Source organism: Rhodococcus sp. RCBS9, assembly GCF_029457415.1.
GTDB lineage: Bacteria > Actinomycetota > Actinomycetes > Mycobacteriales > Mycobacteriaceae > Rhodococcus_F > Rhodococcus_F qingshengii.
Genome location: NZ_CP120422.1, coordinates 5,789,368 through 5,904,710, shown reverse-complemented (window position 1 = coordinate 5,904,710; position 115,343 = coordinate 5,789,368). Strand labels below are relative to the sequence as shown.

84 protein-coding genes and 1 riboswitch (2 of these 85 only partly in view) are annotated in these 115,343 nt (G+C 63.5%); of the genes, 53 read left to right on the top strand and 31 right to left on the bottom strand.

What is annotated here, in order from left to right:
• Positions 1-661: the 3' portion of a tRNA (adenine-N1)-methyltransferase gene (locus P0M12_RS27605; protein WP_223304531.1), read on the top strand. 314 nt of this gene lie to the left of the window's left edge; 661 of the gene's 975 nt are visible here — the last part of the coding sequence; its start codon lies beyond the left edge, outside the window; it ends in the stop codon at positions 659-661.
• 64 nt (positions 662-725) lie between these two features.
• Here the strand turns inward: P0M12_RS27605 and P0M12_RS27600 are convergent, their stop codons facing one another.
• Positions 726-1,250 (bottom strand): hypothetical protein, encoded by a 525-nt coding sequence (locus P0M12_RS27600; RefSeq protein WP_003944789.1) that lies wholly within the window; start codon positions 1,248-1,250, stop codon positions 726-728.
• A 195-nt stretch (positions 1,251-1,445) separates the two neighbouring features.
• Between P0M12_RS27600 and arc the strand changes: the two genes are divergently transcribed.
• Together arc and P0M12_RS27590 are read left to right on the top strand one after the other, a co-directional pair.
• Entirely contained in the window at positions 1,446-3,221 is a 1,776-nt protein-coding gene (gene arc, locus P0M12_RS27595; RefSeq protein WP_003944870.1) for a proteasome ATPase, read from the top strand.
• A gap of 118 nt (positions 3,222-3,339) precedes the next feature.
• On the top strand, positions 3,340-4,017 hold the full coding sequence (locus tag P0M12_RS27590) for a TIGR00266 family protein (protein ID WP_003944961.1): 678 nt from the start codon (positions 3,340-3,342) through the stop codon (positions 4,015-4,017).
• 67 nt (positions 4,018-4,084) lie between these two features.
• On the opposite strand, the gene P0M12_RS27585 is transcribed toward P0M12_RS27590, so the two are convergent.
• Positions 4,085-4,642 carry an NUDIX domain-containing protein gene (locus P0M12_RS27585; RefSeq protein WP_116056719.1) on the bottom strand — a complete coding sequence of 186 codons (558 nt, stop codon included), beginning with the start codon at positions 4,640-4,642 and terminating at the stop codon, positions 4,085-4,087.
• Between the two features lie 58 nt (positions 4,643-4,700).
• Here P0M12_RS27585 and dop point away from each other — a divergent pair, with 58 nt between their 5' ends.
• The 4 genes from dop (at position 4,701) to prcA (ending at position 8,182) form a co-directional block, all read left to right on the top strand.
• Positions 4,701-6,200, top strand: coding sequence for a depupylase/deamidase Dop (gene dop, locus P0M12_RS27580; RefSeq protein WP_003944852.1), 1,500 nt, complete (start codon positions 4,701-4,703; stop codon positions 6,198-6,200).
• A 148-nt stretch (positions 6,201-6,348) separates the two neighbouring features.
• Positions 6,349-6,543, top strand: coding sequence for a ubiquitin-like protein Pup (locus tag P0M12_RS27575; protein ID WP_003944925.1), 195 nt, complete (start codon positions 6,349-6,351; stop codon positions 6,541-6,543).
• Positions 6,540-7,418 (top strand): proteasome subunit beta, encoded by an 879-nt coding sequence (gene prcB / locus P0M12_RS27570; protein ID WP_054187394.1) that lies wholly within the window; start codon positions 6,540-6,542, stop codon positions 7,416-7,418. The genes P0M12_RS27575 and prcB overlap by 4 nt, the downstream gene beginning before the upstream one ends.
• The gene (prcA, locus tag P0M12_RS27565) at positions 7,415-8,182 is read left to right on the top strand and encodes a proteasome subunit alpha (RefSeq protein WP_003945006.1); all 768 of its coding nucleotides are present in this window, start codon (positions 7,415-7,417) and stop codon (positions 8,180-8,182) included. Before prcB ends, prcA begins: the two co-directional genes overlap by 4 nt.
• 37 nt (positions 8,183-8,219) lie before the next feature.
• On the opposite strand, the gene P0M12_RS27560 is transcribed toward prcA, so the two are convergent.
• Positions 8,220-9,683, bottom strand: a complete 1,464-nt coding sequence (locus P0M12_RS27560) for a phosphatase PAP2 family protein (protein WP_003944928.1) — start codon at positions 9,681-9,683, stop codon at positions 8,220-8,222.
• 99 nt (positions 9,684-9,782) lie between these two features.
• On the opposite strand from P0M12_RS27560, the gene pafA reads away from it, so the two are divergent.
• The 7 genes from pafA to P0M12_RS27525 all read left to right on the top strand — a co-directional run bounded on the left by pafA (position 9,783) and on the right by P0M12_RS27525 (position 18,376).
• Entirely contained in the window at positions 9,783-11,141 is a 1,359-nt protein-coding gene (gene pafA, locus P0M12_RS27555; RefSeq protein WP_007729869.1) for a Pup--protein ligase, read from the top strand.
• A gap of 110 nt (positions 11,142-11,251) precedes the next feature.
• Positions 11,252-12,262 (top strand): YafY family protein, encoded by a 1,011-nt coding sequence (locus P0M12_RS27550; RefSeq protein ID WP_003944939.1) that lies wholly within the window; start codon positions 11,252-11,254, stop codon positions 12,260-12,262.
• Positions 12,262-13,239 carry a YafY family protein gene (locus P0M12_RS27545; protein WP_030536343.1) on the top strand — a complete coding sequence of 326 codons (978 nt, stop codon included), beginning with the start codon at positions 12,262-12,264 and terminating at the stop codon, positions 13,237-13,239. The genes P0M12_RS27550 and P0M12_RS27545 overlap by 1 nt, the downstream gene beginning before the upstream one ends.
• Before the next feature lie 134 nt (positions 13,240-13,373).
• Positions 13,374-13,649 carry a Sec-independent protein translocase subunit TatA gene (tatA, locus tag P0M12_RS27540; protein WP_003944836.1) on the top strand — a complete coding sequence of 92 codons (276 nt, stop codon included), beginning with the start codon at positions 13,374-13,376 and terminating at the stop codon, positions 13,647-13,649.
• Between the two features lie 73 nt (positions 13,650-13,722).
• Positions 13,723-14,751 (top strand): twin-arginine translocase subunit TatC, encoded by a 1,029-nt coding sequence (tatC, locus tag P0M12_RS27535; protein WP_003945030.1) that lies wholly within the window; start codon positions 13,723-13,725, stop codon positions 14,749-14,751.
• Between the two features lie 48 nt (positions 14,752-14,799).
• Entirely contained in the window at positions 14,800-17,511 is a 2,712-nt protein-coding gene (locus tag P0M12_RS27530) for an RNA helicase (protein WP_003944907.1), read from the top strand.
• Between the two features lie 52 nt (positions 17,512-17,563).
• On the top strand, positions 17,564-18,376 hold the full coding sequence (locus P0M12_RS27525; protein ID WP_042919737.1) for a DUF4333 domain-containing protein: 813 nt from the start codon (positions 17,564-17,566) through the stop codon (positions 18,374-18,376).
• Between the two features lie 4 nt (positions 18,377-18,380).
• Here the strand turns inward: P0M12_RS27525 and P0M12_RS27520 are convergent, their stop codons facing one another.
• Entirely contained in the window at positions 18,381-19,346 is a 966-nt protein-coding gene (locus tag P0M12_RS27520) for a 5'-3' exonuclease (RefSeq protein ID WP_003944862.1), read from the bottom strand.
• Between the two features lie 37 nt (positions 19,347-19,383).
• Between P0M12_RS27520 and P0M12_RS27515 the strand changes: the two genes are divergently transcribed.
• Entirely contained in the window at positions 19,384-20,520 is a 1,137-nt protein-coding gene (locus P0M12_RS27515) for a Xaa-Pro peptidase family protein (RefSeq protein WP_277377135.1), read from the top strand.
• Here the strand turns inward: P0M12_RS27515 and P0M12_RS27510 are convergent, their stop codons facing one another.
• A complete protein-coding gene (locus P0M12_RS27510; RefSeq protein WP_277377134.1) occupies positions 20,521-20,946 on the bottom strand; it encodes a PPOX class F420-dependent oxidoreductase in 426 nt (141 codons plus the stop codon).
• 30 nt (positions 20,947-20,976) lie between these two features.
• Here P0M12_RS27510 and P0M12_RS27505 point away from each other — a divergent pair, with 30 nt between their 5' ends.
• The 8 genes from P0M12_RS27505 to P0M12_RS27470 all read left to right on the top strand — a co-directional run bounded on the left by P0M12_RS27505 (position 20,977) and on the right by P0M12_RS27470 (position 27,286).
• Positions 20,977-21,738 carry an SDR family NAD(P)-dependent oxidoreductase gene (locus tag P0M12_RS27505; protein ID WP_277377133.1) on the top strand — a complete coding sequence of 254 codons (762 nt, stop codon included), beginning with the start codon at positions 20,977-20,979 and terminating at the stop codon, positions 21,736-21,738.
• The gene (gene cbiE, locus P0M12_RS27500) at positions 21,735-23,018 is read left to right on the top strand and encodes a precorrin-6y C5,15-methyltransferase (decarboxylating) subunit CbiE (protein WP_277377132.1); all 1,284 of its coding nucleotides are present in this window, start codon (positions 21,735-21,737) and stop codon (positions 23,016-23,018) included. Before P0M12_RS27505 ends, cbiE begins: the two co-directional genes overlap by 4 nt.
• Positions 23,015-23,764, top strand: coding sequence for a precorrin-4 C(11)-methyltransferase (cobM, locus tag P0M12_RS27495; protein WP_003944967.1), 750 nt, complete (start codon positions 23,015-23,017; stop codon positions 23,762-23,764). Before cbiE ends, cobM begins: the two co-directional genes overlap by 4 nt.
• The gene (locus tag P0M12_RS27490; protein ID WP_037126390.1) at positions 23,761-24,534 is read left to right on the top strand and encodes a cobalt-precorrin-6A reductase; all 774 of its coding nucleotides are present in this window, start codon (positions 23,761-23,763) and stop codon (positions 24,532-24,534) included. Before cobM ends, P0M12_RS27490 begins: the two co-directional genes overlap by 4 nt.
• A gap of 145 nt (positions 24,535-24,679) precedes the next feature.
• A complete protein-coding gene (locus P0M12_RS27485) occupies positions 24,680-25,600 on the top strand; it encodes a HAMP domain-containing protein (RefSeq protein ID WP_277377131.1) in 921 nt (306 codons plus the stop codon).
• A 159-nt stretch (positions 25,601-25,759) separates the two neighbouring features.
• Positions 25,760-26,401, top strand: coding sequence for a ScbR family autoregulator-binding transcription factor (locus P0M12_RS27480; protein WP_019748499.1), 642 nt, complete (start codon positions 25,760-25,762; stop codon positions 26,399-26,401).
• A 10-nt stretch (positions 26,402-26,411) separates the two neighbouring features.
• A complete protein-coding gene (locus P0M12_RS27475; protein ID WP_277377130.1) occupies positions 26,412-26,771 on the top strand; it encodes a VOC family protein in 360 nt (119 codons plus the stop codon).
• Positions 26,771-27,286: a DUF1990 domain-containing protein gene (locus tag P0M12_RS27470; protein ID WP_003945015.1), complete on the top strand. Its 516-nt coding sequence runs from the start codon at positions 26,771-26,773 to the stop codon at positions 27,284-27,286. The genes P0M12_RS27475 and P0M12_RS27470 overlap by 1 nt, the downstream gene beginning before the upstream one ends.
• A gap of 13 nt (positions 27,287-27,299) precedes the next feature.
• On the opposite strand, the gene ccsB is transcribed toward P0M12_RS27470, so the two are convergent.
• Entirely contained in the window at positions 27,300-28,259 is a 960-nt protein-coding gene (gene ccsB, locus P0M12_RS27465) for a c-type cytochrome biogenesis protein CcsB (RefSeq protein WP_277377129.1), read from the bottom strand.
• A gap of 274 nt (positions 28,260-28,533) precedes the next feature.
• Between ccsB and P0M12_RS27460 the strand changes: the two genes are divergently transcribed.
• Positions 28,534-29,316 (top strand): alpha/beta hydrolase, encoded by a 783-nt coding sequence (locus P0M12_RS27460; RefSeq protein ID WP_277377128.1) that lies wholly within the window; start codon positions 28,534-28,536, stop codon positions 29,314-29,316.
• Positions 29,317-29,762: 446 nt separating this feature from the next.
• Here the strand turns inward: P0M12_RS27460 and P0M12_RS27455 are convergent, their stop codons facing one another.
• The 8 genes from P0M12_RS27455 to cobG form a co-directional block, all read right to left on the bottom strand.
• On the bottom strand, positions 29,763-30,353 hold the full coding sequence (locus P0M12_RS27455) for a dihydrofolate reductase family protein (RefSeq protein WP_007729844.1): 591 nt from the start codon (positions 30,351-30,353) through the stop codon (positions 29,763-29,765).
• 77 nt (positions 30,354-30,430) lie between these two features.
• Complete coding sequence (locus tag P0M12_RS27450; protein WP_277377939.1) at positions 30,431-30,511, bottom strand: hypothetical protein; 81 nt, start codon at positions 30,509-30,511, stop codon at positions 30,431-30,433.
• A complete protein-coding gene (locus P0M12_RS27445) occupies positions 30,508-30,669 on the bottom strand; it encodes a hypothetical protein (RefSeq protein ID WP_277377945.1) in 162 nt (53 codons plus the stop codon). Before P0M12_RS27445 ends, P0M12_RS27450 begins: the two co-directional genes overlap by 4 nt.
• On the bottom strand, positions 30,666-31,070 hold the full coding sequence (locus tag P0M12_RS27440) for a hypothetical protein (RefSeq protein ID WP_277377127.1): 405 nt from the start codon (positions 31,068-31,070) through the stop codon (positions 30,666-30,668). The genes P0M12_RS27445 and P0M12_RS27440 overlap by 4 nt, the downstream gene beginning before the upstream one ends.
• Positions 31,067-31,426: an HNH endonuclease signature motif containing protein gene (locus P0M12_RS27435; RefSeq protein WP_076948440.1), complete on the bottom strand. Its 360-nt coding sequence runs from the start codon at positions 31,424-31,426 to the stop codon at positions 31,067-31,069. The genes P0M12_RS27440 and P0M12_RS27435 overlap by 4 nt, the downstream gene beginning before the upstream one ends.
• 26 nt (positions 31,427-31,452) lie before the next feature.
• Complete coding sequence (gene cobJ, locus P0M12_RS27430) at positions 31,453-32,940, bottom strand: precorrin-3B C(17)-methyltransferase (protein WP_030536355.1); 1,488 nt, start codon at positions 32,938-32,940, stop codon at positions 31,453-31,455.
• Positions 32,937-33,563, bottom strand: coding sequence for a precorrin-8X methylmutase (locus P0M12_RS27425; RefSeq protein WP_007729839.1), 627 nt, complete (start codon positions 33,561-33,563; stop codon positions 32,937-32,939). The genes cobJ and P0M12_RS27425 overlap by 4 nt, the downstream gene beginning before the upstream one ends.
• A 19-nt stretch (positions 33,564-33,582) precedes the next feature.
• Positions 33,583-34,725: a precorrin-3B synthase gene (gene cobG, locus P0M12_RS27420; protein ID WP_210377135.1), complete on the bottom strand. Its 1,143-nt coding sequence runs from the start codon at positions 34,723-34,725 to the stop codon at positions 33,583-33,585.
• 74 nt (positions 34,726-34,799) lie between these two features.
• Positions 34,800-34,885: riboswitch (cobalamin riboswitch) on the top strand.
• Positions 34,886-34,948: 63 nt separating this feature from the next.
• On the opposite strand from cobG, the gene P0M12_RS27415 reads away from it, so the two are divergent.
• A complete protein-coding gene (locus P0M12_RS27415) occupies positions 34,949-38,569 on the top strand; it encodes a cobaltochelatase subunit CobN (protein WP_277377125.1) in 3,621 nt (1,206 codons plus the stop codon).
• 39 nt (positions 38,570-38,608) lie between these two features.
• Here P0M12_RS27415 and P0M12_RS27410 read toward each other — a convergent pair whose 3' ends face one another.
• Entirely contained in the window at positions 38,609-40,264 is a 1,656-nt protein-coding gene (locus tag P0M12_RS27410) for a GMC oxidoreductase (protein WP_082920699.1), read from the bottom strand.
• 203 nt (positions 40,265-40,467) lie between these two features.
• Between P0M12_RS27410 and P0M12_RS27405 the strand changes: the two genes are divergently transcribed.
• Positions 40,468-40,848, top strand: coding sequence for a PPOX class F420-dependent oxidoreductase (locus tag P0M12_RS27405; RefSeq protein WP_042450954.1), 381 nt, complete (start codon positions 40,468-40,470; stop codon positions 40,846-40,848).
• A gap of 7 nt (positions 40,849-40,855) precedes the next feature.
• Here P0M12_RS27405 and P0M12_RS27400 read toward each other — a convergent pair whose 3' ends face one another.
• Genes P0M12_RS27400 through P0M12_RS27385 form a run of 4 tightly spaced genes read right to left on the bottom strand, consistent with a single transcriptional unit; the run spans position 40,856 to position 45,434 of the window.
• Entirely contained in the window at positions 40,856-41,761 is a 906-nt protein-coding gene (locus P0M12_RS27400) for a TIGR01777 family oxidoreductase (RefSeq protein WP_221742162.1), read from the bottom strand.
• On the bottom strand, positions 41,761-43,119 hold the full coding sequence (locus tag P0M12_RS27395; protein ID WP_277377123.1) for a metallopeptidase TldD-related protein: 1,359 nt from the start codon (positions 43,117-43,119) through the stop codon (positions 41,761-41,763). The genes P0M12_RS27400 and P0M12_RS27395 overlap by 1 nt, the downstream gene beginning before the upstream one ends.
• Entirely contained in the window at positions 43,116-44,636 is a 1,521-nt protein-coding gene (locus P0M12_RS27390; RefSeq protein ID WP_003944822.1) for a TldD/PmbA family protein, read from the bottom strand. The genes P0M12_RS27395 and P0M12_RS27390 overlap by 4 nt, the downstream gene beginning before the upstream one ends.
• A 30-nt stretch (positions 44,637-44,666) precedes the next feature.
• Positions 44,667-45,434 (bottom strand): TSUP family transporter, encoded by a 768-nt coding sequence (locus P0M12_RS27385; RefSeq protein WP_030536361.1) that lies wholly within the window; start codon positions 45,432-45,434, stop codon positions 44,667-44,669.
• 38 nt (positions 45,435-45,472) lie between these two features.
• Here P0M12_RS27385 and P0M12_RS27380 point away from each other — a divergent pair, with 38 nt between their 5' ends.
• Positions 45,473-46,636 carry a sensor histidine kinase gene (locus tag P0M12_RS27380; protein ID WP_277377122.1) on the top strand — a complete coding sequence of 388 codons (1,164 nt, stop codon included), beginning with the start codon at positions 45,473-45,475 and terminating at the stop codon, positions 46,634-46,636.
• Between the two features lie 57 nt (positions 46,637-46,693).
• Complete coding sequence (locus tag P0M12_RS27375; protein WP_277377121.1) at positions 46,694-47,353, top strand: response regulator transcription factor; 660 nt, start codon at positions 46,694-46,696, stop codon at positions 47,351-47,353.
• 37 nt (positions 47,354-47,390) lie between these two features.
• On the opposite strand, the gene P0M12_RS27370 is transcribed toward P0M12_RS27375, so the two are convergent.
• On the bottom strand, positions 47,391-48,050 hold the full coding sequence (locus tag P0M12_RS27370) for a hypothetical protein (protein ID WP_007729826.1): 660 nt from the start codon (positions 48,048-48,050) through the stop codon (positions 47,391-47,393).
• A 250-nt stretch (positions 48,051-48,300) separates the two neighbouring features.
• Between P0M12_RS27370 and P0M12_RS27365 the strand changes: the two genes are divergently transcribed.
• From P0M12_RS27365 to P0M12_RS27340, 6 genes are all read left to right on the top strand, one after another.
• Positions 48,301-48,861 carry an FxsA family protein gene (locus P0M12_RS27365; RefSeq protein ID WP_003944915.1) on the top strand — a complete coding sequence of 187 codons (561 nt, stop codon included), beginning with the start codon at positions 48,301-48,303 and terminating at the stop codon, positions 48,859-48,861.
• Between the two features lie 12 nt (positions 48,862-48,873).
• Positions 48,874-50,508, top strand: a complete 1,635-nt coding sequence (locus tag P0M12_RS27360; RefSeq protein WP_277377118.1) for an amidohydrolase — start codon at positions 48,874-48,876, stop codon at positions 50,506-50,508.
• Between the two features lie 37 nt (positions 50,509-50,545).
• Positions 50,546-52,114, top strand: a complete 1,569-nt coding sequence (gene lnt, locus P0M12_RS27355) for an apolipoprotein N-acyltransferase (protein WP_277377938.1) — start codon at positions 50,546-50,548, stop codon at positions 52,112-52,114.
• Positions 52,115-52,206: 92 nt separating this feature from the next.
• A complete protein-coding gene (locus P0M12_RS27350) occupies positions 52,207-53,037 on the top strand; it encodes a hypothetical protein (RefSeq protein ID WP_007729819.1) in 831 nt (276 codons plus the stop codon).
• A 255-nt stretch (positions 53,038-53,292) separates the two neighbouring features.
• Entirely contained in the window at positions 53,293-53,817 is a 525-nt protein-coding gene (locus P0M12_RS27345; RefSeq protein ID WP_007729814.1) for a hypothetical protein, read from the top strand.
• On the top strand, positions 53,814-54,992 hold the full coding sequence (locus P0M12_RS27340; RefSeq protein WP_003944910.1) for a PrsW family intramembrane metalloprotease: 1,179 nt from the start codon (positions 53,814-53,816) through the stop codon (positions 54,990-54,992). Before P0M12_RS27345 ends, P0M12_RS27340 begins: the two co-directional genes overlap by 4 nt.
• A 429-nt stretch (positions 54,993-55,421) precedes the next feature.
• On the opposite strand, the gene P0M12_RS27335 is transcribed toward P0M12_RS27340, so the two are convergent.
• On the bottom strand, positions 55,422-55,760 hold the full coding sequence (locus P0M12_RS27335; protein WP_003944971.1) for an RNA polymerase-binding protein RbpA: 339 nt from the start codon (positions 55,758-55,760) through the stop codon (positions 55,422-55,424).
• A gap of 189 nt (positions 55,761-55,949) precedes the next feature.
• Here P0M12_RS27335 and P0M12_RS27330 point away from each other — a divergent pair, with 189 nt between their 5' ends.
• The 4 genes from P0M12_RS27330 (at position 55,950) to P0M12_RS27315 (ending at position 85,009) form a co-directional block, all read left to right on the top strand.
• Entirely contained in the window at positions 55,950-56,306 is a 357-nt protein-coding gene (locus P0M12_RS27330; protein WP_042450945.1) for a hypothetical protein, read from the top strand.
• Between the two features lie 294 nt (positions 56,307-56,600).
• On the top strand, positions 56,601-83,177 hold the full coding sequence (locus P0M12_RS27325; protein WP_277377117.1) for a non-ribosomal peptide synthase/polyketide synthase: 26,577 nt from the start codon (positions 56,601-56,603) through the stop codon (positions 83,175-83,177).
• Between the two features lie 79 nt (positions 83,178-83,256).
• The gene (locus tag P0M12_RS27320) at positions 83,257-84,462 is read left to right on the top strand and encodes a lipase (RefSeq protein WP_030536368.1); all 1,206 of its coding nucleotides are present in this window, start codon (positions 83,257-83,259) and stop codon (positions 84,460-84,462) included.
• A gap of 73 nt (positions 84,463-84,535) precedes the next feature.
• On the top strand, positions 84,536-85,009 hold the full coding sequence (locus P0M12_RS27315) for a DUF5709 domain-containing protein (protein WP_064114329.1): 474 nt from the start codon (positions 84,536-84,538) through the stop codon (positions 85,007-85,009).
• Here the strand turns inward: P0M12_RS27315 and P0M12_RS27310 are convergent.
• Positions 84,998-86,047, bottom strand: coding sequence for a GGDEF domain-containing protein (locus tag P0M12_RS27310; protein ID WP_230793231.1), 1,050 nt, complete (start codon positions 86,045-86,047; stop codon positions 84,998-85,000). The two genes, P0M12_RS27315 and P0M12_RS27310, sit on opposite strands and share 12 nt — an antisense overlap.
• A gap of 603 nt (positions 86,048-86,650) precedes the next feature.
• On the opposite strand from P0M12_RS27310, the gene P0M12_RS27305 reads away from it, so the two are divergent.
• Entirely contained in the window at positions 86,651-87,634 is a 984-nt protein-coding gene (locus tag P0M12_RS27305) for a hypothetical protein (protein WP_277377116.1), read from the top strand.
• 7 nt (positions 87,635-87,641) lie between these two features.
• On the opposite strand, the gene galE is transcribed toward P0M12_RS27305, so the two are convergent.
• Genes galE through P0M12_RS27280 form a run of 5 tightly spaced genes read right to left on the bottom strand, consistent with a single transcriptional unit; the run spans position 87,642 to position 93,038 of the window.
• A complete protein-coding gene (gene galE, locus P0M12_RS27300) occupies positions 87,642-88,640 on the bottom strand; it encodes a UDP-glucose 4-epimerase GalE (protein WP_277377115.1) in 999 nt (332 codons plus the stop codon).
• Positions 88,637-89,767: a nucleotidyltransferase family protein gene (locus tag P0M12_RS27295; protein ID WP_277377114.1), complete on the bottom strand. Its 1,131-nt coding sequence runs from the start codon at positions 89,765-89,767 to the stop codon at positions 88,637-88,639. The genes galE and P0M12_RS27295 overlap by 4 nt, the downstream gene beginning before the upstream one ends.
• The gene (locus P0M12_RS27290) at positions 89,746-90,624 is read right to left on the bottom strand and encodes a hypothetical protein (RefSeq protein ID WP_277377113.1); all 879 of its coding nucleotides are present in this window, start codon (positions 90,622-90,624) and stop codon (positions 89,746-89,748) included. The genes P0M12_RS27295 and P0M12_RS27290 overlap by 22 nt, the downstream gene beginning before the upstream one ends.
• 7 nt (positions 90,625-90,631) lie before the next feature.
• Positions 90,632-90,904 (bottom strand): PqqD family protein, encoded by a 273-nt coding sequence (locus tag P0M12_RS27285; protein WP_042919772.1) that lies wholly within the window; start codon positions 90,902-90,904, stop codon positions 90,632-90,634.
• Between the two features lie 46 nt (positions 90,905-90,950).
• Entirely contained in the window at positions 90,951-93,038 is a 2,088-nt protein-coding gene (locus tag P0M12_RS27280; RefSeq protein ID WP_277377112.1) for a glycosyltransferase, read from the bottom strand.
• 52 nt (positions 93,039-93,090) lie between these two features.
• Between P0M12_RS27280 and P0M12_RS27275 the strand changes: the two genes are divergently transcribed.
• Positions 93,091-93,372: a hypothetical protein gene (locus tag P0M12_RS27275; RefSeq protein ID WP_042450929.1), complete on the top strand. Its 282-nt coding sequence runs from the start codon at positions 93,091-93,093 to the stop codon at positions 93,370-93,372.
• 451 nt (positions 93,373-93,823) lie between these two features.
• Here the strand turns inward: P0M12_RS27275 and P0M12_RS27270 are convergent, their stop codons facing one another.
• Entirely contained in the window at positions 93,824-94,621 is a 798-nt protein-coding gene (locus tag P0M12_RS27270) for a metalloregulator ArsR/SmtB family transcription factor (RefSeq protein WP_082900995.1), read from the bottom strand.
• A gap of 411 nt (positions 94,622-95,032) precedes the next feature.
• On the opposite strand from P0M12_RS27270, the gene P0M12_RS27265 reads away from it, so the two are divergent.
• Positions 95,033-96,448, top strand: coding sequence for an NAD(P)/FAD-dependent oxidoreductase (locus P0M12_RS27265; RefSeq protein WP_003944885.1), 1,416 nt, complete (start codon positions 95,033-95,035; stop codon positions 96,446-96,448).
• 83 nt (positions 96,449-96,531) lie between these two features.
• Here the strand turns inward: P0M12_RS27265 and P0M12_RS27260 are convergent, their stop codons facing one another.
• Together P0M12_RS27260 and P0M12_RS27255 are read right to left on the bottom strand one after the other, a co-directional pair.
• Positions 96,532-96,960, bottom strand: a complete 429-nt coding sequence (locus P0M12_RS27260; RefSeq protein WP_003945020.1) for a PaaI family thioesterase — start codon at positions 96,958-96,960, stop codon at positions 96,532-96,534.
• 236 nt (positions 96,961-97,196) lie between these two features.
• On the bottom strand, positions 97,197-97,979 hold the full coding sequence (locus tag P0M12_RS27255; RefSeq protein ID WP_003944809.1) for a hypothetical protein: 783 nt from the start codon (positions 97,977-97,979) through the stop codon (positions 97,197-97,199).
• Between the two features lie 202 nt (positions 97,980-98,181).
• On the opposite strand from P0M12_RS27255, the gene P0M12_RS27250 reads away from it, so the two are divergent.
• Genes P0M12_RS27250 through P0M12_RS27240 form a run of 3 tightly spaced genes read left to right on the top strand, consistent with a single transcriptional unit; the run spans position 98,182 to position 101,578 of the window.
• Positions 98,182-99,642 carry an iron ABC transporter permease gene (locus P0M12_RS27250; protein ID WP_277377937.1) on the top strand — a complete coding sequence of 487 codons (1,461 nt, stop codon included), beginning with the start codon at positions 98,182-98,184 and terminating at the stop codon, positions 99,640-99,642.
• On the top strand, positions 99,639-100,730 hold the full coding sequence (locus P0M12_RS27245) for an iron chelate uptake ABC transporter family permease subunit (RefSeq protein ID WP_050656948.1): 1,092 nt from the start codon (positions 99,639-99,641) through the stop codon (positions 100,728-100,730). The genes P0M12_RS27250 and P0M12_RS27245 overlap by 4 nt, the downstream gene beginning before the upstream one ends.
• Positions 100,727-101,578: an ABC transporter ATP-binding protein gene (locus P0M12_RS27240; RefSeq protein ID WP_003945031.1), complete on the top strand. Its 852-nt coding sequence runs from the start codon at positions 100,727-100,729 to the stop codon at positions 101,576-101,578. The genes P0M12_RS27245 and P0M12_RS27240 overlap by 4 nt, the downstream gene beginning before the upstream one ends.
• 10 nt (positions 101,579-101,588) lie before the next feature.
• Here the strand turns inward: P0M12_RS27240 and P0M12_RS27235 are convergent, their stop codons facing one another.
• Positions 101,589-104,162 (bottom strand): phosphatidylglycerol lysyltransferase domain-containing protein, encoded by a 2,574-nt coding sequence (locus tag P0M12_RS27235; protein ID WP_058038790.1) that lies wholly within the window; start codon positions 104,160-104,162, stop codon positions 101,589-101,591.
• 191 nt (positions 104,163-104,353) lie between these two features.
• On the opposite strand from P0M12_RS27235, the gene P0M12_RS27230 reads away from it, so the two are divergent.
• The 9 genes from P0M12_RS27230 to P0M12_RS27190 all read left to right on the top strand — a co-directional run.
• Positions 104,354-104,767, top strand: coding sequence for a BlaI/MecI/CopY family transcriptional regulator (locus P0M12_RS27230; protein WP_003944876.1), 414 nt, complete (start codon positions 104,354-104,356; stop codon positions 104,765-104,767).
• Positions 104,768-104,792: 25 nt separating this feature from the next.
• Positions 104,793-105,746 (top strand): M56 family metallopeptidase, encoded by a 954-nt coding sequence (locus P0M12_RS27225; RefSeq protein WP_003944922.1) that lies wholly within the window; start codon positions 104,793-104,795, stop codon positions 105,744-105,746.
• Between the two features lie 261 nt (positions 105,747-106,007).
• Positions 106,008-107,975 carry a DEAD/DEAH box helicase gene (locus tag P0M12_RS27220; protein WP_161120773.1) on the top strand — a complete coding sequence of 656 codons (1,968 nt, stop codon included), beginning with the start codon at positions 106,008-106,010 and terminating at the stop codon, positions 107,973-107,975.
• 217 nt (positions 107,976-108,192) lie between these two features.
• Positions 108,193-109,650: an NADP-dependent phosphogluconate dehydrogenase gene (gndA, locus tag P0M12_RS27215; RefSeq protein WP_193595292.1), complete on the top strand. Its 1,458-nt coding sequence runs from the start codon at positions 108,193-108,195 to the stop codon at positions 109,648-109,650.
• Positions 109,651-109,712: 62 nt separating this feature from the next.
• Positions 109,713-111,215, top strand: coding sequence for a DEAD/DEAH box helicase (locus P0M12_RS27210; protein ID WP_276116939.1), 1,503 nt, complete (start codon positions 109,713-109,715; stop codon positions 111,213-111,215).
• 4 nt (positions 111,216-111,219) lie between these two features.
• Positions 111,220-112,101 (top strand): DMT family transporter, encoded by an 882-nt coding sequence (locus P0M12_RS27205; RefSeq protein WP_003944968.1) that lies wholly within the window; start codon positions 111,220-111,222, stop codon positions 112,099-112,101.
• Positions 112,102-112,104: 3 nt separating this feature from the next.
• A complete protein-coding gene (locus P0M12_RS27200) occupies positions 112,105-113,541 on the top strand; it encodes a GuaB1 family IMP dehydrogenase-related protein (RefSeq protein WP_020969620.1) in 1,437 nt (478 codons plus the stop codon).
• 311 nt (positions 113,542-113,852) lie between these two features.
• The gene (locus P0M12_RS27195; protein WP_003944847.1) at positions 113,853-115,235 is read left to right on the top strand and encodes a hemolysin family protein; all 1,383 of its coding nucleotides are present in this window, start codon (positions 113,853-113,855) and stop codon (positions 115,233-115,235) included.
• Positions 115,228-115,343 carry the 5' end (the start) of a hemolysin family protein gene (locus tag P0M12_RS27190; RefSeq protein WP_003944826.1) on the top strand. Its footprint extends 973 nt past the window's final position, so only the first 116 of its 1,089 coding nucleotides appear in the window; the start codon lies at positions 115,228-115,230; the stop codon falls past the right edge of the window. Before P0M12_RS27195 ends, P0M12_RS27190 begins: the two co-directional genes overlap by 8 nt.

The following is a 115,343-nucleotide window of genomic DNA, read 5'->3' as shown; positions in this document are numbered from 1 at the left end:
CCCCCTGCTGGTGGACTACGTGCTGTCCATGCCGCGCGGTGCCCAGGTCATCTACCCGAAGGACGCAGCTCAGATCGTTCACGAAGGCGACGTGTTCCCAGGAGCACGCGTGCTCGAGGCCGGAGCCGGCTCCGGCGCACTGACATGTTCGCTGCTGCGTGCCGTCGGACCCGAGGGCAAGGTCATCTCCTACGAGGTCCGCGACGATCATGCCGAACATGCGGTTCGCAACGTCGAGACCTTCTTCGGGGAACGTCCGCCGAACTGGGAACTGACCATCGCCGATCTCGCCGAGTTCGATCCGGAAGCGCACGGAGGCAAGGTCGATCGCGTCGTCCTCGACATGCTGGCCCCGTGGGACGTCCTGCCCGCCGTCTCGAAGGCACTCGTGCCGGGCGGCGTGTTGATCGTCTACGTCGCGACCGTTACTCAGCTCTCGAAGGTCGTCGAGGCGATGCGGGAGCAAGAATGCTGGACCGAGCCCCGCTCGTGGGAATCGATCGTGCGCGGTTGGCACGTCGTCGGATTGGCGGTGCGCCCCGAACATCGGATGCAAGGCCACACCGCGTTCCTCGTGAGCGCTCGTCGTCTCGCCGAAGGAACTGTCACCCCGAAGCCGCAGCGGCGTGCGGGCAAGGGCTCGAACACCGCGGCCAAGTAGTCACACGAAAACAACAAGAGCGGCGATCCGGTATCCGGATCGCCGCTCTTGTCGTAGCTGGAAGTTATGCGGTGCAGGAAGCGCGGCCCATTTCCAGGAGCACGCATGCCGAGGTGTCGGACAGCTTCCAGGAGCCGTCTTCGAGCTCCCAGGTCCACGGGGTGGCCGGGGCGGCGCCGTGCGGGCTGACGACGGCGACGTCTGCAGTTGCGGTCTGACCGTCGACCTTGACGTTGTCCACGTTGAACGTGATCGCGTAGGCCGGGTTACCGCCCAGTGCAGCACTCATCGTCTCGATGTTGGCCTGACGCTTGGTTCCGTCGACCACCAGAGCGGTCTTCTCCTCGATCGGCTTGGCCGGATCGATCAGCGCGACGAGCGAAGCGTTGAGCTCCTCGGCCGTCGGAGCCGCTGCGGCAGCGGCAGCTGACGTCGTGGCGGAAGCCGAGGCCTTGGCCGTGGTGCTCGAGGCGGCGGCGGAAGTAGAACTTGCAGCCGTCGAATCCTTGTTGTCGTCCGAGCTGCATGCACCCATGGTCAGGACGGCAGCGACAGCACAAGCGCTGATGAGAGTCTTGCGGATGATCACAGCGTTACCTTTCGTTGTAAAGAGAGACAGGCGCTGTCTCCATCTTGTAGGCAAGGCTAACATGACCAAATTCTGGCTCGAGACCAGTCGGCACGGTCCGCGCGCAGGTGTGAAATCGCACTCGCGCACCGTGTCTGGCGACAGTTGGGGCCTTATGCCGGTAGCGTTGATGGATCGCACTGGGAGGAGACGCACATGAGCTCGACAGAGAACCCGGATTCGGTTGCGGCAGCAGAAGAACTCCACGCGCTACGAGTGGAAGCACAAGTACTGCGCCGACAACTTGCACAATCGCCGGAGCAGGTGCGTGAGCTGGAGTCGAAGGTGGACTCGTTGTCCATCCGAAACAGCAAGTTGATGGACACCCTCAAAGAGGCCCGTCAGCAGCTCATCGCGCTTCGTGAAGAAGTCGACAGACTCGGTCAACCGCCGAGCGGTTACGGAGTCCTTCTCTCGGTACACGAGGACAAGACCGTCGACGTGTTCACGTCGGGTCGCAAGATGCGGTTGACGTGCTCACCGAACATCGACACGGACACCCTCGCCCTCGGGCAGACGGTTCGCCTCAACGAGGCACTCACCATCGTCGAGGCCGGCACCTACGAGCAGGTCGGTGAGATCAGCACGCTCCGTGAGGTACTCGACGACGGACTGCGCGCACTGGTGGTCGGTCATGCCGACGAAGAGCGCATCGTCTGGCTCGCAGCGCCGTTGGCAGCCGTCTTCGCCGACCCCGAAGCCGACATCATCGCGTACGACGCCGATTCTCCGACCAGGAAACTGCGTCCGGGCGACTCGTTGCTCGTCGACACCAAGGCCGGGTACGCCTTCGAGCGCATCCCGAAGGCCGAGGTCGAAGATCTGGTTCTCGAAGAAGTTCCGGACGTTCACTACGACGACATCGGTGGTCTCGGGCGTCAGATCGAACAGATCCGTGATGCCGTCGAACTCCCGTTCCTCCACAAGGATCTGTTCCACGAGTACTCACTGAGGCCGCCGAAGGGTGTACTGCTCTACGGTCCGCCTGGTTGCGGCAAGACGCTCATCGCCAAGGCCGTCGCCAACTCGTTGGCCAAGAAGATCGCCGAAGCCCGCGGTCAGGACAGCAAGGACGCCAAGTCCTACTTCCTGAACATCAAGGGCCCGGAACTTCTGAACAAGTTCGTCGGCGAAACCGAGCGTCACATCCGGATGATCTTCCAGCGTGCTCGTGAGAAGGCGTCCGAGGGCACTCCGGTGATCGTCTTCTTCGACGAGATGGACTCGATCTTCCGTACCCGTGGTTCGGGAGTCTCTTCCGACGTGGAGACAACGGTCGTTCCGCAGCTGCTCAGCGAGATCGACGGCGTGGAAGGGCTCGAGAACGTCATCGTCATCGGCGCTTCCAACCGTGAGGACATGATCGACCCGGCCATCCTGCGTCCCGGCCGACTGGACGTGAAGATCAAGATCGAGCGCCCCGACGCGGAATCCGCTCAGGACATCTTCTCGAAGTACCTGGTGGACGGTCTGCCGATCAATGCAGACGACCTGGCAGAGTTCGGTGGAGATCGCACCGCCTGCTTGAAGGCGATGATCGTTCGCGTCGTCGATCGCATGTACGCGGAGAGCGAAGAGAATCGTTTTCTCGAGGTCACCTACGCCAACGGCGACAAGGAAGTTCTGTTCTTCAAGGACTTCAACTCGGGTGCGATGATCCAGAACATCGTCGACCGCGCCAAGAAGTACGCGATCAAGTCGGTACTCGACACCGGTGCTCCGGGCTTGCGTGTGCAGCACCTCTTCGATTCCATCGTCGACGAGTTCGCCGAGAACGAGGATCTGCCCAACACCACCAATCCTGATGACTGGGCACGTATTTCGGGCAAGAAGGGTGAGCGGATCGTCTACATCCGCACTCTCGTCACCGGCAAGAACGCCAGTGCCAGCCGCGCGATCGACACAGAGTCGAACACGGGCCAGTACCTGTAGCGAAACGAAGATCGATCGGGCCGGCCACTCCGCGAGAGTTGTCGGCCCGATCTCTGCGTCGCTGCCGTTGACTTCGTTGCGATTGGACCGGTCGGTCGCGCTGGTTTAGAGTCCCGCCGTGCAGATACATCTTCGACACAATCCGTCGTCCACTGTCGCTCGCTGCTACCTCGCGCCCGGCGAACCGCTGCGCGTGGAGAGCGGGGCGATGCTCGCGCATTCTGCCGGCGTAGTTCTCGAAGCGAAGGCGCAGGGCGGCGTCCTGCAGGGACTCAAGCGGTCGATGCTGAGCGGCGAATCATTTTTCGTCACGACGTATACCGCTCCGCCGCAAGGTGGTTGGGTCGACGTGACTGGTGTGCTTCCCGGAGATCTGATCCCGCTGACCATCACCTCTGATCGCCCGTTCTTCCTCAACCGTGGAACCTGGTTGGCCAACTCCTACGGTGTGACGGTCGAGTCCAAGTGGGGCGGCATGTCCAACCTCTTCGGCGGTGAGGGAGGCTTCGGCCTGCGGGCAAGTGGCGACGGTGAAGTAGTGCTGGCCGTCTACGGCGCGATCGACGTCATCGACTTGCAGCCAGGCGAGACAGTCACGATCGATACCGGTCACGTGGTCGCCTACGACCTCGGCATGAATTTCAACATGCGGCGCGCCGTTCAGGGGCGCACCATTCAGTCGATGAAGTCCGGTGAAGGATTTGTCTTCGACTTCACCGGCCCAGGACGCGTTCTCGCGCAGACCCGCAACCCCAGCGCGTTCGCTGCTTGGCTCTCGGCGATCACCCCGGGCTGATCACAGGTCCCACCAGTGTTCAGTCCCAGCGGTGTTCAGTCCCAGCGGTGTTCAGTCCCAGCGGTGTTCAGCTCCAGCAATAGTCGGCCAGCAGCGCGCGTGAGTCCGGAACGAACGGCCACGACGGGTCCTGCAGGTGGGCGCCGAGTTCTTTCGGCGTCCACCACCAACCTTCGGCGATCTCGCTGGGCTGATGTGCCATCGGCCCGTCGTATCTGAGTTCGAACGCAAACAGGTGACAGCGCAACGGAGAGTTGTTCCACTCGCCGTCCCAGGATTTTCGAGCGATCTCCGTCAGTCGGAGTGGCTGGTCTGCCGTTGCGAAGATTCCGAGTTCTTCACCGACTTCACGGATCGCAGTTTCCTGCGGCGTCTCACCTGGATCGACGACACCTCCGGCAAGACAGTCGTGATAGCCCCCGAACACCGCTTTCGTGTCGGTTCGGCGATGGACGTAGATGCGGGAGCCGTCCCCGGTACGAACCAGGACGCCCGCACTCGCGTGCCAGAGCCCACCCGAGTAGACGACCGAACGTGGTGCTCGGCCGATCGGATTACCCGTCCGGTCGTACACCGCGACTACCTCGTCCGCGGGATTCAGGTCTGCGGTGAGAGGTTGGTGCATTCCTCCAACTGTGCCACGCCTGTGGGTGCCGCGCCGCAATCACATAGGCTCTTGTGTCATGCAGCGGATCATCGGTGTCGAGGTCGAATACGGAATATCTTCACCCAGTGAGCCGTCGGCGAATCCGATTCTCACTTCAACCCAGGCGGTGCTTGCCTACGCCGCCGCAGCGGGCGTGCCACGGGCCAAGCGCACACGCTGGGATTACGAGGTCGAATCTCCGCTGCGAGATGCCCGAGGCTTCGATCTGGGGCGAATGAGCGGTCCCGCGCCGGTGATCGACGCGGACGAGATCGGCGCCGCGAACATGATTCTCACCAACGGGGCACGGTTGTACGTCGATCACGCCCATCCGGAGTATTCGGCGCCCGAGGTCGCCGACCCGCTCGACGCCGTGATCTGGGACAAGGCCGGCGAACGCGTCATGGAAGCGGCTGCGCGGCACGCATCCAGCGTGCCGGGTGCGCCACGGCTGCAGCTGTACAAGAACAACGTCGACGGCAAGGGTGCCTCGTACGGCACGCACGAGAACTACCTCTGCTCACGTGAGACCCCGTTCGCCTCGATCGTGACCGGATTGACGCCGTTTTTCGCGTCCCGGCAGGTGATCTGCGGTTCCGGTCGTGTGGGTCTCGGTCAGTCCGGCGACGAGGCCGGATTCCAGCTTTCGCAGCGATCCGACTACATCGAGGTCGAAGTAGGCCTCGAGACCACTCTCAAGCGCGGAATCATCAACACCCGCGACGAACCGCACGCGGATGCGGACAAGTATCGCCGCCTGCACGTCATCATCGGTGACGCGAACCTCGCGGAGATGTCGACGTACCTCAAGGTTGGAACAACGGCGCTGGTACTCGACCTGATCGAGGCAGGTGTCGACCTCACCGATCTGCAACTGGCGCGTCCGGTCACGGCCGTCCACCACATCAGTCACGACCCCACTCTGCGCAAGACCGTTGCGCTGGCCGACGGACGTGAACTGACAGGGCTTGCGCTGCAACGCATTTACCTCGAACGTGTCTCGAAGTTCCTCGACCGTGAGACCGATCGTGATCCGCGAGCGGACGATATCGTCGCCAAGTGGGCGATGGTTCTCGATCTCCTCGAGCGCGATCCCATGGAGTGCGCGAACATCCTCGACTGGCCGGCCAAACTGCGTCTGCTCGAAGGGTTCCGCAATCGTGAGGGACTCGCGTGGTCGGCGCCGCGATTGCATCTGGTGGATCTGCAGTACTCCGACGTGCGACTCGACAAGGGCCTGTACAACCGCCTGGTTGCTCGCGGCTCCATGGAGCGGCTTGTCACCGAACAGCAGGTTCTCGACGCGGTCACGAACCCTCCCACCGACACTCGCGCATACTTCCGGGGCGAGTGCCTACGCCGATTCGGGGCCGATATCGCGGCCGCGAGCTGGGATTCGGTCATCTTCGATCTCGGCGGTGAATCGTTGATCCGTATCCCCACCCTCGAGCCGCTTCGAGGTACCAAAGCGCACGTCGGAGCGTTGCTCGACTCCGTGGACAGCGCCGCGGAACTGGTTGATCAGCTCACTCACTGAAATCAGCCGATGCGGCTCGCCGTCGCGTCTCTCCACACCTGACGGTGCCGCTCGGTAGGGTGAAGGTCCGAGCGGGATCAGTTACCGACTCTGCTGGGCCGAACAGGATGCTCGCGAGAGCTCCCTTCACACAAGGAGGTCGACGGCGATGGCTCAAGAACAGACGCAGCGTGCCGGTGGCGGCGAAGACGACGAAACCACTGGTGGCGACGGCAGTGCCGGCCAGGAACGTCGCGAGAAGCTCGCTGCAGAAACCGACGACCTGCTCGACGAGATCGACGACGTGTTGGAAGAGAACGCCGAGGACTTCGTCCGTGCCTACGTCCAGAAGGGCGGCCAGTGACGGTGGATCGCGCGCCCCGGATCACAGACGGGGACACACGGTTGAGCTTCGGCTCGAATCTGTCGTCATTCTCGGAATACCTTCGGGTGCATGCACCGGAGCATCTTCCGCAGAACCGCTTCGCCGACACAGGAGGTGTTGTCATGGGCGGGGGAGACGTAGCTCCGCACGGCACCACCATCGTCGCGATCAGCTATGCGGGTGGTGTTCTGCTCGCGGGTGATCGCCGAGCGACGATGGGCAATCTCATCGCCAGCCGTGACGTGCAGAAGGTGTACGTCACGGACGACTACTCGGCTGCGGGTATTGCCGGTACGGCCGGGATCGCAATCGAACTGGTCCGGCTCTTCGCGGTCGAGCTCGAACATTACGAGAAGATCGAAGGCGTCCCACTCACGTTCGACGGCAAGGCCAATCGACTTTCGTCGATGGTTCGAGGAAATCTCGGAGCAGCGATGCAAGGTTTGGCGGTTGTGCCACTGCTCGTGGGTTACGACCTGGACGCGGTCGATCCGTCCACCGCCGGTCGCATCGTCTCCTACGACGTCGTCGGTGGGCGATACGAGGAGCGCGCGGGCTATCACGCAGTCGGATCCGGCTCCCTGTTCGCGAAATCGGCGCTCAAGAAGCTGTATTCACCGGGAATCGACGAGGACACCGCGCTTCGGTTCGCCGTCGAGGCGCTCTACGACGCGGCAGATGACGATTCGGCTACCGGTGGTCCTGATCTGACACGAGGGATCTATCCGACGGCGGTCACCATCACCTCGGCCGGCGCTGTGGAGTTGTCGCCCACCAGGGCTGCCGAGATCGCCAGGGAGATCGTCGCGGCTCGCACGGCGACCGCGAGTCCGGAAGGGGAGTCTGCGCTATGACGATGCCGTACTACGCATCAGCCGAACAGATCATGCGCGATCGTTCGGAATTGGCGCGCAAGGGAATTGCCCGCGGGCGCAGCGTCGTCGTTCTCACCTACCGCGACGGAGTGCTCTTTGTCGCCGAGAACCCGTCGCGTGCTCTGCACAAGGTCAGCGAACTGTACGACCGTCTCGGATTCGCGGCAGTGGGCAAGTACAACGAGTTCGAGAATCTGCGCCGCGCGGGCATCGTCCACGCAGACATGCGTGGGTACTCGTACGACCGTCGGGACGTCACCGGGCGTTCGCTCGCCAATGCGTACGCACAAACCCTGGGAACGATCTTCACCGAGCAGCCCAAGCCGTACGAGGTCGAGATCTGTGTTGCCGAGATCGGTCGCTTCGGAAGCAGTACGCCGGCTCAGCTCTACCGGATCACGTACGACGGATCCATCGCGGACGAGCAGGAATTCGTGGTCATGGGCGGCACGACCGAACCGATCGTGACGGCGATGCGCGAGTCGTACCAGCGAGACCTCGACCTCGAATCCGCAGTGCGGATTGCAGTCGGGGCGCTCCAAAAGGGCGGCCCGGCACCGGCCGGAACCACTGAGGCGGAACCACGAACTCTCGATGTGAGTGCACTCGAGGTTGCCGTACTCGACAGCAATCGTCCACGCCGTGCGTTCAAACGGATCGCTGGAACGGTTTTGGAAGAGATGCTTCCAGCTCCGGCAGCAGTCGAGGATGCGCCGCCGGCAAACGGCGACGCACCCTCGTAGATACTCCGTAGGTCTGGGAGTTACTGCAGGTCTGGAGTTACTGAGTGACTCGGTAGACGGCCACCGCGCCCGGTTCGGTGTCGAAATCGAACCGGCGCGCGTCTGCCACCACTTCACCGTCGGTGGCGATGGCTACCGGTGAATCGGCGACTCGAACCGACATCGACGAGACGAGTTCGCGAACGTAGACCCGCGAGCTGCCCAATGTTCCTGTGGCAGCCGCAAACAGCAGACGTGAGCGCGAGAATTTCTTGTCCGCGCGCAGATAGCGGACGTCGAGTAGTCCACGGTTCATCTCCGGACGCGACATCGGCACCTGATCGGCGGGGGAGTATCGCCCGTTTCCGACGAACAGCATCCAGATTGTGGTCCGCTTCCCGTCGATGGTGACCGTCATCGGCTCCGCCGCTGCGAGAACCCGGATCATCGCGGCTCCTGCGGCCGGCCACTTACCGAAACGCGGTTCCCATTTTTCCCTCAGGCGCACAGCATCCGGGTATCCACCGAGGCTGGCTGTGTTGAGAAACCGTGCAGTCACTCCGGAATCCGTGCGCACCACCGCGTGGTCGACGAATGCCGCCTGACCGGACTCGACTGCCTGTGCGGTCTCCTCGACATTCACCGCCCCGACGTCGCGGGCGAAATGGTTCAATGTTCCGCCGGGAAAAACCGCAAGTGGTAGCTCATGCTTTGTCGCCGCGGTCGCGACCGTGACCACTGTTCCGTCGCCGCCGCATACACCCAACGCTTTCGGCGAGAGCTCGGGGATCTTGGCATCGATCTGCATGTCGAAGTCGATGTCCGCGTCGAACTCGTAGACGATCGCTTCCGGTAGTAGTTCTCGAATCGATTCCACGATCCCGTCGTCCTCGGAGCCTGAACCAGGATTGGTGAAGACCAACAAGCCTTCTCCGCGCGGGAGCGCGGGAACCACGCACTCGGGTCCGAGTTCGGCGGGTTCTTCGTCGCGTACCGCCCACCAACGACGCGTGCCGGCAGCGATAGCACCGCCGACCGCGAGGCCTGCGAAGACGTCGGACGGCCAGTGGACTCCGTTGTGAACGCGTGAGTACGCCACTGCTGCGGCCAGTGGTGCCAGAGCAGCTCCAGCAACCGGGGACTCCATGGCCACTGCCGCGGTGAATGCCGCGGCCGAAGACGAATGTCCGGAGGGGAACGAGGACGACGTCGGAATGTCGACGCCTCGCTTCGGGCTCAGCCAGACGCGTGCCGGTGGGCGTCGGCGGGGAAAGAGGGGCTTGAGTATGCCGTTGGCCAGCGCGCTGGAACCGGCCAGTGCGAGCAGCCCGCGTGCTGCTGCCCTACGGGGCCGCCCGCCGATCATCGCGAGCAAGGCGGCGACAACCATCCACAAAACGCCGTGATCGGCGGCTCTGGAGAGAAACCGCATGGTCGGGTCGAGCACGGAAGGGCGCAGTGCTCCAGTGCTTTCCATGACTTTGACGTCGCTTCGGACAACTTTTCGGCGAATAAGGCTCACACCGTCACACTATGCTGCCGCCCGACGTTGTCGAGTCGTGACTTACGACGCGATCGAAGTACACGGGTGAACCTCGCATTCTGGTTGTACTGTCGAAGTGTGCAGAGACGAATCATGGGTATCGAGACGGAATTCGGCGTTACCTGCACCTTTCACGGGCACAGGAGACTGAGCCCCGACGAGGTTGCTCGTTACCTCTTCCGTCGTGTCGTGTCGTGGGGTCGCAGCTCCAACGTCTTCCTCCGTAACGGAGCTCGCTTGTACCTGGATGTGGGTTCGCACCCGGAGTACGCGACGGCCGAGTGCGACAGCCTCATCCAGCTGGTCAATCACGACCGTGCCGGTGAGCGTGTGCTCGAAGAACTGCTGATCGACGCCGAGGCGAGACTCGCCGAGGAGGGTATTGGTGGCGACATCTATCTCTTCAAGAACAACACCGACTCGGCCGGAAACTCGTACGGCTGCCACGAGAACTTTCTCGTCGCGCGCGCCGGTGAGTTCTCCCGCATTTCGGATGTCTTGTTGCCGTTCCTCGTCACGCGCCAGTTGATCTGCGGCGCCGGAAAGGTACTGCAGACTCCGAAGGCCGCGACGTTCTGCCTCTCGCAGCGCGCGGAACACATCTGGGAGGGCGTCTCGTCGGCTACCACTCGCTCGCGTCCGATCATCAACACCCGCGACGAACCGCACGCGGACGCCGAGAAGTACCGCCGCCTGCACGTGATCGTCGGCGATTCGAACATGGCCGAAACGACGACGATGCTCAAGGTCGGTTCTGCCGCACTGGTGCTCGAGATGATCGAAGCCGGGGTGTCGTTCCGCGATTTCGCGCTGGACAACCCGATTCGTGCCATCCGCGAGGTCAGTCACGACGTGACCGGTAAAAAGCCGGTTCGCCTTGCTGGTGGACGTCAGGCCAGTGCCCTCGATATTCAACGCGAATACCACGCCAAGGCAGTCGAACATCTGCGTAACCGCGAACCGGACCCGCAGGTGGAGCAGGTAGTCGACCTGTGGGGTCGCACCCTCGATGCCGTCGAAGCTCAGGATTTTGCGAAGGTCGACACGGAGATCGACTGGGTCATCAAGCGCAAGCTGTTCCAGCGCTACCAGGACCGTCACGGTTTCGACCTGTCCGATCCCAAGATCGCGCAGCTCGACTTGGCTTACCACGACATCAAACGCGGCCGGGGCGTCTTCGACGTTCTCCAGCGCAAGGGCTTGGTCAAGCGGGTCACCGAGGACGAGACGATCGACGACGCCGTCGAGAATCCGCCGCAGACCACGCGCGCCAAATTGCGGGGCGACTTCATCACCGCCGCCCAGGCAGCAGGCCGGGACTTCACAGTCGACTGGGTTCACCTCAAGCTCAACGATCAGGCACAGAGAACGGTGCTGTGCAAGGACCCGTTCCGCTCCGTCGACGAGCGTGTCGAGCGTTTGATCGCTTCGATGTAGGTCACCCAATTTCACGATTTACAACACAGCAGGTCTGTTTTGCGGCGACGCGCCGGGCACGAAAGTGTCCGGCGCGCGTTCGGTTATCGGATAGCCACTAGGATTTCGGCGTGGCGACATCAAAAATCGAGCGGTTGATGAACCTGGTGATCGCGTTGCTGTCCACCAGACAGTTCCTCACGGCGGAGAAAATCCGTGACAGTGTGGCCGGGTACAACGATTCCGCGAACTACGAAGCGTTCAGTCGGATGTTCGAGCGCGACAAGAACGAACTTCGCGACCTGGGTGTCCCGTTGGAAACCGGTCTGGCAGGACGGTTCTCGACCGTCGAGGGGTATCGGATCAATCGCAATGCCTACGAGCTTCCGGACGTGGACCTCACCAGCGAGGAATCTGCTGCAGTCGCCGTCGCGGTGCAGTTGTGGGAGTCGCCGGAACTGATTTCGGCAGCCCAGAGTGCACTACTCAAACTCCGAGCGGCCGGCGTCCAGGTCGACTCAGAAGTCAGTGCCGCCCCGGTCACCGCGATTCCCGCGCGCACCCGCGGTTCGGAGCCCGCGCTCGGCAAGCTTCTTGCAGCGGTCGACGCCGGCCGAGCAGTTCATTTTCAGCACCGCGGCGCATTGAACGAACCGTTCACCGAGCGCACCGTCGAGCCGTGGGGCGTCGTCACGCACAACGGCAAGTGGTACCTGGTCGGGCACGACGTCGACCGTGATGCGGTGAGGACCTTCCGGCTCTCACGGATCGGTGACGACGTCAGGGAGTTCGGCCCGGCCGGTTCGGTTCACAAACCTGAAGGTGTCGACCTTCGCGAGGTCGTCGATCGCGTGACCGGTTCGGGCGTCGTGACCGGGACGGCTACGGTGTGGGTCGCAGACGGCCGCGCCCATGAGCTTCGGCGGCTTGCGACGTCGTCGTCCGAACGGCGGTTGACCGATCGCGACGGCAGCGTGCTGGCCATCCCCGTCCGATCCTGGGAATGGACCGCTCGGTTGATCGCCGGTCACGGGTTGGACGCATTGGTGCTGGACCCACCGGATTTGCGTGCTGAGGTCGTCGCGAAGCTGCGCGCCGCCGCGGCGAGCCCGATCACCGGCAATGGACAGGGGGACCACTGATGAGCAATCGACTGTCGTCGCGGTTGGCACGGCTGCTCAACCTCGTGCCGTACTTCATCGCAAATCCTGGCATCAGTCCCGCCGAGGCCGCCGAGGAGCTCGGTGTCAGCACCACTCAACTGATGACCGACCTCAATCAACTGTGGGTGTGCGGACTGCCCGGTTACGGTCCCGGTGATCTCATCGACCTGTCCTTCTCCGAGGAAAGTATCGAGGTCACGTTCTCGGCCGGGATCGATCGCCCGTTGCGCCTCACCTCGACGGAGGCGACGGCGTTGCTGATCGCCCTGCGGTCCTTGGTGGAAATGCCCGGCATGGTCGATCCGTCCTCGGCGCAGCGTGCCATCGCGAAGATCGAGGACGCAGCAGGCTCGGCCGCGGCACGAGCCATCGGTCAGGACCGGGACACATCGCCGGCGCCGGACATCGCCGAAGACCCGATAGCAGCGACGGTCAGAGCCGCGCTCGCAGACAAGACCGCCCTGCGATTGACGTATTACTCCGCCTCGCGCGACGCGGTCTCCGAGCGCATCGTCGACCCCGTTCGTATCGTGTTGGTCGACAACTACAGCTACCTCCAGGCGTGGTGCCGTCAAGCCGAGGGAGTGCGGTTGTTCAGATTCGATCGGATCGACGCCGCCGTCCAACTCGACGAGCCCGCCGACCCGCCGCCGCAGGCCCTCGAGGAGGATTCGAATCTCGAATTGTTCAGCGGCGACGGTTCCCTTCCGGAAGCGCGGTTGTTCATCACCAAAGAGTGGGTGTGGATGCTCGACTACTACCCGTTGGACGTCGAGCACGTGAACGACGACGGGTCGGTCGAGGCGACGATGAGTTTCGGAACACTTGAATGGATGGCAAGGCTGGTGTTGGGATTCGGTGAGGGCGTTCGGGTCCTTCATCCGCCGGAACTGGTCTCCGAAGTCCATGATCGAGCCGTTGCGGCGCTCGACGCCTATGACGTAATCGGTTCGTAAAACTTCGGGAAACTTCACGTTCAGTGAGTTCGCAGGAAACAAACAGGTAAAAGGTAGCTGAAGTAAGTGCCTTGGCACCTCCGAGCGCCGGTTGTGTCCGGTAGCATCGAGGAATCTGATCATGGGAGGTCGTTATGGGTGCAATGCAGCCGATGCATTGGCTGATTGTCGCTGTTGTCGTCGTAATTCTGTTCGGGTCGAAGAAGCTTCCCGATGCAGCACGCGGTCTGGGTCGTTCCCTCCGCATCTTCAAGAGCGAAGTCAAGGAAATGCAGAACGACGATGCGGCGCCCGCAAGCGCGCCGGTCGCACAGCCTGCTCCGGCACAGTTGCCGACGGCCAACACCGCGGTGGTCGCAAACGGTGCAGCAGCACCTGTTGCGCAGCCGACCGAAGTCAAGCCGCTCTAGTACACACTGCGTTCTAGCCGGGGTGAAATATTCGTTCACCCCGGTTGTCTGCTGACCAAGACCAGGATGCACAGTGCGTATTCCGTTAGACCCGCGTAACCGCAAGCGGAAGGTCAACCCAGACGGCACCATGTCGTTGGTCGACCACCTGTACGAATTGCGGACTCGTTTGTTGTTCGCATTCCTCGGCGTGATCATCACCACGGCATTCGGCTTCTTCTGGTATTCACACTCGATACTCGGTCTCGAAAGTCTGGGCGATCTGCTTCGCGGACCGTACTGTGAGCTTCCGTCCGAGAGTCGCGCCAACCTCAGCACCGACGACGCGTGCCGATTGCTGGCGACCGGGCCGTTCGAGCAGTTCATGCTGCGATTCAAAGTGGCGCTCACCGCCGGCATCGTTCTTGCCTGCCCGGTGTGGCTTTACCAATTGTGGGCATTCATCACCCCGGGCCTCTACGCCAAAGAGCGTCGCTACGCGGTCGGATTCGTCACCGCAGGTGCCGCTCTCTTCATTCTCGGCGCAATCCTGGCGTACCTCGTCGTGGCGAAGGCTTTGCACTTCCTCCTGACCATTGGTGACAACGTCCAGATCACCGCGCTCAGTGGTTCGGAGTACTTCGGCTTCATCATCAATCTGCTGCTCATCTTCGGCGTCAGCTTCGAAATCCCACTGCTCGTCGTCGTGTTGAACTTTGCCGGCATTCTGACGTACGAGCGTTTGAAGGCCTGGCGTCGAGGATTGATCTTCGGGCTCTTCGTATTCGCTGCAGTTGCCACGCCAGGGTCGGATCCGTTCTCGATGTTGGCGCTCGCGCTGGCTCTGACGCTTCTCTTCGAGGTCGCGGTCCAGATCGCTCGCCTCAACGACAAACGTAAGGCCAAGCGAGCCGGTGAAGACTGGGGCGCACTGTCCGACGAGGAAGCTTCCTCCATCTCGGCTCCGTCCGATCTGAACGAGGCTTTCGACAATCCGACCAAACCCAAGGCCGAATCGAGTGGATTGTTCGGACGTAAGTCCAAGTCCAAGGCTCCGGTCGCGGAGAAATCCGACACCGCCGGCGACAACGCGCCCGGCCAGGATTTCACTGACACTCTCTGAGCGCCGTGCCACCACGTCGGCGGCGTGTGAAACCCTGACGAGGTGGTTATGAACAAGAGTGAACTGAGCACGTTCGCGTCCAGCCTGAAGTTCGAACTCGATCCATTCCAGGTGAAGGCATGCGTTGCGCTCGAAGCGGGCCACGGCGTCCTTGTCTGCGCGCCGACCGGTGCAGGCAAGACCGTGGTCGGCGAGTTCGCTGTCCATCTGGCTCTGGCGGCGGGCCGCAAGTGTTTCTACACGACGCCGATCAAAGCGTTGAGCAATCAGAAGTACGCCGAACTCGTCGAGCGGTACGGCCCCGGCGAAGTCGGTCTGCTGACGGGTGATTCGAGTATCAACTCTGACGCACCGGTGGTCGTCATGACCACCGAAGTCCTGCGGAACATGCTCTACGCCAACTCCGAGGCACTGCGCGGGCTTTCGCACGTCGTCATGGACGAAGTGCATTACCTGGCCGACCGGTTCCGTGGGGCGGTGTGGGAGGAAGTGATCCTGCACCTGTCCGAGGACGTACGCCTGGTGAGTTTGTCGGCGACCGTGAGCAATGCCGAAGAATTCGGTGCCTGGATGGAAACCGTCCGCGGCGACACCACTGTGGTCGTGGACGAGACTCGGCCGATCCCGCTGTGGCAGCACATCATGGTCGGTAGGCGAATCTTCGATCTCTTCGACAGTCGTAGTCATCCTGCTGCCGGGCCGAAGACCGTGCTCGTCGACCAGGATCTGGTTCGCCACGTCAAGCAGCGTCAGGCTCTCGAACGCGTCGAGAGCTGGCAGCCGCGTGGCCGCGGACGACGCGGCAGCTACCAGAGTTCCAACGATTTCCGGCCCTTGCCACGACCTGACGTCATCGCTCAGCTCGATCAGTCCGGACTGCTCCCGGCCATCACTTTCATCTTCAGCCGCGCCGGTTGTGATGCGGCTCTTGCACAGTGCCTGCGGTCCAGACTGGATCTCACTTCGCCGGAGCAGGTCCGCGAGATCGACACCATCATCGAGAAACACACCGGGGAACTACCCGAAGAGGATCTCGAAGTTCTCGGATATCGGGACTGGTGCAAGGCACTACGACGCGGACTGGCATCTCACCATGCCGGCATGCTGCCGGCATTCCGCCAGACAGTCGAGGAACTGTTCGTCAAGGGGCTCGTGCGGGCGGTCTTCGCGACCGAGACGCTGGCCCTCGGCATCAACATGCCGGCACGCACGGTGGTGCTCGAACGTCTGGTCAAGTACAACGGTGAATCGCACGCCGAACTGACGCCGGGGGAGTACACGCAGCTGACGGGTCGGGCCGGCCGACGCGGCATCGACGTCGAAGGCCACGCTGTGGTCCTGTGGCAGCCCGGGGTCGAGCCGACGGATGTCGCCGGTTTGGCGTCGACACGGACGTTCCCGCTCCGCAGTTCGTTCCGCCCCTCGTACAACATGTCGATCAATCTCGTCGAGCGCATGGGCGCGGCGGATTCACGGAAGCTGCTCGAACGTTCCTTCGCGCAGTTCCAAGCGGATCGCTCGGTGGTCGGCCTGGTGCGTGGCATCGAGCGGAACGAAGAAGCACTGAAGGGTTTGCAGGAGAAACTCGGCGGTGCGGACGGCGAATACTTCGAATACGCGTCGTTGCGTGAGCGGCTCAGTGCGCGCGAGCGCGCGCTCGAACGTAAGGGCCGCGAAGACCGACGCGGAGATGCGGTGGAGTCCCTTCGTGCACTCGCCCGCGGTGACGTGATCGCAATTCCCATCGGTCGTCATTCCGGGGTGGCAGTGGTCCTCGTCCCGGACAACGATCCGAAGGACCCGCGTCCGCTGGTTCTGACGGCCGATCAGTGGGCCGGCCGACTCTCCTCGGGTGATTTCCCGGAAGCAGCCGACGTTCTGGGAAAGATGCGACTGCCCAAGCATGTCGATCACCACACCGCCCGGATCCGGCGCGATCTGGCCTCGGCGTTGCGTAGTACCGGGATCAGTGCCCCCCGGCGAAAGAAGCGCCACAAGGCCGGCGCGTCCGAAGATGCCGAGGTCGCTACTTTGCGACGTGCTATTCGCTCGCATCCGTGCCACAGCTGGCCCGATCGTGAACATCTGAGCCGGATCGGTGAGCGCTACAACCGGCTGGCCAGGGAAACGCAGTCGATGAGGGAAAAGGCTGCGGCCACCACCAACTCGTTGGCGCGGACGTTCGACCGCATCATTGCGCTACTCAAAGAGCGTGAGTACATGACTGCCGAAGCAGCGCCCGAAGTCACCGAATCCGGACGACGACTCAGCCGCATCTACTCGGAAAGCGACCTTCTGGTCGCCGAATGCCTGCGGACGGGGGCGTGGACAGGTCTCAGCCCGGCCGAGCTGGCGGCCGTCGTGTCCTCGGTGGTCTACGAATCACGTCGGGACGGGGACACCGTGGATCGGGTGCCGACAGCGGCGCTTCGTCACGCCCTCAACGACACTCAACGATTGTGGAGCGAACTGCGGTCGGACGAGATTCGCCACAAGCTGCCGCCGACGCGGGAACCGGATCTCGGATTCGTCACTGCCGTTTATCACTGGGCGAGCGAGAACTCGCTTGTCGACGCACTGATCGCGGCTGGAGTGCAGGGTCGTGCGCTGTCTGCGGGTGACTTTGTACGTTGGTGTCGTCAGGTGATCGATCTCCTCGATCAGGTCCGCCTGACTTCGACGGATGCCGACGTCGCGAAGACTGCGGCGCGGGCGGTAGCTGCAATTCGTCGCGGGGTAGTTGCTGTCGACGCAGCATGACCGCAACTATGTGGTTTGATTCGCAGACTGGTATTTCGAGTGGGAGGCGAACATGAGCGGGCCTTACGGACCGAACGATCCGAATCGGCAATGGGGTCCTGGTGATCAGCAGCAGCCGAACGAGCAGCAGTGGGGGCAGAATCCTCAGCAGCCGGGCGGACAACAGCAGCCTGGTCAGCAGCCCGGCCAGCAACAGCCGTGGGGTCAGCCTGGTCAAACACCGCAGCCCGGTCAGCAACAGCCGTGGGGACAACCTGCCTACGGCCAGCCGGGTGGTCAGCCTGCGTACGGTCAGCCGCAGCAACCTGGACAAGGACAACCCGGCCAGCAACAGCCGTGGGGACAACCCCAGCAACAACCTCCCGCACAGCCGTGGGGTCAGCCCGGGCAACAGCAGTCACCTGACGCAACCCAGGCGTGGGGTCAGCCTCCGGCTGCCGCACCGCAGCAGGCGTGGGGCGCCACGGCCCCCGGGCAGACTCCGGGACAGCAGAACCAGTGGAACCAGGCTCAGCCGTTCCCGAGTCCCGGTGCGCCCGGAAACCAGTCGGGTAAGTCGAAGAAGCCCCTGATCTTCGGTGCGATCGGCGTTCTCGTCGTTCTTGCCGCTGTCGTGGTGGCCCTGGTGTTCGGAGTCTTCGGCAAGAACACACTCGATCAGAGCGCGGCTCAGGCCGGCGTCGAGAAGATCGTCACCGAGTCCTACGGGGCGAAGAACGTGAGCAACGTTCAGTGCCCCGCGGACCAGGAAGTCAAGTCAGGCAACAAGTTCACCTGCACGCTTTCGATCGCGGGTGTGAAGTCGAACGTGACCGTGACGTTTGTCGACGACAACGGCACGTACGAGGTCAGCCGCCCGAGCTGACGCCCTATTGGTCGGAACGGCCTGCCGCCGCAGCCTCGAGCGCGGCGGCAAGCCGGCCGGCCGAGCGCTCGATGTTCAGCGAGGCCGCCACTTCCTCGAGGCGTGCGGGATCGACGGGGGTCGCCGGGAGTCGGTCGTCCTTCGAGAACTGAACGTCCGCGTCGCGAACCACTCGTACGACCGGCAACGCAGCATCAAGGTAAGCCATTGCCTCAGGTGAGGTCAGTTTTGCGCGAATCCCCTTGGCCATATCCGATTCAGGATCAGCAGCGGCCGCCCGAAGTCCGGCCAACGAGCCGTAACGGAGCATCAGTGTCGACGCAGTCTTCTCACCGACACCTTTGATGCCGGGTAGACCGTCGGAGGCGTCTCCGCGCAGTACCGCGAGTTCGGCGTAAGCCTCGCCCGCACGGTCACCGGGTACTCCGTATTTCTCCGCAACCTCGACCGGTCCGAAGAGTTCCGCCTTGGACAGGCCACGGCCCACGTACAGGACACGGACGGGCACGTACTCGTCTGTGACGACCTGCAGTAGGTCTCGGTCACCACTGACGACGACGGTGAGATCTTCGCGCTCGGTGGCGGCAAGCGTTCCCAGTACGTCGTCGGCTTCGAGTCCGACTGCACCCGCCGTCGCGATACCCGCTGCAGCGAGCACGTCCATGATCATGTCGACCTGAGGCGTCAACGTGTCCGGAACTTCTTCGGACGCACCGTCAGAGCCTTCCTCGACGCGATGTGCTTTGTACGTCGGAACGGCGTCGACGCGGAACTGCGGTCGCCAGTCCAAGTCCAGGCACACCGCGAGACGACTCGGCTGGTGTTTGGTGATCAGGGAAGCAACCATGTCGGTGAATCCGCGCACCGCATTGACAGGTCTGCCGTCGGGGTCGACGAATGACTCGGGCAGTGCGTAGAACGCACGAAACCACAGGCTGGCACCGTCGAGGAGAAGCAATGGCCCACTCATGGTCACCATCCTGCCAGTCGGCACTAACCTGTAAGCCATGACGTCTCCAGCCGAACAGGATTCCCGATTCTCCAGCGCCGTGTACGGCGCACGTATCGCTCGTGCCGCCGAGTTGGCTCGATCAGCAGGTCTCGACGGTCTGGTGGTGACTCCCGGTCCGGATCTGCGGTACCTGACGGGTTCTCGGGCTGACTCGTTCGAGCGCTTGACCGCGTTGGTCATCGCCGCGGACACGGCGAAGGCATCCGTCGTACTTCCTCGGTTGGAGTTGGCGTCGCTGAAGGAATCGGCAGTGGGCGATCTCGGGTTGACCGTCCTCGACTGGGTCGACGGTGTCGACCCGTATGCGATTGTGGCGGCGCAACTCCCGACCGGCGCGAAGGTGGCGGTGACGGATGCGATGCCTGCGCTGCATCTGATCCCGCTCGCAGACACCTTGGGCGCGTTGCCGATTCTCGCCACCGGCGTCTTGCGCGAATTGCGGATGGTCAAGGACGGCGCCGAGATCGAGGCGTTGCGGCGAGCCGGTGCGGCCATCGACCGTGTTCACGCCCGCATGGCCGAGTTCTTGGCCGTCGGACGTACGGAAGCTGAAGTAGGCGAAGCGATTTCGGCGGCGATTCTCGAAGAGGGGCACACCGAGGCCGCGTTCGTGATTGTCGGTTCGGGCCCGCACGGCGCCGATCCGCATCACGAGGTTTCGGACCGGGTGATCGAGAGCGGCGATATCGTGGTCATCGACATCGGCGGACCGGTCGAGCCCGGATACAACTCGGACTCCACTCGCACGTACAGCATGGGGCAGCCGTCCGCGGAGGTTGCCGCACAGTTCGCGGTACTCGAGGCGGCGCAGCAGGCTGCGGTCGATTCGGTGCGGCCAGGAATCTCCGCAGAATCCGTGGACGTTGCAGCTCGCGAAGTGCTTGCCGCACAAGGGCTTGCAGAGGTATTCGTTCACCGCACCGGTCACGGTATCGGGCTGTCCGTACACGAGGAGCCGTACATCGTCGAGGGCAACACCATCGAACTCGTCGAAGGTATGGCCTTCAGCATCGAACCGGGAATCTACTTCCGCGGCAGTTGGGGTGCCCGTATCGAGGACATCGTCGTCGTGACCGCGGACGGTTGCGAGTCGTTCAACAACCGTCCGCACGGCCTGACTGTCCTCGACTGATCAGCTTTCCTTGAATGCAGCGGACCCGAGTATGCGTGTGACGTCGATTTCGATGACCACGCGCGCGGGATTGACCCGTGGCTGGCGGTACCGCTCGGCATAGCGCCGAACGGCGTCGGCCACGGAGTCCGCGTCGGTGAGCACGCGTGCCGGCCCCTCGAGCGTGAGCCAGCGGCCACCGTCGACCGAACTGACGGCGGCGTATCCGCCACGCGCTGCGTTGATCGCCTTCTGTGAGCCACCGCTGGTGATCACGCGCGCCTTTCCGGCTTCCTGGTCCCAGGTGAACCCGACGGCAACGACGTGTGGGGTGCCGTTCGGACGCAACGTCGTGAGTGTCGCGAGGTGGTATTCACCGACGAACTTCAGCCCGTCTTCGGTGAGAGTCTGCTGTGACGATGGCTTGGTGGAGGGGGTGAGCGTCATGCCACGACGGTAATCCAGGACACTGGAGCGGTGACTGCGGGTGCGAACGTGAATGACATCGAGACGGTACTGCTCCTCGGCGGACGAAGTGAGATCGGCCTCGAGATCGCGGTCAGGCTCGCGCCGGGCCGCAACATCGTTCTGGCTGCCAGACGCAGCGGAGAGCTGTCGGAGCAGGAGCAGATGCTCAAAAACGCCGGCGCTGTCGACGTCTCCACCGTCGAGTTCGACGCCGACGCCGTCGACACGCACGGAGACCTCCTGGGCGCCGTAGTCGCCGAGCACGGTCGGATTTCGGTTGCAGTGCTGGCCTTCGGAATTCTCGGCGATCAGGCGCGTGCCGAAACCGACGCGGCGCATGCGGTCGCGGTGGTGCACACCGACTACGTGGCGCAGATCAGCATCCTCACGCACCTCGCGGAGATCATGCGCCGACAGGGAACCGGAAAGATCGTGGTGTTCTCGTCCGTCGCCGGCGTCCGGGTTCGCCGCGCCAACTACGTCTACGGGAGCGCAAAGGCCGGCTTGGACGGTTTTGCCAGCGGTCTCGGCGACGCGCTGCACGGTTCGGGCGTCCAATTGATGCTGGTACGGCCCGGGTTCGTCATCGGCAAAATGACCGAGGGTATGTCGCCTGCCCCTATGTCGAGCACTCCGTCGCAGGTCGCGGACGCCGTCGTGCGGGGACTGAACTCCGGGGCGACGCGTGTGTGGGTACCGCGAATTCTGCAGCCGGTGTTCTTCGTCATGCGGCTTCTGCCTCAGACGATCTGGCGCCGGATGCCGCGATGACCACACACCCGGTGGTGATCGTCGGTATCGGCGCCGACGGCTGGGATGGGCTGTCCGAGAGCGCAAAGGGCGCAATCCTGGGCGCGGAGGTCCTGATGGGGTCGCCGCGCCAATTGGACTTGGTCCCGGCGACACATCTCGGGGCACGGCGTGCGCCCACCAGGCTGACCTGGCCGTCTCCGATGGTTCCGGCGTTGCCGTCGATGTTCGCCGAGAACGCGGACCGCAGAGTATGCGTGCTCGCCAGCGGTGACCCGATGTTCCACGGTCTCGGTGTCACATTGGTCAGGCTGCTCGGCGCGGACAACGTGCGAGTGATCTCCCACCCGTCGTCGGCGGCGTTGGCGAGCGCGCGAATGGGATGGGCATCGGCCGAGATCGACGTCGTGAGCCTGGTCAACCGAGACTCGGCGACAGTATTGGCTTCCGTGACTGACGGTGCGCGACTGCTGGTGTTGAGCAACGGGCGCTCGACACCGGGGGAGGTGGCACGTCTGTTGTCCGGCGCGGGCTTCGGTCGATCGATCGTGACCGTGCTGGCCCAGCTGGGCGGGGCCGGGGAATCGCGGACCGTCACGGTCGCAGACGAGTGGGATCACGCGGACGAGGACGTGGACGCGTTGAACGTTCTGGCCGTCGAGTGCATCGCGGCCGATCCTCTCTTGCGGCTGACTCGAATCCCGGGGCTACCGGATGCTGCGTTTGTCGGCGACGGTCAGATGACCAAGCAGGAGATCCGTGCGTTGACGTTGTGCGCGCTTGCCCCGGCGCCGGGAGAACACCTCTGGGACGTGGGCGGTGGGTCGGGAACCGTCGCCATCGAGTGGATGCGAACTCACCCACGTTGCACTGCAACAACATTCGAGAAGGTGGCGAGCCGCGTGTCGCAGATCGGTGCCAATGCACTCAATCTCGGCGTGCCCGCGTTGAACGTGAAAGGGGCCGCGCCGGAGGCGTTTGCGGACGAAACTCGACGTCCCGATGCGGTGTTCGTCGGCGGCGGCGTCACGCAACCGGGAATGCTCGAAGCGTGCTGGGAGCAGTTGAGCGTGGGTGGTCGTCTGGTCGCGAACGCCGTGACCGCCGAGTCCGAATCGTTGCTGCTCGGCTGGATGAGTCGCCATGGTGGGACGCTGCGACGCTTTCAGGTGCAGCGCGCCGAGCCGTTGGGAACGTTCAACGTTTGGCGACCGCAACTTCCGGTGGTCCAATGGTCCGTCACAAAACGTCAGCCGTCTGCAGGCGCAGACACAGATACGCCGGAGGAATCCACACAATGACCGTTCATTTCATCGGTGCGGGTCCCGGTGCGGCAGATTTGATCACTGTCCGCGCGCAACGGATCATCGCTGCGAGCCCTGTGTGCTTGTACGCAGGCAGCCTTGTTCCAGCGGAGTTGCTCGAGTGGTGCCCGGTCGGAGCTCAGGTCGTGGACACTGCTCGGCTGAGCCTGGACGAGATCACCGCGATTCTTGTCGAAGCGGATTCCGCTGGGCTGGACGTCGCGCGTTTGCATTCCGGTGATCCGTCGATCTTCAGTGCAGTGGCAGAGCAAGCTCGTCGCCTGGACGCCGCAGGAGTCGATTTCGACATGATTCCCGGTGTTCCTGCATTTACCGCGGCTGCAGCCGCGCTGGGGCGCGAGCTGACTGTCCCAGGCGTCTCGCAGACCATTGTTCTCACCCGAGTCTCCACCTTGTCGACGGCGATGCCGGAGGGCGAGGATCTGCGGTCCCTCGGCCGCAGCGGCGCGACGATGGTGATTCACCTCGGCGCTCATCGCATCGAACAGATCGCATCCGAGTTGGCCGACAATTACGGCGAGGACTGCCCGGTCGCGGTGGTCGCCTTCGCCTCACGGCCCGAGGAGATCGTTGTTCGAGGCACTTTGAAGACGATCGTCGAACTTGTTCATGCGGCCGGCATCACGAAGACGGCCGTCGTGATCGTCGGCCGAGTGTTGACTGCGGAGGGGTTTCCGGACAGCTACCTCTACTCGGCAGCGCGCGAGAGAAGCACACACTGACCTCGACAGGTACTCGTCGCCGCGTACTCCTGCTCGGCGGTACAGGCGAAGGTCGAGTGATCGCTTCTCGCTTGGCCGGTTCAGCCGACCTCGAGGTTGTCACATCGCTGGCCGGCCGGGTTCGTGATCCTCGATGGCCGGAGGGGGAAGTGCGTATCGGCGGGTTCGGGGGAGCCGAAGGGCTGTCGGAGTGGTTGTCGGCCAATGATATTCGTGCAGTGCTCGACGCCACGCATCCGTTTGCCGCTCGCATCACCCAGAATGCGTTCGAAGCGTGCCTTGCGAATTCCGTGCCGTACGCCATGTACCGACGCCCGCCCTGGCGCGAGCAACTCGGTGACACTTGGCTTCCGGCACACGATCTCGATCACGCCGCAGAGTTGGTGCCGACGGTCGGCTCACGCGCTTTTCTGACGATCGGGAGGCAAGGAGTTTCGGCGTTCGACCGCGTGAAGAGCGTCTCGTTTCTCGTCCGCTCGATCGATCCGCCTTCAGGGACATTGCCGCCTCACTCGCAATTGCTGCTCGCACGTGGTCCATTCGACATCGAAGCGGAAGTCGATCTGATGCGAACTCACAGCATCGACGTCGTGATCACCAAGAACAGTGGCGGCGAGCAGACGTACGCAAAGATCGCCGCAGCCAGGCAATTGTCGATCCCGGTGATCGTCGTCGAACGACCACCGATCCCGGCGACCGTCCCGGCATTCGATACCGAAGCCGAGGCGATGGACTGGCTCACGGCTTTCGGTCGTGGAACGGCGCTGTGAGGCCGACATCGCGTTCGCTTCAGGTTCGTCTAAGGTTCCGTGACCATACTGGAGGGATGTTGGAATTTTTCGACGCCGCACTGCGGGACCGCGCATGAGAGTGTCGGTTCCCGGAATGAGCCGTCGAAAACCATCGGGAATTCACGTGCGGACGCTCCATGCTCGCGTGAAATTGCTGACTGCAGGCCTGGTGGCGATCGCGGTGATCGTGTCGGCGTCGGCGGTGTACATAGTGTTCAACGCGTATTTGCAAGGCAACGTCGATCGGCAACTCGAGCGCACGAGTGACGCGATCACCGACACCGTCAATTTCGGCGGTGACACACCGGTTCTGGGATTGACGGCCGGCGCGGATACAGCGGTCATCCAGGCGGTGGGGCTTCTCACTGCCGACGGCGCCTTGGTGACGGCGACTCCCGGTCTGCCGCCGTTCAGCACCAGCGCAGACGCCATCAGGTCGATCGCAGACGGCAATTCGTCGCAGACAATCGCAACCGTCGATGCGTATCGAATTCTTGTCGAGCCCTCGGTTGCGGGCCAGACTTTGGTTGTCGCGCAATCCCTGGGGCCGACGCGTTCAGTACTCAAGCGACTGGCAGTGGTGTTAGCGGCACTCGGGGCGGCCGGAATCGCCCTAGCTTACGCGGCCGGAGATGCTGTGGCACGCACAGGATTACGGCCGATCGCGCGACTTACTGCGGCGACGCGGCGGGTCGCCGAAACGGATGATCTTGCGCCGATCCCGGTGACCGGTGACGACGAGTTGGCGTCGTTGACAGTCAGTTTCAATCGGATGCTCGGGACGTTGTCGGAATCGCGGGCACGCCAGAGAAGTCTGATCACCGAAGCGGGCCAGGACCTTCTGGCTCCTTTGACTGCACTTCGCACCAATATCGAGTTGTTGATGTCTTTCGATACCAAGTCCGGCGCGATTTCCGAGGCGGATGCAACGCAGTTGCGTGAGGAAATCACCGACCAGATGATGGAGTTGACGCTCCTCGTCGGAGAGTTGGTGGACCGTGCGCGGGTTGACGAAAGCACGTTGGGGAGAGGAGATTCCCTCTAAATCGGACGTCTGACCAGCGACTTTGTTGCATTCGTAATTGAAGCAATGGAAGGAGCGCTGGTAATGTGGGGCAATTGTGAAGTTTTTGGGTATAGCTGGAGTGTGGCGCGAACCGTGGGGTTTGCTGGGCGGGGGCCTTTGGAGGACGAGAGGGATTCAGTGGTCAAGCAAGCACGCGCCGAGCTGACTCGGCAGCAAATCGTTGCCGGCGCGGCCGCGCAGTTCGAGAAGACTGGTTACGGCAGCACCAGCATGGCCGACATAGTCTCGGGGGCCGGTACTACCAAGGGCGCGTTGTATTTCCATTTCGCGTCGAAGGACGAGCTCGCGCAATTCATCATTGCCGAACAGCATCGGCTCTCGATCGAGTCGGTGCAGGCGATTTCCGCGACGGGCAAGGACCCGTTGGAACAGATGATCATGCTCACGCACGAAATGGCACGCCAGATTGTCGACGAGCCGATAGTTCGCGCGGGCATTCGCCTCACGCTGGAACTGAGCACGTACGAGGGGCCGGTGGAACCGTACGCCGAATGGATCTCGGCAATCACCGATCTCACCGCCAGAGCTCAGGCGGAAGGTGAAATCCGAAAATCGGTCAGCGCAGAATCGTTCGGCAGGTTCATGCCCTCGGCATTCACGGGGGTACAGCTGGTTTCGAACGTTCTCACCCGACGCTCGGATCTTCCGGATCGTGTCGACGAGATGTGGCAGATCCTGCTTCCGGGGATCGTCAGCGACGAACTTTCCGGTGACATCGAGCGCCTCGTCAAGTCGCGGTGGACTCCGGCGGCGGCGTAACCTGCGGGACATGGCCGTCACGCGGATAGTTTCGGATCTGTCGAGTAGTTCGCTCGAGGCCGCGCAGCGCTTCTACACCGAAGTGCTGGGCCTCGAAGTTGTCATGGATCACGGGTGGATCGTGACGTTGGCTTCGCCGACGGATCCGTCATTGCAGATCAGCGTCATGACACACGACGCTCATGCGCCCGTAGTACCGGACGTCTCCGTCGAGGTGGATGATCTCGACGCGGCGTACGAGGCCGCGGTGCAGCGCGGCGACACCATCGTCTATCCCGTCACCGAGGAGCCGTGGGGGGTCCGCAGGTTCTTCGCTTCCGACCCCGACGGCCACGTGATCAACATCCTCAGCCACCGACGCGAGCGATGATGGCGTCCCGCCCGGGCGGGCTGACGTACCTCGAGGTGGGCGCAACGTCAGGCGTTCTCCCCGCCGGCTATCACCACGTTCACGAGAGCGCGACGGTCGGATCCGGACGGGAGGATTTCGAGGTTGCCGCTCGAACCGTCGCGAATTGGGGAATGCACCGCGGAGCCGGACTGGCCGTACGGACGGCAGCCCCGACCGCCGTGGCGGGTCAAGATGCGACCTTCGGACTCGGTCCGGTAACTATCCCCGTTCGGATCGTCTATGTCGTAGACGAACCCACTCGCAAGGGCTTCGCGTACGGAACCCGCGCGGGCCACCCCGAATGCGGGGAGGAATTGTTTGTCGTCCAGTTCGACGAGAGCAGCAATGAGGTTCGCATCGAGATCGTGGCGTTCTCCAAGCCCGGAACGTGGTGGGTGCGTCTCGGTGCTCCGATCGGACGTCGAGTACAGGCGTTTGTCACGCGCCGCTACATCCGTGCCGTCCGCGAGAGCGTCGCCCGATCGCGGGTATGACCCGTTTTAGGTGTCAATTCAATCCAGCGTACGAATGCAATCCCGACACGACGTAGTTGATCGCAAACATGTTGAAAAGCATGGTGGCGAGCGCAGCAACATTGATCCATGCCGCACGCATGTTCTTCAACCCGGCGGTAGCGCGCGCATGGAGGTACGCGGCATAGAGAACCCAGGAGATGAACGAGACCGTCTCCTTGGGGTCCCAGCCCCAGAAACGTCCCCACGCGGCCTCCGCCCAGATCGCCCCGCAGATCACCCCGATGCTGGACAACGGGAACCCGACGACCGTTGTTCGGTAGGCCACGCGGTCAAGCAATTCGGATGACGGCAGTCGTGCCGCAATCCAACGCAACGCGCGTTTCTTCGACTGCGGGCCCACCTCGGCAATCATGAAAAGTGCGCTGACCGCACTTGCGAACGTAAGGATGCCGGAGGCGGCGACGATGATCGTGACGTGCACGCCGATCCAGTACGAACGAAGAGCGGGTACGACCGGCGCTGCCTCGGCATACATGCTTGCGGCGGCGACGAATAGAAGCACCACGGTGGGTGACAGAACGAAGATGGTCAACGATCGAATCGGGTACCGCCGCAGAATGACCAGCCAGCATGCCACCAATGCAGCGCTGAGGAAAAGCGCGTACTCGTAGAGGTTTCCGAGAGGCCATCGGTGCGTCGAGATGCCGCGAAGTGCAAGCGCGGTGACGGTGAGGACCAGGGCGACGACGATGAGAGACATGGCAGCGCGACCCGCACGATGGGCGCGGGTTCGATTCGGCAGCAATGCTATCCGGCCGGGCAATGCAGGATTCGATGCACTTCCGGCATGTGCGAGTGCCGGTCGCACTGTGGCAGAGAGGGGTGCGCTGGAGAAGTCGACGACGGAAAGAACCAGGGCGAGAACGTAAATCGCGAAAGACGACGCGAAGGCGTAGTCGCTGTACTGCGCGAGAACTGGATCGACCGACATCAGGCTCCTCATAACGACCGGTTGGTTGTCATTTGGAATCTACTACACACGATCGTAGAACCGGCAGGGCCGTCTGTCGGATCAGTGGTCCGGAAAATGATTGGACGAGCTTCGGTTCGGGTTGATAGCTTGTGCGAGACCGTGACAACACGCCAGGAGGTGAGACCCATGAACGCAGTAACCATATGGGTGCTCCCACTCGTGTTCACGGATCGGCGATTGACGTAGGTGTCGCCGGGAGCGCCTCGAGTAGGCAATCCCGAAAGGTAACACCATGCAATCCAATTCTCCGACCATCGAATTCACTTCCGAGACAACGTCGAACGGTGTCATCGAACGCCATTTCGTTGTAGACGACATCACCGGCGTGCTCTGGTCACTCGCGTCCGGATCTGTCGAATCACCCCTTCTGCTGTCCGGGCACTCCGGCGGCATGCACAAGAAGGCGCCGGGACTGGTTGCCAGCGCACTCCACAGCGTGAGCTCCCACGGGTTCACAGTCGCCGCGATCGACGCGCCCGGACACGGTGACCGGCCGCGGAACACACAGGACGAACAGTGGGTCGAGGCGATCCACCAGGCTAGGGCGGCCCACGAGCCGATCGCCCCGATCGTCGTCGAGTACAACCGATCGCTGGCGGAGCGTGCAGTGCCGGAATGGCAGGCGACCATCGACGCTCTGCAAACGCTGCCCGACGTCGACGCCGACGCTCCGATCGGCTTCGGCGGCGTGTCGCTAGGGGTCGTGACCGGGCTGATGTTGGCCCCGGTCGAATCCAGGATCGCTGCCGTGAGCTTCGGTGGAGTTTTTGTGGACGACTCCCTCATCGAAGCGGCACGAAAGCTCACGGCCCCAGTCGAGTACCGGATCCCTTGGGACGACAAGGATTACGACCGCACGTCAGGGGTAGCGTTGTTCGATGCCTTCGGCTCGACGGAGAAGACGCTGCACGCCTACTCGGGCAGGCACTATCCGGTGCCCGACTACGAGCGCGACAGTTCGGCTCGGTTCTTCGCCCGCCACCTCGGCGGGAGCGCCGGCGCTCCCATGAGCTGACGTGAAACACGTATCGGCGTCCGGCCTGTGTCGGACGCCGATACGATCTCGACCAGGTTTCGTTTCTCAGCAAGACCCGAAGTAGTGGCGTCACCGAATCCTGCATCGATTTGACCGAAGCTTTTCAGATGATCATTTTTGTGGCGCTCGCGATGGTGGCGATTTCGATCCTTCGCTCGCTAGTAGCCCGTCCAGCTTGGCCATTTTTGCTGAGGCGCTCGATGGCGACATATGTCCTTACGGTCCGCCGGGCGGAAAGAACTTGTTCGTGATCCAGTTCGATGCTTCGATCTCGTCGAGGGTTGTCCGGAGACTTCGGTGGCTAATGCTCGTGCTGTGCCGAGTGTCCGGTCAATACCGAACATCGAACAAGACTGGAAACTTTCTCGTGTCCGACCTGAGGCGACGACATGTCTTTCAACCGCCCATGTCCAGCCATGCGTCGACTACCCGTCCGATACCTGACCCGGGGGCGGTATTTGAGTGGGCCGATATCGCACGGCGACTGCACCCGACTGGAACTCGTGGCGGTCGACGAGCTCAAGCTGGATGCGCTTGCGCAGACCGGCGAGCAACGTCGGTCCGTGTCCGGCAAGGACCGGTTGCACAACGAACTCGTACTCGTCGATCAGTCCCAGGTCTGCCAATGCCAGGGGGAGTGTCACGCCGCCAACCCACAGACCTTCGCCGGGCTGCTCCTTGAGCCGTTGAATCGCTGACCCCAAGTCGCCTTGCACGAGTTCGGCATTCCAATCGACCCCGCTCAGCGTGCTCGACACGACGTACTTCTTAGCCCGGTCCATTGCCTCGGCGAACGGGATCTCCCACTCGTCCATCCAGTCAGGCCACGCCCCCGTTGCGGGCCGCCGCCACGCCGACTCCATCATCTCGTAGGTCACCCGGCCGAACAGCAAAGCATCGGCTCGTTCCATCTGAGCGGTCCAGTAGCGCATCGACTCCTCGTCGGGTGGAAGCCCCGCCTCGTGATGGCAGCAGCCGTCGAGGGTGACGTTGATCGAGTATCGAAGTGGTCTCATCTCGTTGTTCTCCCCTGATACGCGCAGAGTGACAGCACCGGACCGTACTCAGACTACTGCCGGGCCGTCGGTGTAGATCAGGTTCGGGACCTGGAGTCACGCGGGGGTCGACCGAACAGTAACCAGACGAGCGCACCGAGTACAGGCACCGCGATCACCAGTGCCGACCACCAGAATTTGCTCCCCAAGCGGTCGAAATCGGTCGCACGATCGCCACGAGCGCGCTAATCGTGATGAAGATCCAGGCAAGAACGAAGACGGTGAAGGTGATGTCCATCCAAAGCGGAATGGTGGGGTTGGGGGTCGATTCGTTCACGCTTCCAGACCACTTTCGACGACTGTGCCTTGATGAAACAACACCCTCCATCGATTCTCGGTGAACCGCCAGATGGATGATCGCTCGGTAACTCGTTGCGCTTGCGCCAGCCGGTACGTCACCAGATACGTGTCAGGCGCAATCCGGCTCAGCGCTGGCCGGTCAGCCGTCCACCCGAGTTCGGCGGCGTCGTTCACCTCGCCGCGGAGGCGTCGGCGCTCAACTACCGACTGCACGTAGTCGCGGGTGTATCGAGCGCCGGAGGCTCCGATCTCCCGGAACTGCGGGTCGACGACCGCATCGAACTCGTCTCGTGACATCGCTACTCGAGTTCGGTGAAACAGAGGTTCGAACTCCATCAACTCGTCGAGGATCGGGCGAAACTCGTGTGGGGTCGTCACGACTGCTCCGAGAACTGCGCCCTCATCTCGATCCCTATCTCCGCGTGTCGCAGGAGGAAGGCCTTCTCGTCATACCCCTTGCGCCGCAACCAGAGAGTGACCTCGCTGTTGCATTTGCTTGCATTGCACGAGCGGCACGCCGGTGCGATGTTGTCGAGTGTGTAGCGCCCACCGCGGGAGATCGCCAGCACGCAGTCACGTTGCGGCGACTCGTCCGACTCGCCGCAGTACGCGCAGCCACCCCAGGCCGCTTTGAGCGCGGACCACTGCTCGACGGACAGATCGTGCTCCACCAAATCCATCCGGCGTTTCCGTTTACGCGCGTATCTTGCTTTCCGGGTCCGGTTGACGGGCATGACGCCATGCTATCGCCGTGCGGCGTTCACTCCGGGTAGCGCCGCGGGGTGAACACCTGACGGCCCGAACCGGTTTCGACGACGGTTGTCATCGACGAACCGACGATGAGCAGCGTCCGCATGTCGATCTCGGAAGGCTCGAGCTCGCCGAGGGTCACGACGCGAACTGATTCCTCGGCACCGGCAACATCGCGGCCGATGACGACGGGAGTCTCGGGGGAGCGGTGCTCGAGCACGAGGTCCTTCATGGCTTGGACCTGCCACGTCCGGGACTTCGACGCCGGGTTGTAGACCGCAAACGCCATGTCCGCGGCTGCAACTGCCGAGATACGGCGCGCGACGACATCCCACGGCTTGAGGCGATCAGACAACGAGAGCACCGCGTAGTCGTGCCCGAGGGGAGCACCGACGCGACTGGCGACAGCGTTTGCCGCCGTCATGCCGGGAAGGATGCGGACCGGCACGCCGCGCCACTGGTCTTCGGCGGCAACTTCGAGAACTGCTGCAGCCATGGCGAATACGCCGGGATCTCCCGACGAGACGACAGCTACACGGGCGCCGTTCTTCGCCAGGTCCAACGCCATCGCGGCGCGTTCCGCTTCGACGCGGTTGTCGCTGGAATGGCGACGCTGGCCCGGACGCGTCGGCACGCGATCGACGTACGGGCCGTAGCCGACGAGGTCGGTTGCCAACGAAAGCTCATGCGCCACTTCGGGTGTGGTCCAGGCGGTGTCGCCCGGCCCGAGTCCGACCACGACCACCTCGCCGCGAGACTCGGTCGCAGGTCGAGGGTTGTTCGACGGGCTCGGAACGATGGCGATCGAAAAGTACGGAACTCCGTCCGGGTCGACCTCGGCAGCGGATTCGACGCGTTGACGTGTGGTGCTCGCGCGCTCGACGTAGTGGGCCTCGCCGAGGCGACCGGAATCCTCGAGCGATTGGAGGACCGGTGGGAAGGTACGTCCGAGCTTGAGGATGGCCGCGGCGTCGGTTTCCTTGAGCCGCCTGGTCAGCTCGGCCTGCGGCAACGTTCCGGGCAGGATCGTGAGGATCTCTTCACCCTCGACCAGCGGCTTTCCGAGTGCAGCAGATGCCGCGCTGACGGAGGTGACGCCGGGAATCACTTCGGCGTCGAAGCGATCGGCCAGTCTCTTGTGCATGTGCATGTAGGAGCTGTAGAAGAGCGGATCGCCGGCGGCGAGCAACGCGACGGTTCGACCGGCCGCGAGGTGAACTGCCAGCCGTTCGGCAGCTGCTTCGTAGAACTCGTCCATCGCGCCCTGGTATCCGCCGGGATGATCAACGGTCTCGGTGGTCACGGGGTAGACGAGGTGTTCTTCGATCTGTCCTTCGCGCATGTACGGCGCTGCAACTCCGCGGGAGATGCTCTTGCCGTGCCGCGCGGAGTGGAACGCAACCACATCGGCCTCGCCGATGACGCGGGCGGCCTTGACGGTCACCAATTCGGGATCGCCGGGGCCGATACCGACACCCCAGAGCTTGCCTGCACTCATTCGACTTCGCTCGCAATCGCATTGACGACGGCGGCGGTGATCGCGCTGCCGCCGCGTCGGCCGCGGAGAACGAGATGATCGATCCCGCTGGCGTGTTCGATGAGGGCTTCCTTCGACTCGGCAGCGCCGATGAAGCCGACCGGACCTCCGACGATGGCGGCCGGACGGGGTGCGCCGGCTTCGATGAGGTTCAGGAGATGGAACAGTGCGGTGGGTGCGTTTCCGATCGCGACAACAGCGCCCTCGAGCTTGGCTCCCCACAGTTCGAGAGCAGCCGCCGAGCGAGTGTTGTCGATGGTCGACGCCAGCACGGGAACCCGCGGATCGCCGAGGGTGCAGATGACGTCGTTGCCGGCGGGCAGACGCTTGCGCGTGATGCCGGCAGCCACCATCTGGGCGTCGCAGAAAATCGGCGCGCCGTCGCGCAGAGCTGCGCGCGCAGCCGAGACGACACCGGGTGTGAAGGCGACGTCGTCGACGAGATCGACCTGGCCACTTGCATGAATCATGCGCACTACAGCTTGCGAGACATCCGCCGGGAAACGGCTCAGGTCGGCTTCGGCCCGAATGGTGGCAAAGGACTGGCGATAGATTTCCGCGCCGTCACGGATGTACTCGATCATGTGCCACACGATAGAGGCATCACCGATCGGCCGGATTCACCCGGTAACCGTCGCCCGTCGCAATCACATCCGCTACGTCCCCGCGGGGACGTCCACAACTGCGGTCGCACCCGGCCCAGTGCTGGCGCCCGACAACGGGAAGTTCTGCCTGCTCGACGGCGGTGATCGCGTCGGTGCGCACATCGGCGAGCGACTTCTCGCATCCCGGACTTCCGGTGCAGGCGGTGACCTCGAGCCACGGTGAGTTCTCGTCGAAGATCAACCCCATGGGTGCCAGCACCCGGACTACCTGCTCGGCTGCCCATTCGTCGAGGTCGAAGATATGCACCGATCGCCACGGCGTCACGACGACGGGCTTGTCGACGGCGGCGAGGAACTCGGCCAGCCGAGCGTCGAGCAGCCCGAATCGCAGGCCGCCGCCCAGAGCTACGGTCCCGTCGCGCTGCTCGAGCCAGCCGATAGTGGGCCGTGCATCCGGCGTGAGGTCCGCCGCAACGGTGGACTCGGCGCTCAGACCCAGCTGCTCGAGGGTGCGTTCGATTCCGTCCGGAACCTCGGCCAGGCGCCAGTGCTTGTCGCGGACGTCGAGGAATGAACGAGCCGCCGCGAGGAGCAATTCGACGGCGTCGTCCGCCTGTACACGATGAGTGGTGCGGTGACCGGCGAGCACCAGTGAATGCTCGGTGGCGCTGCGCGCATGGAGTCCGAAATCGCCCCGTAGCCCGGTGATGTCTCCGCGCCCGTCGTCGAGGGTGAACAGGGTTCGCCCTGGCAGATCTGCCAATGCTTGATCCGCTTGGATCGCCGAATCGAGACGGTGGACCAGTTCACGAATGTCGGCGACGCCCCCGATACGGCCGGACAGTGGGGACGCGAGGATGTTGCGCACTCGTTCGTGCGTCGCGGACGGCAGCAGACCGGCCGAAGCGATACGCGCCGCGAAGGCTTCGGGGTCCGAGACCGAGCGCAGTTGTACGTTGCCCCTCGAGGTGAGTTCCATCTGCCCGTTGCCGAGATCGCGCGCTGCGTCGGCGAGCGTCTGCAATTGGACCGGGGTGAGGAGTCCGCCGGGTAGGCGCACGCGTGCCAGTGCGCCGTCGGCGGCGTGGTGAACTTGCAGTGCACCCGGGCACGCGTCTGGCTGTGAACGGTCCGTGGGCATGGCTCCAGGGTACGACCTGTCATGAGTGCCTTCTGCGGACCGGTAGCATCACCACCACCAGTGACGGCAGTTGAGGAAACCGGTGAGAGTCCGGTGCGGTCGCGCCACTGTGAGTGTTGCTCGAGCGGGACGTGTTTCCGCTCGGAAACACGAGTCAGACCCTCAACCGCCGTCGATGACAGATCTGTGCCACGGGGCGCGAAACCCCAGGAAGGCTTCACCCGTGATTCTTCTGCTCTCCACGTCCGACACCGATCTGCTGAGCGCCCGCGCCAGCCAGGAAGCCGGCGACGGCGTCTCCTATCGCTGGGCCAACCCCTCACGCTTGCTGGTCTCGGAGGACTTGCCGCCCTTGCTCGACGGCGTCGACCTCGTGATCGTTCGTATCCTCGGTAGCCGTCGCAGCTGGGAAGACGGCCTGGACATGGTCCTCGCCTCCGGACTCCCTGTAGTCGTTCTCGGCGGCGAGCACGCGCCGGACGCCGACCTCATGGAGTGCTCGACGGTTTCCGCCGGTGTCGCTGCCGAGGCTCACAACTACCTGGCCGAGGGTGGCGCACAGAATCTGGCACAGCTGCACCACTTCCTGTCCGACACCGTCCTGCTCACCGGCCACGGGTTCGAACCGCCGGCCCACCTGCCTTCCTGGGGCATCGCTGATTTCGCGCCCGATCTCGACTCGGCGAGCGGTCCGGTCATCGCAGTTCTGTACTACCGCGCCCAGCATTTGGCCGGAAACACCCGGTACATCCAGGCGTTGTGCGACGCGGTCGCCGAGGCCGGTGGCACCGCGCTGCCGATCTACTGCGCATCTCTGCGAACCGCAGAAGCCGAACTTCTGAGCACGCTCCGCCGCGCCGACGCCATGGTCGTGACAGTTCTTGCTGCCGGTGGCACGAAGCCCGCGACCGCGTCCGCCGGTGGCGACGACGAAGCCTGGGATGTCGCCGCACTCGCTGCGCTCGACGTCCCCATCCTGCAGGGCCTGTGCCTGACCAGTAGCCGCGCCACCTGGGACGAGAACGACGACGGACTGTCGCCTCTCGACGTCGCGACCCAGGTCGCGGTGCCGGAATTCGACGGCCGCATCATTACCGTCCCGTTCTCCTTCAAGGAAATCGACTCCGACGGACTGTCCACGTACGTCCCCGACGTCGAGCGCGCTGCCCGTGTCGCCGGGATCGCGGTCCGTCACGGCAAGCTGCGCCACATTCCCACCACCGAGCGTCGCGTTGCTCTGATGCTCTCGGCGTACCCGACCAAGCACGCCCGCATCGGCAACGCCGTCGGTCTCGATACTCCGGCGAGCGCAATCGACCTGCTCACCGAAATGCGTTCTGCCGGTTACGATCTCGGTCCGGTCGACGGTCCGGACGCAGTTCCCGGCCTGGCGGCGAAGGACGGCGACGCGCTGATCCATGCCCTGATCGCGGCCGGCGGACAGGATCCCGACTGGCTCACTGCCGAGCAGCTCGAGGGCAATCCGATCCGCATCTCGGCAGCGAAGTACCGCGAATGGTTCGCCACCCTGCCCGAGGAACTGCGCAGCGGTGTCGAAGAGCACTGGGGCGCAGCGCCCGGAGAGCTGTACGTCGACCGCTCGCAGGATCCCGACGGCGAAATCGTCATCGCGGCACTGCGATTCAACAACATCGTCCTCATGGTCCAGCCGCCGCGGGGATTCGGTGAAAAGCCCGTCGCGATCTACCACGACCCGGATCTGCCGCCGAGCCACCACTACCTCGCGGCCTACCGCTGGATCGCTGCAACACCGGACAACGGCGGATTCGGCGCCGACGCCGTTGTGCACCTCGGCAAGCACGGAAACCTCGAATGGTTGCCCGGCAAGACACTCGGCATGTCGAGCAACTGCGGCACCGACGCGGCCCTGGGCGACCTGCCGCTGATCTACCCGTTCCTCGTCAACGACCCGGGTGAAGGAACACAGGCAAAGCGTCGCGCCCACGCGACTCTCGTCGATCACCTGATCCCGCCGATGGCCCGCGCCGAAAGCTACGGCGACATCTCCCGTCTCGAGCAACTGCTCGACGAGCACTCCAACATCTCCGCACTGGACCCGTCCAAGCTGCCGGCCATTCGCCAGCAGATCTGGACGCTGATGCGGGCGGCCAAGATGGACCACGACCTCGGCCTCGCGGAGCGTCCCGAAGAAGACGTGTTCGACGACATGCTCCTGCACGTCGACGGTTGGCTGTGTGAGATCAAGGACGTCCAGATCCGCGACGGTCTGCACATTCTCGGCCGCGCACCCGAGGGCGACGCCGAAATCGAACTGGTCCTGGCCATGCTCCGTGCCCGTCAGATGTGGGGCGGCGAACAGAGCGTCCCTGGTCTGCGCGAAGCTCTCGGGCTCAGCGAAGACGGCGACGAGTCCCGCAACCGTGTCGACGACGTCGAGGAAAAGGCGCACGGTCTGGTTCGCGGCATGTACGACGCCGACTGGAACCCCGCTGCGGCAGAACAACTCAGCGACGACGAGACCGTCGTGAAGATCCTTCAGTTCGCGGCCACCGAAGTGGTTCCACGCCTCCGACAGACGAACAACGAGATCAAGCAGGTCCTGCACGCGCTCGACGGCGGCTTCATCGCCGCCGGCCCGAGTGGGTCACCGCTGCGCGGCCTGATCAACGTGCTTCCCACCGGTCGTAACTTCTACTCCGTCGATCCCAAGGCAGTTCCCTCACGACTGGCGTGGGAGACCGGTCAGGCGATGGCCGAGTCGCTCGCCGCTCGATATCTCGCCGATCACGGCGAGTACCCGCGCTCGGTGGGTCTGTCCGTGTGGGGTACCGCCGCCATGCGTACCTCCGGCGACGACATCGCCGAAGTGTTCGCGCTCCTCGGTGTTCGCCCTGTCTGGGACGAAGCAAGCCGACGCGTTGTCAACCTCGAGGTCATCGATCTCGACGAGCTCGGCCGCCCGCGCATCGACGTCACCGTCCGCATCTCCGGATTCTTCCGTGATGCGTTCCCGCACGTGCTCGCACTGCTCGACGACGCTGTTCAGTTGGTCGCCGCATTGGACGAGACGGACGAGCAGAACTACGTGCGCGCCCACGCGCAGGCCGACCTTGCCGAGCACGGCGATGCCAGGCGTGCGACCACCCGCATCTTCGGTTCGAAGCCCGGAACCTACGGCGCCGGCCTGCTGCAACTCATCGACTCCAAGACCTGGCGCGGTGACGACGACCTCGCCGAGGTGTACACCAACTGGGGCGGCTTCGCGTACGGCCGTGGGCTCGACGGAATGCCGGCAGCTGACGACATGCGCAGTGCTTACCGTCGAATCAACGTGGCGGCCAAGAACACCGACACGCGTGAGCACGACATCGCCGATTCGGACGACTACTTCCAGTACCACGGCGGCATGGTTGCCACCGTGCGCGCGCTGACCGGAAAGTCGCCCGAGGCATATATCGGCGACAGCACTCGACCGGAATCGGTTCGCACACGCACACTTTCGGAAGAGACCGCACGTGTCTTCCGGGCGCGCGTGGTCAATCCCCGCTGGCTCGACGCGATGCGCCGTCACGGGTACAAGGGTGCCTTCGAGATGGCAGCCACGGTCGACTACCTCTTCGGGTACGACGCCACCACCAACGTGGTCGCGGACTGGATGTACGAAAAGCTCGCCGAGACCTACGTTCTGGACGAGCAGAACCAGAAGTTCATGACGCAATCCAACCCGTGGGCACTACACGGAATCGCCGAGCGGCTCCTCGAAGCCGCCGAGCGCAACATGTGGGAGCACCCCGAGCAGAAGACGCTCGACGGCTTGCGTCAGGTGTACCTCGAAACCGAAGGCGAGCTCGAGGGGGAGTAGACCTCGAGCATCACCGGCAGATCCGGGCGCTGAAGTGAGTCAGCGTCCGGACTTGATGATCTGAGCGATGTTCCGCTCCGCCAGAGCAGTGATGGTCAGTGACGGGTTGACGGTGCCGGTGCTGCCCGGAATAGCGGCGCCGTCCATCACGTACAGGCCGTCGTAGCCCTTGACTCGCCCGTAACCGTCGGTGGCCTTGCCCAGAACCGCACCGCCTAGGGGATGCGCGGTGAACGAGGAATTGACGTCCTTCGCGAACGGCAATGCCGACGGCAGCGTGGTGCCGGCGAAGGCCATCTTGTTCTGGACGGCGCGTAGTGCCTCGACGGTGGCGTCGTTGCCGTTCTTCGGCCAGTTCAGCACCACCCGATCGGAGCCGCCGTCGTAGGCGAAGTCGGCGCGCTGCGAGTCGAGGGTCATCCCCAATGTTCCGAGCATGCCGATGTTGACGGGTAGGCCGGGGACGTACCAATTTTCCAGGGAGAGTGGCATTCCCGACTCGTCGACGATGCGTGATGCCGACGGTGAGGCTTGCGCAGTGCCGTCACTGAAGCCGAACGAGCGCACCATCCCGGCGTCGCCGTTCGTTCCCCAGCCCTTACCGACGTGTTCGTTGAGGTTGGGCAGCGCGCCCGTCGCCTGGGCGCGTACCAACAGTTCGGACGTGCCGATCGAACCGGCGCCGAGGAACAAACGGTCACAGGTAAGAGTCTTCCGGGCCAGAACGCCACCCGTCGGATCCGTCGATTCGACGTCGACGACGTAGCGTCCATCACGTTCGCGACTGATCGCGAGCACCTGATGTCCGTAACAGACGGTGGCTCGTCCGGTGGCTTCGGCGGCAGGAATGTAGTTCTGTGTGAGGTCGAACTTCGCGCCGTTGGAGTTACCCATGTTGCTGTCACCGACAGTGGCCGAGGCTCGGGTTCGGCCGTCGAGTTCTGAGCGCACCACGTCCCAGTTCCAGATCCCGTCGATCCGCTGCGGATCGAATCCGGCACGACGAGCGTCCTGATCCCAACGACGCGAGTGACCGAAGTTCGGGGTTTGGTAAATGTCTTCGGGCAACGGGCTCAGACGCAGCATCTGGCGCACTTTGGGGTACCAGGTGGACGCCATCTCGTCGTAGTCGAGGGAGTTGCCGAAGACTGCGTCGAAGAATCGGCGCTCGGGCGCGATCATCACGCCGGTGAAGATGATGGAACCACCGCCGACTGCAGCGCCGCGCCATACCGAGATGTGTTCGTAGTCGGTGGCATCGAGGACGCCGCTGAAGTAGTCGCACGCCACGGGGAGTCCGGTGAGGTTGGTGAACGATGTTCGCCGGAAGACTCCGCGGCCGTCGGCCAGCATGTCGGAGGTGTGAATCTCCCGTTGCGGATCGTGGGGCCACCGAAGTCCGCGTTCGAGGATGGTGATCTGGGTGCCGCTCTGCGCCAGTCTGAGGGCGGTGGCGCTTGCGCCGAATCCGGACCCGATGACGATGGCTTCGGAATGCTCCGGGGGAGTAGGAGAGGGTGCGAACAACTCGGGGACGAGCGCGCGGTAGTGATCAGCACCCATCGGGAGCGCCCGCAGTGGTGCGGGGGTGGCGTGGCTGGTCGACGTCGAGATGAGCGGTGTCGCGGCGGCAACTGCTGCCCCCGCCCCGGCGGCTTTGAAAAAGTCACGACGCTGCATGTCACGGCGCTGCATGTGTAAGTTCGACTCCCCAGTTCGACGGTTTGCCTCAGAATAACTCGAGATGGAGTTCGGGGACGAAACGGCGTGTCCGACGTCAAGAAGAACCGGATAAAACGTGCATAAGTGGCACTTCCCGGGTGGTACTGATCGGTCGCCAGATAGTCGCGGAAACCTGTCGATGTTCAGCGAGAGGCGCTCGCACCTATCCTCGAGGAGTGAACTCCGACTTCAAGCGCGTCTCCGAGGCCAAGTACGTCCTACTCACGACCTTCCGCAAGGACGGAACGCCGGTGGCGACTCCGCTCTGGGCCGCGCCGGACGGCGACAAGCTCCTGATGTGGACCGTCACCGATTCCTACAAGGTCAAGCGCATCAGGCGAAACCCGTCGGTCACCGTCGCTGCGTGTGACGCTCGGGGAAATCCCAAGGGTGAACCGGTGGCCGCCGTCGCCGAGATCCTCGACGGACCGGGCACCGATCATGCTCGCGACGCGATAGCACGTCGGTACGGAATCCTCGGCTGGATCACCATGAAGGGCAGTCTCCTTCGCCGCGGCAAGACCGGAACGATCGGACTTGCCGTCACTGCAGCCTGACCGCGCGTCAGTTGCCGAGCAGATCGTCCAACGCTGAGTCGAAGCGCGGATAGGTGAATGTGAAGCCTTTGTCCGCCAACACTTTCGATACGGCTTGACGACCCGTCAGGCCCAGGGCAGCGTCGCTGCGAAGAAGGAACGCGCCGATTCTGACCATGAAAGCGGGCGTCGGCGGCGCAGGTGGCCGGTGAAGGTGCTTGCGCAGCCCGGCCATCAGTTCTGAGTTTCGGACGGGATCCGGAGCCGTCGCGATGACCACGCCCGAGGCAGCCGAATCGGGTTCGAGTGCCCAGCGCACGATCGACAGCCAGTCCTCGATGTGAATCCAACTGGTCCACTGCCTACCCGAGGCGACGCGTCCGCCCAGACCGAGACGCACGAGCAACAGCAGTCGCTCGAGCGCCGGTGTGCCCTTCTCCAACACGACACTGGTTCGCAGGATCACCACTCGTGACGCGTTTGCTCCCTCGACCGCTGCCTCCCAGTCCTTTGCGACGTCGGTCATCTGAGGTGGTCCGTCAGCGAGTGGGGAAGCCTCGTCGAGCCGGGTCTCTCCGGCGTCGCCGTAGATCGCGAGCGTGCTCGCCTGGATCCACACCGGAACAGGGTTCGCCAGTAGTTTCGACGCTTCGACCAGCGCGCGGGTCGGATCGACTCGGGAACTGGTGAGTAGTGCGATGTTTGCCGGTGTGGGTCGGCGATCGACCAACTCGCCGGCCAGATTGATCACCGCGGCGCCGTCGAGTTCTCCCGCCCAGTCGCCCACCGTGACGCCGTCCCACTGAACCTGCCTGTGCCTGCCGGGTTTCGGTGAGCGAGTCAGGACCACGACGTCATATCCGCGGTCCGCGAGATCGTCGCTGATTCGGCGGCCGAGAGCACCGGTGCCGCCGGCGATCACGACCTTCGCCATCACTGCGCCTGGCTGACCGAGGACATGTGGAAGTCGGGAATGCGCATCGGCGGCATGGCCGTGCGGGTGAACCAATCTTTCCACTCCCGGGGAAGCGTGATCTCGGTGCGTCCAGCCTCGGTGACCCGCCGCAGGAGATCGAGCGGACTCTCGTTGAAACGGAAGTTGTTGACGGCGCCGACGATCTTGCCGTCCTCGATCAAATACACCCCGTCACGGGTGAGTCCGGTCAACAGCAGCGTCGTGGGATCGACCTCACGGATGTACCAGAGGGTTGTGAGCAGTAGACCCTTCTCGGTACCTGCGATCATGTCCTCGATCGAGGTGTCGTCACCACCGGTCAGGATGAGATTGTCGCCGGGAACTGCGACAGGTCGACCGAATTCTCGTGCAGCGTGGCGCGGGTACGCCAGCGCATTGACGACGCCGTCTCGGACCCAGTCGACGGGTTCGATCTCCATACCGTTGTCGAACAGTGAGACGGATTCACTCGACGACGTCGTGATCACGAACGGCGCGGATTGCAAGCCCTCGGCGCCGGGGTCGGAGGTGAGTGTCAGTGGCAATCCGAGCTTCTCGCCGATCCGGGTTCCACCGGTGGTGGACAGTGCGGTGTGGCCTTCTTCGGCGCCGCGACCCTCCATGGTCCACATCAGATAGATCATCAGGTCCGCCACAGCAGACGGCGGAAGAATTGTCTCGTAGCGGCCGGCAGGCAGACTGACGGAGTTACCCGCCCAGTCGAGTCGAGTGGTCAACTGCGACAGGAGCTTCGGTATCGAGATATCGCTGAAATCGACAGCTCCGGATCCGACCCAGGCGCTGGCGTCGCCGCGCTTGCCGTTGATTTCCACGGAGCCGGTGGCCTGAGCCGTTCTACGTCGCACGCCCGTCGAAGTGCCGAGCCAGGTGGTGTGCAACTGGTGGTGAGCGAAGCCGAACAACTGGTCGCCGCCGTCGAAGGCCGTCGACAGGTCGGCAGCCAACTGAGCGAAGACACCGATGTCGGTCAGGGCGGCCGGCAGGTCCCAGTCGGTCTCCGCCGCCGACTGCGTGATCAGGTCGGACGCGTCGTCAGCCGGAGTGGCTGTGCGAGCAGCTGCCTCGCTTGCCTGTACGAGCGCGGAAATCTGCTCCGGATCGACACTGCTGGAACTGACAGTGCCCACCTTCGCGATGTCACCCTCGCGCACGATCGAGATCACCGTCCACGTCCGGGACAGCGAAACTCCGTTGGTGGTCATCGAATTGTTGGCCCACCGCAGCGACGCCTCACTCGCATCGGTCACGATCACCAACGATTCGTCTACCGTCCTCGCGGCCAATGCACGCTCGACGACCTGCTGCGGATCGATCACTGCTGAGCCTCCGAACGAGTGTTGAGGATGTTGACTCCGCGGAACAGAGCGGACGGGCAGCCGTGGCTGACCGCCGCAACCTGACCGGGTTGCGCCTTGCCGCAGTTGAATGCGCCTTGCAGACGCCAGGTCGACTCACCGCCAACGGCTTCCATCGAGCCCCAGAAATCCGTCGTCGTCGCCTGATACGCCACGTCGCGCACCTGACCGTCGAGCTTTCCGTCACGGATCTTGAAGAACCGCTGACCGGTGAACTGAAAGTTGTAGCGCTGCATGTCGATCGACCAGGACTTGTCACCGACGACGTAGATGCCGTTCTCGACTCGCGAGATCAGGTCTGCAGTCGAGGTGTCCGTAGAAGGGTCGGGGGAGAGCGAGACGTTGGCCATTCGCTGGATGGGAACGTGATGTGCGGAGTCTGCGTACGAGCAACCGTTGGAACGCGTCAGCCCCAGCCTCGGCGCGAACACGCGGTCTAGTTGATACCCGACCAGTGTTCCCTCTGCCACCAGATCCCACCGTTGAGAGGCGACGCCGTCGTCGTCGAATCCGACGCTGGCCAGGCCGTGCTCTTCGTTACGATCGGCGGTCACGTGCATGAGTGGCGTTCCGTATTTCAGCGTTCCCAGCTTGTCCGGCGTCGCGAACGACGTACCGGCGTAGGCCGCTTCGTAGCCGATCGCCCGGTCGTATTCGGTGGCGTGTCCGATGGATTCGTGGATCGTGAGCCACAGATTGGTCGGATCGATCACGAGGTCGGTCGGACCCGCTTCGACGGTCGGTGCCTTGGTCTTCTCGGCCAGCCACTCCGGGATCTGCGCGAGCTCATCGCCCCAGTTCCATGTGCTCTCCGCCCCGAGGTACTCCCATCCGCGGCCTACCGGCGGCGCCAAGGTGCGCATCGATTCGAAGCTGCCGGCCGACTTGTCGACGGCGGTCGCCTCGAACTCGGGGTGCAGACGCACCCGTTGCTGGGTGATCGACGAACCGGCCAGATCCGCGTAGAAGGTCTGCTCCTTGACCTGGAGGACACTCGCCGTGACGTGATCCACGCCGTCGGCGGCTTGAAGCCGTCCGGAGTAGTCGACCAGCAGGCCTACCTTCTCGGCCGTCGGTGTCGCGAAGGGATCTTCGAGGTACGGCGACACCCACGTCGCGTCGGCGTAGACGGGCTCGTCGGCGAGGGTGACCGGATCCCGATTGAGCGAGCGCAATGCCTTCGCGACCTCGACCGCTTGGCGTGCCAGCGCAGCAGCGACATCGGGGGACACCTCGGCGTGCGAGGCGAATCCCCACGTGCCGTCGACGATCACACGGACGGCGACCCCGATCTCGTCTCCGTCGGACACCGCCTGAACTACGCCGTCGCGCAACCTGATCGACTGTGTGAGCACGCGGTGGACACGAACATCGGCGTGCTGGGCGCCGGCCGTTCTCGCTGCCGACAGCGCCGCATCAGCGACAGCTCGCAGCGGGAGGGCGAGGAAATCTGCATCGACATCTCGGGTGACGGTCACGCACACGACGCTAGCCGACGACCGCCGATCTCAGCCGAACTGCTGCCATCCGAGGCGAATCACCATGGCGATCACGACCACCAACAGCGTGATCCGCACGAATCCGGATCCCTTGCTCAGCGCCATCCGCGAACCGATGACCGCGCCGAGAACGTTGCACACCGCCATCGCCAAACCCAAACTCCACCAGACATGCCCGGTGACGGCGAAGTAGGCGAGCGCGCCGAAATTGGAACCGAGATTGATCACCTTCGCCATCGCTGCGCTCCGAACGAATTCGGTTCCGAGGAAGGTCGCGAAGCTGATGATGAGGAAGGTGCCGGTGCCGGGTCCGAGCAGACCGTCGTAGAGGCCGATGAGTCCGGCGGAGAGCAGCAGGACGAGGACGGTCTTGCGCTGCGTCGGACGATGGGTCGCGATCGTGGTGCCCAGCGTCGGACGCATGGTCACGAAGACGGCGACGGCGACGAGGACGACCATCACGATCGGAATGAAGTACTTCTTGTCGATCAGCGAAACGGCCGCCGCCCCGCACGCGGCCGTCACCGCAGCCAACGCGGCTGCCGGCGCCATCTGCCGCCACTCCATCGGGATTCGACGGGAGAACGTGTACACCGCAGCACTCGTCCCGGTGAATGCCGTCAATTTATTGGTGGCCAGTGCCGCCTGTGGGGTCAATTGGGGTGCGACCAGAAAGAGCGCCGGCAACAGAATCAATCCACCGCCGCCGACCACGGCGTCGACCCAACCCGCCGCCGTCGCTGCCGTCATCAGCAGTCCCCAATCAGCAATATCCACGGCGGTGACTCTTTCACAGCTGTGACACTCTTGAGCACATGCGGAGGTTCAGCCTGTGGCTGCGAGGAAAGCCGATGATCGCGGACAGCGCGCTGGCGCTCGTGTTCTTCGCGCTCGAGGTAGTCACGTTCGTCAGTTCGCCGCGTGAGGAGCGGTGGCCTCAGCTCGTCGTCGGATTTCTGATCTGCCTTCCCGTCGTGTGGCGTCGCAAATATCCGCGTGTGTCCGCTGCGTCCATATTGTCGATGTCGTACTTCGCGACCCTGATGATGTGGGCGACTGGGGATCCGGCTGCGGAACATCCAGGCCTGCTGGCGCTCGGAGTTTCGCTCTACACACTCGTCGCCTACGTCGATCGGCGTACCGGGGCGATATTCGCGTGCTTCCTTGCCCTGGACATGACTCTCTCGTTGCTCGTCATCCGCCAAGACGTGATCCTGACGATCATCATCGCGACGCTGCTCTATGCACTGGCCTGGATCACCGCCGAGTTCTTGAGCGCCCGCCGCGCCTACGACGAGGAAGTGGCCGCCAGACTCGAAGTGGCCGAATACGAACGGGATCGGCGTGCCGAGGATGCGGTGGCCACGGAAAGAACCCGAATCGCCCGCGAACTCCACGATGTCGTCGCCCACGCGGTCAGCGTGATGATCGTCCAGGCGGACGGCGCGTCGTATGCGGTCGATTCCAATCCCGCGTTGGCCAAGAAGGCGCTCGGCAACATCTCCAGCACCGGACGCGACGCCCTTGCCGAGCTTCGCCGTACCGTCTCGCTGCTGCGCACCGAGGTCAGTAGTGATGCGATGCCGCAACACGGAACTGCCGGCATCGCCAAGGTCGTCGAGATGATGCGGGCCGCCGGTCTCGGGGTGCGGCTAGAACTGACCGGCGAGCTCGACGACGTCAGTCCATCGGTCAGCCTGGGCATTCATCGCCTCGTTCAGGAATCACTGACCAATGTCCTCCGCCACGCCGGCGCAAACCCGAAGGCCCGAGTCACCGTGCGCCGCACCGAGACCGCGGTACTACTCGAGGTCGTCGACAACGGAACGTCGAGTTCGACCTTCTCCCACGGTTCGGGGAATGGACTGGTCGGCATGCGTGAGCGGGTGGCCGTACTGCACGGGACACTCGAGACGGGACGACGCCCCGACGGCAGTTGGCGTGTGTACGCAGAGTTGCCGCTCGAGATCCACGATTGATACCGGCTCGCCGCAATCGCATTGGCACCGACGTCTCAGGCCCGATAGGTTTACGCCGTGCCCATCACCGTGCTGCTAGTCGACGATCAGGAACTCATGCGGATGGGCCTGAACATGGTGCTCGAAGCTCATAAAGACATCTCCGTCATCGGTGAGGCCGGCGACGGGGCCGCGGCGGTCGCAGCGGCGGTGGCGCTGAAGCCTGACGTCGTGTTGATGGACGTGCGGATGCCGATTGTCGACGGAGTGAAAGCGACCGAGCAGATTCTTGCCGCCGGGATCGAATCCAGGGTCCTGGTGATGACGACCTTCGACCTGGACGAACACGCTCTCGGTGCCTTGCGCGCCGGAGCCAGCGGCTTCCTTCTCAAGGACACCCCGCCCGAGGATCTCGTGTCGGCAATCCGCAGCGTGGCAGCCGGTGACGCGGTTGTTTCCCCGAAGGTGACACGTCGTCTGCTGTCGAGGTTCATCGTGGACGGTCCGGCGCCGCGACGCGATCCGGTGGTTCTCGACGTCCTGACCGAACGCGAACGCGAAGTACTCGGGCACGTGGCCACGGGATTGTCGAACATCGAGATCGCACAGCAGCTGTACCTGTCCGAATCGACGATCAAGTCGCACGTCGGACGCATTCTCACCAAACTCGATCTGCGTGATCGTGTGCAGGCTGTGGTGCTGGCCTACGAGACCGGACTGGTGACTCCGGGCGCGTAGGCCAGCCGCCTGTCAGGCAGCGAGCGTTTCGCTCTGCTCAAGCATCAAAAGAGCCCACTGTTGGCAGCACGATGCAGGTCTTCCCGTCTGCGTAATCGACATTGCCGAACAGAGCGGCAAACACCTTGCCGTCACCGGTGTCGACGACCTTCGAGAGCAACGGCGTATCGAGTACGGGCAACTTCTCGTCCAACGGGACGATGCCGCCCTTGAACGTGCCGACGTTGATCCAGGCAACACTCAACCCTGAGGTCTTGGGTATGCCGACGTAACCCGGGATTGCCTGGAACCGGAGATGGTCGGCCTCGACCCACGGCGGCAACGGGAAGTTCGGACCGGCCTGTGCGGAGCTGAGGGTGACGGTGACGGGTTCACCAGCCACGCCACACCCGACCGTCGGTGCGGGGTACATGAACGACTGCGGCTTGGTGACGCCGATGTCCGGGAGATCGAGAGCGGTCGTGATCTGATCAGCGCCTGCCGTGCCGATCAACTGCTGAACAGCAGCAGAGGCTTCGGGGGAGATGGCTGCGGCCTGCGCGATCAGTGCGGCAATTCCTTCGGGTACCACCGGTTCTGCGGCCGCGGTTCCCGCGCTGATCATCGCGCTGCCGGCGGTGAGTGCCACGACGGCGGCAGTGCCGGCGATGGCAGCGGGAATGCGTCGGGCGAGTGTCTTGCCGGGGAGTCGGCTCATGTCGGGCTCCTTCATTTCATGAGGCCGGGAAATGCGGCCCGAAGTGACTTGACCATGCGCAGAGTCTCAACGTCAACTTGAGGTTTAGAATCGTTAGCGGAGCGTTAGTTAACGCCAGGCAAGTCGCACGTGCGTGAGAGAAGGCCCGTGTGACTCACGGCACCCACCTGTTTTGCACCTCTGCGTCGTTGTCGGGAGAAAAACCGACCTCTCGAGCGTTGAACGAATAGACCGTCTGAAAGGGGACGTCATGATCGCCGCCGTATTTCTCCTCTACGTGATCGTCGAGATCGCAGCCTTGGTCATCGTGGGCAACGCCATCGGTGTCGCCTGGACAGTGCTGCTGTTTCTCGCCGGATCGCTTGTCGGATTGATCCTCATGCGCTCGCAGTGGCGACGGGTCATGGACGGGTTCCGTAAGGCCACGCGGGGTGAGGGATCGCCGTCACTGGCGGTCGCCGACGGCGCCTTGGTCGCGGCGGGCTCCGCGTTGATGTTCGTACCCGGACTCGTGACTTCGGTTCTGGGCCTGCTGCTTCTGATTCCGCCGACCCGCTGGGCGCTGCGCCCGCTTGCAGTGCTCCTGGCAGGTAAGCGCGCAGCCGCATTTGCCGCCGGTGGTGACGCCTTCGCCGGAACCGTCGGCTACGCGGCGCGGATGCGCGGAAACGGCGAGGTGATCGACGGCGAGATCATCGTCGAGACACCCGAAACCACCGAGTACGTCGCCAGCAACGGCAAGGAACTGGTGCTCGAGGGTGAGATTCTGGACACGGATACACCCACCCGTTCGCGGGGGCCGCAGTACTAACAGGCAGACTGGGTGCTCGTGACTACTCGTCTGCTGGTCAACGGCCGGATCTACAGTTCATTTGCACCTGACGCGACCTCGATCGCCATCACCGACGGCACCGTCGTGTGGGTCGGCGACGAGCGCGCCGGACGGGCGTTGCACCCCGCCGCGGAGATCGAAGACCTGGGTGGTGCGTTTGTCACTCCCGGGTTCGTCGACACCCACGTCCACATCACCGCACTGGGACTCAATCTCGTCGGCCTCGATCTCGTGGGCGCGAACTCTCTGGACGAATGTCTCTCGCGAGTACGAACATTCGCAGCCGCGAACCCCGAAACTGCCCATCCCGACGCAGTCATCTGGGGACACGGTTGGGACGACACCGAGTGGGCCGAGCAGACCCCGCCGTCGACCGCAGATCTCGACGCGGCTTCCCCTGGCCGCAAGGTGTATCTCTCGCGGATCGACGTTCACTCGGCCGCGTGCTCGAGCGCATTGCGCGACGGGATCTCCGGCCTCGCCGACACCGCTGGATACTCAGCCGAAGGCCCGTTGACGTTCGACGCACACCACCTGGCGCGCAATGCCGCTCGGAATCTGCTGACGGATACTCAGCGCGCGTCTGCTCGTACCGCTGCGCTCGATCTCTGCGCCTCACGCGGAATCGTGGCCGTTCACGAGTGCGGGGGACCGGACATCTCGGGATTGACCGATTTCCAGGAACTGTTGGCCCACGATCACGGCGTGGAGGTTCGGGGCTACTGGGGTGAGCGTGTCGACAGCGAAGAGGATGCTCGCGCGCTCCTCGACAAAACCGGAGCAGACGGACTCGGCGGGGATCTCTTCATCGACGGTTCGCTCGGTTCGCATACCGCGTGGTTGCTCGAACCCTATGCAGACCAACCTGATTCGACGGGCAATGCCTACCTCGACGTCGACGCGATCGCCGCACACATCCAGGCCTGTACCCTCGCGGGCGTCCAGGCCGGGTTCCATGCCATCGGTGACGGCGCCGTCTCGTCGGCAGCTGCCGCGTTCCGCAGGGTCGCCGACGAACTGGGTGGCCCCAAGGTCGCCGCGTTGGGTCACCGCCTCGAGCACGCGGAAATGATGTCTATGGCCGACGCGGAAACCTTTGCCGCCTTGGGTGTCATCGCTAGCGTCCAACCGGTGTTCGACGCACTGTGGGGTGGCACCGACGGTCTTTACGCCACGCGCCTGGGAGTAGAGCGCGCAGCAGCGTTGAATCCGTTTGCACCTGCTGCCGGTAAGGGTGTCTCGCTCGCATTCAGCTCCGACGCCCCGGTCACCCCCATCGAGCCGTGGGCGATGCTGCGCGCCGCTGTCCAGCACCGCACCGACGGAAGTGGAATCTCGCCGCGTGCGGCCTTCTCCGCGGCAACTCGCGGCGCCTGGCGCGCGGGCGGAGTGCGGGACGGCGCCGCGGGAACCCTCAATCCGGGCGCACCGGCCTCCTACGTGTTGTGGGAGGCAGGCGAACTCGAAGTGAGCGCACCCGCCGACTCGGTTCAGCGATGGTCTACCGATCCGCGCTCGCGCGTACCCGCTCTGCCGAGGCTGGCGGAAGATGCGCCGATTCCGGTCTGCATCAAGTCGGTGCATCGCGGACGCGTCGTCTATCAGCGCGGCTCGTCGAGTGAGTGAGGCCGGCGCAGAGGCGTCTGTCGGTGATCGCTCCCGTGTGAGCGCTGTGCTCACCGGTTCCGCATGGCTACGTTCGCTGTACGCGGCCGCAGGTGGATTCCTGATCTTCGCAGGGTTCCCACCCCGCCCGCTGTGGTTCTTGGCGCCCGTCGGGATCGCTCTTCTGACGTGTGTGTTGACGAACCTCGGGCGCGGCGGACTGCGCCTTCGTGCCGGCTTCGGTTACGGATACTTGGCCGGTCTCGGATTTCTGGTGCCGTTGCTTCCGTGGATCGGTGTGTTCGTAGGTGCGGTCCCGTGGATCGCGTTGGCCGCGGTGGAGTCGTTGTTCATCGGACTGTTCGGGCTGCTTGCGGTTCTGGTGGCGAGGTTGCCATGGGCACCCTTGTGGATTGCCGCGACCTGGACGCTCACCGAGTGGCTTCGTTCCAGCGTTCCTTTCGGCGGATTTCCTTGGGGCAGGCTCGCATTCGGTCAATCCGAAGGGTGGCTCCTCCCACTTGCGAGTGTCGGCGGTGCGCCGCTGCTCAGCTTCGCGGTGGCCCTGACCGGTACCGGCTTGGCAGCAGTTGCAGTCGCTGTCGCGGCCAAACGATGGGACCGAGGATTCTTCGGAGCTGTTGCCGCTGCCCTCGTGCCCGTGATCATTGCTCTCGCGGTGTCGCCGTTCTTGTCCACCATGGATTCCGGTGATCGAACGATCACCGTCGCCGCCATTCAGGGAAGCGTTCCGAGGTTGGGCTTGGACTTCAACTCGCAACGCAAGCAGGTCCTCGACAACCATGTCGCCGAAACCGTGAAACTTGCTGCCGAGGTGGACGCGGGCCGCGTCGATCAGCCTGACGTCGTGATCTGGCCGGAGAACGCCTCGGACATCGACCCCCTGCGAAACGCCGATGCCGCTGCCGACATCACCCGGGCCTCCGAAGCGATCGGAGCGCCGATTCTTGTCGGCACCGTACTCGTGAACGCCGATCGTACGACCACCAATTCGGTGATCGTGTGGGACGGCGCCAACGGTCCTCAGGAACAGCACGACAAGAAGATCATTCAGCCGTTCGGCGAATACCTGCCCTACCGAAGCTTCTTCAGGAACTTCTCCTCGTACGCCGATCGCGCGGGCAATTTCGTTCCCGGCGAGGGCAACGGCGTTGTCCATGCAGCGGGGGTACCCATCGGTGTCGCGACTTGTTACGAGGTGGCGTTCGACCGGGCGTTCCAGGAATCTGTGCGCAACGGTGCACAGTTGCTGGCGGTACCGACCAACAACGCCACTTTCGGGGACACCGAGATGACCTATCAGCAGCTGGCAATGTCGCGTGTGCGGGCAGTCGAGCACGGCCGCGCCGTCGTTGTCGCCGCAACCAGTGGTGTCAGCGCCATCATCGCTCCCGACGGTGCGGTGACTTCGCAAACCGACCTGTTCGTGCCGGCGACCCTGGTGGCGAAGGTGCCGCTCTCGACCAGCTCCACCCTTGCCAGCCGAGTAGGTCCGGTGCCGGAGATCGTGCTCAGCATCATCGCGGTCGGCGCGATTGCCATGGCAGTGCTGGCCAGGCGCCGAGATCAGGCTGAGCACTCACCCGAGGAGACTGCGGCAATCTGAGCCGAGCATCGGATATTGGGGCTGCCGATGTTCCGAGGAGCGCCTACGCGGGTACTCGCTGTGCCACCCGTTCCTGCGTAAGGCGGCTTCTTGTGACCGAGCCTGAGAAAACCGAGCCAGACAAGTCCGAGCCCCGGGATGCAGTTCACAAAACCAGTGTCGTCGACGCGGTTCTGCAGTCACCGCTCGCCGGCCTGTCACCGTGGATCTTGCTGTCCTTGCTCTCCGGGCCGGGAAGGTTCGAGGAATCCGCGGCCGCAGCCCTCGGGTTGTCGCTGCTGATCTTGGCGGCCAGTCACCGGCGCGGCGGCACCGTGAAGCTGTTGGAGGTCTTCGACGTCGTGTTCTTCGGCGTTCTGGCGGCCATCGGCCTCCTCGCGTCGGCGAACACGATTCGGTGGTTCGAACTCTGGGGAGGCGAACTGACCAACATCGCGCTGGTGGTCTTTGCCTTCGGATCGATCCTGCTCCGCAATCCTTTCACTTTGCAGTACGCGAAAGAGTCGACGCCCGAAGAGTATTGGGCGACGCCTCTGTTTCTGCACATCAACTACGTCATTACGGCGGTGTGGGCTCTCGCCTTCACCTGGTCGGCCGTAGTGGGCCTGTTCGGAGACGCACTGCTGCACGACGGTGACAACTTCTGGACCGGATGGATTCTGCAGTTGCTCGGAACCTTCTTCGCGATCTCCTTCACCGAGTGGTACCCCGAGTATGCGCCGAACAAGGCCGCTCAGGCTCAGGGCCTCGAAACCGAACCACCGCAGTCGATTTTCAGGCTGTTCGACTTTTTGCCGGTGTTCGTAGCCGTGACCGGCATCGCGGGGTTGGTGACCGACTCCGTTTCCGTGACCGCAGGCGTCACGTTGATTCTGGTCGGCGTGTTCGGACATCTGGCGATGCGACGGTTCACCGTCGACTAGGAGCTCTCGGTGATCTCGCGCCTACGGGAACTTGGTGCACGATCGTCTCGATGACCGGCTGATGCACGGAATTTGTCCGTTTCTGCGATAGTCAGTGCACCTGCCGTGCAATGGAAACGAGGGAAATTGAGCGTTATTTCGAGTACTGCACACAAGCACGAGCCCCTACACGGAAGACGTCCACCAGCGGATCACCGCTTCCTCGGATTCGACACACGAGTCTTTCCACACGCCCTCGCGATCTTGGCGGTGTGGATGCTCTGGACCGTGATCGTGCCCGCCATCGATTCCGCTGTCTCCTCCGAAGATCCAACCGGCGCCGGAGACCGGATGGCCGTGACCGAAACGGTCTCCTTCGCCGCACCTGCGGGCTGGAATGTCGACAGTGGTTTCCGAACCGACCAACATGGCGCGTCCGATTCGCTCCCACGTGTGACGTTGACCGATGGCACCGTCACCGTGAGCGTCGACGCCGACACATTCAGTGGAACTGCCGACGAACTCCTCTCCCAAACAGATGCCGTGAGTCTTGCGACGAACGGCAGTTCCGTGCTTGCGGTCTCCGGTGCGCGCCAGCCGATCAGCACCGCCGGGGGTCTGAGCGGCGTCCAGGTCAGCTTTGACACTCCGCGGTCCGCCGGATCGGTGACCACATTCGTCGTCGACGGCAAGGGAATTCGGGTACAGGTAGTCGGCCCACCCGATCAGATCGCCGCCCGCAGTCGAGAAATCACCGACATGATCGCCTCTATCGGCACACACGAGGGAGACACCAAGTGAGCACCGATCTCCTCGAAACCCGCTCCCGCGCATTCGATACGACGGCCTGGGGCGAGAAATTTCACTTCTTCCAGCCACGCAACGTCGTGTTCTGGATATACCTGTGGATGTGCGGATTCGGCCTCGTCAAAGGCTGGCAGATGTTTGCTCCCTTCGCCGGATACTTCGGGCGCGCACTCCTCGTTGCCGGCATCGTCGGCGTCATCAGCGCCGCGGTCTGGACATGGTGGTTCCGGCACATCGACCGCTACGAACGCCAACCCGTAGGACTAGTGGTCACCGGCTTCATCTGGGGCGCCACCGCAGCAACGTTCACTATCGCAGTACCCGCGAACGGAGCAGTCGGTTCGCTCTACTCGAAGATTTTCGGGCAGGTATGGGCTCAGGACTGGCATGCGGGCCTCTCTGCACCCTTCGTGGAGGAAACCGCCAAAGGCATCGGCATCGTAGTCCTCCTCGCGCTTGCACCACGCCTGGTGCGCACCGCAACCGACGGCCTGCTCCTCGGTGCTTTCATCGGCTTGGGATTTCAGACTAGCGAAGACTTTCTGTACTCGATTGCCGGCGCAACACAGGGCTTCGGCGCCCACCAAACCGACGGCCTGCTCGGTTCCATCGCCACCCGCACCTACTCCGACATCGTCTCTCATCCCCTGTTCACCGCCCTTTTCTGCGCCGGCGTGATCTATCTGATCGGCACCCCGGCCCAGCCCCGGCGGATCGGACGCGGATTGGCGTTGATCGTGGCACCCATCCTGATCCACGGCGTGTGGGATTCCATGCTCGCGATCGCCGGCGGCAGCAGTTCGCTCGTGTTCGTCATCATGATCGGCGACATCGTCTTCGCGTTCACTGCCTTGTGGATCGCGTTCGTCTGGGCGCACCCACGTGAATCCCACTTCGTCCGTGACATTCTCGCCCCGGAAATCGAGTCCGGCGTCCTGACCGACGCCGAGGTGACAGCCGCCGGCGGATGGCGACAACAACGCACTTACGCGAAAGCCGCACCCACTCGCACCGAACGTCGCCAACGACGACATATCGTTCGTGCCGCGCTGGATCTGTGCAGCGACCTAGCTGTCAGCAAGGGCGACGACAGCCCCCAGGTCGTCGAATCACGCAACGAAATCACCCGCCTCCGCCAAGGAACCGCGGCACAGAGCATCACTCGGTGACCGGGAAGTAGCGGAAGAACCGTTCAGCACCGCAAATCATTCACCCACACCCCAGTCGGCCGGGTTGCTTGCCATCGTCACTTGGCAAGCAACCCGGCCGAGTGACTGGGCTACCAGTTCACTCCGTATCGAAGTTTGGTGTACCGAAGTTTGGTGTGTCGCGGGGTGGGGGATACAGCTCACACTGGTGCACGAAGCAGTGCCGATGGTTCTCCAGCGCAAGTCCAGGATTTGCGCACTGTCGGCCCGCGAGTGCGCCTGGATGCTGAATGACGTTGCCCTGAAGTGTCTTTGAGGACCGCGAAGCATCCTGAAGTTGCCACGTCGAAGAAGGGCCGAAGTATGACGTCGACTTGTGAACGATCACTCCCCGAAGAACGAGAAAGACCGCCCGGTGTAGAACCGGACGGTCTTGATCGAAGTGCTAGTTCATGCGCCGCGACGCTTGGCCTTCAGCAAATCGAGACGCTCTTTGAGGAGCTCTTCGAGTTCCTCGACCGAGCGACGCTCGAGCAGCATGTCCCAGTGGGTGCGGGGAGGCTTGACCTTCTTGGCTTCGGGAGCAGTCCCCTCCATGAGGGTGCCTTCGAGGCCGTTTCGGCACAACCAGGTGCCGGGGATCTCGGCTTCGTCCGCGAACGGGATGTCGAAGATCTCGCCGTTCTCGCACTTGTACTTGGCCATACGACGGGGCGCGAGGTCATGGTCACGGTCGGTCTCGTAGCTCACAGCTCCGAGTCGGCTACCTCGAAGTACGCGATCTGCCATGGTGGTGTCCTCTCTTCGTTCGTCACCGCTGGTGGGCGCCCTGACTTGGGGAGTAGACGCTCACACTCATCTACAACGCCACGAGCACCCGATTGGTTCCCGTGTGGCGAGAAGACGCAACCTCTCCATCTTACCGGGTACCGTGCACGTTCATCGAAGGCGTCCGAATCTCGAGTACAGTGTCGATTCATGGCTGAGAGCACACGCGTCGGATCACCGCAGTCTGCGCGTTCGGGAAACCCGTGTGTGTGGTGTGGTCGAGAGGTCGCGGTGACCGGTGTCGGTCGTCGACGCCGGTACTGCAGCCAGTCTTGTCGACAGCGTGCGTACGAGCAGCGCAATGCCGTCAAGGGCACGTCGATCCCGGCTGACGCCGTCATCTTGACCGCAGTCGAAGCGGTCGAACTCGTGGATCGGATGTTCGAGGTCCGATGCGCTGCCGAAGATGTGGCGACAGCAGTTGCCGAGGGCGCAGAGAGTTCAGAGCTCACACAGTTGTGTGAACGGTTGACCGAGCTTGCCCGCGAAGCCGAACGTTTCCGGTAGAGCAGGTGTGGGCAACCGGTTTCTAGCCTTGCGTCGAGCACTGCAACACTGCGGTGCTCCTGACGCCTGACGACGACAAATTTTGATCCTGAGTTCGGACCTTCGGGGAGGTTCGGACTTCGAAGCGACCCTTCGTCGAGGTCGATGACCTTCGGCTGCGCTCTCGCAGGATCGCCACATGGTTTCCACTCGATATCGAGGCGGTGCGATGTTTCTCTTCAATCCCCGAGCCACACTTCCCGGCGCTGATCGTGACAACGCTGATCGTGACAACGCTGTGTGGGGGTGGTCGTGATGGATACCGACAAGAGGATCGACCCGCTGACCGGATCGCGAAGCCTGCCGGCAGGAGCGTTCCCCCTGTCTGCGGTGCAGCGCAGCATGTGGTTTGCGCAGCAACTTCACCCGACGGTCCCGTACTTCATCGCGCAGTACATCGAGGTCCACGGCGATTTGGACATGCAACTGCTCAGTCGCGCCGCGGTGGAGGCTGCCCACGAGTTCGAATCACCGTTTCTACGGTTGATGTACCCGGATGGGGAGCCCTGCCAGATCGTGGACTTCACGATCGACCCGGGCATCGACTACTTCGACTTCCGCGAGCGTGAGAACCCTCGGCAGGCTGCCTCGGAGTGGATGGACAACGATTACGCGACGACGCTCGATCTGACTCGCGATCGTCTCGTCGAGATGACAATTCTTCAAACTGGTGATCGGGATTACCTGTGGTACACCAGGATTCATCACGTCGCTCTCGACGGATACAGCGGTATGACGATCGTCAATCGGATTGCGGCGATCTACACCGCAGCCGTCGAAGGTCGAGAGCCTGCGGTGAACAAGGCGCTCGACGTCACGACGCTGTCCGAGCTCGACCAGAAGTACCGCGAATCGAGCCGATTCGAAGCCGACCGCGAGTACTGGGCCCAGCGTGTGTCGGGCGTCGAACACGGTTCGACGTTGGCCACCCGTGAGGGACCCCCGACTGCACGCAGTGAACTTGTCAGTGCCGCGATGTCGGCGAACAGCCTTGCTGCCTTGGACGAGTGGAATTCACGTTCCGGTGCAACTCCGGCCGCAGTGTTGATTTCGGCACTGGCGTGCTACCTGTCCCGCAGTACCGGCTACGACGACGTGCTGATCAACCTGCCGGTTTCCGCGAGGACGACGGCACCGCTGCAGCGGTCCGGCGGAATGCTGGTCAACGTCGCGCCGCTACACATCCACGTAAACCCGGACGAAAGTGTCGACGATCTGGTCGGGCGCGTGCAACTCGAACTTCTCGGTGCGCTTCGTCATCAGCGATGCAGCCTCGAGGACATCCGGCGTGATGCCGGTCTGACCGTCGGCGACGCGCGTCTGTCCGGCCCGATGATGAATGTGATGCTCTTCCGGCAGGAGATAACCCTCGGGCCACTGACCGGTGAGTATCACATCGTCACGTCGGGTCCGGTCGAGGATCTGCTGGTCAACGTGTACCAGAGCGGCGATCCGGCGCAGACGTTGATCGACTTTCGCGGAAACCCCAATCGCTACGGCCACGACGAACTGGCCGAGCACCACCGGGCGTTCACCGAGTTGGTCGCAGAACTGACAGCAGCACCGGCCGGTACGCCGATGAACCGGATTCATCCGGCAAGTGCCGAGGCAGGGGCGCGCAGTGCACAGCGCAGGGAACTCGAGCGGTTCTGGGCGAGATACCTGGGGGACTCCGACGAGGGCTCCACACTGGACCTCGAGACACTGGGCCTCGAGCGAATCGACGCCGAATCGGAGCCCACCGGTACGAATCGGCTGAGCGTCCCACTCGATCCCGCGGTCGCCGAACTTGCGCGCACGGAAGGCGTCTCCCTCTTTGCCGTTGTCCATGCCGCATTTGCTTCGTTGCTGTCGAGATCGACCGAGCGCCGGGACGTGCTGATCGGAACGAGGACCGAGTGGGGAACTTTGCCCCTGCGCTGCGAGGTCGATCCGGCGGCGCCGTTCGACGAGTTCGTGAGTTCTCTTGCTCGAGAACGCGATACGTTGTCGATTCGATCGGCGGCAGGTGTCCCCGCACTGCCCGAGTTGCACGTCCACCTCAACGACGGCTCGCAGGAGACCACGATTGCCGGCCTCGACGTGGCGATCGACGTCCACGCAGATACCGGCGCCCTCGAGGTTGCGTACTCCACGCAGCACTACGCCGAATCCACGGTCCGAGCCTTCCTCTCGCGACTGGTGCGGATCCTTGCAGGCGCAGCAGCAGCCCCGCGAACGCCGGTCGGAGACCTCGATCTCCTCGACGACTTCGAGCGTGAGTCCCTGGTACCGGCGCGGGGAGCGACCGCGTCCTCCCCGTTGACCCTCCCCGATATTCTCCGCCGGGCCTCGGCTGTGAACCCCGATGCTCCAGCGCTCGTTTTCGGTGATCGTGAGGTGAGCTACCGGGATCTCGACGCCGAGTCGAACACACTCGCCCGTGAACTGATCAACAGGGGAGTCGGCCCCGGCACCTATGTCGCCCTTGCGCTGTCGAGGTCTCTCGAATCGGTGACCGCGACGTGGGCGGTGGCCAAGACCGGCGGTGCCTTCCTCCCGATCGATCCGCACTACCCCGAGGATCGTATTCGGCACATGCTCACCGATTCGGGAGCTGTAGTCGGAATCAGTGTGGGGGAGCACCACGGCGGGCTCGCCGATTCGGTGGATTGGCTGCTCCTCGACGAACTGGACACCTCGCACCATTCCGATGCACCGGTCGTCGACGCCGAGCGGCGTACGCGCCTGAGCTACGACGATCCGGCATACCTCATCTACACGTCCGGCTCCACCGGTGTCCCCAAAGGCGTCGTGGTCAGTCACCGCGGGCTGAGCAGCTTCGCCGACGAAGAACGAGTCAGGTTCGGAGTCGAACCTGGAGACCGCACCCTGCATTTCTCTTCGCCGAGCTTCGACGCTTCGGTCCTCGAACTCCTCCTTGCCTTCGGGGGCGCGGCAACGATGGTGATCGCGCCGCCCACCGTGTACGGCGGCGACGAACTGGCACAGGTGATGCGTATCGGACGGGTCACCCACGCTTTCGTCACCCCGGCCGCGCTGGCAACAGTCGATCCCGCCGGCCTACCGGATCTACGAGTGGTCGTGACCGGCGGCGACGCATGCTCACCCGCGCTGGTGGATCAGTGGTCACACGGACGCTCGATGTTCAACGCGTACGGACCGACCGAAACCACCGTCGTCGCCACTCTGACCGGACCGCTGAGCAGCGATGTTCCTGTCACCATCGGGAAGCCGATGCGCGGAGCCGCAACCGTCCTCCTGGACTCGCGGCTTCAACCGGTGCCGATCGGTGTCGCCGGCGAGCTCTATGTGAGCGGTGTCGGTTTGGCGCGCGGGTACCACGCGCGTGCCACGATTACGGCCGAACGATTTGTTGCCGACCCCAACGGTGTTGCGGGAGAGCGCATGTACCGCACGGGTGACCTCGCGCGGTGGAACGGCGAGGGTGAGCTGGAGTACCTCGGCCGGAGCGACTTCCAGATCAAGATCCGCGGTTTCCGCGTCGAGCTCGGCGAGATCGACGACGTGCTGCGCCGCCACCCGAGCGTCGCACAGGCAGTCACCGCCGGAGTTGCGGGCCCGAGTGGGGAAACACTGTTGGCGGCGTACGTCACGGCGGCTGCGGGCACACACATCGACAACTCCGAGCTGGTCGCCCACGCGAGATCTTCGTTGGCAGCCCACATGGTTCCGGCGCGGATCGTCGTCCTCGACTCCATTCCGTTGACTCCGGCAGGAAAGATCGACAGGAAAGCGTTACCGGACATCGATTCTGTGGGCGGGTCGGCTGAATACCGTGCCCCCGAGACCTCGACCGAGAAGCGAATTTCGGCGGTGTTCTGCGATCTGCTCGGTATCACCCGGGCGGGAGCAGACGACAGTTTCTTCGACCTCGGCGGTGACTCGTTGATCGCGACCCGCGTCGTGTCGCGAGTCAACGGAGCTCTCGGAACGACGCTGAGCGTTCTCGACCTCTTCGAGGCGCCGACCGTCTCCGCTCTGGCAGCACGTGCCGACCTCGCGGACTCGCGGAACACACGTGCCCCGGCACTGACGCGTATCGATCGCCCTGACCGGATACCGGTATCTCTGGCGCAGCAACGAATGTGGCTGACCAATCAACTCGATCCGAGTTCGCCGGCGTACAACATTCCGATCGCGGTTTCGATGACCGGCGATCTCGACGTCGATGCACTGTTCACCGCGCTGCGGGACGTGATCGTTCGACACGAGATCTTACGGACCGTTTTCCCCGAGAGTGCGCGTGGCCCCGTCCAGCACGTTCTCGATGTGGACGAGATGTTCGATCATCTCGAGGTGGAAACGGTGCCTGCCGCAGCGACCTCGGCGCGGGCGAGTGAGCTCGCGCGAGAGGGATTCGACGTCAGCGAATCGGTGCCGATCCGCGCGACTCTGCTCGAGGTGAACGAACGCGAGCACACCTTGGTCCTCGTCGTGCACCACATTGCAGCAGACGGGCTGTCGATGGCGCCGCTGGCTCGTGACGTGATGGTGGCGTACGCCTCGCGGGCGAGCGGACGCGTGCCGGCGTGGCTGCCACTCGAAGTGCAGTACGGCGATTTCAGCGAGTGGCAACGCGGAGCGCTCGGTGAAGCGTCCGACCCGGATTCGATTCTTGCCGAGCAGTTGCGGTTCTGGTCGCACACGCTCACCGAACGCGGTGAGCTCGCGGAACTGCCGATGGATCATCCGCGCCCTGCGGGTGTCTCGCTGCGCGGTGACGATCTCGATTTCCGGATCGACTCCGCGACGTACCGCCGGGTCGGCGAGATCGCGGCGCGCAGCGATGTCAGCGTGTTCATGGTGATCCACGCCGCGCTGGCCGTCCTGCTCAGCCGAGAATCCGGAGCGAACGACATCACGATCGGCACTCCGGTGGCCGGGCGGAGCGAGCGCGCTCTCGACGACGTCGTCGGAATGTTCGTCAACACGGTGGTGCTGAGGACGGTTCTCGAGGGGGGACTCACCTTCGGTGAAGTTCTCACCCGCGTCCGCGACGTCGACGTGGCGGCCTTGCAGCACACCGAAGTGCCGTACGACGTACTCGTCGAATCCCTCGCAGACAACCAGGCGCCGCTGTTCCAGGTGATGCTGGTGATGCAGGGCGCCGCTCCCACCGAGGTCACTTTGCCCGAGCTCGAGGTCACGGTCGACGAACTGTCGACGGGCGCGGCAAAGTTCGATCTTCAGGTCATTCTCACCGACCGCGGCGACCATCTCGACGGCCAGTTGAACTACGCCAGCCAGCTTTTCGACTCGGACACCATGTCCGGCCTCGCTGATCGCTTCACGATGCTCCTCGACGCGGTAGCTGCCTACCCGGAATCCGTCGTCGGCGACGTCGATCTCACAGCTCCGGGCGAGGCGGAACTGGTCCTCGAGCGTTGGAATGCCACCGAACACGCCGTACCGATCACCACCCTCTCGGACCTGGTGGCGGAGCAGGCAGCCCGGACACCCGAGGGGGCCGCGCTGGTCTACGGCGAGCGGACACTGACCTATGCGGAGTTCGACGCGAGGGTCGGTGAACTTGCCAGAACCCTCATCGCCCGCGGGGTCGGCCCGGACATGCGCGTCGCGGTGTCGATTCGACGGTCACCGGAACTACTCGTCGCGGTCCACGCCGTGATCCGTGCCGGTGCGGCATACGTCCCGGTGGATCCCGATCATCCCGCCGAGCGCATCGCGTACGTCTTCGACATCGCGGAACCGATCTGCGTGCTGAGCCGGCCCCAGGACCACGGCGCTCTTCCCGCGCGAGTCCCGATCGTGGACGTCGATCTCGATCGTCAGGTGTCCACGACGGCGCCGATCACCGACGCTGATCGGCTCGGACCCCTCCGCCCGGACAATGCTGCTTACGTGATCTTCACGTCCGGATCGACGGGTCGACCGAAAGGTGTTGCAGTATCACACCGTTCGATCGTCAATCGCCTGCTGTGGATGCAGGACACGTACCCCCTTCACGCGTCGGACGTGGTGCTGCACAAGACCCCGGTGACCTTCGACGTCTCGGTGTGGGAACTGTTCTGGCCCCTGCAGACCGGCGCGCAGTTGGTGATCGCGGAACCGGACGGGCACCGTGATCCCGGGTACCTGTCGGCGTTGATTGCCGAAAAAGGCGTCACGACGGCGCACTTCGTTCCGTCGATGCTCGCGGAATTCGTCGCTGCCGCGACTGCCGGGCAGTGTGCGAGCCTGCGTCAGGTGTTCTGCAGCGGTGAAGCGCTCGCGCCTACCACTGCGGAGGCGTTCACCCGTCTGAGTTCTGCGGGACTGTTCAACCTGTACGGACCCACGGAGGCTGCCGTCGACGTCAGCGCCGCCGAATTCACCCCCGACATGACCGTCACCGTTCCCATCGGTGCGCCCGTGTGGAACACCCAGCTCTATGTCCTCGACGGGCGGCTGCATCCGGTTCCGGTCGGCGTTCACGGCGAGCTGTATCTGGCGGGAGTGCAACTGGCGCGTGGATACCTCGGGCGCAGCGATCTCACCGCCGACAGGTTCGTGGCCGACCCGTACGGCCCGTCTGGCACCCGGATGTACCGAACCGGTGATGTCGTCCGGTGGCGCGCCGACGGGCTGCTCGACTATGTCGGTCGACGCGATTTCCAGGTCAAGATCCGCGGGCAGCGCATCGAACTCGCCGAGGTCGAAGCAGCATTGCTCAGGCTGCCCGGTGTCGCGCAAGCTGCTGCTCTCGTCCATCACGACGACGTGGTCGGTGACAGTTTGGTCGGCTACGTCATCGCCGACACCGGCACTTCGATCGACACGGACGGCCTACGCACCGAGTTGAGAGGTCTCCTTCCGGCCTACATGGTTCCCGCTGTGGTCATCGCCCTCGACGTGTTCCCTCTCGGTTCGACCGGCAAGCTTGATCGGAAGGCTCTGCCCGCGCCCAGCTTCGACAGCTCGCAGACGTATCTGGCGCCGCGAACACCGCTCGAAGCGCAGTTGGCGGCGATCTTCGAGGAGCTTCTGGAATCCGGGGCAGTCGGTGTTCACGACAACTTCTTCGAGATCGGCGGAAACAGCCTCGTCGCTGCACGCGCTGTGGCGCGCGTGAACGATTCGCTGTCGTTGAACTTGTCGATCAGAGAGTTGTTCGACGCGCCGACCGTTGCGCAGTTGGCGGTCGAGTGCGCCACGGCACGAGGGGGACCGGCAGTCCTTCCGCTCGAGGCATTGCCGCGGCCACAGACGATCCCGCTGTCGCTGGCACAAAAGCGCATGTGGTTCGTCAATCAATTCGACGTCACGTCCGCGGCGTACAACGTCGCCATAGCGATCAGGCTGAGAGGCCGGTTGGACGTTGCCGTGTTGGAGGGCGCGATCACCGACGTGCTTACTCGCCACGAATCGCTGCGCACGCTGTTTCCCATGATCGAGGGAGTGCCGGCGCAGGTGATCGTCGAACCCGGTGAAGCGTTGGGCGCGCTGCCGGTTGTCGCCGCAAACGCCGAAGCGGTACTCGGGGAGATCGAACGTCTCACCTCGAGGGGCTTCGACGTCACGCAGGCTCCACCGATCAGGGCGGAACTGATCGAGGTCGACGAAGAAGATCACGTCCTGACCGTGGTCGTCCATCACATCTGCGCCGACGGATTCTCGATGGCACCGTTGGCGTTCGACGTGATGAGCGCGTACTCGGCAAGGCATCGAGGTGAGGCGCCCGACTGGTCTCCTCTTCCGGTCCAGTACGCGGACTTCGCCATCTGGCAGGAAAGGGCTCTCGGTCGGATCGACGAAGCGGACAGCACTCTTGCAGGTCAGCTCGAGTACTGGACACGTCAACTGGCGAGTGTTCCCGAACTTCTTGCGCTCCCCGCAGATCGACCGCGTCCGCGTGTGCAGGATCTCTCGGGCGGCGTCGTTCGATTCGACATCGATGCCGGCATCCACCGCCGTCTGAGCGAAACCGCGATCGAACACCGAAGCAGTATGTTCATGGCGGTACACGCCGCATACGCAGTGCTCGTGGCGAGATTGTCCGGCATGGAAGACATCACGATCGGCTCACCGATCGCCGGGCGCGGAAATGCCCTGCTGGATCCGATGGTCGGTATGTTCGTCGGCACGTTGGTCCTGCGCGCCGACGTCGACCCCGCCGCCTCGTTCACCGATCTGTTGGCCAGAGTTCGCAGCACCGACCTCGACGCCTTCGCTCACGCAGACGTCCCCTTCGAGCGCGTCGTCGATGCGCTGGCTCCGGAGCGGTCGACGTCGCATTCACCGTTGTTCCAGGTGATGCTGGAGTTCAAGAACACCACTCGGCCAGCAGTTCGTCTGACGGATTTGGACGTCGAGGTCCTCGAACTCGAATCCGCCGTCTCGAATTTCGATCTGCAACTCACGCTTGCCGAGACCTTCGACGACGACGGCCGGCCGGCGGGAATCGAGGCCGGGTTCACCTACGCCAGCGCCCTGTTCGACGAGTCGACCGTCGAAGGTTTCGCTCGATACCTGGTTCGGATTCTCGGTGCTGTCACCGAATCACCGCACACGCCGGTCGGCGACATCGATCTCGTGAGTGATCTCGACACGATTCGCGCCGTCGCACCGGAACTTCCCGAGCAGGTTCACTTCTCGACGTTGCTCGAGCGGAAGTACGTCGACGAACCGCAGAGGACTGCACTGATTTTCGGCGACCGCCATCTGACCTACTCCGATCTGGACCGCCGCGCCAACCGGCTTGCACGACTGTTGATCAGCCGCGGGGTCGGTCCGGAATCCGTTGTCGCCCTGGCATTACCACGCTCACTGGAATCCGTGGTCGCGATCTGGGCGGTTGCCCGGTCGGGCGCTGCATTCGTACCCGTCGACCCGGCGTATCCCGTCGACCGCGTGCACCACATGATCAACGACTCGGGAGCGGGCGTCGTTCTCACCACCGCCGAGCATGTGGGTGTCGTCCCCGACGAGGCAGACGCCGTTCTGCTCGATCAGGCAAAGACACTCGCAACCCTCGAACAGATCGGTGATCAGCGGATAGATGCCTCGGAGCTGCTGGCTGCGGTGTCCCTGGACAACCCGGCCTATGTCATCTACACCTCCGGTTCCACCGGCGTCCCCAAAGGCGTCATGGTCACTCACCGTGGGCTTTCGGCACTTGCCGAGCAGGAACGCAGTCGCTTCCGCGTCGAGTCGACCTCGCGCACGCTGCATTTCAGCTCACCGAGCTTCGACGCCTCGATTCTCGAACTCCTGATGGCTGTTGGTGCCGGGGCCACGATGGTCATCGCCCCACCGAGCATCATCGGCGGAACCGAACTGACGAGTCTGATCGCCGACCAGCACGTCACGCACGCCTTCATCACACCAGCCGCACTGGCCACGGTCGATCCGAGCGGACTGAACGAGCTGGTGTGCATCGGAACCGGCGGCGACGTCTGCCCACCCGACCTCGTCGCCGCCTGGGTCAGCGATCACCGGATCATGATCAATGCCTACGGACCAACCGAATCGACGGTCGTCGCCAGCATCACCGAGCCGATGTCCCCGACCGATCGAGTCACGATCGGTCGCCCGTCGACAGGCATCACCGCGTGGGTCCTCGACAATCGCCTGCACCGCGTCCCGGTCGGAGTGACGGGAGAGCTGTACGTCAGCGGCGACGGACTCGCCCGCGGTTACCGAAACCGCGCCGGCACGACCGCCGAACGATTCGTGCCCAATCCCGCGGGCAGTGCGGGCACACGGATGTACCGAACCGGCGACCTCGCCAGGTGGAACAAGAACGGCGAACTCGAGTACCAGGGTCGAGGCGATTTCCAGGTCAAGATTCGCGGATTCCGCATCGAACTCGGCGAGATCGAGGCAGTTCTGGCTCGCTATCCCGGCGTTGCACATTCCGTGGTGACCACGCTCGAACGTGACGGAGGCGCCGCACGGATCGTCGGATACGTCGTGCCTGCCAACGACGCTCAGACTGTGGATCCCGAGGCCGTCATCGCGTTCGCGGGCTCGGCTCTGGCCCCGTACATGGTTCCTGCGGTCGTGGTCGTTCTCGACGAACTGCCGATGACTGCCAACGGAAAGCTCGACCGCCGAGCCCTGCCGGTTCCCGACTTGCGAGCAACCCAGGCACGCTCGCGGGCCGCCGAATCCGATACCGAACGCACGCTGGCCGCCTTGTTCGTCGATGTCCTCGGTGTCGAATCGGTGGGCGTCGACGACTCGTTCTTCTCGATGGGCGGCGATTCGATCATGTCGATTCAGCTCGTCGCCCGTGCCCGCGATGCCGGGCTCGTCTTCACCCCGCGTGACGTCTTCGAGGTGAAATCGGTCGCCGGTCTTGCGGTTTTGCTGGCATCGACCAAGGACGACGAACCCGAGGTGCTCGAGGAACTTCCCGGAGACGGCGTGGGCCACGTGCCGTTGATGCCGGTGGCTCAGTGGTGGCTCGACCGGCTCGGCTCCGATCTCCGAGGTCTCGATTCGTTCTCCCAAGCGACTCTTCTCAACGCGCCGCACGGGCTTCACAGTGTGGAGCAGTTGACCGCGGCTCTTCAAGTTGTTCTCGATCGTCACGACATCCTTCGCGCACGCCTCGAGCTCGACGGCGAGCGCAGGCTTGTTGTCGGCGAGCCGAGATCTGTTGCAGCCGAGAATATTTGCCGGGTGATCGAGGTAGAGGCCGAGCCGGGCACCGCGGTGTTCGACGCGGCGATCGTCGACGCACTGGACGGTGCGCGCCGAGAACTCGACCCCGGCCGGGGCGTGATGGTGCGGGTCGTCTGGTTGTCCGGCGTGCGCAACACTGGCCGGCTGCTCCTGGTGATCCACCACCTCGCCGTCGACGGTGTCTCCTGGCGCGTCCTCGTGCCGGAACTTGCGTCGGCTTTCCACCGCATCGATGCAGGCGAGGAACCGGAGCCGTCGTACTCGGGCACGTCGGTTCGTCGTTGGTCGCATGCGCTCCGCGACATCGCGCCCGATCGAAGAGTCGAATTGCCCCGGTGGCGTTCGATACTCGAAGGTGCCGACCCGCTGATCGGAACCCGGCCGCTGGACCCGCGGCTCGACACGTTCGATTCGGTCGGCCGAGTTGTCGCCGACGTACCCGTCGAACTGTCCGACACAGTCCTGACCACGCTTCCGGCGCTTTTCGGTGGATCAGTCAACGACGGTCTCGTTGCTGCTCTCGCACTGGCACTGACGCAGTGGAGGCAGGCACAGGGCATACGAACCGACAACGTGCTCATCTCGATGGAGGGCCACGGACGCGAAGCTCACGTGGTGCCCGGTGCGGACGTCCTGCACACGGTCGGCTGGTTCACCAGCGTCTTCCCGATGCGGATCGACCTCGCCGGCATCGACATCGCGGAAGTGATGAGCAGCGCCCCAGAGGCAGCGGTGGTGCTCAAGCGTGTCAAGGAAGAACTCTTGGGTGTTCCGGACAGCGGCATCGGCTACGGAGTTCTGCGTTACCTCGACGAGGTGGGTCGAGCGGAACTCGAAGACCTCCGCCAACCGCAGATCTCGTTCAACTATCTGGGCCGTTTCTCCGGCACCGAAGCAGGAGAGTCACTGGGGGACTGGGCACTGGCCCGGGACGTCGATCTGGAAGCGGCAGCGCGGTCCGAGATGCCAGTGGGTTCGGTCCTGGACGTCAACGTCGTCACCACCGAGATCTCGGGCGCACCGCACATCGGTGCCACTATCGCCTATCCCACCGGCGTGCTGGCAGAGCGCGATGCTCGCGCCATCGCCGACCTCTGGGTGCAGGCGTTGCGCGCGCTGGCCACCTATGCCGAACACAGCGAACGCGGGGGACTCACCCCGTCCGACATCGACCTGATCGACCTCGACCAGGATTCCATCGACCACCTCGAGCGCGAGTTCCCGACACTGACCGACGTCTGGTCCCTCTCACCGCTGCAATCCGGACTGCTCTTCCACGCCCGCTACGCCGAACACACAGTCGACGCGTACACCGTCCAACTCGCACTCGAACTCGACGGCGTCGACGCGTCCCGGTTGCACCGTGCCGCACAGGCACTGCTCGACAGACACGAGAACCTACGCGCGGCGTTCACGACCGACACCGGTGGACGATCGGTGCAGGTGATCAACGCAGACGTTGACGTGCCGTGGACCGAGATCGACATCTCTCCGTTGGCCCCCACCGAACAGGCGACCGAGATACGCGAGCTTCTCCATGCGGATCGGGTCCGCGGCTTCGACATGGCCACTCCGCCCCTGCTGCGGTTCCTGCTTCTGCGAACCGGTGACGACGCGTATCGGTTGATCCTGACCAACCACCACATCCTCCTCGACGGATGGTCGATGCCGCTGCTGGTCCGCGACCTACTGACGCTCTACGCGACAGACAGTGATCACAGTGCCATCCCACGCGTACACCCCTACCGGGACTATCTGAGCTGGATCAGCACTCGCGACGACAGCGTGTCGATCGAGGCCTGGGGCGAAGCACTCCGCGGACTCGACGACCCGACGCTGCTCACCGGAACTCACGCCGTCGACGAGGACGGCGCTACCTCACGCTCGACGACCACAGCGCTCGGAGAACGTGAGACGGAACTTCTGCGTGGATTCGTCCGCTCCCGTGGCCTGACGACAGCCTCCTTGATCCAGGTGGCCTGGGGAATCGTGCTCGCCGAACTCCTCGGCCGCGACGACGTCGTCTTCGGTGGAACCGTCTCCGGCCGACCACCCCAGGTGTCCGGCGTCGAGTCGATGGTGGGTTTGTTCATCAACACCGTCCCCGTCCGAGTTCGCCTCGATCCGCGAGAGTCCCTGGCGGCGCTGTGCGTTCGCGTCCAAGCGGAACAGGCGCGGTTGTCCGATCACCATCATGTCGGGCTTTCGCATATCACTTCGGCTGTGGGGTCCGCTGCATCGTTCGACACGCTGACTGTGTTCGAGTCGTATCCCGTCGACCGCGGTGGACTCTCCTCCGGTACCGACATAGCCGGAATGCACGTTCTCGACGTCCACGACGCCGAGGATGCCGCGCACTATCCACTCGCGATCGTTGCCTCTGCGGCAGACGGGCGACTGCGGCTCAAATTCGAGTATTTCCCGGGAGTCCTGGGCGATCACGACATCGACGCGATCGCCGACCGGCTGCTCCGCACCCTCGAGCTGATCACCGCGCAACCGGATCTCCCGCTGGCGAAACTGCGCCTGATGCCGGATTCGCAAGTGCAGCAATTGGTTCCCGCGCGCGGCCGGCAGGGCCGCTCGGTCAGGACACTCGATCGCATCTTTTCGGACACCGCGAGCAGATTCCCCGAACGGGTCGCACTGTCCTGTGGTGAGAGAAAGATGACCTATCGAGAGCTGGACGAGGCGTCGAACCAGTGGGCGCGCGTGCTCATCTCGGAAGGCGCCGGCCCGGACTCACGGGTGGCGATCTGTGTGGAACGCTCCTTCGAATCCGTCGCAGCGGTCTGGGCGATCACCAAGACCGGCGCCGCCTTCGTGCCGATCGATCCTCGCTACCCGAGTGACCGGATCTCGTTCATGCTCGAGGACTCGGCATCCTCGCTCGGATTGACCACGGCCGCCCACAGACCCGGCGACGGCGGTGTGACGAAGTGGCTCGAACTCGACGACCCGACGAGCATCGCTCGGCTCTCCGGAGTATCCGCGGCGCCGCTACGCGAGGACGAGCGCCGGGGAACCCCGCGGTTGGAGAACACCGCCTACCTCATCTACACCTCGGGCTCGACCGGCCGACCCAAGGGCGTCGTCGTCACGCACACCGGTCTCGAGAACTTCGCCGACGAACAGCGTCATCGCTACGGTCTCACCGAGAATTCACGCGCACTGCATTTCGCCTCTCCGAGCTTCGACGCCTCCGTTCTCGAGTACCTGCTCGCCTTCGCCGTCGGCGGCGAACTGGTCGTAGCTCCCACCACCGTCTACGGAGGAACCGAACTGGCCGACGTTCTCCGCGAGGGACATGTCACCCACGCGTTCATCACGCCTGCAGCGCTGACGTCGGTGGATCCCGAGGGAATCGACGAACTGACCACCATCACGGTGGGCGGCGAGGCGCCCTCGGCGGACCTGGTGCGCACCTGGGCGCCGGGAAGATCGTTCGTCAACGTCTACGGACCCACCGAAACCACCATCTCCTGCAACCTCAGCGACCCCATCCCGGCCGGCGAGAAGGTCTATCTCGGACCGCCGAACCGCGGATTCAGCGAGGTCGTCCTCGATCGCAGACTTCAACCGGTGTCCGTCGGAGTTCCCGGCGAACTGTATGTCGCCGGAGTCGGACTCGCGCGCGGCTATCACGGGCGCTCACCACTGACGAGCGAACGATTTGTCGCCAACCCGTACGGCGAGCCGGGGGAGCGGATGTACCGCACGGGCGACGTGGTGCGCTGGCGCAGCGACCGCACCATCGAGTACCTCGGACGCAGCGACTTCCAGGTCAAGATCCGCGGCTTCCGTATCGAACTCGGCGAGGTCGACACGGCGTTGGGTCAGCTGCCCGGCGTGGAGTACGCGGTCACGTTGGCGGTGCGCGGACCCTCCGACGAGCAGGCCTTGGCGGCATATGTCGTCTGCGACGACGAACGCCGGGTGAGCGCCGAGGACATCCGGGCGGCGGCACGGGAGCTACTGCCGGCACACATGGTGCCCGCAAGCGTCGTCGTGCTCGACGAACTACCGCTGACCGGCGTCGGCAAGGTCGATCGGGCTGCTCTTCCGGCGCCTCGTTTCGACACCGATGCCGAGACACTCACTGCACCGGCCACCGAGTTGGAACGGCTGGTGGTGGGCGTTTTCGAGGACGTGCTCGGAGTGTCTCCGATCGGTATCGACACTCACTTCTTCGACGTCGGCGGAAACTCACTGACCGCGACCCGCGTCATCGCCCGCGTCAACGCACTTCTCGGCACCGACATCGGCGTTCGAGGACTGTTCGAGTCTCCGACAGTTCGGCAGCTCTCGCGTCTGGCGGAGAGCGTCGGCCGCGGAGAGAACCCCAGACCACCGTTGACTCGGCGATCCCGCCCGGACCCACTGCCCGTGTCACTGGCACAGAAGCGGATGTGGTTCCTCAACCAGTTCGACGTGACGTCCCCCGCCTACAACGTTCCCCTGGCAGTGCGCCTCGACGGCGATCTGGACTTCGCCGCATTGCAGGCCGCGGTAGCGGACGTACTGGGGCGCCACGAGAGCTTGCGGACGAAGTTCCCCTCGATCGACGGACAGCCGGTTCAGCAGGTGATGTCCAGCGACGAGGTCATGCCGATCCTGGAGCCGGAAATCGTCACTGCTGCCAGAGTGTCCGATCGAATCCTCGAGCTGGCCTCGGCAGGCTTCGACGCCTCGGCCGAAGTTCCGATCCGCTGCGCGGTCCTGCGCGTCGACGGGGACGAGCGCAGGCACGTACTCGTGATCGTCGTCCACCACATCGTCGCCGACGGGTTCTCGATGAACCCCCTCGCAGCGGACGTGGCAGCGGCTTACGCGGCCCGCAGTGCCGGCAGTGCGCCGAACTGGTCGGAACTGGCCGTGCAGTACGGCGACTTCGCTGTGTGGCAGCACGAAGTGCTCGGCTCCGAGGAAGATCCGGACTCGGCTCTGACCCGTCAGCTCGATTACTGGAAGGACCGACTCGCGGGACTGGGCGAGCCGATCGCGTTGCCGACGTCGTTCCCACGTCCGGCAAAGCCGTCCATGGTCGGCTCGGTCCACCGGTTCGTGGTATCGCCGCAGACCCATCGGGCGCTGACCGACCTGGCACGTGAGCACGGCACCACCATGTTCATGCTCATGCACGCAGCACTGGCGGTACTTGCGGCGCGCCTGGCCGGTACCGAGGACATCGCCATCGGGACACCCGTCGCCGGCCGCGGCGAGGCCGAACTCGATCACCTGGTCGGTATGTTCGTCAACACTCTCGTGCTGCGAACACAGATCACGCCCGACGCGTCGTTCGAGGACGTCCTCGCCCAGGTTCGCGAAGGCGACCTCGGCGCGTTCCAGCACACCGATTTGCCCTTCGAAAGGTTGGTCGACGCACTCGACCCGGAACGCTCGACTTCGCACACTCCGTTGTTCCAGATCCTCATCGAGTTCCGCAACAATGCACTCCCACAACTCGAATTGCCGGGGCTGTCGGTCTCGGGAGTCGAGTTCGACCTACCCGTCGCCAAGTTCGATCTGCAACTCTCGGTCACCGAGCGTTACGACGCGGATGGCGGAACGGATGGCATCGACGCCGAATTCATCTACGCCACAGACCTGTTCGACGGTGACTTGATCGATTCGTTCTCACGCAGACTGCTCACCATCCTCGAGGCGGTCTCCCGAGAGCCGTCGACTCCTACCGGTGACATCGACGTCGTGAGCGCCGACGAGCGTCGACAGATGCTGACCGAGTGGAACACTCACGCCGAACCGGCTCCAGCGGACAACATCGCGGACCGATTCTTCGAGGCTGTTGCAGCACATCCGTCGTCGACCGCGGTCAACGACAGCGACGGCGCCATGACGTACGCCGAACTGGACGGGCGCGCTAACCGCCTGGCGCGGCTCCTGATCGGCCGCGGTATCGGTCCGGAATCCGTGGTGGCTGTTGCAATGCCCAGAACCACCGATCTCGTGCTGGCCCTCGTCGCCGTCATCAAAACCGGAGCGGCATACCTGCCGGTCGACATCACCTACCCGGCCGAGCGCATGCGGTTCCTCTTCGACGACGCGCGGCCGGTATGCCTGGTCACGACCGGAGACTTCCGAAGCGACCTACCTTCGGAGATCATCGAATCCGGCATAGACGTCGTCGAACTCGGATCGCCGGAGATCGCGGTACGCCTCGATCACTCCGCGCCCCATCGCATCACCGACGCGGACCGGACGACACCACTTCTGCCCGACGCGATCGCGTACATCATCTACACCTCCGGATCCACAGGGCGCCCCAAAGGTGTCCAGGTCAGCCACCGCAACGTGCTGACTCTGATGGACAACACCGCCCCGACGTTCGGGTTCGACGACACGGACGTGTGGACCATGTTCCACTCGTACGCATTCGACTTCTCCGTCTGGGAGCTGTGGGGGCCGCTGCTACACGGGGGCCGGCTGGTCGTCGTCGACTACTACACGACCAGATCACCGGACATGTTCCACGAACTGCTCCGCAGGGAGCGAGTGACGGTGCTGAACCAAACACCCACCGCCTTCTACCAACTCGCCGAAGCCGACCGTGCGTACTCACCGAACGGCACGGATCCCGACCTTGCACTGCGCTACGTCGTCTTCGGTGGCGAAGCGCTCGACCTCGGGCAGTTACGCAAGTGGTACGACAGGCGGGCCGACACGGCTCCGACGTTGGTCAACATGTACGGGATCACCGAGACGACAGTGCACGTCAGTCGAATCGCACTCGACCGCAACGACAGCGAGCACGCGTCGGCGAGCATCATCGGGCGAGCAGTACCGGGATTGTCCGTCTACGTACTCGATCGGCGACTGAACTTGGTACCACCAGGTGTCGTCGGCGAAATGTACGTCGCCGGTGATCAGGTGACTCGGGGATACCTCGGGAAACCCGCATTGACTTCGGTGCGGTTCCTTCCCGATCCATTCGGTAGTTCGGGGGATCGAATGTATCGGAGCGGGGACCTGGCGAGGTGGAACGACGCGGGGCAGTTGGAGTACGTGGGCCGCAGTGATTTCCAGGTGAAGGTGCGTGGTTTCCGCATCGAACTCGGCGAGATCGAAGCCGCAATGCTCCGCTGCCCCGGCGTCGCTGCCTCGGTAGCACTTGTTCGAACGGAGGGAGCGTCACCGCGGATCGTCGGGTACGTGGTCGCCGAAACAGGCAGTACCGTCGATTCAGCGACGGTGACCGACTTCGTCGCCGCCGAACTCGCGGAGTACATGGTGCCCACCGCCATCGTCGTCCTCGAATCGCTTCCACTGACGGTCAACGGAAAGCTCGACCGACGCAGCCTCCCGGCTCCGGACTTCACCGTCACGGGAACAACCGAGGCGACGCGGGCGCCGGCCACCGCTACCGAAGCGGTCCTCGCGGACCTCTTCGCGGAGGTGCTGGGTCGGGGCAGTATCGGAGTGGACGATTCCTTCTTCGGTCTCGGCGGCGATTCGATCATGTCGATCCAACTCGTCTCACGGGCGAAGTCCGCAGGCCTCGTCTTCACTCCGCGGGACGTCTTCGAAGCGAAGACCGTGGCCGGCCTCACCAAAGTGCTCCTCATCGAATCATCGGAAACGGCACCGATTCTCACGGAGCTACCCGGCGGGGGAGCCGGCCCGCTACCGCTCACGCCGATCATGGAGTGGCTCGTCGAACGCAGTCGCGGTGACCTGAGCACGATCCGCAGTTACAGCCAGAGCGCGCTGATCGCACTGCCCGCGGATGTCTCCGGCCCCGCGCTGGAACGAGCATTGCAAACGATCCTCGATCGTCACGACGTGCTGCGGGCGCGCCTGGACGCCGCGACTCACCAACTCGAGATCCGCGAGCCAGGGAGCATCACCGCCCCCGACATCCTGCGCCGAACCTCCATCGTGTCCACCAGCGGCGAAGAATTCGTCGCCGCTGCGGAAACCGCGATGCAGGACGCATCCAGCCGCCTCGATCCCGAACACGGGAAGATGATCAGCGCAGTCTGGTTGGATCCCGTCAGCTCGAACGGCAACCGGGCCGAAGCCGGACGGTTGCTCCTGGTCCTTCATCACCTCGCGGTCGACGGTGTGTCCTGGCGCATGCTCGTCCCGGGCCTGGTCACTGCTTATGCCTCGGCGTTCGACGGAGAAACACCCATACTTCCGCCGGGCGGAACGTCGATACGTCGCTGGGCGACAGCGCTCGCCGAGACCGCTGCGCAGCGACGCGACGAGATCGACCTGTGGTCGAGAATGCGGACCGACGAGCCATTGCTCGGGGCACGCGGGCTCGACCCAGCCGTCGATGTCGGAGCCACCGTCGACCGCGTCAGCGTCGACGTTCCGACCTCCGTGACCGAGAACGTCATCTCGACGGTGCCTCAGCATTTCGGAGGCTCGGTGAACGACGGACTGCTCGCTGCTCTCGCGATTGCCGTCACCGCCTGGCGTCGATCGCGCGGACAGCGCAGCGGGGACGTGCTCGTCAACCTCGAAGGGCACGGCCGCGAGGAGAACGCCGTACCGGGCGCCGACCTCTCGCGCACGGTCGGCTGGTTCACCACCTTGTTCCCCGTCCGGATCGATCTCACCGGACTCGATGTCGTCGATGCACTGGCCGGGGGATCAACCGCCGCCTCCGCCGTGAAACTCGTCAAGGAAACGCTGCTCGGCCTGCCCGACAACGGAATCGGGTTCGGCATCCTGAAGTACCTCGATCGAAACGAGGAACTTCGTGAGCTGCCCACGCCGCAGATCTCGTTCAACTACCTCGGACGATTTGCCGGCTCGGATCCCGAGCACGGCGAAGTGCCGTGGCTGCCGATCTCGGAAGTGACCCTCGACGAAGCGCACAGCGGCGAATTGGCCGCCGCGTCGGTGCTCGACATCAACGCCGTCACGACCGATACCGCACACGGTCCGATTCTGCGCGCTACGTGGTCCTTCCCCCGCGGCATTCTCAGCGAGGCCGAAGTCACCGAACTGGCGGAGCTCTGGGCCCGAGCACTGGGCGCACTGAGTGAATACGTGGAGGAACACTCCGAGCGCGAGCTCACGCCCACCGATCTCGATCTCGTCACCGCGGATCAACAGAGCATCGAACAGCTCGAGCGCAGATTCCCCGACCTGACCGACATCTGGTCACTGTCACCTCTGCAGTCGGGCATGCTCTTCCACGCCCAGTTCGACGAAACCGAAATCGACCCGTACATGGTGCAACTGACCCTCGAGCTCGGGGGTCGGGTGGAGGCGCCGCGCCTGCGCCGCGCCGCGCAGGCCTTGGTTGATCGTCATCCGAGCCTGCGCGCGGGATTTGTCTCCGCACCGGGAGGGCGGGCACTGCAGGTGATCCGTTCCGGTGTCGACATCGGCTGGGCCGAGATCGACCTGTCCGGAGCCGAAGACAGCGAAGTCGCGTTCGGTCAGCTGCTCGAACGCGATCGCGCTCATCGTTTCGACATGGAAACAGCCCCGTTGATCCGCTTCATGCTCGTGCGAATCGGACCGGACAAAGCACGCCTCGTCGTGACGAACCACCACATCCTGCTCGACGGCTGGTCCACCCCGCTGTTGCTTCGAGACCTGCTCACTCTCTACGCAACCGACGGTGACCCCGAGATTCTGCCCCGAGTTCAGTCGTATCGCGACTATCTCTCCTGGATCTCGAAGCAAGAACCCGAGACTTCGCTACGGGCGTGGCAAGAAGCGCTACGGGGCGTCGACACGTCCACCCACCTCTCGAGGGCAGACACCGCCGCCGAAACCGTGGCAAGTGAAATCCACTCGTACTCGCTGCCGACAGAACGAACCGAGACTCTTCGAGCGTTCGCGCGAAGCCGCGGCCTGACCATGGCGACCCTGGTACAGGTGGCATGGGGAATCGTGCTCGCCGAACTTCTCGGACGCGACGACGTCGTCTTCGGCGGAACGGTCTCAGGACGCCCACCACAGGTGCCCGGCGTGGAATCGATAGTCGGCCTGTTCATCAACACGGTGCCTGTCCGAGTCCGCCTCGACGCCCGAGAAACCCTCGCCGAAATGGCCATTCGCGTCCAATCCGAGCAAGCGTCATTGCTCGACCACCACCACATCGGACTGTCGGACATCGCCGGAGCAGTCGGCGCCGCCGGCTCCTTCGACACCCTGACGGTATTCGAGTCGTATCCCGTCGACGAGACAGCCCTGACCGCCGAAACCGACATCGCGGGAATGCACGTTCTCGGCATCGACGGACGCGACTCGGCGCACTATCCGATTGCCGTGGTGGCGTCCGAAAGTGACACGCTGAATCTGAAGATGGAGTACTTGCCGACGCACTTCTCCGCCCGCGAAGTCGCCAAGATCACCGAGCGCGTGGGCATCGTCCTCGGGCAACTCGCCTCGGCACCGGATCAGCCGCTGGCCCGTCTGCAGGTTCTCACGGAGTTCGAGAGCCGTGATCTTGCGCCGGTCTTCGGCTCCCCGGGGCGCTCCGCGCGAACGCTCCCAGAGATTCTCGCCGACGTCTCTGCCACCTATCCCGACCGCATCGCGCTCTCGGCCGGCAGCCGTTCCATGACCTACGCCGAACTGGACCGGCGCTCGAACCAGTTGGCCAGAGCCATGATTCGCCGCGGCGCCGGGCCCGAGACGTCGGTTGCCATCGGCATCGAAAGGTCCGTCGAATCCGTACTCGCGGTGTGGGCGGTGGCCAAGACCGGCGCAGCGTTCGTCCCCGTCGACCCCACCTATCCGGCTGACCGAATCGAACACATGCTCAGCGACTCCGAGGTGCTGTTCGGGTTGACCGTCGTCGACGCCATCGACACACTTCCACCCATCGTGTCCTGGTTGGTGCTCGGAGAAGAGGCATTCGACGACGACGTCGCCACCAGTTGCACGCTGCCGATCACCCAGGACGAACGGCGTGCACCGGTGGTCATGGACAACGCCGCCTACGTGGTCTACACCTCGGGATCCACCGGCCGACCCAAGGGAGTTGTCGTCACCCACACCGGACTCGACAGCTTCGCACTCGACCAGCAGCGTCGATTCCACGCAGATCACCACTCTCGAACCCTGCACTTCGCCACCCCCAGCTTCGACGGAGCCGTCTTCGAGTACCTGCAGGCATTCGGTGTCGGAGCAACCATGGTGATCGTCCCGACCGACATCTACGGCGGCGCCGAACTGGCAAGTCTCATCCGCCGCGAACACGTCACTCACGCGTTCGTCACCACGGCAGCACTCGCCACCGTCGACCCGGCCGGCCTGGACGAGTTCCGGCACGTCGTCGTCGGGGGAGAGACACTACCGCCGCATCTCGTCGGCCTCTGGGCTCCCGGACGAGAATTCGTCAACGCCTACGGCCCGACCGAGACAACCGTCATGGCAGACATCAGCGAACCCATGACAGTGGGCGCACCCATCACGATCGGTGGACCGATCCGCGGCGTGCACGAGATGATCCTCGATTCGCGCCTGCAACCCGTACCCGTCGGAGCTCCCGGTGAGCTGTACATCGCCGGCATCGGCCTGGCTCGCGGATACCACCGGCGTCCCGGCCTGACCAGCGAGCGATTTGTCGCCGACCCCTTCGGCAAGCCAGGCGACCGGATGTACCGCACGGGCGACATCGTCTCCTGGCGAAGCGATCACACCATCGAATACGTCGGGCGTAGCGACTTCCAGGTCAAGATTCGCGGATTCCGCATCGAGCTCGGCGAGGTCGACGCCCAGATCACCGCAATGGCGAGTGTCACGAATTGCTTGACACTCGGCGTCGACGGACCGGCCGGCGCCACAGTTTTAGCGTCCTACCTCACCGTCGAGGAAGGATCGACGCTGACCGGGGCAGAGATCACCGCGCACCTCGCCGGACGTGTTCCCTCGCACATGGTTCCGGCCAGCATCATGATCGTCGACGAGCTACCGCGCACCGCGGTCGGCAAGCTCGATCGAAAAGCGTTGCCGACGCCGGAGTTCACCGGAACCGGTGTGGAATTCCGGGCGCCCGGCACCAGCCTCGAACGTCGGATCGCCGATGCGTTCATCGACGTACTCGGCGTCGAACGGGTCGGCGTCGACGACAATTTCTTCGAGCTCGGCGGCAACTCGCTGATCGCCACTCGCGTGGTCTCGCGGCTCAACTCCGCACTGAACATCGACGTCGGGGTGCGCGTGCTGTTCGAGGCACCGACGACGGCTCAGCTCGCCGAACGGCTCTCCAGCGCTGTCACTGCCGTCGGCACTGTGCCGCTCACTCCCATGGAGCGCAATGGCAGCGTCCCGCTCTCGTTGGCGCAGAAGCGCATGTGGTTCCTGAACCAATTCGACACACGCTCAGCCGCGTACAACATCCCACTAGCTGTTCGCCTCACCGGTGACCTCGACGTCACGGCCATGCAACAGGCCATCGCCGACGTCGTCGAGCGGCACGAAACACTGCGGACGGTGTTCCCCGCCGTCGGCGGCGATCCGATTCAGCAAGTGCTCACCGTCGACGAGGCAGTACCGCCGGTCCGTGAAATGACGTTGGGGGAGGACGAACTCGCAGAGCGCATGCAACGACTCGCCACGACCGGCTTCGACGTGTCGGTGGACCTGCCGCTGCGCGTGGCACTGTTCCGACTCGACACCGCTGAACCCGTTCACATTCTGTTTGTCGTGGTCCATCACATCTGCGCCGACGGTTCGTCGATGGCGCCGCTCGCACGCGACGTGATGACGGCCTACCTGGCGCGTACGGCAGGGATCGAGCCCACGTGGGCGCCGCTCGAGGTGCAGTACGCAGACTTCACGTTGTGGCAGCATCGCGTCCTCGGATCGGAAGACGACCCGGAATCCGTCATCAGTCGCCAATTGCACTACTGGAGTGAGCAACTCGCCGGACTCGACGACGTCATCGCACTGCCCGCCGACCACCCGCGACCCGTGCAACAGACCTTCCACGGTGACCGATTCACCTTCGACATCGACGCGAACACCCACCGCGCCCTCGCGGACCTCACCAGGGCAAACGGTGTCACGATGTTCATGGCGCTGCACGGCGCGCTCGCAGTGCTGATGTCCAAGTTGTCGGGCGCCGACGAAGTCACCATCGGCACACCGATCGCCGGCCGAGGTCAGGCAGCGCTCGACCATCTCGTCGGAATGTTCGTCAACACACTGGTCCTGCGAACCAGCGTCGATCCCGACATCACGTTTGCCGACCTGTTGGAGCACGTCCGGGAAATCGACCTGGCCGCATTCCAGAACTCGGACCTGCCATTCGAACGGCTCGTCGACGTCATCAACCCAACCAGATCCACGTCGTACTCACCGTTGTTCCAGGTCGCCCTCGAACTTCAGAACAACGAACCCGCACATTTCCACCTACCCGGCCTCGACATCGACGGACTGACCGTGGAAACCAAATTCGCGAAGGAGGACCTGGAGCTGATCGTCGACGAGAAGTTCGACGAGTTCGGCATCCCGGCTGGGATGTCCGCAGCCTTCGACTTCGCAACCGATCTCTTCGAACCCGCCACCATTCGTCGGTTTGCCGACCGACTGCGCCTGATCCTGGACGCTGTCGGACGCGAACCCGCAACACGTATCGCCGACATCGGCATCCTCGGCGCCGATGAAACAGCTGCCCTGGTGCCGGCATCCGGTGCCGCCGCGACTCGAGCGCGGGTGTGGCCGGAGATCCTCGCCGAAGCAGTCGCCTCGAACCCGGATGCCCCAGCCCTCTCGAGTCGCGAGAGGTCGATGACCTACCGCGACCTCGACGAGGAATCGACGAAGCTGGCGCGCGCGCTGTGTCGGCGCGGCGTCGGTCCCGAAGATTTTGTGGCGCTGGGTCTGCCGCGGTCCACTGCGGAGATCGTCGCGATCTGGGCGGTCACGAAAACCGGTGCAGCGTTCTTGCCGGTCGACCCGAACTATCCCGACGATCGCATCAACCACATGCTCGACGATTCGCGGGCCGTACTCGGCATCACCGACGACGCTCACCGCAGTCAACTTCCCGACACGGTCGAGTGGATGGTCCTCGATGAAGCCGAGACCGTCGACGAGATCGACGCCCAGAGCGCAGCCGCGATCACCGATCGCGACCGCACGATCCCCTTGCATCACGGGCATCCCGCGTACCTGATCTACACCTCGGGTTCAACCGGGAAGCCGAAGGGCGTCATCGTCACCCACCTCGGGTTGTCAAACCTCAACGCCGAGGAACATCAGAGATTCAACGTCCAGCCCTATTCGCGGATCTCTCACCTGGCATCACCGAGCTTCGACGCCTCGGTCTTCGAACTCATGATGGCGTTCGGCAGCGGAGCGTGCCTGGTCGTCATCCCACCGACGGTCTTCGGCGGATCCGAGTTGGCCGAAATCTTTGCCGACGAACACGTCTCACACGCGTTCATCACTCCGACCGCGCTCAGCTCGATCGAAAGCTCCGCGCTACCCGAACTCCGCGTACTCGCAGTCGGTGGCGAGGCCTGCCCACCCGAACTCGTGGACATCTGGGGCCGCGACCGTCGCATGTTCAACGGATACGGACCCACCGAATCCACCATCCAGGCCAGCGTCAGTGAACCCATGCGGCCGGGCAAGGACATCAACATCGGACGACCGGCCATCGGCTTTGCCGGACTGGTCCTCGACGGGCACCTCAAGCCCGTGCCGGTGGGAGTCATCGGGGAGCTGTACGTGACCGGCCCCGGACTCGCCCGGGGATACCACAATCGTCCCGACCTAACCGCCGACCGATTTGTCGCCGATCCGTTCGGCGAACCAGGCCAGCGGATGTACCGCACGGGCGACCTGGTGCGCTGGCGCTCCGACAGCACCCTCGAATACCTGGGCCGCAGCGACTTCCAGATCAAAGTCCGCGGATTCCGCATCGAGCTCGGCGAAATCGACTCTGTCCTGATGGCACACCCATCCGTCTACTTCGCCGCCACACTCGGGCACGAAGCGCCGTCGGGGGAGACGATGATCGCCTCCTACATCCAGCCCGTGGAAGGACAGACCGTCGACGACTGGGAGCTTCGCCGCCATCTGTCTTCTCGCCTGCCCGCGCACATGGTTCCCGGCGCGATCGTCGTCGTCGACCGCATTCCGGTGACACCGGTCGGCAAGCTGGACCGCAAGGCACTGCCGACCCCGAGCTTCGAGCGACGCACGGTCCCGTACGCACCGCCGACAAACAACACCGAACGAACGGTCGTCGACATCTTCGAGACCGTGCTCGGGCACGAGCACATCGGCGTCGACGACGACTTCTTCGAACTGGGCGGAACGTCGATCGTGGCCACTCGAATCACCATCGAACTCGAGAAGCGTCTCGGGATGCGAGTGCCGTTGCAATCGCTTTTCCTGGATCCGACACCTGCCGGAGTCGCCCGGGCTGCCGACGGAATGGACGCACACTCGCCGGACGATTCGTCGGATCTTCTCGCCCCGATGATCACGCTGCGCGCCGGATCCGATCGTGCACCACTGTTCTTCGTCCATCCGGGTATCGGATTGTCCTGGGGTTACGCAGAATTCGTCAAGCATCTCGAGCTGGATCAACCCGTCTACGGTCTTCAGCTACCGTCCCTGAGCGGCGGGCCCAGCTTCGACTCGCTGACCGAACTCGCCGACGACTACGCGAATCGCATTGCAGCCGTGGCATCGACCGGCCCGATCCATCTGGCCGGCTGGTCGCTCGGCGGCGTGATCGCACACGCCGTGGCACACAGCCTCACTCGGAGCGGACGTGACGTGACTCTGTCGATACTCGACAGCTATCCGTCGTCGGATTCCGATCAGCCCGCAGAACTCTCGGTCTCCGAACTACTGGCCGGGCTCGCGATGCCGGCGGGATCCAAGACGGTCGAGACCTTCGAAGAAGCGGCGGAATTGCTGGAGCAGACCCTGGGTGCCGGAATCGGAATCGAAGCGGAGCATCTGGCGCGGATCAGTCGCGGTTACTCCCACTCCGTCGAATTGACGAATCGGCACCAACCGCCTGTCCACGTTGGAGCCATCGAGTTCTTCGTAGCCGGAAGATCTACGGAGAACGGACACGATGTCGCCGAATGGCGAAGGTTTGTAGAAGGGGACATCCGAGTCACCGAAGTCGATTGCGAACACAACCAGATGATCGAACCGGGTCCGGCGGCAACCATAGCTGTACGATTGCGAGAAGTTATCGCTCAGTGGGGTGTCTGAACCAGGTTCGACATGGGTATGAGTGAAACACACAGGGTGATGAACCCTGGTGGGTCCGGACGAGGGGAAAACGTTGAAACTGCGAACCACACGCGTGTTTACCGGATCGATGCTGACTGCCGCTGCACTGACTGCCGCACTGCTCTCCGGGGGGACTGCACAGGCCGATCCCGCATATCCGGCACCGGACCCGGACCCGTTCTACTCGCAAGCAGCTGCCGAGGGGACCGCCGGCACGCCGATCTCCGTGCGCCGGGCCCCTGACCTGATGACCTTTCCCGGCGTCGCGATCTGGCAGGTCAGTTACAGGTCCACGAACTCAGAGAACAAGCCTATTGCCGCGGTCAGCACGATCCTGGTCCCGCCGAATCAAGCACAAGACGGCCCGTTGCTCTCGTATCAGCACATCGTCAATGCACTCGGTACGGGATGTGCGCCATCTCGCGCGCTTTACGCATCGGATCCCAACATCGTCATCCGTGAAGCGCCCATCCTCAACGTCGCGCTGCAACGTGGATGGACCATTGCCCTTCCCGACCATCTCGGACCCAACAGTGCGTACGGCGCCGCGCGCCTGGGCGGACAGATCACGCTCGACGGTATCCGCGCCGTTCAGAAAGTCCCCGAATTGCGTAGTGGCGCCAGCCCTGTAGGTATTGCCGGCTACTCCGGCGGCGGCATGGCCACCGCGTGGGCGGCCGCACTGGCCCCGAGCTACGCACCCGAGGTCAACCTTGTCGGTGTAGCCGAGGGCGGCGTCCCGATGAATCTGTCCAAGATGGCAAACGGCCTCGGACAGGATCCGCACCCGGCATTCGGCCTCGCCTTCGCCGCAGCAATGGGCCTCGAACGCGAGTATCCCGACCTACTGCCGCTGAGCAACCAACTCAACGACCTCGGACGGTCGATGCGGGCCGAACTCACCAACGCGTGCACCAACGACATCCTCAGGGTCGGTGCCGGGCGCAGTGCCTCTCAGGTGTCGACGTCGACATCCTTGCTGTCCAGCCCTGAAGTGCGAAAGGTGATGGACGACAACAGCGTCGAACTCTATCCCGGTGTGCCGACTGCCCCGGTGTTCGAATGGCACACGCCCGACGACGTTCTGATCCCCATCGATTCGGTGGTCAACACGATTTCGCGGTACTGCGCCGCCGGAGCCACGATTCAATCCCAACTGTTCCCCAGCCCGGACCACCTCACCACTGCGGTCCTCGGTCTGCCCACCGCATTCGAGTACCTACAGGACCGATTCGACGGAGTGCCGGCCCCGCGTTCGTGCTGAATGTCTCCGGAGTGACGTATCGAGCAGGCGCGGCACATGGCCAACTCGGTGTGCCCGTGGCATCGTTGATCGTATGAGCGACACGGATGACACCGGCGCGGCCGGCAATGGCGATTACAGTCTCGATCCCGACGACCAGCTTCAACCTGAAGACACTCTGATCGATCGAGGCGTCGACGACATTCTCGACGAGGGAATCTCACCACCGGAACGCCCACTGGGACTTGATGCCCACGGGTTGACCGGCAGCGAGGAATCAGCGGGGGAGACCCTCGACGAGCGCCTGACCGAAGAAGAACCCGATCCGTACGCGTCGCTCGGAGATCCTTTGAAGGATCCCGCCGATGCCGACGAATTCGAACGGGAAGAAGAATTCCCGAACGGTGACGAAGTGGGTAACCGTCGGGTCGGGCGTCTCGTTGCCGAAGACGAGGGCAGATACGAGGACGAGGAAAGTGAACTCATTGCCGGAGACGTCGGAATCGACGGCGGCGCAGCGTCGGCAGAGGAAGCCGCGATGCATCTGATCGACGATTCAGAGGACTGAACGACCGCCTGACTGTTGTGGCTGTTGTAGCTGTTGATCGGTGAGAACGATGGAGTGGACGTGATTTCCACCCATTCTCTTGCTTTCGTACATCGCCGAATCGGCGAGGCGATGTAGATCGTGAACGCCACTTTCTGCTGCTTGTACGTCCGGCCAGGCGCCGTTGTGGATGGCTATGCCGATGCTGGTCGTCGAGATTGGTTCGCCTGTAGGGGAGTTCATGATGGGCGCGATTCGGGCCAGTAGATCGCCGACGTACGGCAACGGCATCATCTGAACGACGACGAACTCGTCACCGCCGATGCGCGCTATCGCCGCGTCCGATCTGGCCCAGTCGTGTAGTCGATAGGCCGTGCGCAGTATGACTCGGTCGCCGACGTCGTGACCGTAGGTGTCGTTGAAGTGTTTGAAATTGTCGATGTCGATCACCACCACCAGCAAAGACTGGTCGAGGCTGGATTTCGCTTGCAGTAGTTCGGAAGTCCGCCGTGCGAGTCCGCGCCGATTCAGCAGGTCCGTCAACGGATCGAGTTCTGAGCTTTGAGCGTCGTTGCTCAGGAGCGCCAGAGCAATCTGCGTGACCACCGGTATGACAGTGATGACAGGAATGGCAAAGGCAATGCGCCCCAGGACGTCTGGAAGGCCAGAAGGTACATCGGTGAACACGCCGATGCTGGCAACAACGATGACCGCCCCGGAAAACAGCAGGTGCCACAGCTGAGTTCGAAGATTGTGAAAGAAGGCTATGTACGAGCCGACGAGCCCGAAGACGAGACATCCGAGCAATCTCTGATCCGGATTCGCCTCAGCCAGCACGATCACCGCAACGGCGAAGTCCCCGGCAACGACGAAGAAATACGACCTTTCACGGGTGGTCGCTACGACAGGCAGGGCAATTCCGCCGATCATCACAAGCACTGCGACGACGACGTCCAACGGAAATCCGATGGTCTGTACCGAATGAGTGCCCAGTCGCTTCAGCAGAATCGTGATACCCAGGAGGAAAACCAATACGCCGATGCCTATCCGAGTCGGCATCAGAATTCCGTTGTCGCGCAAGAATCGCGTGAATCGGTCAAACTGGTCTGGCACTGCGAGCCAGCGATGCACGACCTTGGGTGTGTCGCTCATCGCGGCCACTGACCATGAGAAGCGGCCGGTCGAATACAACACATGCGGCGATAGTAGTCCGTGGCGATGACAATGGAACTGAACTCGCCTCCAGCCTGTCAACCGTAATACGTCACAGTGACGAATTGAGGTGGGGTAGCCGGAAGTCGGTGAGACGTTTTTATCGACATCAATCAACATCAGAGCACTTATTGGTCGTTCCTGACGTCCAGGTCGCGCGGCGTAGCCGCAGTCGCCGGCGAGGCCAGGCGGTGATCGGTAGCAATTCAGCCGGCGATCGCGGAGTCGCAATGGTCGAGTCGTGCAAGCCTGTCGCAGATCTCGGACGGAAACGCAGGAAAGCCGGCAAATGTACCGGCAGACAGACATGGGTGGGCGGAAACAAAGAAGGTTGCACGAACCAGGCGTGAACCGGATATCGCCAGGTCGAGAATTTGCCGATAATCTACATTATGTCAAGTAATGGATATTCGAACGTCCCCCGTCAGCTTGTCCGCTAGCTTTACCCAGATGGATTCCGTTGCACTCGTCCTCGGTTCACCACGTGGCCGTCGCTTCTGTGCGAACGTCGGTTACGCATGCCGCGCCGGCGCACGCACATCCGGTGGACACTGGCCTCAATCGCCGGAAGATGCGCTCCAAGTTCTCGGCGCTGTTGATATCCGGGCAATCGGCGAGATGTCCGAACTCGAGATTCTGCACTGTCTTGCGTATGCCGTAGATTGCGCACGCTACTGGCAGCCGCCCGACGAGGAAGATCTGATCTTCGTCCGCCCTGAGGTGATCGCGGCATTGCGCCCGATCGCTCAAGCCCTTCTCGACTCGTCACACACCGCCTGGTGGGCCGAGCCTGCTGACCTTCTGAACCAGAATCTGGTTGAAAAGCGAAACCCTATTTACGGCTGGTCGGACCTACCCTTGCGGATTTACCGCACAGAAGACGGCCTCGAACAGTGGCGCGCTGAGGCACTCGACTACGAACGCCGGTTTCTGGAATACCAGATCGAAGATCCGGACCGTCACATCGGAGGCGAATGGTGGTCTATCCCTTTTGCCAACGGCACAACCGAAACAACCAGGGCCCGCGACGGTATCGGGGCCCTCGGGGTGTTTCTCGAAGAAGACAGCTCCTCGAACGAGGCGCGGGTGCAGCCGGTAAGGATCTACGGCGCGCCCCGGATCTACGAGATCACCGGTCCGCAGGACTGGGCGAATCTGGTCGATACCTATCCCCTGCCTGTGCCCGCTTCACGTCGCTCCGTGTGGTACGACACGACCGGTGAATACCGTGACTGGTTCATTCCGGACTGGGTTTCGGTCGCTGCAGATTACGACGCCGTGCACCTGACCATGATGGCTTATCTGACCACGCCAGGTGTCGCGATCCCGTTGTCGGCCAACGCGGGGGCCAGCGTGCTCGCCGGGTGGGATCCGGACGCCACCTTCTGGCTACGTAGCAACAACATCACCGTTGACGACGACCCGACGGGCTGACGTTCGGCTACACCGAGTTGAGCAGGTGCGGCCGCACTGCCAGCCACCGCGCGGTGTCCTCGATCCCCTGTTCCAGGGTGAATGTCGGAACCCACCCGAGTAGTCGCAACGCACGATCGTTCGACGCGTAAGCGCCGGCAGTGTCACCGGCGCGTCGGCCGGCAGCGACCACGTCGATATCTTCACCGAGCACGTTCTCGAATGTGTGTACCAGCTCCCACACCGTCGTCCCCCGCCCGCTGCCCAGATTGACCACAGTCATGCGTGATGATTCAGCGGTGACCCGGTCGAACCTTTCCAGCGCTCGAACATGAGCGTCTGCAAGGTCCCAGACATGAACGTAATCACGCACTCCGGATCCGTCGCGCGTCGGCCAATCCGTTCCCGTAACCTTGAAAGGCGTTCCTGTCGAATATGATTCGAACAGCTTTCCGAGTGCGTGGGTCGGGCGTGCCGACGCTGTACCACTTCGCAGCTCCGGATCTGCCCCGACCGGATTGAAGTAGCGTAGAGATATCGCCGATAATTCAGTGGCCGCCGCAATGTCGTCGAGCATCGTTTCGAACTGAGCCTTGCTGTGCGCATAGGGACTCTGCGGTGCGATCCCCCAATGTTCGTCGACACACCCACCGTCGCTCGGCGCATACACCGCCGCAGAGGAACTGAACAAGAAGCGCTCACACCCGTTCCGAAGGACACTCGATACCAGCGTCAGCGACTTGGATACGTTGTTCTCGTAGTACCGCGCCGGGCTACTCACGGAATCTCCGACTACGATCAAGGCCGCGCAGTGAACTGTCGCATCGATATCGGAATGATCTGCGAATACCTTGTCGAGCAGTTTCTCGTCCGCGATGTCGCCGCAATAGAACGGGAATCTGTGCGCAAATTCGGCGCGGCCGGTCAGCAGGTTGTCGAGAATCACGACATCGATCCCGGCGTCGACGCACTTCGACGCGACGGTGCTTCCGATGAATCCCGCTCCGCCCGTGATCAGTACTTTCACGCCGCTCCCCCGGCATCTTCGACGGCAGTCTTCGCACGACGGACGAAGTGGGACACGCGTGAGCGGGCCAAGTCCCATCCACGTAGGTCGCGCCCGTCCCGGATGGAAAGCCGATCACGGTCGAGAAAGAGCGGCACCATGACCAGATCGCGGTAGAGCGAGTGCAGGCGTGGGCGATCCGCCAACCACAGCGTCCATCGCCACCACCAACGCGCCGAGATGGTCGTCATTCCGGTACTGACGCCGAAGATCGATTCCACCGCCGCCCAGTGGACGTTCACCGCCCGACGGACATCGCGTGGCAACTGGCGTCTGGAGAGCGTCACAGCGAGTTCCGGTTCGGAAGTGAGCAGGCACCCCACGTCGAAGACACTGTTCAACGACAAATCGGCTCGAATCAAGGCCCGATCGGCAAGCCGCGCGTGAGCGATGACGTGCAGCGTCACGTCGGCCATCGCAAGGCGGGATTCTTCCGCCTCCGCGCTGATTCCTCGGACTGCGGCCTCCCGGGTCAGCGCGTGACGGGCGAACCTCGGAAGTAAGTGCGAATGGATTTCGACGGAGCCATGACGGTCGTCGCGAAGGAGTGCCGGTTCCTGATGATCGTCGTGATCGATGGAGTCGGAGTCCACTTCGTCAGGGCGGACCATTCGGTAGCCGAAATCGAGGATCGCGTCGTTGGCCGGAACGGCATGTGCAGGGTCGACGACCAAAAGGTCGATGTCCGTCATCCGTCGAGCTGCCGGGTTCGGCCAGATTTTTCGCTCGAGAAGGGCGGCGCCCTTCAGTGCAACCGTCGGAAATCCGTTGCTGTGTAACAACTCTTGCAGTTCCACTCGCTGCGCGTCGAGGTCCGAGATCCTTATGGTGTTTCGGTGATGGACAAGGCTCAGCGTCAATTCCGGACTCGATGCGGTGGCCGAGGATTCCGACAGCATTTCCGCGAAGCTCGCAGGTAGGACCGATGCGAAGCCGGCCTCGACCGCTCGGGAGGCGAGCAGCGGCAATACCTTGTGCCTTACAGCGGCGTCGATGACTCTGGGCCAATCCTGCTGCGAACACAAGCGGATGACGTCGGCCCCACACTCGGGTTTCAACATGGAAATCAGGTACCGGGTGTCACGCATGACGCCACCAGTTCCTCCACGGTGTCGGCGCCGGTATCGCCGTGATGTCGAATCAGTCTGTAGCACGGGGCATTCGAGAGTAGAGCAGCGATGTTTCTCAGGGTCAATCCGTGGTTGTCGGACCACAGTGCGGATTGCTCGGCTAGCGACTGTATCGCTTGGGGTACGGGCATCGGAGCGAGTCGAGTCGGCCCCTCGTCCCATCCATCGAGGATCAGCACCAGATCGATTCCGCGAACCGCCGAGCTGACGTTTCGTTCAGCAGGCAAGGTTGACGGGTCCAACGCCCACACCGGCGGGGCGTACGGAAGATACAGCGAATCGTGCGCTTTGATCTCCGGGAGGACGTCGAACGTACCGGCTTTGAGGTGGACCCGCCGTGGTAAGCCCACAGCTTCGGTACCACGAATGAAGACGCCTTCGTCAGCACGCAGTTGTGCACCCCGTAAGGCAAGGGCGAGCGCCAAGGTGGTCTTGCCCGCCCCGGAATGCCCGGCGATCGCCACTCTCACACCGTTGCAGTCGACCAGAGCGGCGTGCAGGCGTGTCCAATGTCGGGCGTGCGCGGCCGTCATGACATCCCGGTGCACCGTGCGGTACACGCTCTCCGCGAGCTGGAGACCGTCGAGACCGATCAGCGTTTCACGGCTGCCGCCGATGGTCGATTCGATGGTGACGTCCCAGCGACCGAATGTGGCTCGATTCCGCTGAATCCGAACTTCGACGTTGTTGTCCGCAGGCCACGGGCTGGCAATCCGATGCTCGACGACACCGACCTCGGGTATGCGGAAACCGCGCACAATCGCGTCAACCCAAAGGTAGTGCGCCCGGAATTGCGGTACGTGGTTGCCTGTCACGGAATTCTCACACCAGCAGACGAGAGGTGCTCAGCCGTCCGTACGTCTCGTTGACTACCGACTTCGCCTCGTCGTCAGGGATCTCGAGCACTTCTGCCACGGCCTGGACAATTTCGCTGACGGTCCGGCCGTCACACAGTTCCCACACCAACGTCGCGACCGGGTTGAGGTGATGGGCAACCTCGCTGGAGCTGTCGTACAGCACAACACCGTCGGTGAGATCGTTGCTCTCCACCGTCTGAGAGCGTTGCGGTCTCACACCTTCGAGTAGTTCGGTCAAGATATCTCCTTGATTCAGCGAATCCGATTTCGTCTTGGTGGTGGTCTCACAGTGCGAAGCGTCGTGAGTATTCGGATTCGATTGCGCCCGAACGAATCAGGCTGCGTGTGGAGGCGATGCCGGGCGACAGCGTCAGGCACGTGAGCGCTCCCCCGGCACTCGCATCCACCAGGTAGTCGCCCAGAGTTCGGTAGTGACCCGCCCATTGTCCGAATGCTTCGGGATCTGACTCCGGATCCGCAATCTCGTCGAGAATTCGCTCGAAGGCGCGTGAATGTACGAGAACGGCGTGGACTCCACGGTTCTCAGGACTGGTGCGCAAGAGTGCCGAACCGTCGAGCAGAGCTCCGTCCCTCGATTTCGGGTCGTGTCCGAGGTGGACGACGTCCCAATCGCCGTGATCCAACTCTTCGCGGGCATGGCCAAGGATCGATGCGGCGGCATCCAGCAAACTGACGTCGTCAGCAGCGATGAGGACCGAATCCCAGCCCTTCTCAGTCGCCCGAGCGAGCGCACGACGCCACGAGACGGCAAAGGCCGCGTCCTGATTCATCACGTCCTCGAAAGCCGACACTCTTTCCACCGCTGTTACGCGCGGTAAGCGAATGAATCTATGCCAGGACGCTTTCCATCTGTCGATGTCGAGATCGAGATTCACGACGGCAACACCGAGGTCCGACTCAGAATCCTCGACAACGGGGTTGGGTTCTCCCCCTACTCGGACAGGCGACAGTGGGCGATCGAGCACAACGTCGACTGCGCCTCGCTCGAGCAGATAAGCCGCCAGTGAGAAGTCGGACGGCACGGGTCCGTTGATCCTTCGTGAGAGTTCGTCTCGCAAAGTTCCGTATGTCGCCGCGCGAACAATCAGTGCAGCTCCGACCAGATCTTCGCCGTGTGCGTGGATGACAGCCGTATCGGCCTCGGCCGGGAGGTCGTCGACGATGTTCCGTAGCTTGTACATAACCGCGGGTTCGATCACGCGCGCCTCGTCCAGAAAAACCACCGACTTCCAGCCCAGCAGAATTGCCTTGTCGAGTCCGGCGACGAACGCAGAGGCCGTCCTCCACCCATCCGGACCGTCGTCCTCCGCCGGAATGGCACGGTGAACGGTCAGTTCGATCGACTCGGCCTCCGCCAGGCATGAACGCCACGGAGCGACTCGGCCGTCGTCGCTGAGAACGACCACCCCACCGAAGACCAACTCGGGTCGCTGGACGCTCAGCTCGGCACGGCGACGAATCTCGGGATACGAATCACCGAGGTACCTGGAGAACTGACGATGGAGTGAGTCGAGATCCCATCCGACCTCACTCCAACCGAGCAGGTAATTGTGAACACGATCTTCCCAGTTTATTCGATACGGGACACCGGCCGGGCGCTCGAATCGATGGTGCCAACCAAATGTCGGAAGGCAGACGACCTTTCCGCCGTTGATCCGGAACTTCTCGTGGATGTATCCCTCTTCACCGCCGAATCCGGTGAAGTGCGAGTTCAATCCCGGCCATGCCTCACGCCTGCAGGCAAATGAGCCGAGGCCCTGCATGACGATCTCGAAAGGCACGTCCGGGTGTTGCTTCGCTCGCGGATCAACTCCCCACGAGCCGAACATCCCGTTGCGCCACTTGGGGTCCATGTGGGTGGCCGCGATGTGCGAGGAATCCTGGGAGAGCATCGGTCCCTGGATCAGATCGTCGGTTTCCGGGTCCGCATCGAAATACGCCAGCAACGCCGACAACGATCCCGGTGCCAAGATCACGTGAGAGTCGAGGACAAGGACATACTTTCCGGTGGCCTTGCGGAACAGGACGTCCCGCACCGCAGTCGATCGAACGTCGGTGAACGGGATGTAGCGGAACCGATCGATGTAACCGGCAAACGATTCGAGCATCGGCGCCGGCAACCCCTCTGGGTTGTTGTCCAACAAGACGAATTCGACTCTGTCCAGAACCTCGCGATGATGGACCAAGATCGAGTGGATCGTGAAGTACGCGCCGTCGAAATCGTCGTAGGTCGCGATCGCGACAGTCAGATCGGCCGGTTCTCCGTGTGGCGGAGTCTCCTTCACCTGAACTGACCCCGCGCTCTGAAACTTCTTCAGAGCGCGGTGTAGCGCGACGTCGAACTCTGTCATCGTCGGTGTTCCCCCTCGGAACCAGTCGCGTCGTGTCGGCTACGTAGGTTCCGTGGGATTTGTCGGCTGGGTCGGAGGGGTCGGGAAGGTCGGCTCGGTGCGAGTGGTCGGCACCGTCGGTACGGTTGGCACAGTCGGGACGGTCGGCTCCGTCGGCGCTGTCGGCCCGGTGGGTTTGGCGGTCGTCGTTCCACCCGAACCTGACGAGCTACCGGTTGATCCGGAACCTGTGGAACTTCCGGACGGTCCCGAACTCCCGGAACTACCCGAACTTCCTGACGATCCCGAACTTCCCGATGATCCGGGATTGCCCGGCTCGTTTCCGCCCGGCTGATTCCCTCCCGGAGTATTACCACCGGGTTGATTCCCGCCTGGTTGCTCGCCGCCTGGTTGATTCGGATTCTGCTGGCCACGACTTGGCGCTCCGGAAAGATTCGGCGTGTCACCGGCTGCGAAGGCCGGCGCCGCACCACCGAGGCTGATCGACGTCACGACTGGCACAGTTACCGCCGAGGCCGCTAGAACTGTCTTGACGAACTTGCGTCGATCAACTGGAACATTCTGAAAAGCGTCGCCGCCCATAGCGTTTCTCCCATGCGTCCGAGACGAGGTCGTCCTCACTCGATGTCAGGCAAAACGCTAGCATCCTTCTGGCAACTTTACAGACTGAACGCGCCGATATTTGACGGTTATGCGAATTTGAGTCCGGACTGGGCCGACTGTTCGGACAAACGTACGGCGATCTCCTCCTGTTCAGGGGACTCGTTTGTCCCGGTCGACAACCGTCAACCGACCGGCATCTCCCACGGCGCCACCGGAAGAGTGCTTCCGGTCTCGAGGTAGGACTTCAGATTCGACAGCACCGCCGACCATCCGCCGGCCACCTCCATGCGAGCCGATTCGTCCGCCAAATCGGTGTGCTTGACGGTCAGTCGCACGATCGCGCCGAAGGCTTCGATGTCGAAACTCACCCGCGAGATGTCGACGCCCGGTTCTCCGTTCGGATCAGCCCAGGTGGTGACCAACCTCGACGGAGGGTTGCTCTCGACTACGGTGCCGACTACATCCGCGATGTTCGAACCGTCGATCCGGCGGTGCTCCCACGTCGATCCCGGCTGCCAGTCGGAGACGTTGCTGTGTCCCCAATACTCTGCGGTGGCCTGTGCGTCGGTGAGCGCTTTCCAGACGTTGTCCGCCGTGCTCGCAATGTAGGTGACGTACACAAAACTGGGCTTGTCGGTCATGGCTTCCTCCGCGATTTTTTTGACGGTACTGAGCGCACGAAGGCGCGGTACCTCGAACTTGTTGATCCATCGCTCTCGAATCTCCTCGAGCGCAACGGGATTGAGATAGTGAAGCTTTGCCCTCCCCTGTCGGACCGTGCTGATCAGATTGGCGTCCTCGAGCATGGTGAGGTGTTGAGTGACAGCTTGCCGACTCATGTCGAGGCTGTCGCACAGCTCGCCGAGCGACTGACCGTTGGCTACGAACAAGCGGTCCAGGAGAAGCCTTCGTGTGGGATCGGCCAGTGCTCTGAAGGCTGCATTCATCCGGTCGTTCACAACTTCACAATATGCAAGCATTTACTTGCATGTCAACGGTTGGGCGTGCCGGGTTTCGAAAGTTGGGACGGATGAGGTGTGATGTCTCTAGGCAGATGTGATCTGAATCCCGGATTACACCGTAAGAGAGGTTGGGCACATGGACTGGGCAGCAATTGGAGTGGGTGTCGGGTATGCCTCGGTGGCCCTGTCGATCCTGGTTTTCGTCGGCGGGTGCATCGCACTGTTCATCTTGTCCGTCCGCCAGTAGCTGACACCTCGACAAAGTGGTGATCACCCCGGGGTCCGGCCAAGCCGATCACCTCGGGAGTGATCACCCTCGAGGCCGCTTGATCGATTCGGACACACCGGCGCGCGTCGGACTGCTCGCAGAGAAGCTCGGCCGCGGTGGGACTACCGTAGGACTGTCGCCTAGAACTCGAGGAGTACGGAATGAGCATCCAGTCGGTTGAACCGCACCGCCACCGCGTAGTGGTGATCGGTTCCGGCTTCGGAGGATTGTTCGGCACTCAGGCTCTCAAAAAAGCCGATGCCGACATCACGATGATCGCGCGTACAACCCACCATCTGTTTCAGCCGCTCCTCTATCAGGTTGCGACCGGCATCCTCTCGGTCGGTGACATCGCTCCCGCCACGAGACTGGTGCTGCGCAAGCAGAAGAACGCACAGGTACTGCTCGGTGAGGTCGAGACCATTGATCTCGAGAATCAGACCGTGACCTCGCGCCTGCTCGAACGCGTCACTGTTACGCCGTTCGACAGTCTGATCGTGGCAGCCGGTGCCGGTCAGTCGTACTTCGGCAACGACCAGTTCGCGGAGTTCGCCCCCGGAATGAAAACGATCGACGACGCCCTCGAACTGCGCGGACGAATCCTTGGGGCCTTCGAACAGGCCGAACTGTCGGACGATCCCGCCGAGCGTGCGCGCTTGCTCACCTTCGTCGTTGTCGGCGCCGGCCCCACCGGCGTGGAGTTGGCCGGGCAGATCGCCGAGCTTTCCCGTCGAACGCTGGACGGCGCGTTCCGCAAGATCGATCCTCGTGAAGCGCGCGTCGTGCTCCTCGACGGCGCCCCTGCCGTGTTGCCCGTGTACGGCGGGAAGCTCAGCCGCAAGGCTGCCGAGACGCTCGAGAAGCTCGGCGTCGAGATCCAGCTCGACGCGATGGTCACCGACGTGGACAACGACGGTCTGATCATCAAGGAGAAGGACGGCACGCTTCGCCGTATCGAGTCGCAGTGCAAGGTGTGGTCCGCCGGCGTGCAGGCCAGCCCTCTCGGCAAGCAGCTCGCAGAACAGAGCGGCGGAGAAACCGACCGCGCCGGCCGCGTCATGGTCAATCCCGACTTGTCTCTGCCCGGGCACCCCAACGTCTTTGTCATCGGCGACATGATGTCGCTCGACAAGCTGCCCGGATTGGCTCAGGTTGCCATGCAGGGTGGCAAGTACGCGGCCAAGCAGATCAAAGCGTCACTGGACGGCAAGTCCCCGTCGGAACGAGTTCCGTTCAAGTACTTCGACAAGGGCAGTATGGCAACGATCTCGCGCTTCAGCGCGGTAGCCAAGGTGGGCAAGCTCGAGATCAGCGGCTTCATCGGGTGGGTTGCCTGGCTGGCAATTCACCTCCTCTACCTCGTCGGATTCCGTTCCCGTGCCTCGACGCTGTTGTCATGGGCGGTGACGTTCTTCGGGCGTGGCCGTGCTCAGATGGCGTCCACCGAGCAGCAGGTCTTCGCGCGAAACGCGATGGGCGAATTGGAGAAGAAAAACAAGGAAGCGACGGAGTCCGGCAGCGCTTCGAATGGCGAAGCCAAGAAGGCTGCCGGCAAGCAGCAGAAGGCCGCCGGCTGATCAACACCTGAGTGACCGGCGGAGGGCGGCTGTGGAGTTCAACTCCGCAGCCGCCCTCCGTCATTCGATCGACTGCCGCGTGGTCAGTTTCCGATCTTCGCCACCTCGGTGATGTTCGCGAGGCGAACCTGTCCCTTGGAAACGAGTCGGTCGTTCTCGTCGGTGATGCGAACTTCCCAGAGTTGCTGGGTGCGTCCGCGATGAATCGGGGTGGCTTCAGCGGTGAGAGTGCCCTCCCGCGTTGCGCGCAGGAAGTCGGTGTTGTTGTTGACTCCGACCACGTGTCCTCGCTCACCCAGCCACACGGTGCCACCGACGCTGGCGAGTGACTCCACGACCGAGCAGTACACACCCCCGTGCTGAATCCCGGCGGGCTGGTGCAGCGTGGGCTTGACGGTCCATTGCGCCCGCACGCGATCTGGGCTCAGTTCGGTGTATTCCAGGCCGATGGTGGCGTCGAAGCCCGTTCCGAGCCGTTTCATCATCTCTGCGGTCTCAGCAGTGTCGACCATGCCATCTCCATCTGTGATTCTCTGGCGCCGGTGTGGCTGCCACTCCCTACCTGATTACACGAGAGGTAACTCGAGCTTGGAATCAGGTCTGGAAAAAGAACCGGCGGGTTTCACATCATTCGATGTGAAACCCGCCGTGGGAAGGACCGGGAGTCTCTGCAGCCCTCAGGACTCCGGCGCGGTCCGGCAGTTTCGTCACTCTCGCGGGGTGTAGCTCTCCGCGCGTTGTTCCACAATCATAGGCAAGGCTGACCTAATTTAGCAAGCCCTTCGTCGAACTGGTTCCAACGAGGACGCAGCGAGACCTTGCGGCGTGCACGCACGGGCAGTCCGGCGGCGACAAAAGCGTCCAGCAGCCCCTGCCCGCGGCGCTGAGCGGCTGATTCGCCCCCGCCGGCCAAGATGGGGACATATGCCGCTGCACCCAGGATCGACTCCCCTACCAAGCCCCAGAATCTGAACTGGTCGACGGGCGCACACCTGGAGACGGCGTCGTAGATCGCCCGTAGCGAGGTCAGGCAACGGTGCGCGGTCCAGACGAGGAGCGCTTCTTCGCACGGCATGTCGACGACGCCGTCACTGCCGGACTCCCGTCCGTTCGGGGCAACTCGCAGAGTTTCGTCGATCACCCCGGCCCAGTCGATACCGCCGTCGCTGTCCATGTGGATGAACAGGTTCTCGAGGCCTGGATCCCAAGCGGCACCTTCGGAGACGATCGATGCGGCAACCCTGCCGACCACAGCGTGAATCAGTGATGTTGCGACCTGTATCGCCGCAGCTTCGGCACTGTCGAGATCCTGGAGCGAGCGGGCGAACATCTGATGCACCCGATCCCCGCACAAGCCTTCACTCAACTGCCACCAACGCCGTTTGCCTTCACCTGACATGGCGGCAACCGCGTAGACGCGCGGGTAGTCAGGGTTGAGTGCTCGTAGGCGAACGCTGGTGCGGCTCAATGCGTTCGACCGGAGTTCGAATTCACGAACATCCGCATGCTGGGTGGTCAAGGTGATTGTCACCGTGCACTCCAATCGGCCGAAGTTGTCTTGTGGTTCTTAATGTAGGTTAGCCTCACCATAATTCAAGAGTAAAGAACTGTGACGCTGGGCACCGCATATTCACAGGAACTTGCCCCGCAGGGAGCACACCCACATAGGGTTCCGTAACCTAAGATGCGAATTCCCTGCGCACCAAGACCAGGAGCTCGAACCGCCAGTGACGATGATCAAACCGCTCGGGAACGGACATCCCCGAGGACCCAGCGAGACGTACGGACGGCGCATAGTGCCGCGCGGCCCGGCTCCTGTCCGAATGCGTGTTCTAGCTGGGATTTTCGACGCGGGGGTGTTCCTGCTTCCGTTGCTCGTCGGCTGGTACGTCGTTCAGTCGCTCCGAGACGAGAACGGTGGCGGCGAAGCCGACCGCGCAGTATTCGGTGGGACGGCAATAGCCATTGCCGTTGGTCTCCTCGTGTGGAACCTGGGATTCCGCGAAGGTGCCACAGGCCGGACCTCGGGAAAGGGATGGGTAGGTCTGGTCACGCGTGACGCGAAGACAAAGCAGCCCATCGGTGTTCGCCGGGCTCTGCGCAGGCCGTTCGATCGAACCGGTATCGAGGTGGTCCGTGAAAGCACGGCGCGCGAAGAAGGGTTCGAGGAACTCGCGCGCGACAACAACGTCGGGGCAACTCGTCGACGCCGGCTGATCGGTCTCGCGGTGCTCACGGTTCTTCTCGCGCTCGTCATGCTCGCGAGCATCGCGGTGGGCGCACGTCCGCTGACGTTTGCCGAGATCTTCCACGCCATCTTCAGTTCGGACGGCACCCAGACGGACATCATCGTGCGAACGTTGCGCGCTCCGCGGACCATCCTGGGTCTTGTCGTCGGCATCGCACTCGGTATCGCCGGCGCCCTGATTCAGGGACACACGCGTAACCCGTTGGCAGATGCCGGACTACTCGGCCTCAACGCCGGCGCGGCTTTCTTCGTAGTCATGGCGATCTATCTCTTCGGTTTCACCGCCCCGAGTCAGTACCTCTGGTTCGCGTTTGCAGGATCGTTCGTCGCCAGCATCGTCGTCTTCGGCTTGTCCTCCATCGGAAACGGCGGCGCAAGCCCTCTGAGTCTGGCTCTGGCGGGAGCAGCCGTCGCGTTCTTCCTGCAAGCCATGACCAATGCCGTGATCATCCTCGACCAGACCAGTCTGGACGCCTACCGTTTCTGGGTAGTCGGGTCGGTGTCCGGTCGCGGGTTCGACGTTCTCTGGCAGGTCCTCCCCTTCCTGATACTCGGATTGGTCATCGCCCTGGCGAGTACGCCTGGTCTCAATGTCCTCAGCCTGGGTGAAGACGTCGCAAAAGCTTTGGGAACGAACATCGCGTTCAGTCGCACACTCGGCATCATCGCGATCACCCTGCTGACCGGCGCCGCGACCGCAGCATGTGGACCTATCGCGTTCATCGGATTGGTGGTCCCCCACGTGGCCCGGGCCATCACCGGACCCGACTACCGCTGGCTGGTCCCGTACGCGGGCTTGCTCGGTGCGGTCATGCTGATCACCGCGGACATCATCGGTCGCGTAGTCGTGCGCCCCGGCGAGTTGCAGGTCGGAATCATCCTGGCCCTCTTCGGCGCCCCGTTCTTCATCGCTCTCGTACGCCGCAGAAAGTTGGCAAGTCTGTGACGCTCAAGCAAGAACTCCGGGTACTCCCCCGGACCGTCCCCTCACGTAAGTCGATTCGTATCGGTGGATTCTCGCTGGTCTACCGCCCACTCGCGGTGTCGGTGAGCATTGCCCTCGCAGTTGCGCTGTTCCTTCTGCTCTGCATCAACATCGGACGCGGCGACTATCCGATCGCGATCCCCGATGTCATTTCCGTCCTGCTCGGTAATGGAAGCAAGACACAGAACCTGATCGTCTTCGACCTCCGACTTCCTCGATCGCTCACCGCACTCTTCATCGGTATGGCACTCGGCATTGCCGGTGCGGTCACCCAGACGATCGCTCGCAACGCCCTCGCCAGCCCCGACATCCTCGGAATCACGGCTGGATCGAGTGCTGCCGCGGTTGCTCTCATCGTACTCGGCGGGGGTGGCTCGTTCGTGGGACTGCTTGCCACACTGGGGATTCCGTTGGCTGCACTGTGTGGCGGTCTGCTGACAGCTGTGGTGATCTACGCCCTCGCATGGCGAAAAGGCGTCGAGGGGTTCCGCCTCATCCTGATCGGCATCGGCATCAACGCCATGCTCGTGGCAGCGACGGGATGGCTTCTCATCTCGGCGGACATCAACGATGCTTCCCGCGCACAGGTGTGGCTCAACGGTTCGCTCAACGGTGCCACCTGGAATCAGATGTGGCCGGTAGCCATCGCTGTCGCGGTAGTCGGCGGCTACGCGGTGATCGCTTCGTTCACCATGGGAGCGCTGCGGTTGGGCGACGACAACGCCACCTCTCTCGGTGTTCGCTTGCAATCATCGCAGGCCAAACTGTTGCTCTCCGCCGTGGCGCTGGCCGCCATCGCAACCGCCGCAGCAGGTCCGGTCGGCTTTGTCGCCCTGGCTGCGCCACAGGTCGCCATGCGTCTGGTGCGCTCTGCCGGCCCGCCCATCGTGGCGTCCGCGCTGACCGGTGCTGTACTGGTGGTCGGCAGCGACGTCATCGCTCGAACAATTCTGCCTGTGGAACTCCCCGTCGGAATCGTGACTTCCGCACTTGGTGGTCCGTTCCTGCTCTACCTGTTGGTTCGTAACAATCGGAAGGTCACAGCATGACCACCATCGCCCAGTCCACCGATACTCCTTCGCGTCTCGTCGCCAAGAACCTGACGCTCGGGTACGGGGACCGCATCATCGTCGACGGACTCGATCTCGAGATCCCTACCGGCGTGATCACGACGGTCATCGGCCCCAACGGTTGCGGCAAGTCGACGCTCCTGCGTGCGCTCGGTCGTCTGCTCAAGCCCAAGGGCGGATCGGTCGTCCTGGACGGCAAGGCGATCAGTTCGATGAAGACCAAGGAAGTCGCACGGGTGCTCGGAATGCTCCCCCAGACTCCGGTTGCGCCCGAAGGACTCACGGTCGCCGATCTGGTCTCACGTGGGCGCCACCCGCACCAGTCGTGGATCAGGCAGTGGTCCGCGGACGACGAGGGCGAGGTCGCCGAAGCGCTGGAGCTGACCGGTGTCTCGGATCTCGCCGATCGACCCGTCGATCAATTGTCCGGCGGTCAGCGCCAGCGGGCCTGGATCTCGATGGCTCTCGCCCAGGGAACCGACATTCTGCTTCTCGACGAACCGACTACCTATCTGGACCTCGCGCACTCGATGGAAGTCCTCGACCTGGTGGATCAACTCCACGAGGAAATGGGGCGCACCGTGGTGATGGTTCTGCACGACCTCAATCTCGCGGTCAGATACAGCGATCATCTGATCGTGATGCGCGACGGCGCCGTCGTCGCTTCTGGTGTCCCCAAGGACATCATTTCCGCGGAACTTCTGCTCGAGGTGTTCGGTCTCGAAGCTGCGGTCATCGACGATCCCGTCTCGGATCGGCCGCTGATCGTTCCGATCGGAACCCGGCACGTGTTCGGCGCCGTCGGCGGGCCGGCAAAGCCTGCGTGACGATCGCGAATCAGCGACCCAGAATCGTCCGAACAAGTTTGAATCCCTGACCGATCGTCACGGTTGGCAGGTACGCCCGTCCGACCGCGTTCCCGATGCTCGGCAACGCGGCTGGATCGGCGAAGGTCATGTGCATCGGCACGTACCGAGGCTGGAACTTCGATTTGAAGGCCAACAGCGAACGAAATCCGTACACCGGTTCCAGGGTGCGACCGAGTAGGTCGAGCACGCTGTCCATCATCGCCGAGAAAGTCGTGGCCTCCGGTTCGTTCGCATTCCTCTCGGAGTCACCGGCGATTGTTGCCAACGGTGCACCGGACAGACTGAGGAACTCGACGCCCTCCTCCTCCAATTTCAGTGCAGCGGAGGCGATGAGGAACTCCATCGCGGGACGGAATCCTTCGGAGCGTCGCCTCATGAAGTCGAGTGTCCACCCGACGACTTTGCCGTCGCGGTACACCGGTAGCCACGACGTGACACCGTGCACGGTGCGATCCTCGTCGACGGCGATCAGGCACCGCACTTGTTCGTCGTCGACCTCGTCGAGTCCGCCGAGGGTGAATCCCATCTCGGGCATCCCCTTGTCCGCCACCCATTCCTCCGAGATCGCAACTATCTGATCCTTGATCGCGAGAGGTGCATGAGGGAAGGAAATCCACTCGGCCGTGATCCCGGACTTCTTCGCCCGGTTCAGTGCTGTTCGCACATCCTGGAACCGCTTTCCTGTGAACGCGACCTGTCCGAGGTCGAGCACGGTTTCCTCGGCGACCTGCAGGCCGCTCCAGCCCATGGAATCAGTGATGCTTCGGGCGTCGTCGGTCACTGAATAGAAGCAGGGAATCCAACCGTTCGACGAAGCGAACTCGGCAAACTCCTCGATCGCCGTGCGCATGCGATCTGGAGGACCGACCGGATCACCGGTTGTGAGAGCAACACCGGCGATGACGCGATACGCGACGTAACTCGAACCGTCCGCGCTGAACCAGTATGTGTTTCCCTTCCACGTCGTCATCCAGGACAACGGGCTGCCGGTACCGGCGATCAACATGGATCGCGCTCGTTCGGCGGCTTTGGGATCGGCGGTCTTGACCGGCTTGAGGAAACTCACGAACACCAACACGGCGGCGACGCCCCAGAACACGACGCCGGTCCACTCGAAGAGCAACGTCGACTCGATGTCCACGGGAAGCAGACGCGGATCGATCAACTGCAGGTACACGGGCGGTACAAGGCGCTGAGGGAAGTCCGCGAGCAACATCGTTACGGTGGGCTCGCGATCGAACCCGTGCCTGGCGAGCATTCCGCCGCCGACGTAGATCACGGCGAGGACCGCGAGCAAGGTCACGATCGCAGCACCGAGACGTCGGTATGTCTTGGCCGGGGCCGCGACGTCGAAGTATCGACGTGTCGCGATCAGCAGGATCAGTACGAAGAGCGGTGTCAGGAACGGCACCAGAGTTCGGTACACGTTCGGATCGCTGATTCCGTAGAACAAGCTGTCACTGTCGACGGCGTCGACGAACCTGATGACGAAGTTCCCGATCGAGAGGACGAGTAGGACGACCTGAGCACACACTGTCGCAATCCAGGCGAATCTGCGGCCACGACGGAGCCCGTCACTCAACACGAGAACGAAGATCGACGGCATCAGCGAGAGCAGAGTCGGGCCGATACCGGAGAGTCTGAGCTCGAGGAGTCCTCGTCGGCAGTCCGGATCCGACGACGACTCCTCGCACAGTTCTCGAACCTCGGCGACAGTCCAGGGAACTCCGCGGAAGAGGTCACGGAGGACCGCGAGTGGGCCGACCGCCTGCGGGGACAATGCGGCGATCATCGGGCCGATCGCACTCGCCGCGACGACGATGGCGACCAGGACGCGACCCTCTCGCTGTGTCCCGGCGATGCGCTCACCGCGCGCCGATCGTCCGACGATCCACTGACCGATCACCAAACCCACCACAGCGGCAAAGAATCGGATGACGTCTTGCAGCTGACCACTGAACAAGGCCAAAGTGATCGTCAACGCCAAAGTTCCGACGCGAATGCGACGGCGCCACAGGGTGCCCATGTTCGAGCTGGCGGCCATCGCAGCGCCGACGATCCATGCACTGGCTCCGACCGCGGAGCCCACGTGGAGGCGGAATCCCCAACTGGAATCGAACACCTTCGCAAACGACGCCCAGCCGAGCCCGAGCAGGACTCCCAAGATTTGAGTGCTTGCGCCGGCGATCGCAAGCTTGATCGTTCCCATTCGGCGTTCGAGGGGTGCGGCGACTGCGATCAGGAGCACGGTCGCGCCGAGGTACCCGAGCAGGTTTCCTGCCCACAGCACGGACGTGAGCGGAGTCCAGATGCGGCCGTGCTGGATCGAGCCCATTCCGGCACCGATCGTGTGCTCGAGATCGCGGGACGGTCCGTGAACGAGGCTGCCGGTTGCGGCACCCACGATCCACATGGTGAGAAGTAGAACGACCGTCAACGGTGCGTCGCGAATGCCGAAACGGATGATGCCGACAGCTTTCTGCGTGACTACCCGCGCCCGTGATGTCGATTCTTCGGTGCCCGGCGAACTGTCGATCGTCATCTACGTGCGGCTACTTTCTGCGGATCGACTGTTGGCTTGCAATTATCGGGCATCGTCATTGTCGGGACTTTCGTCGTCTCACACCACCGTAACCGTCACGCAGATCACTATGGCCAATACCACACCCCCACCGAGGTGGTTACTACTACCAGTAGTACGTATTTCGTCGTGGAAGTCCGTAGAATCGAAGAATGGCAGGTCTAGGTGAACTCGAACGCGCGGTGATGGATCATTTGTGGTCCACATCGGAACCGCAAACTGTGCGACAGGTGCATGAAGCACTCGCGACGCATCGCGAATTGGCGTACACGACGGTAATGACCGTTCTGCAGCGCCTGGCGAAGAAGCATCTGGTGATTCAGCAGCGTGACGATCGCGCACATCGCTATCTTCCCGTCAACAAGCGCGAAGAACTGGTTGCGAGTCTGATGGTCGACGCTCTGGCCCAGGCTCCGGAGTCCGGCGGTCGCGCCGCGGCGCTCGTCCACTTCGTGGGACAGGTGAATGCTGACGAAGCCGATGCTCTCCGCGAGGCGCTCGCTGCCCTCGAGGTGCGCGAGTCCGCGAAAAAGGCTGCGCAGCCCGGAATTTCTAGGCCGAACTGATTTCGTCGTGCATGATGTGTAGGACATGAACGCCACTACTGCACTGGTTTTCGGACTGCTTGCCTTGTTGCTGGCCGGTCCGGTTCCCGCACTCCTGAGCCGCTCCACGTGGCCTTACCGCGCTCCACGCGCGGCGTTGGTTCTGTGGCAAGCCGTCGCAATTGCTGCGGTGTTGTCGGCATTCAGCTCGGGCCTGGCCATTGCCAGCCAGCTGCTCGTTCCCGGCGCTGACGGTAGGCCGACGACGGCCCCGACCGCCGAAATCGATGCACTCGGGCTCCCGCTGTGGATTCTGTACGTGGTTGTTTTTGCCCTGACGCTTCTGATCGGCGCGAAGCTGATCTTCTCGATCATCCAGGTCGCTGTGAGAACCCGACGTCGCCGTGCACGTCACCGCGTGTTGGTGGACCTTCTCGACGACTGCGCCATGCCCGCGTCGGTGGAACGCACACCCGATCTGCGGGTACTGGACGTCGACGAACCGATCGCATACTGCCTGCCAGGTCTGCGTCAACGCGTGGTTCTCAGTCAAGGCACTCTGCAGAACCTCGATCATGCCGAGGTCAAAGCCATCCTGACACACGAGCGTTCCCACCTGCGAGCTCGTCACGATCTGGTCCTCGAGGCTTTCACGGCCGTCAATCACGCGTTCCCCCGCTTCGTCCGTAGCAAGTCGGCGCTCGGATCGGTACAACTCCTGGTGGAGTTGCTCGCCGACGATTCAGCCGTGCGGGCTACCGGTCCCACTCCCCTCGCGCGGGCGCTTGTCGCGTGTGCCGGATCGACGGCACCCCGCGGGGCAATGGCAGCGGGCGGGCCGTCGACGCTCATCCGGGTGCAGCGCCTCTCGGCCGACGACGCAGATCCCCGCATCGCAGTTTTTGCGTATCTCGGGGCGGTCGCGATTCTCGTTGTTCCCACGGTTGCGGTGGCTGTGCCCTGGCTCACCGAACTTCGACTGCTTTTCAACGCATACTGAGTCTTGACCTGCGTAACCCCGTGTAGTAGTGCAGGTCACAGGCGGGGCTACCTGACTTCGGTGTCCCCGGTGGCGTAGAGTGGATCACGGCCACCATCGTGGTCCGTCAACATATAACGGCACACAGCCCAATTCCCCGCAGTATGCGTTCGGATTGCCAGGTGACATGTGCCCTGGCTCGTCCCTTTGCGAACTGTGTCGTGTATTTCAGCATGGCTTCTTCCGCTCCGCGACGTGCCCGTAGTCCGGAGAGGTTTCCGCGTGACCAACGCTGTCCAAATGTCGTCTTCTGAGAACATCGAAGACCCCACCGTCAACACCCCCGCTGCCGAAGAAGCAGTCGCCACCGAGCCGGGTATCACCTTCGCCGAGATCGGCCTGCCCGAGCAGCTTGTTGCCGCATTGGCGCGCAACTCCATCACCGTCCCGTCCCCCATCCAGGCGCAGTCCATCCCGGACGCGCTCGCCGGAACCAACGTTCTCGGCCGCGCACAGACCGGATCGGGCAAGACCCTCGCCTTCGGCCTGCCGATGCTGACCCGCCTCTCACGCCACGAAGATCGCCCGGCCGCCAAGCGTCCCCGCGCACTCGTGCTCGTCCCCACCCGTGAGCTTGCTTTCCAGGTGGTCGACTCCCTCAACTCCTACGCCGGAGCACTCGGACTCACGGTTCGCCCCGCTGTCGGTGGAACGCCGTTCGCCAAGCAGGTCGATCAGCTTCGCCGCGGCGTAGACGTCCTCGTCGCAACGCCGGGTCGTCTCGGCGACCACCTGCGTCAGGGCACCTGCATCCTCGACTCGGTGGAAATCACCGCACTCGACGAAGCCGATCAGATGGCGGACATGGGCTTCCTGCCCGAGGTTCGCTCGATCCTCGGTGAGACCCCCGCAGACGGACAGCGTCTGCTGTTCTCGGCAACCCTCGACCGTGAGGTCCAGTCGCTGGTTCGTCAGTTCCTGGCCAACCACGTCACCCACTCCACCGAAGACGGCCGCGCAAGCGTCGACACGATGGAGCACTACGTTCTCCTCGTCGATCGTGGACAGAAGGATTCCGTTCTCGCCGAGATCGGTGCCCGCGACGGACGCACCATCATGTTCGCCCGCACCAAGCTCGGTTGCGAGGGAATCACCGACCGCCTCCGCGCAGTCGGCATCGCTGCCGAGTCGCTTCACGGCGGCAAGGCACAGAACCAGCGCACCCGCGTCCTCGAGCGTTTCAAGAACGGCCGCACCCCGGTCCTCGTCGCAACGGACGTCGCAGCACGCGGCATCCACGTCGACGGCATCGACCTCGTCGTTCACGTCGATCCCCCGGCCGACCACAAGGACTACCTGCACCGCGCTGGTCGTACCGCTCGCGCCGGCGAGAAGGGCACCGTTGTCGCCATCGTGCTGCCCAACCAGAAGCGTCAGTTCAAGCGTCTGACCGGTATGGCCGGCGTCAATGCCGCAGCCGTTGCCGTCACCCCGGGTTCTGCTGAACTTGCTCGCATCACCGGCGCCAAGAAGCCGACCGGAGAACCGTTGCGCGAGAGCTCTTCTCGTGGCGAGCGTTCCTTCGGTGATCGTGGTGGAAGCCGTGGCGGCTACCAGGGCAACCGCTCGTCCGGTGGATACCAGGGCAATCGTTCTTCGGGTGGCTACCAGGGCAACCGCGACGGCGAGAGCCGCGGCGGATATCAGGGTGATCGCTCCAGTGGTGGTTACCAGGGCAACCGCGACAGCCGCCCCTCGACCGGATACCAAGGAAACCGCTCCTCCGGTGGATACCAGGGCAACCGCGACGGCGAGAGCCGCGGCGGATACCAGGGCAACCGTTCGTCCGGTGGATACCAGGGTGATCGCTCCAGCGGTGGTTACCAGGGCAACCGTGACAGCCGTCCGTCCTACGGAGACCGCGACAGCCGCCCGTCGACGGGTTACCAGGGCAACCGCTCGTCGGGCGGATACCAGGGAAGCCGTGACGGCGAGAGCCGCGGCGGATACCAGGGCAACCGTTCGTCCGGTGGTGGATACCAGGGCAGCCGTGACAACAACCGCTCGTACGGCGATCGCGACAGCCGCCCCTCGACCGGCTACCAGGGCAACCGCTCCTCCGGTGGATACCAGGGAAACCGCGAAGGCGGCGACAACCGTGCAGCCTCGACCAGCGGTGGCGGCTTCCGCAGCCGTACCGACCGTCGTAGCTATGACGGATTCGACGGCCCGAAGCGCGATCAGCGGTAATACCTGCGCTGAGCTGCGGCTCGACAACTGAACACTGAGAACCTTCCGGCTGTGCCGGAAGCTGTATCGAGACGGATGCAGGTCACTGCAATTAAAGTGATCTGCATCCGTGTTTTGTATGCACGGTCTGATGTTCACGCGCGTCGCGGCCGCACCGTTTTCGGCTGCGCACAGCGCAGGATTTCACAGCCGCGGACCGAGAGGGAAAGCTGTAAGCATGTCAACCACTAGCACCGAATCACCCCGAGCTCAGATCGGCGTCACCGGCCTGGCCGTCATGGGTTCGAATATTGCCCGCAATTTCGCCCGCCACGGTCACACCGTTGCCCTGCACAACCGCAGCATCGCGAAGACCGATGCCCTGATCGCCGAGCATGGTTCCGAGGGCGATTTCGTGCGCACCGAGACCGTCGAGGAGTTTGTTGCCGCACTTCAGAAGCCGCGACGCGTCCTGATCATGGTCAAGGCCGGCGCCCCGACCGATGCTGTCATCGAAGAGCTCGCGAACGCCATGGAGCCCGGCGACATCATCATCGACGGCGGCAACTCGCTCTACACCGACACGATCCGTCGTGAAGCAGCGATCCGCGCCCGCGGTCTGCACTTCGTCGGCGCCGGTATCTCCGGTGGCGAAGAAGGCGCACTCAACGGTCCGTCGATCATGCCGGGCGGCCCGAAGGAGTCCTACGAGGCTCTCGGCCCGCTTCTCGAGTCCATCTCCGCTCACGTCGACGGCACCCCGTGCTGCACGCACATCGGCCCCGACGGCAGCGGTCACTTCGTCAAGATGGTGCACAACGGCATCGAGTACGCCGACATGCAGCTCATCGGCGAGGCGTACAACCTCTTCCGCGACGCTCTGGGCTACGACGCCGGTCAGGTTGCCGACGTCTTCACCGAGTGGAACAAGGGCACCCTCGAGTCCTACTTGATCGAGATCACCGCCGAGGTGCTCCGCCAGGTCGACGCCGAGACGGGCAAGCCGTTGGTCGACGTCATCGTCGACGCTGCCGAGCAGAAGGGAACGGGCCGCTGGACGGTCAAGTCCGCTCTGGATCTGGGCGTGCCGGTCACCGGTATCGCCGAGGCCGTTTTCGCTCGCGCACTGTCCGGTAGCCGCAATCAGCGCGCTGCGGCTCAGTCGCAGGGTCTGGCTGCCGGCTCTCTCGGCGACAAGCCTGCTGACGCCGAGCAGTTCGCCGCCGACATCCAGGCCGCGCTGTACGCGTCGAAGATCGTGGCGTACGCGCAGGGCTTCGATCAGATCGCTGCCGGCAGCGCCGAGTACGACTGGAACCTCAAGCCTGCCGACCTGGCGACGATCTGGCGCGGTGGCTGCATCATCCGTGCGCAGTTCCTCAACCGCATCAAGGACGCGTTCGACGCCGATCCGAGCCTGCCGAGCTTGATTCTGGCGCCGTACTTCCGCGAGGCCATCGAGGCAGGCATCGACAGCTGGCGCCGCGTGGTCGCCACCGCGACGATGCTCGGCATTCCGGTACCTGCGTTCGCGTCCTCGCTGTCGTACTACGACGGTCTCCGCGCGGAGCGTCTGCCGGCCGCCCTGACTCAGGGTCAGCGCGACTTCTTCGGCGCGCACACCTACGAGCGCATCGACAAGCCGGGCAAGTTCCACACACTGTGGAGCGGTGACCGCAGCGAAATCGAGGCCTGATTCACAGCGGGTATCGGTAGATGCGGTCATCTGCGTCTACCGATACCCGGTAGCCTGGACAAATGCAGGAATCGACGATCGACTCGCCCACCTCGACCGAAGGGCGTTCGTTCGTCGACCTCGGAATCCCCGCCGTGATGGTGCACGCGTTGCGCCGTAGCGGCATCGATGCCCCCTTCCCCATTCAGTCGGCAACCATCCCCGATGTTCTTGCCGGTCGGGATGTACTCGGGCGCGGTGCGACGGGTTCCGGAAAGACTCTGGCCTTCGGGCTTCCGATGCTGGTGCGCCTCAAGGGTGGGGCGAGCAAGCGGAATCGTCCGCGCGGTTTGGTGCTCGCTCCCACCCGTGAGCTGGCGATCCAGATCCACAAGGCACTCGACGACGCCGCTACCGAGATCGGTTTGCGTGTGGCAAATGCGGTCGGGGGCGTTCCGATCAAGCGTCAGGCCGACATCCTTGCCCGCGGCGTCGATCTGCTGATCGCGACCCCCGGGCGCCTACTCGACCTACTCGACCAGAAGTCGGTGATTCTCGACGACGTCGTGATCACGACCATCGACGAAGCCGACCACATGGCGGACATGGGTTTCATCGACGAGGTTGCGAAGATTCTCGACACGACTCCGAAAGACGGTCAGCGTCTTCTCTTTTCGGCGACACTCGACGGCAAGGTCGACGATCTGGTCGCGGGTTACCTGCGCAATCCGGCGTCGCACTCGACTGCTCCCCCGGTTGCGACCGTCTCGACCATGGAACATCATCTGCTCTTCGTCGACCGCGACGACAAGAGATCCGTTGTCGCACATATCGCTTCGCGTGCGGGGCGGACCATCATGTTCGTCAAGACCAAGCACGGTGTGGATCGTCTTGCGCAGCAACTGCATTTGATCGGCGTCTCGGCCGGGGCTCTGCACGGCGGCAAGACGCAGAACAATCGGACCAAGACCCTCGCGTCGTTCTCCGACGGGACAACACCGGTCCTGGTCGCCACCGATGTCGCCGCGCGCGGAATCCATGTCGACGACGTGACGCTCGTCGTTCACGTCGATCCCCCGGCCGAGGCGAAGGACTACCTGCACCGGGCCGGCCGGACGGCACGCGCCGGGGAATCAGGCGTCGTCGTCACCATCGTCACCGACGAAGAACGTGATTCGGTCGAGAAGTTGACCAAGCAGGCAGGCATCAAGGTTCACGGTGTGCGGGTTCGTCCTGACGATCTTGAACTCACGCGCATCACCGGTGCGATGGAGCCGACGGGAATTCCGGTCGAGGCTCCCGATACGACGGTTGCCGTCAAGCACACCGCCAAGCGTGGCCGTCAGGAACACGACACTGCAGGCCGGACCGCTGCCGGAGGCCGGATGAAGAAGGACGGCGACAAGCGCGCCGCCTCCTCGCGGCGCGTCACCGATCCGAAGAGTGTGAAGAAGATCCGTGCGGACGGCACTCCGGTCCCGACCCGTTCGGAGCGTCTGGCGTCCAAGGGCTTGACCCCGCGTCGCGGCGCACCCGGCGCAGGAAAGCCGTCTGCCGGAAATCGGGCGGGCAAGCGCGCACACTGAGGGAATGGGTGATCTTCCACTGATCTCGGTTCTCTGCGCACTTCTCGCTGCACTGCTCTTCGCGTGCGCTTCGGTCGCTCAGCAACGGGCGGCGTCCGCGGTTCCCGAGGGCGAGGCGTTGGTGGCGTCGTTGATTCGCAGTCCTCGGTGGTGGGCCGGGCTGATCGGTGACGGCGGCGGGTACGTCATGCAGGCCGTTGCACTGTCGTTGGGTTCGGTGTTGGTGGTGCAGCCGCTGATCGTGACCTCGTTGCTGTTCGCGCTGCCTCTCTCGGCCAAATTCTCGGGAATCCGCATCACCCGTTCCGCGTGGTCACTGGCGATCATGCTCGCGATTTCCTTGGCGATCTTCCTCGTCGTCGGCGATCCCACCGAGGGAGACAGCAATGCTCCATGGTCGGATTGGGCTGTGCCCCTGACGATTACGGTCGCAGTGGCCGTGGCCGCAACTGTCGGCGGCTTGTCCAAACTCGACGGCGGCTGGCGCGCACTGCTTCTCGGCTCTGCGGCAGGCATCTTCTACGGCGTCGCCGTCGCATTCACCAAGTACGTCACCGACCTACTCGGCCACGGCGTCGTCGGGGTGATTTCGGCATGGCAGACGTGGGCGCTGATCGCCTCGGGCGCAATCGGGGTCTACCTGCAACAGCGCGCGTTCCAGGTCGGGCCGCTGTCGGCGTCGCTACCCGCCCTGACGATCGGCGAGCCGATCGCGGCCATCTTCCTGGGGATGACAGTGCTCGACGAACGCCTCCGCGTCGACGGTCCCGGAATTGCTCTCATCGGGTGCGCCGTCGCCGTCATGATCATGACCACGATCGCCCTTTCCCGCTCACAAGCGCGCGATACCGAGGGCGCTACGGCGGAATCGACGGTAGGCTCGTGAAACGTGCAGTTCCTCGAAGGGCAACGCCCCCCATACGACCTGACCTACGACGACGTCTTCCTCGTCCCTAACCGGACCGAGGTCACCTCTCGGTTCGACGTCGATCTCAATTCTTCCGACGGATCCGGAACGACCATTCCCGTCGTGGTCGCCAATATGACCGCAGTCGCCGGCCGCCGCATGGCGGAGACTGTCGCCCGCCGCGGCGGACTGGTCATCATTCCGCAGGACGTCCCCACCGAAGCTGTCGCCGAGACCGTGGCGTTCGTCAAGAGCCGCCACCTCGTCGCCGATACGCCGGTCACGCTGAGTCCGGACGACGCCGTCTCCGATGCGCTGGCGCTGCTTCCCAAGCGCGCTCACGGCGCGGTCGTGGTGGTCGAGGACGGTAAGCCTCTCGGTGTCGTCACCGAGGCTGCCTGCGCGGATGTCGATCGGTTCACTCGCCTCCGTACCGTCGCGATCACCGACTTCGTCACGGCCCCGGTCACCGCCACACCGCGTGAGGTCTTCGAACTGCTCGAAACCAAGCATGATCCGCTGGCGGTCATCGTCAACGAAGACGGGACTCTTGCCGGCGTCCTCACCCGCACCGGCGCGATTCGTGCCGGCATCTACGACCCCGCAGTCGACGAGCGCGGCGCACTCCGGGTCGCTGCGGCGGTCGGTGTGAACGGTGACGTGGGCGCCAAGGCCAAGGCTCTCGTCGACGCCGGTGCAGACGTGATCGTCGTGGACACGGCTCACGGTCACCAGCAGAGAATGATCGATGCGCTCACCACCCTCAAGGCGCTCGATCTCGGCGTCCCGTTGGTTGCAGGCAACGTGGTCTCCGCACAGGGAACCCGTGATCTGATCGCCGCAGGCGCGGACATCGTCAAGGTCGGCGTCGGGCCCGGAGCCATGTGCACGACTCGCATGATGACCGGCGTCGGACGCCCGCAGTTCTCGGCCGTCGCGGAATGTGCTGCAGCGGCACGTGAGCTCGGCAAGCACGTCTGGGCCGACGGCGGCGTTCGCCACCCCCGCGACGTTGCACTCGCCCTCGCGGCGGGCGCGTCGAACGTCATGATCGGCTCGTGGTTCGCCGGCACATACGAGTCCCCCGGCGATCTCAAAGTCGATCAGGCGGGCAACGCGTACAAGGAGAGCTTCGGTATGGCCTCCAAGCGCGCTGTTGCCGCTCGCACGGCCACCGAAACGGCTTTCGATCGCGCTCGTAAGGGATTGTTCGAGGAAGGCATCTCCAGTTCGCGGATGCGTCTCGATCCCGAGCGCCCCGGAGTCGAGGACCTGATCGATCAGATATGTTCCGGCGTGCGCAGTACCTGCACGTACGCGGGTGCGCGCTCTCTCGAGGAGCTGCACGAGAAGGCCGTTCTGGGCGTGCAGTCCGCCGCCGGATTTGCCGAAGGACGGCCGCTTCCGTCTGGTTGGTGAACCACGTTCTGTGACTGTCGGCGGGTGCTCGGGTCCCTACTCCCGGGCACCCGCCGGTATCATTGGATCCGTAAACAGAAAACAAAACTCGGTCGGGTGCCCTTCGGCGACCCGACCGAGCCCGCTACAGCCGAGAACTACTCGGCTCTGACGAAAGGAACCCGGTGCCCGAGGCACCCACACACTTACCCGGCGCTACACCCGTCGTTTTATCCGAGGAATCTTCTGATTCCGCCGGTTCGGAGGGCTCCTCTAGCGAGCCGGGAGACAAACCCGGCGGCCCCCGTGCACATCTCAGGTGGCGATGACACATGGACATCGTTTTCACCATTCTCAGCCTGGTCGGCTTCATCGCGCTGACTGCAGGCACCGCCCTCTTCGTGGCGGCCGAATTCTCACTGACCGCGCTCGAACGCAGCACCGTCGACGAAGCTGCTCGTGGCGGCGACCGACGCTCGCGGCAGGTTCAACACGCGCACAAGACTCTTTCGTTCCAGCTCTCCGGCGCTCAGCTGGGCATCACGATCACAACCCTGATCACCGGTTACCTGGCCGAGCCGGTCCTGGCACGGTTCATCACACCGGTCACGAAGGCCGTCGGGCTCAGTGAATCCGCGGCCTCGACAACGTCTTTGATCCTGGCGCTCGTGATCGCGACCTCGTTCTCCATGATCTTCGGTGAGCTCGTACCGAAGAACCTCGCAATCTCCAAGCCGATGCCCACCGCCCGCGCGACTGCGGGCCTGCAAGCAGGGTTCTCGCTGATCTTCCGGTGGGCCATCAACGGCCTCAACGGAACCGCCAACTGGATCGTGCGACGCCTGGGCATCGAACCCGCGGAGGAATTGCGCTCCGCGCGATCACCGCAGGAACTCGGGTCCCTCGTGCGGACGTCCGCGCAGCGCGGGTCCATCGACAAGGGCACGGCGATGCTCGTCGACCGTTCACTGCAGTTCGGTGACCGCACGGCAGAAGAGCTGATGACTCCGCGAGTGAAGATCGAATCGCTGGAACTCTCGGACACCGTCGCAGACCTGATCGTGACGGCGTCGCGGACCGGCTATTCGCGCTTCCCGGTCGTTCGCGGCGATCTCGACGACACGGTCGGCGTCGTACACATCAAGCACGCGTTCACCGTTCCGGCCGAACGTCGGCGCACGACGCGCGTCGACAGTCTGGCTCAACGTGTTCCCGTCGTGCCGTCGAGCCTGGACGGAGACACCGTCATGGAGCGAATCCGCTCGGACGGTATGCAGGTTGCGCTCGTCGTCGACGAGTACGGCGGAACTGCCGGCATCGTCACGATGGAAGACCTCATCGAGGAAATCGTCGGCGATGTGCGCGACGAACACGACGAACCCGAACTCGACGTACAGCGCGTCGGCGACGGATGGTCGTGCTCCGGCCTCCTGCGCATCGACGAGGTCACTTCCGCTACCGGGTACACCGCTCCCGAAGGCGACTACGACACGCTCGGCGGCTTGGTGCTCACCGAACTGGGCCGCATCCCCGACGAGGGTGACGAGGTGGAATTGCCCGACGTCGACTCGTCCGGTGATTCGCGCGGAAAGTGGATTGCACGAGTGACCGGCATGGACGGCCGCCGTATCGACCGGGTGACCATCACGCCGGTCCCCGCTTACGTCGAACCCGAATCCGCAGACGACAGCAAGAAGGAGTCCGACGATGAATAACCTCTTCGGTGTACTCCTCACCGTCGTGCTGCTCGCCGGCAATGCATTCTTCGTCGGTGCGGAGTTCGCACTGATCTCCGCACGACGTGACCGCCTCGAAGCACTGGT

Coding starts and splice junctions, on each gene's coding strand:
- P0M12_RS27410 (WP_082920699.1), bottom strand. CDS start 40,264: ATGCAGCGCCGTGACATGCAGCGTCGTGACTTTTTCAAAGCCGCCGGG.
- P0M12_RS27575 (WP_003944925.1), top strand. CDS start 6,349: ATGGCTCAAGAACAGACGCAGCGTGCCGGTGGCGGCGAAGACGACGAA.
- P0M12_RS27305 (WP_277377116.1), top strand. CDS start 86,651: ATGGATTCCGTTGCACTCGTCCTCGGTTCACCACGTGGCCGTCGCTTC.
- P0M12_RS27365 (WP_003944915.1), top strand. CDS start 48,301: ATGATCGCCGCCGTATTTCTCCTCTACGTGATCGTCGAGATCGCAGCC.
- P0M12_RS27310 (WP_230793231.1), bottom strand. CDS start 86,047: ATGCCGACTCGGATAGGCATCGGCGTATTGGTTTTCCTCCTGGGTATC.
- cobM (WP_003944967.1), top strand. CDS start 23,015: ATGACCGTTCATTTCATCGGTGCGGGTCCCGGTGCGGCAGATTTGATC.
- P0M12_RS27335 (WP_003944971.1), bottom strand. CDS start 55,760: ATGGCAGATCGCGTACTTCGAGGTAGCCGACTCGGAGCTGTGAGCTAC.
- P0M12_RS27225 (WP_003944922.1), top strand. CDS start 104,793: ATGAACGCCACTACTGCACTGGTTTTCGGACTGCTTGCCTTGTTGCTG.
- P0M12_RS27515 (WP_277377135.1), top strand. CDS start 19,384: ATGACGTCTCCAGCCGAACAGGATTCCCGATTCTCCAGCGCCGTGTAC.
- cobG (WP_210377135.1), bottom strand. CDS start 34,725: ATGCCCACGGACCGTTCACAGCCAGACGCGTGCCCGGGTGCACTGCAA.
- cbiE (WP_277377132.1), top strand. CDS start 21,735: ATGACCACACACCCGGTGGTGATCGTCGGTATCGGCGCCGACGGCTGG.
- P0M12_RS27470 (WP_003945015.1), top strand. CDS start 26,771: ATGGCGTCCCGCCCGGGCGGGCTGACGTACCTCGAGGTGGGCGCAACG.
- P0M12_RS27250 (WP_277377937.1), top strand. CDS start 98,182: ATGATCAAACCGCTCGGGAACGGACATCCCCGAGGACCCAGCGAGACG.
- P0M12_RS27345 (WP_007729814.1), top strand. CDS start 53,293: ATGCTCTGGACCGTGATCGTGCCCGCCATCGATTCCGCTGTCTCCTCC.
- P0M12_RS27425 (WP_007729839.1), bottom strand. CDS start 33,563: ATGATCGAGTACATCCGTGACGGCGCGGAAATCTATCGCCAGTCCTTT.
- P0M12_RS27400 (WP_221742162.1), bottom strand. CDS start 41,761: ATGGCGAAGGTCGTGATCGCCGGCGGCACCGGTGCTCTCGGCCGCCGA.
- ccsB (WP_277377129.1), bottom strand. CDS start 28,259: ATGTCGGTCGATCCAGTTCTCGCGCAGTACAGCGACTACGCCTTCGCG.
- P0M12_RS27510 (WP_277377134.1), bottom strand. CDS start 20,946: ATGACGCTCACCCCCTCCACCAAGCCATCGTCACAGCAGACTCTCACC.
- P0M12_RS27455 (WP_007729844.1), bottom strand. CDS start 30,353: ATGAGACCACTTCGATACTCGATCAACGTCACCCTCGACGGCTGCTGC.
- P0M12_RS27525 (WP_042919737.1), top strand. CDS start 17,564: ATGAGCGGGCCTTACGGACCGAACGATCCGAATCGGCAATGGGGTCCT.
- P0M12_RS27325 (WP_277377117.1), top strand. CDS start 56,601: ATGGATACCGACAAGAGGATCGACCCGCTGACCGGATCGCGAAGCCTG.
- P0M12_RS27195 (WP_003944847.1), top strand. CDS start 113,853: ATGGACATCGTTTTCACCATTCTCAGCCTGGTCGGCTTCATCGCGCTG.
- P0M12_RS27210 (WP_276116939.1), top strand. CDS start 109,713: ATGCAGGAATCGACGATCGACTCGCCCACCTCGACCGAAGGGCGTTCG.
- P0M12_RS27545 (WP_030536343.1), top strand. CDS start 12,262: ATGAGCAATCGACTGTCGTCGCGGTTGGCACGGCTGCTCAACCTCGTG.
- P0M12_RS27230 (WP_003944876.1), top strand. CDS start 104,354: ATGGCAGGTCTAGGTGAACTCGAACGCGCGGTGATGGATCATTTGTGG.
- P0M12_RS27530 (WP_003944907.1), top strand. CDS start 14,800: ATGAACAAGAGTGAACTGAGCACGTTCGCGTCCAGCCTGAAGTTCGAA.
- P0M12_RS27585 (WP_116056719.1), bottom strand. CDS start 4,642: ATGCACCAACCTCTCACCGCAGACCTGAATCCCGCGGACGAGGTAGTC.
- P0M12_RS27205 (WP_003944968.1), top strand. CDS start 111,220: ATGGGTGATCTTCCACTGATCTCGGTTCTCTGCGCACTTCTCGCTGCA.
- cobJ (WP_030536355.1), bottom strand. CDS start 32,940: ATGAGTGCAGGCAAGCTCTGGGGTGTCGGTATCGGCCCCGGCGATCCC.
- P0M12_RS27240 (WP_003945031.1), top strand. CDS start 100,727: ATGACCACCATCGCCCAGTCCACCGATACTCCTTCGCGTCTCGTCGCC.
- gndA (WP_193595292.1), top strand. CDS start 108,193: ATGTCAACCACTAGCACCGAATCACCCCGAGCTCAGATCGGCGTCACC.
- P0M12_RS27380 (WP_277377122.1), top strand. CDS start 45,473: ATGCGGAGGTTCAGCCTGTGGCTGCGAGGAAAGCCGATGATCGCGGAC.
- arc (WP_003944870.1), top strand. CDS start 1,446: ATGAGCTCGACAGAGAACCCGGATTCGGTTGCGGCAGCAGAAGAACTC.
- prcA (WP_003945006.1), top strand. CDS start 7,415: ATGACGATGCCGTACTACGCATCAGCCGAACAGATCATGCGCGATCGT.
- dop (WP_003944852.1), top strand. CDS start 4,701: ATGCAGCGGATCATCGGTGTCGAGGTCGAATACGGAATATCTTCACCC.
- P0M12_RS27235 (WP_058038790.1), bottom strand. CDS start 104,162: ATGACGATCGACAGTTCGCCGGGCACCGAAGAATCGACATCACGGGCG.
- P0M12_RS27295 (WP_277377114.1), bottom strand. CDS start 89,767: ATGCGTGACACCCGGTACCTGATTTCCATGTTGAAACCCGAGTGTGGG.
- P0M12_RS27280 (WP_277377112.1), bottom strand. CDS start 93,038: ATGACAGAGTTCGACGTCGCGCTACACCGCGCTCTGAAGAAGTTTCAG.
- P0M12_RS27435 (WP_076948440.1), bottom strand. CDS start 31,426: ATGCCCGTCAACCGGACCCGGAAAGCAAGATACGCGCGTAAACGGAAA.
- P0M12_RS27475 (WP_277377130.1), top strand. CDS start 26,412: ATGGCCGTCACGCGGATAGTTTCGGATCTGTCGAGTAGTTCGCTCGAG.
- P0M12_RS27520 (WP_003944862.1), bottom strand. CDS start 19,346: ATGAGTGGGCCATTGCTTCTCCTCGACGGTGCCAGCCTGTGGTTTCGT.
- P0M12_RS27330 (WP_042450945.1), top strand. CDS start 55,950: ATGGCTGAGAGCACACGCGTCGGATCACCGCAGTCTGCGCGTTCGGGA.
- P0M12_RS27265 (WP_003944885.1), top strand. CDS start 95,033: ATGAGCATCCAGTCGGTTGAACCGCACCGCCACCGCGTAGTGGTGATC.
- P0M12_RS27460 (WP_277377128.1), top strand. CDS start 28,534: ATGCAATCCAATTCTCCGACCATCGAATTCACTTCCGAGACAACGTCG.
- P0M12_RS27260 (WP_003945020.1), bottom strand. CDS start 96,960: ATGGTCGACACTGCTGAGACCGCAGAGATGATGAAACGGCTCGGAACG.
- P0M12_RS27370 (WP_007729826.1), bottom strand. CDS start 48,050: ATGAGCCGACTCCCCGGCAAGACACTCGCCCGACGCATTCCCGCTGCC.
- P0M12_RS27270 (WP_082900995.1), bottom strand. CDS start 94,621: ATGCTTGCATATTGTGAAGTTGTGAACGACCGGATGAATGCAGCCTTC.
- tatA (WP_003944836.1), top strand. CDS start 13,374: ATGGGTGCAATGCAGCCGATGCATTGGCTGATTGTCGCTGTTGTCGTC.
- P0M12_RS27315 (WP_064114329.1), top strand. CDS start 84,536: ATGAGCGACACGGATGACACCGGCGCGGCCGGCAATGGCGATTACAGT.